At 66.7% G+C, this 111,901-nt stretch carries 99 protein-coding genes, 2 pseudogenes and 1 riboswitch (2 of these 102 only partly in view); of the genes and pseudogenes, 52 read left to right on the plus strand and 49 right to left on the minus strand.

Translation table 11 applies throughout. The annotated features are described in order from the left end of the window. From IB259_RS18450 to IB259_RS18470, 5 genes are all read left to right on the plus strand, one after another. Positions 1–184, plus strand: partial view of an META and DUF4377 domain-containing protein gene (locus IB259_RS18450; RefSeq protein ID WP_054450298.1) — the 3' end only. 539 nt of this gene lie to the left of the window's left edge; 184 of the gene's 723 nt are visible here — the last part of the coding sequence; its start codon lies beyond the left edge, outside the window; its stop codon occupies positions 182–184. 132 nt (positions 185–316) lie between these two features. Beyond that, positions 317–823 (plus strand): sigma-70 family RNA polymerase sigma factor, encoded by a 507-nt coding sequence (locus IB259_RS18455; RefSeq protein ID WP_192329840.1) that lies wholly within the window; start codon positions 317–319, stop codon positions 821–823. After that, positions 820–1,803 (plus strand): FecR domain-containing protein, encoded by a 984-nt coding sequence (locus IB259_RS18460; RefSeq protein WP_192329842.1) that lies wholly within the window; start codon positions 820–822, stop codon positions 1,801–1,803. The genes IB259_RS18455 and IB259_RS18460 overlap by 4 nt, the downstream gene beginning before the upstream one ends. Before the next feature lie 66 nt (positions 1,804–1,869). Continuing rightward, positions 1,870–4,308, plus strand: coding sequence for a TonB-dependent receptor (locus IB259_RS18465; RefSeq protein ID WP_192329845.1), 2,439 nt, complete (start codon positions 1,870–1,872; stop codon positions 4,306–4,308). Between the two features lie 127 nt (positions 4,309–4,435). Beyond that, positions 4,436–4,879, plus strand: coding sequence for a CopD family copper resistance protein (locus tag IB259_RS18470; RefSeq protein ID WP_054450306.1), 444 nt, complete (start codon positions 4,436–4,438; stop codon positions 4,877–4,879). A gap of 40 nt (positions 4,880–4,919) precedes the next feature. Here the strand turns inward: IB259_RS18470 and IB259_RS18475 are convergent, their stop codons facing one another. Both IB259_RS18475 and IB259_RS18480 read right to left on the minus strand, forming a co-directional pair. Further along, positions 4,920–5,369 carry a DUF6389 family protein gene (locus IB259_RS18475; protein ID WP_192329847.1) on the minus strand — a complete coding sequence of 150 codons (450 nt, stop codon included), beginning with the start codon at positions 5,367–5,369 and terminating at the stop codon, positions 4,920–4,922. Between the two features lie 94 nt (positions 5,370–5,463). Next, entirely contained in the window at positions 5,464–6,369 is a 906-nt protein-coding gene (locus tag IB259_RS18480) for a LysR family transcriptional regulator (RefSeq protein ID WP_054450309.1), read from the minus strand. A 133-nt stretch (positions 6,370–6,502) separates the two neighbouring features. Here IB259_RS18480 and IB259_RS18485 point away from each other — a divergent pair, with 133 nt between their 5' ends. The 3 genes from IB259_RS18485 to mntP all read left to right on the plus strand — a co-directional run bounded on the left by IB259_RS18485 (position 6,503) and on the right by mntP (position 9,898). Next, positions 6,503–8,086, plus strand: coding sequence for a sulfatase (locus tag IB259_RS18485; RefSeq protein WP_054450310.1), 1,584 nt, complete (start codon positions 6,503–6,505; stop codon positions 8,084–8,086). A 51-nt stretch (positions 8,087–8,137) separates the two neighbouring features. Next, positions 8,138–9,106: a tripartite tricarboxylate transporter substrate binding protein gene (locus tag IB259_RS18490; RefSeq protein WP_054450312.1), complete on the plus strand. Its 969-nt coding sequence runs from the start codon at positions 8,138–8,140 to the stop codon at positions 9,104–9,106. A 37-nt stretch (positions 9,107–9,143) separates the two neighbouring features. Then, a riboswitch (yybP-ykoY riboswitch) is annotated at positions 9,144–9,318 on the plus strand. Positions 9,319–9,325: 7 nt separating this feature from the next. Then, positions 9,326–9,898, plus strand: coding sequence for a manganese efflux pump MntP (mntP, locus tag IB259_RS18495; protein WP_054450314.1), 573 nt, complete (start codon positions 9,326–9,328; stop codon positions 9,896–9,898). 43 nt (positions 9,899–9,941) lie between these two features. Here the strand turns inward: mntP and IB259_RS18500 are convergent, their stop codons facing one another. Further along, on the minus strand, positions 9,942–10,892 hold the full coding sequence (locus IB259_RS18500; RefSeq protein WP_192329849.1) for a LysR substrate-binding domain-containing protein: 951 nt from the start codon (positions 10,890–10,892) through the stop codon (positions 9,942–9,944). A gap of 91 nt (positions 10,893–10,983) precedes the next feature. Here IB259_RS18500 and IB259_RS18505 point away from each other — a divergent pair, with 91 nt between their 5' ends. Genes IB259_RS18505 through IB259_RS18515 form a run of 3 tightly spaced genes read left to right on the plus strand, consistent with a single transcriptional unit; the run spans position 10,984 to position 15,197 of the window. After that, a complete protein-coding gene (locus IB259_RS18505) occupies positions 10,984–12,297 on the plus strand; it encodes a D-serine ammonia-lyase (RefSeq protein WP_192329851.1) in 1,314 nt (437 codons plus the stop codon). A gap of 40 nt (positions 12,298–12,337) precedes the next feature. Further along, positions 12,338–13,657, plus strand: coding sequence for an MFS transporter (locus IB259_RS18510; protein ID WP_054450320.1), 1,320 nt, complete (start codon positions 12,338–12,340; stop codon positions 13,655–13,657). A 16-nt stretch (positions 13,658–13,673) separates the two neighbouring features. Next, positions 13,674–15,197 carry a M81 family metallopeptidase gene (locus IB259_RS18515; protein WP_192329853.1) on the plus strand — a complete coding sequence of 508 codons (1,524 nt, stop codon included), beginning with the start codon at positions 13,674–13,676 and terminating at the stop codon, positions 15,195–15,197. 131 nt (positions 15,198–15,328) lie between these two features. On the opposite strand, the gene IB259_RS18520 is transcribed toward IB259_RS18515, so the two are convergent. From IB259_RS18520 to IB259_RS18540, 5 genes and pseudogenes are all read right to left on the minus strand, one after another. Further along, complete coding sequence (locus IB259_RS18520) at positions 15,329–16,558, minus strand: hypothetical protein (RefSeq protein WP_192329855.1); 1,230 nt, start codon at positions 16,556–16,558, stop codon at positions 15,329–15,331. Positions 16,559–16,730: 172 nt separating this feature from the next. Continuing rightward, a pseudogene (locus IB259_RS18525) lies at positions 16,731–17,048 on the minus strand (hypothetical protein); the annotation flags it as partial. Continuing rightward, positions 17,036–18,106, minus strand: a complete 1,071-nt coding sequence (locus tag IB259_RS18530; protein WP_125472435.1) for a type IV toxin-antitoxin system AbiEi family antitoxin — start codon at positions 18,104–18,106, stop codon at positions 17,036–17,038. The gene IB259_RS18530 and the pseudogene IB259_RS18525, both read right to left, overlap by 13 nt. A gap of 110 nt (positions 18,107–18,216) precedes the next feature. After that, complete coding sequence (locus tag IB259_RS18535) at positions 18,217–18,735, minus strand: hypothetical protein (protein WP_225596897.1); 519 nt, start codon at positions 18,733–18,735, stop codon at positions 18,217–18,219. 14 nt (positions 18,736–18,749) lie between these two features. Then, positions 18,750–19,625 carry a leucine-rich repeat domain-containing protein gene (locus IB259_RS18540; protein ID WP_192329857.1) on the minus strand — a complete coding sequence of 292 codons (876 nt, stop codon included), beginning with the start codon at positions 19,623–19,625 and terminating at the stop codon, positions 18,750–18,752. Between the two features lie 139 nt (positions 19,626–19,764). Between IB259_RS18540 and IB259_RS18545 the strand changes: the two genes are divergently transcribed. The 4 genes from IB259_RS18545 (at position 19,765) to IB259_RS18560 (ending at position 23,003) form a co-directional block, all read left to right on the plus strand. Further along, positions 19,765–20,346, plus strand: a complete 582-nt coding sequence (locus tag IB259_RS18545) for an ABATE domain-containing protein (RefSeq protein WP_054451302.1) — start codon at positions 19,765–19,767, stop codon at positions 20,344–20,346. Positions 20,347–20,537: 191 nt separating this feature from the next. Next, a complete protein-coding gene (locus IB259_RS18550) occupies positions 20,538–21,410 on the plus strand; it encodes an alpha/beta fold hydrolase (protein ID WP_054451303.1) in 873 nt (290 codons plus the stop codon). Between the two features lie 129 nt (positions 21,411–21,539). After that, positions 21,540–22,481, plus strand: coding sequence for a sensor domain-containing diguanylate cyclase (locus tag IB259_RS18555; protein WP_175159561.1), 942 nt, complete (start codon positions 21,540–21,542; stop codon positions 22,479–22,481). A gap of 78 nt (positions 22,482–22,559) precedes the next feature. After that, positions 22,560–23,003, plus strand: coding sequence for a DUF695 domain-containing protein (locus tag IB259_RS18560; RefSeq protein ID WP_192329859.1), 444 nt, complete (start codon positions 22,560–22,562; stop codon positions 23,001–23,003). Between the two features lie 31 nt (positions 23,004–23,034). Here the strand turns inward: IB259_RS18560 and IB259_RS18565 are convergent, their stop codons facing one another. Continuing rightward, entirely contained in the window at positions 23,035–23,895 is an 861-nt protein-coding gene (locus IB259_RS18565; RefSeq protein WP_119449015.1) for a DMT family transporter, read from the minus strand. A 118-nt stretch (positions 23,896–24,013) separates the two neighbouring features. On the opposite strand from IB259_RS18565, the gene IB259_RS18570 reads away from it, so the two are divergent. Then, positions 24,014–25,399, plus strand: a complete 1,386-nt coding sequence (locus tag IB259_RS18570; protein WP_175181188.1) for a PLP-dependent aminotransferase family protein — start codon at positions 24,014–24,016, stop codon at positions 25,397–25,399. A gap of 145 nt (positions 25,400–25,544) precedes the next feature. Here IB259_RS18570 and IB259_RS18575 read toward each other — a convergent pair whose 3' ends face one another. Beyond that, positions 25,545–25,868 carry a hypothetical protein gene (locus IB259_RS18575; protein ID WP_054450347.1) on the minus strand — a complete coding sequence of 108 codons (324 nt, stop codon included), beginning with the start codon at positions 25,866–25,868 and terminating at the stop codon, positions 25,545–25,547. Positions 25,869–26,419: 551 nt separating this feature from the next. Here IB259_RS18575 and IB259_RS18580 point away from each other — a divergent pair. Continuing rightward, positions 26,420–27,475, plus strand: a complete 1,056-nt coding sequence (locus IB259_RS18580; protein ID WP_192329861.1) for a hypothetical protein — start codon at positions 26,420–26,422, stop codon at positions 27,473–27,475. Between the two features lie 67 nt (positions 27,476–27,542). Beyond that, positions 27,543–27,971 (plus strand): VOC family protein, encoded by a 429-nt coding sequence (locus IB259_RS18585; protein ID WP_054450349.1) that lies wholly within the window; start codon positions 27,543–27,545, stop codon positions 27,969–27,971. A gap of 38 nt (positions 27,972–28,009) precedes the next feature. On the opposite strand, the gene IB259_RS18590 is transcribed toward IB259_RS18585, so the two are convergent. The 9 genes from IB259_RS18590 to IB259_RS18630 form a co-directional block, all read right to left on the minus strand. Next, on the minus strand, positions 28,010–28,714 hold the full coding sequence (locus IB259_RS18590) for an ABC transporter ATP-binding protein (RefSeq protein ID WP_192329863.1): 705 nt from the start codon (positions 28,712–28,714) through the stop codon (positions 28,010–28,012). After that, positions 28,714–29,430, minus strand: coding sequence for an ABC transporter ATP-binding protein (locus IB259_RS18595; protein WP_054450351.1), 717 nt, complete (start codon positions 29,428–29,430; stop codon positions 28,714–28,716). The genes IB259_RS18590 and IB259_RS18595 overlap by 1 nt, the downstream gene beginning before the upstream one ends. Then, entirely contained in the window at positions 29,427–30,440 is a 1,014-nt protein-coding gene (locus IB259_RS18600; protein ID WP_158598540.1) for a branched-chain amino acid ABC transporter permease, read from the minus strand. Before IB259_RS18600 ends, IB259_RS18595 begins: the two co-directional genes overlap by 4 nt. Next, positions 30,440–31,321: a branched-chain amino acid ABC transporter permease gene (locus tag IB259_RS18605; RefSeq protein WP_054450355.1), complete on the minus strand. Its 882-nt coding sequence runs from the start codon at positions 31,319–31,321 to the stop codon at positions 30,440–30,442. Before IB259_RS18605 ends, IB259_RS18600 begins: the two co-directional genes overlap by 1 nt. A 69-nt stretch (positions 31,322–31,390) precedes the next feature. Further along, a complete protein-coding gene (locus IB259_RS18610) occupies positions 31,391–32,650 on the minus strand; it encodes an ABC transporter substrate-binding protein (RefSeq protein ID WP_119449019.1) in 1,260 nt (419 codons plus the stop codon). Between the two features lie 49 nt (positions 32,651–32,699). After that, positions 32,700–33,929, minus strand: a complete 1,230-nt coding sequence (locus IB259_RS18615) for a serine hydrolase (protein WP_192329865.1) — start codon at positions 33,927–33,929, stop codon at positions 32,700–32,702. Positions 33,930–33,931: 2 nt separating this feature from the next. Further along, a complete protein-coding gene (locus IB259_RS18620) occupies positions 33,932–34,861 on the minus strand; it encodes a phytanoyl-CoA dioxygenase family protein (RefSeq protein ID WP_054450358.1) in 930 nt (309 codons plus the stop codon). 24 nt (positions 34,862–34,885) lie between these two features. Beyond that, positions 34,886–36,433 carry a class I adenylate-forming enzyme family protein gene (locus tag IB259_RS18625; RefSeq protein WP_192329867.1) on the minus strand — a complete coding sequence of 516 codons (1,548 nt, stop codon included), beginning with the start codon at positions 36,431–36,433 and terminating at the stop codon, positions 34,886–34,888. Next, positions 36,430–37,278 carry a phytanoyl-CoA dioxygenase family protein gene (locus tag IB259_RS18630; protein WP_054450362.1) on the minus strand — a complete coding sequence of 283 codons (849 nt, stop codon included), beginning with the start codon at positions 37,276–37,278 and terminating at the stop codon, positions 36,430–36,432. Before IB259_RS18630 ends, IB259_RS18625 begins: the two co-directional genes overlap by 4 nt. A 165-nt stretch (positions 37,279–37,443) precedes the next feature. Between IB259_RS18630 and IB259_RS18635 the strand changes: the two genes are divergently transcribed. Continuing rightward, positions 37,444–38,409, plus strand: coding sequence for a helix-turn-helix domain-containing protein (locus tag IB259_RS18635; RefSeq protein WP_175159583.1), 966 nt, complete (start codon positions 37,444–37,446; stop codon positions 38,407–38,409). A gap of 6 nt (positions 38,410–38,415) precedes the next feature. Here IB259_RS18635 and IB259_RS18640 read toward each other — a convergent pair whose 3' ends face one another. The 5 genes from IB259_RS18640 to IB259_RS18660 all read right to left on the minus strand — a co-directional run bounded on the left by IB259_RS18640 (position 38,416) and on the right by IB259_RS18660 (position 43,616). Beyond that, positions 38,416–38,736, minus strand: coding sequence for a DUF4148 domain-containing protein (locus IB259_RS18640; RefSeq protein ID WP_054450364.1), 321 nt, complete (start codon positions 38,734–38,736; stop codon positions 38,416–38,418). A 301-nt stretch (positions 38,737–39,037) separates the two neighbouring features. Next, positions 39,038–40,123 carry a LuxR C-terminal-related transcriptional regulator gene (locus IB259_RS18645; protein WP_192329869.1) on the minus strand — a complete coding sequence of 362 codons (1,086 nt, stop codon included), beginning with the start codon at positions 40,121–40,123 and terminating at the stop codon, positions 39,038–39,040. Positions 40,124–40,407: 284 nt separating this feature from the next. Further along, complete coding sequence (locus IB259_RS18650) at positions 40,408–41,493, minus strand: ABC transporter substrate-binding protein (RefSeq protein ID WP_192329871.1); 1,086 nt, start codon at positions 41,491–41,493, stop codon at positions 40,408–40,410. Then, positions 41,483–42,952 carry a sensor histidine kinase gene (locus tag IB259_RS18655; RefSeq protein ID WP_225588994.1) on the minus strand — a complete coding sequence of 490 codons (1,470 nt, stop codon included), beginning with the start codon at positions 42,950–42,952 and terminating at the stop codon, positions 41,483–41,485. The genes IB259_RS18650 and IB259_RS18655 overlap by 11 nt, the downstream gene beginning before the upstream one ends. Further along, the gene (locus IB259_RS18660; RefSeq protein ID WP_192329873.1) at positions 42,909–43,616 is read right to left on the minus strand and encodes a response regulator transcription factor; all 708 of its coding nucleotides are present in this window, start codon (positions 43,614–43,616) and stop codon (positions 42,909–42,911) included. The genes IB259_RS18655 and IB259_RS18660 overlap by 44 nt, the downstream gene beginning before the upstream one ends. 154 nt (positions 43,617–43,770) lie before the next feature. On the opposite strand from IB259_RS18660, the gene IB259_RS18665 reads away from it, so the two are divergent. Together IB259_RS18665 and IB259_RS18670 are read left to right on the plus strand one after the other, a co-directional pair. Next, positions 43,771–45,111, plus strand: a complete 1,341-nt coding sequence (locus IB259_RS18665; protein WP_054450371.1) for a CitMHS family transporter — start codon at positions 43,771–43,773, stop codon at positions 45,109–45,111. A gap of 38 nt (positions 45,112–45,149) precedes the next feature. Beyond that, on the plus strand, positions 45,150–45,890 hold the full coding sequence (locus IB259_RS18670; RefSeq protein WP_192329875.1) for an SDR family oxidoreductase: 741 nt from the start codon (positions 45,150–45,152) through the stop codon (positions 45,888–45,890). A gap of 10 nt (positions 45,891–45,900) precedes the next feature. Here IB259_RS18670 and IB259_RS18675 read toward each other — a convergent pair whose 3' ends face one another. Both IB259_RS18675 and IB259_RS18680 read right to left on the minus strand, forming a co-directional pair. Beyond that, positions 45,901–46,866, minus strand: a complete 966-nt coding sequence (locus IB259_RS18675) for a tripartite tricarboxylate transporter substrate binding protein (protein WP_192329877.1) — start codon at positions 46,864–46,866, stop codon at positions 45,901–45,903. Positions 46,867–46,906: 40 nt separating this feature from the next. Further along, a complete protein-coding gene (locus IB259_RS18680) occupies positions 46,907–48,238 on the minus strand; it encodes an arylsulfatase (RefSeq protein WP_054450376.1) in 1,332 nt (443 codons plus the stop codon). A gap of 96 nt (positions 48,239–48,334) precedes the next feature. Here IB259_RS18680 and IB259_RS18685 point away from each other — a divergent pair, with 96 nt between their 5' ends. Beyond that, the gene (locus IB259_RS18685; RefSeq protein WP_054450378.1) at positions 48,335–49,228 is read left to right on the plus strand and encodes a LysR family transcriptional regulator; all 894 of its coding nucleotides are present in this window, start codon (positions 48,335–48,337) and stop codon (positions 49,226–49,228) included. On the opposite strand, the gene IB259_RS18690 is transcribed toward IB259_RS18685, so the two are convergent. Genes IB259_RS18690 through IB259_RS18710 form a run of 5 tightly spaced genes read right to left on the minus strand, consistent with a single transcriptional unit; the run spans position 49,225 to position 53,598 of the window. Further along, positions 49,225–50,019, minus strand: a complete 795-nt coding sequence (locus IB259_RS18690; RefSeq protein ID WP_192329880.1) for an SDR family NAD(P)-dependent oxidoreductase — start codon at positions 50,017–50,019, stop codon at positions 49,225–49,227. The genes IB259_RS18685 and IB259_RS18690 overlap by 4 nt on opposite strands. Then, a complete protein-coding gene (locus IB259_RS18695) occupies positions 50,019–50,813 on the minus strand; it encodes an ABC transporter permease (RefSeq protein ID WP_192329882.1) in 795 nt (264 codons plus the stop codon). Before IB259_RS18695 ends, IB259_RS18690 begins: the two co-directional genes overlap by 1 nt. Beyond that, positions 50,801–51,610: an ABC transporter permease gene (locus IB259_RS18700; protein WP_054450384.1), complete on the minus strand. Its 810-nt coding sequence runs from the start codon at positions 51,608–51,610 to the stop codon at positions 50,801–50,803. Before IB259_RS18700 ends, IB259_RS18695 begins: the two co-directional genes overlap by 13 nt. Beyond that, positions 51,603–52,526, minus strand: a complete 924-nt coding sequence (locus IB259_RS18705; protein ID WP_054450385.1) for an NAD(P)-dependent oxidoreductase — start codon at positions 52,524–52,526, stop codon at positions 51,603–51,605. Before IB259_RS18705 ends, IB259_RS18700 begins: the two co-directional genes overlap by 8 nt. Positions 52,527–52,545: 19 nt before the next feature. Continuing rightward, positions 52,546–53,598 carry a substrate-binding domain-containing protein gene (locus IB259_RS18710; protein WP_054450386.1) on the minus strand — a complete coding sequence of 351 codons (1,053 nt, stop codon included), beginning with the start codon at positions 53,596–53,598 and terminating at the stop codon, positions 52,546–52,548. Positions 53,599–53,819: 221 nt separating this feature from the next. Between IB259_RS18710 and IB259_RS18715 the strand changes: the two genes are divergently transcribed. From IB259_RS18715 to IB259_RS18765, 11 genes are all read left to right on the plus strand, one after another. After that, a complete protein-coding gene (locus IB259_RS18715; RefSeq protein WP_054450387.1) occupies positions 53,820–54,872 on the plus strand; it encodes an ABC transporter substrate-binding protein in 1,053 nt (350 codons plus the stop codon). A gap of 30 nt (positions 54,873–54,902) precedes the next feature. Beyond that, positions 54,903–56,216, plus strand: coding sequence for a histidinol dehydrogenase (gene hisD, locus IB259_RS18720; protein ID WP_192329884.1), 1,314 nt, complete (start codon positions 54,903–54,905; stop codon positions 56,214–56,216). 7 nt (positions 56,217–56,223) lie between these two features. Next, positions 56,224–56,997, plus strand: coding sequence for an SDR family NAD(P)-dependent oxidoreductase (locus IB259_RS18725; protein ID WP_054450391.1), 774 nt, complete (start codon positions 56,224–56,226; stop codon positions 56,995–56,997). 24 nt (positions 56,998–57,021) lie between these two features. After that, positions 57,022–58,011 (plus strand): alcohol dehydrogenase catalytic domain-containing protein, encoded by a 990-nt coding sequence (locus IB259_RS18730; protein WP_054450392.1) that lies wholly within the window; start codon positions 57,022–57,024, stop codon positions 58,009–58,011. Between the two features lie 79 nt (positions 58,012–58,090). After that, positions 58,091–58,903 (plus strand): ABC transporter permease, encoded by an 813-nt coding sequence (locus tag IB259_RS18735; protein ID WP_054450393.1) that lies wholly within the window; start codon positions 58,091–58,093, stop codon positions 58,901–58,903. Continuing rightward, a complete protein-coding gene (locus IB259_RS18740; RefSeq protein ID WP_054450394.1) occupies positions 58,891–59,709 on the plus strand; it encodes an ABC transporter permease in 819 nt (272 codons plus the stop codon). Before IB259_RS18735 ends, IB259_RS18740 begins: the two co-directional genes overlap by 13 nt. Positions 59,710–59,777: 68 nt before the next feature. After that, positions 59,778–60,860: an ABC transporter substrate-binding protein gene (locus tag IB259_RS18745; RefSeq protein WP_175181204.1), complete on the plus strand. Its 1,083-nt coding sequence runs from the start codon at positions 59,778–59,780 to the stop codon at positions 60,858–60,860. A gap of 36 nt (positions 60,861–60,896) precedes the next feature. Further along, positions 60,897–61,715, plus strand: coding sequence for an ABC transporter ATP-binding protein (locus tag IB259_RS18750; RefSeq protein ID WP_054450398.1), 819 nt, complete (start codon positions 60,897–60,899; stop codon positions 61,713–61,715). A 12-nt stretch (positions 61,716–61,727) separates the two neighbouring features. Continuing rightward, on the plus strand, positions 61,728–63,956 hold the full coding sequence (locus IB259_RS18755; protein WP_192329886.1) for a thiamine pyrophosphate-dependent enzyme: 2,229 nt from the start codon (positions 61,728–61,730) through the stop codon (positions 63,954–63,956). A 23-nt stretch (positions 63,957–63,979) separates the two neighbouring features. Continuing rightward, a complete protein-coding gene (locus IB259_RS18760) occupies positions 63,980–64,432 on the plus strand; it encodes a VOC family protein (RefSeq protein ID WP_088138916.1) in 453 nt (150 codons plus the stop codon). Between the two features lie 62 nt (positions 64,433–64,494). Beyond that, positions 64,495–65,865: an alpha/beta fold hydrolase gene (locus tag IB259_RS18765; RefSeq protein ID WP_192329888.1), complete on the plus strand. Its 1,371-nt coding sequence runs from the start codon at positions 64,495–64,497 to the stop codon at positions 65,863–65,865. On the opposite strand, the gene gcvA is transcribed toward IB259_RS18765, so the two are convergent. Next, a complete protein-coding gene (gene gcvA, locus IB259_RS18770; protein WP_054450403.1) occupies positions 65,828–66,739 on the minus strand; it encodes a transcriptional regulator GcvA in 912 nt (303 codons plus the stop codon). The two genes, IB259_RS18765 and gcvA, sit on opposite strands and share 38 nt — an antisense overlap. 156 nt (positions 66,740–66,895) lie before the next feature. On the opposite strand from gcvA, the gene IB259_RS18775 reads away from it, so the two are divergent. The 4 genes and pseudogenes from IB259_RS18775 (at position 66,896) to IB259_RS18785 (ending at position 71,327) form a co-directional block, all read left to right on the plus strand. After that, positions 66,896–68,107, plus strand: coding sequence for a CaiB/BaiF CoA-transferase family protein (locus tag IB259_RS18775; RefSeq protein WP_192329890.1), 1,212 nt, complete (start codon positions 66,896–66,898; stop codon positions 68,105–68,107). Then, positions 68,104–69,246, plus strand: a pseudogene (locus tag IB259_RS31025) (acyl-CoA dehydrogenase family protein); the annotation flags it as partial. The gene IB259_RS18775 and the pseudogene IB259_RS31025, both read left to right, overlap by 4 nt. 60 nt (positions 69,247–69,306) lie before the next feature. Beyond that, on the plus strand, positions 69,307–70,314 hold the full coding sequence (locus IB259_RS31030) for an MDR family oxidoreductase (protein ID WP_370528709.1): 1,008 nt from the start codon (positions 69,307–69,309) through the stop codon (positions 70,312–70,314). A 44-nt stretch (positions 70,315–70,358) separates the two neighbouring features. After that, entirely contained in the window at positions 70,359–71,327 is a 969-nt protein-coding gene (locus IB259_RS18785) for a tripartite tricarboxylate transporter substrate binding protein (RefSeq protein WP_054450406.1), read from the plus strand. A gap of 51 nt (positions 71,328–71,378) precedes the next feature. Here the strand turns inward: IB259_RS18785 and norR are convergent, their stop codons facing one another. Next, positions 71,379–72,902, minus strand: a complete 1,524-nt coding sequence (gene norR, locus IB259_RS18790; protein ID WP_054450408.1) for a nitric oxide reductase transcriptional regulator NorR — start codon at positions 72,900–72,902, stop codon at positions 71,379–71,381. 152 nt (positions 72,903–73,054) lie between these two features. On the opposite strand from norR, the gene ytfE reads away from it, so the two are divergent. Beyond that, the gene (gene ytfE, locus IB259_RS18795) at positions 73,055–73,735 is read left to right on the plus strand and encodes an iron-sulfur cluster repair protein YtfE (RefSeq protein ID WP_054450410.1); all 681 of its coding nucleotides are present in this window, start codon (positions 73,055–73,057) and stop codon (positions 73,733–73,735) included. A gap of 25 nt (positions 73,736–73,760) precedes the next feature. On the opposite strand, the gene IB259_RS18800 is transcribed toward ytfE, so the two are convergent. Further along, the gene (locus tag IB259_RS18800; protein ID WP_119449037.1) at positions 73,761–74,069 is read right to left on the minus strand and encodes a DUF1272 domain-containing protein; all 309 of its coding nucleotides are present in this window, start codon (positions 74,067–74,069) and stop codon (positions 73,761–73,763) included. A gap of 171 nt (positions 74,070–74,240) precedes the next feature. Here IB259_RS18800 and IB259_RS18805 point away from each other — a divergent pair, with 171 nt between their 5' ends. From IB259_RS18805 to IB259_RS18835, 7 genes are all read left to right on the plus strand, one after another. Next, positions 74,241–75,158, plus strand: coding sequence for a DUF808 domain-containing protein (locus IB259_RS18805; RefSeq protein ID WP_175159617.1), 918 nt, complete (start codon positions 74,241–74,243; stop codon positions 75,156–75,158). Positions 75,159–75,364: 206 nt separating this feature from the next. Then, entirely contained in the window at positions 75,365–76,234 is an 870-nt protein-coding gene (locus tag IB259_RS18810; protein ID WP_054450417.1) for a hydrolase, read from the plus strand. A 61-nt stretch (positions 76,235–76,295) separates the two neighbouring features. After that, positions 76,296–77,240: an ABC transporter permease gene (locus tag IB259_RS18815; protein WP_054450419.1), complete on the plus strand. Its 945-nt coding sequence runs from the start codon at positions 76,296–76,298 to the stop codon at positions 77,238–77,240. Then, positions 77,237–78,055: an ABC transporter permease gene (locus IB259_RS18820; RefSeq protein ID WP_175159619.1), complete on the plus strand. Its 819-nt coding sequence runs from the start codon at positions 77,237–77,239 to the stop codon at positions 78,053–78,055. The genes IB259_RS18815 and IB259_RS18820 overlap by 4 nt, the downstream gene beginning before the upstream one ends. Then, on the plus strand, positions 78,055–79,710 hold the full coding sequence (locus tag IB259_RS18825; RefSeq protein WP_192329894.1) for an ABC transporter ATP-binding protein: 1,656 nt from the start codon (positions 78,055–78,057) through the stop codon (positions 79,708–79,710). Before IB259_RS18820 ends, IB259_RS18825 begins: the two co-directional genes overlap by 1 nt. 91 nt (positions 79,711–79,801) lie before the next feature. Continuing rightward, positions 79,802–80,422: a GntR family transcriptional regulator gene (locus tag IB259_RS18830; RefSeq protein WP_054450425.1), complete on the plus strand. Its 621-nt coding sequence runs from the start codon at positions 79,802–79,804 to the stop codon at positions 80,420–80,422. 186 nt (positions 80,423–80,608) lie between these two features. Next, on the plus strand, positions 80,609–82,168 hold the full coding sequence (locus IB259_RS18835) for an ABC transporter substrate-binding protein (protein WP_082400659.1): 1,560 nt from the start codon (positions 80,609–80,611) through the stop codon (positions 82,166–82,168). 45 nt (positions 82,169–82,213) lie between these two features. Here the strand turns inward: IB259_RS18835 and IB259_RS18840 are convergent, their stop codons facing one another. From IB259_RS18840 to IB259_RS18880, 9 genes are all read right to left on the minus strand, one after another. After that, positions 82,214–83,209, minus strand: coding sequence for a tripartite tricarboxylate transporter substrate binding protein (locus tag IB259_RS18840; RefSeq protein ID WP_119449042.1), 996 nt, complete (start codon positions 83,207–83,209; stop codon positions 82,214–82,216). Between the two features lie 43 nt (positions 83,210–83,252). Continuing rightward, positions 83,253–84,179 carry an allantoinase PuuE gene (locus IB259_RS18845; protein WP_125473040.1) on the minus strand — a complete coding sequence of 309 codons (927 nt, stop codon included), beginning with the start codon at positions 84,177–84,179 and terminating at the stop codon, positions 83,253–83,255. Positions 84,180–84,203: 24 nt separating this feature from the next. Further along, positions 84,204–84,701 carry an ureidoglycolate lyase gene (locus IB259_RS18850; protein WP_225588993.1) on the minus strand — a complete coding sequence of 166 codons (498 nt, stop codon included), beginning with the start codon at positions 84,699–84,701 and terminating at the stop codon, positions 84,204–84,206. A gap of 1 nt (position 84,702) precedes the next feature. Beyond that, positions 84,703–85,341 (minus strand): GntR family transcriptional regulator, encoded by a 639-nt coding sequence (locus tag IB259_RS18855; RefSeq protein WP_054450430.1) that lies wholly within the window; start codon positions 85,339–85,341, stop codon positions 84,703–84,705. A 588-nt stretch (positions 85,342–85,929) separates the two neighbouring features. Continuing rightward, on the minus strand, positions 85,930–87,495 hold the full coding sequence (locus IB259_RS18860; RefSeq protein WP_175181215.1) for an ABC transporter substrate-binding protein: 1,566 nt from the start codon (positions 87,493–87,495) through the stop codon (positions 85,930–85,932). Positions 87,496–87,531: 36 nt separating this feature from the next. Then, the gene (locus IB259_RS18865; RefSeq protein ID WP_054451307.1) at positions 87,532–88,668 is read right to left on the minus strand and encodes a C45 family peptidase; all 1,137 of its coding nucleotides are present in this window, start codon (positions 88,666–88,668) and stop codon (positions 87,532–87,534) included. A 126-nt stretch (positions 88,669–88,794) separates the two neighbouring features. Beyond that, positions 88,795–89,559: a polysaccharide deacetylase family protein gene (locus IB259_RS18870; protein WP_125473042.1), complete on the minus strand. Its 765-nt coding sequence runs from the start codon at positions 89,557–89,559 to the stop codon at positions 88,795–88,797. Continuing rightward, positions 89,556–90,440, minus strand: coding sequence for a polysaccharide deacetylase family protein (locus IB259_RS18875; RefSeq protein WP_192329896.1), 885 nt, complete (start codon positions 90,438–90,440; stop codon positions 89,556–89,558). Before IB259_RS18875 ends, IB259_RS18870 begins: the two co-directional genes overlap by 4 nt. Next, entirely contained in the window at positions 90,440–91,453 is a 1,014-nt protein-coding gene (locus tag IB259_RS18880; protein WP_054450434.1) for a tripartite tricarboxylate transporter substrate binding protein, read from the minus strand. The genes IB259_RS18875 and IB259_RS18880 overlap by 1 nt, the downstream gene beginning before the upstream one ends. A 259-nt stretch (positions 91,454–91,712) precedes the next feature. Between IB259_RS18880 and IB259_RS18885 the strand changes: the two genes are divergently transcribed. After that, positions 91,713–92,483: an IclR family transcriptional regulator gene (locus tag IB259_RS18885; protein ID WP_192329898.1), complete on the plus strand. Its 771-nt coding sequence runs from the start codon at positions 91,713–91,715 to the stop codon at positions 92,481–92,483. A 57-nt stretch (positions 92,484–92,540) separates the two neighbouring features. Here IB259_RS18885 and IB259_RS18890 read toward each other — a convergent pair whose 3' ends face one another. The 3 genes from IB259_RS18890 to IB259_RS18900 are packed head-to-tail and all read right to left on the minus strand — an operon-like array spanning position 92,541 to position 98,253. Beyond that, positions 92,541–93,986, minus strand: a complete 1,446-nt coding sequence (locus IB259_RS18890; protein WP_054451308.1) for an efflux transporter outer membrane subunit — start codon at positions 93,984–93,986, stop codon at positions 92,541–92,543. A 2-nt stretch (positions 93,987–93,988) separates the two neighbouring features. Continuing rightward, positions 93,989–97,162 carry an efflux RND transporter permease subunit gene (locus IB259_RS18895; RefSeq protein WP_192329900.1) on the minus strand — a complete coding sequence of 1,058 codons (3,174 nt, stop codon included), beginning with the start codon at positions 97,160–97,162 and terminating at the stop codon, positions 93,989–93,991. Then, a complete protein-coding gene (locus IB259_RS18900) occupies positions 97,159–98,253 on the minus strand; it encodes an efflux RND transporter periplasmic adaptor subunit (protein ID WP_192330098.1) in 1,095 nt (364 codons plus the stop codon). Before IB259_RS18900 ends, IB259_RS18895 begins: the two co-directional genes overlap by 4 nt. A gap of 232 nt (positions 98,254–98,485) precedes the next feature. On the opposite strand from IB259_RS18900, the gene IB259_RS18905 reads away from it, so the two are divergent. Continuing rightward, complete coding sequence (locus IB259_RS18905) at positions 98,486–99,109, plus strand: TetR/AcrR family transcriptional regulator (RefSeq protein WP_192329902.1); 624 nt, start codon at positions 98,486–98,488, stop codon at positions 99,107–99,109. 18 nt (positions 99,110–99,127) lie between these two features. On the opposite strand, the gene IB259_RS18910 is transcribed toward IB259_RS18905, so the two are convergent. After that, entirely contained in the window at positions 99,128–99,508 is a 381-nt protein-coding gene (locus IB259_RS18910) for a VOC family protein (protein WP_054450441.1), read from the minus strand. Between the two features lie 147 nt (positions 99,509–99,655). Here IB259_RS18910 and IB259_RS18915 point away from each other — a divergent pair, with 147 nt between their 5' ends. From IB259_RS18915 to IB259_RS18935, 5 genes are all read left to right on the plus strand, one after another. After that, positions 99,656–101,626 carry a choline BCCT transporter BetT gene (locus IB259_RS18915; protein ID WP_054450443.1) on the plus strand — a complete coding sequence of 657 codons (1,971 nt, stop codon included), beginning with the start codon at positions 99,656–99,658 and terminating at the stop codon, positions 101,624–101,626. 176 nt (positions 101,627–101,802) lie between these two features. Then, positions 101,803–102,930: an efflux RND transporter periplasmic adaptor subunit gene (locus tag IB259_RS18920; protein ID WP_054450445.1), complete on the plus strand. Its 1,128-nt coding sequence runs from the start codon at positions 101,803–101,805 to the stop codon at positions 102,928–102,930. Between the two features lie 16 nt (positions 102,931–102,946). Next, positions 102,947–106,051: a MexW/MexI family multidrug efflux RND transporter permease subunit gene (locus IB259_RS18925; RefSeq protein ID WP_125473049.1), complete on the plus strand. Its 3,105-nt coding sequence runs from the start codon at positions 102,947–102,949 to the stop codon at positions 106,049–106,051. 15 nt (positions 106,052–106,066) lie between these two features. After that, complete coding sequence (locus tag IB259_RS18930; RefSeq protein WP_192329904.1) at positions 106,067–107,512, plus strand: efflux transporter outer membrane subunit; 1,446 nt, start codon at positions 106,067–106,069, stop codon at positions 107,510–107,512. A gap of 53 nt (positions 107,513–107,565) precedes the next feature. Beyond that, the gene (locus IB259_RS18935; RefSeq protein ID WP_054450450.1) at positions 107,566–108,222 is read left to right on the plus strand and encodes a metalloregulator ArsR/SmtB family transcription factor; all 657 of its coding nucleotides are present in this window, start codon (positions 107,566–107,568) and stop codon (positions 108,220–108,222) included. Positions 108,223–108,226: 4 nt separating this feature from the next. Here the strand turns inward: IB259_RS18935 and oprZ are convergent, their stop codons facing one another. Next, complete coding sequence (oprZ, locus tag IB259_RS18940) at positions 108,227–109,609, minus strand: multidrug efflux RND transporter outer membrane subunit OprZ (protein ID WP_054450454.1); 1,383 nt, start codon at positions 109,607–109,609, stop codon at positions 108,227–108,229. Then, positions 109,606–111,901: the 3' portion of a multidrug efflux RND transporter permease subunit gene (locus IB259_RS18945; RefSeq protein ID WP_175159636.1), read on the minus strand. Its footprint extends 842 nt past the window's final position; only the last 2,296 of its 3,138 coding nucleotides appear in the window; the start codon falls outside the window, past its right edge — the gene reads right to left on this strand; the stop codon is at positions 109,606–109,608. The genes oprZ and IB259_RS18945 overlap by 4 nt, the downstream gene beginning before the upstream one ends.

The raw sequence follows: 111,901 nt of genomic DNA on the forward strand, positions 1-111,901 counted from the left end.
GCAGCAGCCTACCCAGGACAAGTGGCATCCGCTGTATCAGTCCATCGAAGGCTTCCAGCACCAGGATGGCGTGCGCACCGTGCTGCGCGTGAAGCGCTACGACTGGAAGAACCCGCCCGCGGATGCGCCCAAGCAGGTGTATGTGCTGGACATGGTGGTGGAGCAGGACGCGTCGAAGAAGTAAGACGCCAGCTTCCCTCTGGATTTCCCCATTGCGCCCGGCCCCTGGATTCAGCGGCCGGGCGCAGTCATTTCACCCGGTGCAGGGTACTATGTTGTAAATTGTAGTCATTCTCATTTATAACCGTGCGTCTTCATGGCCGCCTCCGATCCCTCTCCGCGGCACCCCCTGCATACGCTGTACCAGGAACACCAAGGCTGGTTGCAGGGCTGGCTGCGTAAAAAACTGGGATGCGCTTTCGACGCCGCCGACCTGGTGCATGACACCTATCTGCGTGTGCTGGCCCGCCGTGATCCGGGCGACATCCGCGAGCCGCGTTCCTATCTGGCGACCATCGCGCACGGTCTCATGGTCAATCACCTGCGCCGCAGGGATCTCGAACGCGCCTATCTGGAAACGCTGGCGCAGCTGCCCCAGGTGCAGTCGCCGTCACCCGAGGAGCGCGCCCTGGCGCTGGAAGCCCTGTGTGAAATCGACGCCATGCTGGATGGCTTGCCCGTCCCGGTGCGGCGCGCTTTCCTGCTTTGCCAGCTTGAAGGGCAGACGCACGCGGATATTGCCAAGACGCTGGGCGTGTCGGTCGGCTCGGTGCGGCTGTACATCGCGCGCGCCCTGCGCCAGTGCCTGGAGTTCGCGCCATGAGCGCCGGCGAGGCAGGGCGCATCGATCCGCGTGCATTGGACGGCGCGGTGGACTGGTTTTTGCGGCTGACCTCCGGCAGCGCCAGCCAGGCGGACCGGGACGCGTGGCAAGCCTGGCGCCAGGCCGATCCTGAACACGAGCGCGCCTGGCAGCGCACCGAAGCGCTTACGCGCCGTTTTGAGGCGTTGCCCAAGGGCATGCTGCCCGTGTTGGGGCGACCGCGCTCGTCCGCCCGCCGCGCCGCGCTGGGCAAGCTGCTGGTGCTGATCGGCGCCGGAGGCGCCATCGGCTACGCGCAGGTCGATGAAGCCTGGCGCGGCTGGGTGGCGCAATACCGCACTGCTGTCGGCGCCCGGCGCGAGGTGATGCTGGCGGACCATAGCCGCGTGGTGCTCAATGCCGCCACTGCCATGGACGTCCTGTTCGATGCCCAGCAGCGGCTGATCGCGCTGCATGGCGGCGAAATCCTGATCGAAACCGCGCCGGACCCGCAACAGGTTTCCCGGCCGTTCATCGTGCGCACCCGCGAAGGCAGCATCACCGCATTGGGTACGCGCTTCGTGGTCAGGCGCGACGATGGCGTATCGGCGGTACAGGTGCTGGAAGGCGCCGTGCGCGTGGCGCTAGCGGGCGCTTCGGCGGATGCGGCGCGCATCGTGCCCGCCGGCATGGGCCTGCGCTTTGGCGGCGGCCATATCGATGACGCCCAAGCGCTGACCGGCGACCCCGCCGCCTGGCAGCGCGGCATGCTGCAGGTCGACGGCATGCCTTTGAATGAATTCCTGCGCGAGCTTCAGCGTTACCGCACGGGCTGGATCGATTGCGCGCCCGAAGTGGCGCATCTGCCGATTTCCGGCGCCTTCCCGCTGGCCGAACCCGACCGGGTGCTGGCCACGGTGGCGGACACCCTGCAACTCGGCCTGCGCCATCGCACCCGCTACTGGGTGTCGCTGGTGCCGCGCGGCGGGACTATTTTGTAACGGCGACTAGCACTTTGCGCGTCTTATCTGGCTACGAGGGTAAGACCAACATCTGGAGTGCATGTCATGCCCCGTCAGCTTTCCCCGTTGCGCGCAAGCGTCTCCTTCCCTGTCTTGCTCGCGGCAGGCGTATTCGCGTTGCCGCTGGCCGGGTTGATAGCGCCCGCCCAGGCGCAGACTCAGGCGGGGCAGATGAGCGTGGCCATCGAGCCCGGACCGCTCAGCGCGGCGCTGTCGGCCTACGCGGCCCAGGCCGGCGTCCTGCTGTCGTTCGATCCTGCTCTGACGCGCGACCTCCAGTCGCCGGGATTGCGCGGCAGCTATGGCTTCGAGGAAGGGCTGCGCCAGCTGCTGGCCGGCAGCGGGCTGGAACCGGCGCGGCGCGCGGACGGCGGCTACACGCTGCGCAGATTGCCGCAGGGCGAAGTCACGGCCTTGCCCGCCGTGACCGTCACCGGCGCTGGCGACGAAGGTCCCTCCGAAGGGACAGGCTCCTATACCGTGCCGGCAACCAGCGCCGCCACCCGCATGCCGCTGTCGCTGCGCGAAACCCCGCAATCCATCAGCGTCGTCACGCGGCAGCAGATGGACGACCAGAACCTGAACACGCTGGACGAGGTGATGCGCCAGACGCCCGGCATCGCCGTCGACCGGCTGGATGAGCGCGTGCAATTCACCTCGCGCGGTTTTGCGTTGAACACCATGCTCGATGGCGTGCCCACGCTGTCGTTCAAGACGCCGTCGGCCGAGGCGGGCATGATCAACACCGCCATCTACGACCGGGTGGAAGTCGTGCGCGGCGCCGCAGGCCTGCTAAACGGCGTGGGCGAACCCGGCGGTTCGGTGAACCTGGTGCGCAAGCGCCCCACATCGGAGTTTGCCGGACACGTCACCGGCGGCGTCGGCCGCTGGAACAGCTACAACGCCGAAGCCGATCTGGGCGGCCCGCTGAACAGCGCCGGCACGCTGCGCGGCCGCGTGGTTGCCGCCCGCACCGCGGGCGACAGCTTCATCGACTACAAGAAGCGGTCCGACGATGTCTTCTACGGCATCCTCGAGGCCGACATCCTGCCGCGCACCACGGTCAGCCTCGGTTACGAGCACCAGAAGACCGCCATCGACGGCGCGAACTTCGGCCAGGCGCCGCTGTTCTACAGCGACGGCACGCGCACGAACTTTCCCAGGTCCTTCAATCCCGTGACGCCGTGGAGCCAATGGGACATGTATACGGACCGGATATTCGCGACCTTGGACCACCGCTTCGGCAGCGGCTGGCACGTCAAGATGGACGCCAGCCGCCTGAAAAACGAAAGAAAAGCCGCCTGGGGCTACGTCCTCGCGTATCAGCCCGTCGATCCGTCCGGCGCGTCCACCATCGAATTGCGCGACAACCCCGCAAGCTCCACCAACAAGTCCTTCGACGTCTACGCCGAAGGGCCGTTCCAGGCATTCGGCAGGGAGCACCGGGCCGTCCTGGGGCTGAGCTACAACCGCTACACCAGCGAACTCAACCTGAACTCGGCGAATCCCGCCGGCTGGGACCGTCGGCGCGTGAATCTCTACGAGCTGCGCGACGTGCCGCGGCCCGCCATGCCCTACACTTTCTACAACACCTTCCTGGATGCGAAGGAGACCGCCATCTACGGTTCCGCGCGCCTGAAGGTGGCCGAGCCGGTGTCGCTGATCCTGGGCGCGCGGACCACCTGGTACGAAGAAAACTCATCGGCCTACAACGGCCCCGCCAACACCTGGACCCACAACCCCACCGCAAAGGAAAACGGCGTCTTCACGCCTTATGCCGGCGTGGTCGTGGACCTGAGCAAGGATTATTCGGCCTACGCCAGCTACACCCGGATCTTCATTCCCACCACCTCGCGCGACGCCAGCAACGTGGTGCTGCCTCCTCAAACCGGCCAGAACTATGAAATCGGCCTGAAGGGCGAACACCTGGACGGCAAGCTGAACACAAGCTTCGCGATATTCCGCACCCAGGAGGAAAACGTTGCGGTGGAGGATCCGTCCAGCCCGCCGCTACCGGACGGGAGCACTCCCTACCGCGCCGTCAAAGGCGCGCGCAGCAAGGGTTTCGAGCTGACCGCATCCGGCGAAGTGGCGCCGGGCCTGCAGCTGATGGGCGGCTACACCTACTTTGCCAAGCGCGACGCCGAAGGCGCATTGCTGTTGCCGAGCACGCCGCAGCGGCTGTTCCGCCTGGCCGCCAGCTACAGGCTGCCGGGCGAATGGAGCAAGCTTACGATCGGCGGCAACGTCAGCTACCAGAGCAGCATCTACTACGACGAAGCCGGCGGGCTAGGGCGCGCCAGCCAGGGCGGCGTCACGCTGTTTGGCCTGATGGCGCGCTATGACTTCAACAGGCATGTGTCCGCGTCCGTCAACGTGGAAAACCTGACCGACAAGTATTACTACAGCGGTCTGGGGGGCTACAACGGCTACAACTACGGCACGCCCAGGAACGTCTGGATGAAGGTGAGCTACAAGTTCTGAGGACCGGGCAAGCCAGGCGGCGGGGGCGCGCGGAGGCTTTCGCGCGAGGCGGGTTTGATGTTTGTCATGTCCGCGGCTTCCGGGTTGATGGGACAATCCTCGTTGATGGCCATTCCCGATCGCAGCCATGAACACCTACCCCTTGCTGCTCATCCTGCACCTGCTTGCCGCCTTCCTGTTCGTCGGCACCGTTACGTTCGAGGTGCTGTTCCTGGAACCCGTGCACAAGCGCCTGCCGCCCGACGTGCGCCGCGCGCTGGGCAGCCAGCTGGCGCCACGCGTGCGGGCCGTGCTGCCGTGGTCGGTCGTCGTGCTGTACCTGGCCGGCCTGGGCCTGGCCTGGCAATACCGCAGCGCGCTCGCCAACCCGTTTGCATCGTCCTTCGGCGTCCTGCTGTCGCTGAAGATCGCGCTTGCCTTGAGCGTGCTGGTCCATGTCGCGACCGCCTTGACGCTCGCTCGCCGCAAGCGCCTGACTGGCGCATTGAGCCGGCGCATGCATATCAGCGTGTTCTGCCACATGGTGCTGATCGTGGTGTTGGCCAAGGCGATGTTCCACGTGGCCTGGTGAGCGCGGAGGCCGCGGCGCCGTAGGAGCCCCTGCCGCAGTGCTATGCCGGCAATGCGAGCGGCTCAAGCGTTCCGTAGCCTTCCTCCCCATATACCAGCGCCGGCAGCGGCGAACGGCCCTGGCCGTTCGTTTCCCATAGTTCCGCCACCCATTGCATCGCCGTATCGACGATGACGTCCTGGACGTTGAAACCAGTTTCGTCCGACGCGAACAGAGGAACCTCGGGCTCGATGCCGTCTTCCGTGTGGCGCACGTCGAACAGGTAGCGGTGGCCTTCGATGGCCTTGTTGAGCACGAACAGGTCCGGGCCTTCCAGGCTGGCCACTACGGAGAACGTGCCTTCGCCGTCCTGGTCGGGGAACACCACGAAGTGGATCTCGCGCGCCTTGGGCGGCAAGGCGGCGATCAGCGCTGTCAGTGTGGCGCGCGCCGCGGCGTCGTGGGCGCGCAGGATGCGCAGCAGTTCGGTTTCGTATTCGGATCGGTTCATGGCATTCCGTTCAGGACTGGTTGGCGCATTTTGTCGCCGACCTCTGGAGAGGCGGCAGGGAGTGCCGTGGATTATCTGCCATTTCCTGTCGCCGTCACCGCGCCAGCCGCAGGCACTCCATGAAGTACGCCGCATGTTCCGAGGCCAGCGCGGCGTCTCGCCACACCATGCCTGTAATCCCGCGGCTGCGCATCGCCAGCGGCAATACCTTGATCATGTGCTGCTTGGCGAAATGCTTTGCCAGCCGCTCGGAGATCGGCAGTACCAGATCCGATCCGTCCAATAGCGCCAGGTTGACCAGCACCGACGACGATTCCACCTGATGCCAAGGCGCGGGCTGGCCGGCCAGCGCCAGTTCGTAATCGATGCGTATCCGCATCGGTGTTGAAGCGCCGGGCGCGATCCAGGGGTATTCCTGTACGTCCTCCCATGTCACCTTGCGCTTGTTCGCCAGCGGATGCGCCGTGCCCACGGCCAGGCAGATGGGCTCGCCGTACAACTCTTCGTAGTGCAGGTTGCGCGGCAGCGAGTGCTGTTCCAGGCGTCCCACCAGCACGTCGAACGTGCCTTCCTGCATCAGCGGCAGCAGGTAGTCCAGCGTGTTCTCGGCCAGGCGCAGCAGCACGCGTGGATAGCGTTCGCGAAAGCGCCGGATGCTGGGCGGCAGCAGCACCGGCGCGATATTGGGCGTGACGCCCACTGCCAGCGTGCCGGTGGCGCCGCGGGCCAGCTGCGCCATGGTGTCCTGGGCGCGGCCCAGCTTGCCCAGGATCTCGCGCGCATGCGTGCGCAGTTCCAGTCCATACAGCGTGGGTTCGATGCCGCGCGCGTGGCGCTCGAACAGCGTCAGGCCGATGTCTGCTTCCAGGTCCTTCAGCCACTTCGACAGCGCCGGCTGTGTGATGTTGAGTTCTGACGCGACCTGGCTCAGGTTGCGGGTTTCGCACAGGCGCACCAGGATGGCCAGGTGGCGCAGGCGGATGCGGTGGGTCCAGTCCATGCGGGCATCCTTGAGGCATAAATTCAGGGTTATAGCTCGGTAATATTAATTCATTATCAATTTATGTCTCCTCTACACATAATGGCCTGACAACAGAGCCAAGCCGGCGCAAAGCTGGCGGCGAGGAGACACGATGCAGCCGAATTTCCTGCTATTCATCACGGATCAGCAGCGCGCGGACCATCTGGGCAGCTATGGCAACCCCATGCTGCGCACGCCGGAGCTGGACGCGCTGGCGGGGCAGGGGTGGTCGGCGGACCGCTTCTATGTGGCGTCGCCCATCTGCATGCCCAACCGCGCCACCCTGATGACGGGCCGCATGCCCTCGGTGCATGGCGTGCGCCACAACGGAATTCCGCTGTCGCAGCGCGCCACCACCTTCGTCGACCGCTTGCGCGGCGCGGGCTATTCCACCGCATTGATCGGCAAGTCGCACTTGCAGAACATGACCGGCAAGCCCGCCGTCTGGCCGCCGGCGAGCGACGGCGCGCAGGGCGAGGCCTGGACCGCCGAGCCCGGCAACTACGATCAGGAATGGGGCCCGCTGTGGCGCACGGATCCTGGGCATGATCTGCAGACGCCGTTCTACGGCTTCGAGCGCGTGGCGCTGGCGGTGGATCACGGCGACCAGGTCTGGGGCCATTACGAGCGCTGGCTGGCCCGCGAACATCCCGAGGCGCGGCGCCTGTGGGGGCCCGAGCATGCCCTGCCCGCGCCCGGCTATGTGCTGACAGAGCATCATCAGGCCTGGCGCACCCGCGTGCCGGAAGAATGCTCCACCACCGCCTACATCGGCGACCAGACCATCGCGCAGTTGCGCGACAACGCGGCCAACGGCAAGCCCTTCTTCATCCAGTGCTCGTTTCCCGATCCGCATCATCCTTTCACGCCTCACGGCAAGTACTGGGACATGTACCGCCCGGAAGACGTGACCCTGCCCGAGTCGTTCCACGCCAGCGCCGCGCCGGGCCACCAGCCGCCGCCTCACGTAGCCTGGATGCACCAGCAGCGCAATCAGGGCAAGGCCGTCAAGCACACGCCCGCCATCTTTGCCTGCACCGAGCGCGAGGCGCGCGAGGCCATCGCGCTGAACTACGGCTCCATCAGCCATATCGACGCCACCATCGGCCGCGTCATGCGGGCGCTGCGCGCGACCGGGCTGGACCACAACACCATCGTCATCTTCACCAGCGATCATGGCGACTACTTCGGCGACCACCAACTGCTGCTCAAGGGGCCGATCCATTATCAGAGCCTGATCCGCACGCCCTTCATCTGGCGCGATCCGCAGGCGGCGCCCGCCGCTGCGCGCAGCCAGGCGCTGTGTTCCACCGCCGACATCCCCGCTACCGTGCTGGCGCGCGCGGGCCTGCCTGCCTACAACGGCATGCAGGGCGCATCGTTGCTGCCGCTCATGTCGGGCGAGACCGAGCGCGTGCGCGACGCGGTGCTGATCGAGGAAGAGGGCCAGCGCACCATGTTCGGCTTTCCCGGCCGCACCCGCATGCGTACCTTGCAGACGCCGCGCCACAGGCTCAGCGTCTATGCCGATGCCGCCTGGGGCGAACTCTACGATCTACAAGAAGACCCCCACGAACTGCGCAACCTGTGGGACGACCCCGCCGCCGGCGCGTTGCGCGCAGAACTGCTGCTGGAACTGTCGCGCAGCATGATCCGGCACGCCGAGACCAGCCCGCACCCCACCGCCATCGCCTGATTCCGCCGCCACGGCGCCTGCCTGCGGGTTGGCGCCATCCAGGAGAAAAGCATGATCAAGTCCTTGTTGCTCTGTACGGCGCTGCTCGTGGCCGCAACCTCGGTCGCGGTGGCGTCCGACTATCCGTCGCGTCCCGTGCGCCTCATCGTCAACTTCCCGCCCGCGGGCCCGCTGGACCTGGAAGCCCGCGCCATCGCGCAGCATGCCGGCAAGATCCTGGGCCAGACCATCGTCGTCGAAAACCGCTCTGGCGCGTCCGGCAACATCGGCGCCCAGTCCGTGGCCCAGGCTGCGCCCGACGGCTACACGCTGCTGATGACGCTGGACACGCTCATGACCGTCAACCCATACATTTTCAAGGGCTTGGACAAGGACGTCACCCAGCGGCTGGAACCGCTGAGCCTGGCCGGCTCCTTCGGCCTGGCGCTGGCGGTGCGCCCCGAACTCGGCATCAATACGCTGGACGAATTCCTGCGCTACGCCAAGGCCAATCGCATCACCTATGCCTCAGCCGGCTACGGCAGTCCCGGCAACCTGGCCTTCGAAAAGCTCCGTCTCGCGGCTGGCATGGAAGTCGCGCATGTGCCATATCGCGGCAACGCGCCTGCCGTGAACGCGCTGCTGGGCGATCAGATACAGGCCGCCTTTCTTGCCACGCCCGGCGTCCTGCCGCATGTACGGGCAGGCAAGCTGAAGGCCTTGGCGGTGTCGGGCAAGGAACGCGACGCCGACCTGCCTGAAGTCCCCACGGCGGCGCAGTCGGGCGTGGCTGGCTTGAAAGACTATGACGTGTCGTTCGCCTTCCTGGTCATGGCGCCCAAGGGCACGCCCAAGGAGGTCGCGCAGGTCTGGGAAGACGCGCTGGCCAAGGTCTACGCCATGCCGGAGTTCCAGCAGAGCATGGCCGTGCTGGGCATGCGCGGGCCGTTCGCAGGCAAGGCGCGGGCACAGGCATGGGTGGACAGGGAGGCCAAGGGCTGGAAAGAGGTGATCGCGAAGGCGGGAATACGCGGGGAATAGCGCTGTAACACGCCGGTCAGCAGGCTCTGCTAGACTGGTTGCACTCTTTGGGGAGTAGCCTCCCTGCGGCCAGTACCGCAGGGGCTTGCGTCAACATTCTTGGCTTCCTCGGCCATGGCGCAAGCGGCATCCATGCTTGGCGAGACCACGGATTTTTCGCGCGATGCCGGGCGGCGCGGAGGATCCGTGCCGTTTCCGCCCAGCAGGATTCCCACTCCAATGAATCCCATCGCCATCATCGTTCTCGCGTTCGCCATGTCCACGGACGCGTTCGCCGCGGCCATCAGCAAAGGCGCCGCGCTCTACAAGCCCCGATTTCCGGAAGCCCTGCGCACAGGGCTGATCTTCGGCGTGATCGAAGCCATCACGCCGGTGATAGGTTGGGGACTGGGCTCGGTCGCGGCAAAGTATGTGGTCGCCTGGGACCATTGGATCGCGTTCGCGATGCTCTGTATTCTGGGTTTGCTGATGATACGCAACGGCCTCAAGGAAGAGGACGAGGACGCCGCGCCCGTCACCCGCCATTCCTTCTGGCTGCTGGCGGCTACGGGCCTGGCTACCAGCATCGACGCCATGGCGGTCGGCGTGGGCCTGGCGTTCGTGGATGTGAACATCGTGGTGGCGGCCATCGCCATCGGCTTGGCCACGACGCTGATGGTGACGATAGGCGTGATGCTCGGACGCGTGCTGGGCAGCGTCGCCGGGAAGCGGGCCGAGATCCTGGGTGGAGTCGCGCTGATCGGTATAGGCGCGGCAATACTTTATGAGCATCTGAGCGCAGCAGCGGCTTGACGCCGCATGGGAAGGCGGCGCTCGTCGGCTCCGCGGATGATGCTTATCCGCGAGTACCCCCGATCAAGGCCGAACGCGCGCTGTCGAAGTTGCGGCACTCGGATTTCAACCACTCGGAAAAGATCCGGGTGCGCCGCTCTTCAGGCCGGCGCGACAGCAGCACATAGCGCGCCGGCGCGGGCACGTGCTTGCCGAACACGTCTACCAACCGTCCGCTGCGCAGTTCGTCGTAGACCATCGCGCTGCGCCCGATAGCCACGCCCTGGTGATTCAACGCGGCGCCAATGGCCAGGCTGGCCAGATTGAACTGCGGCCCGTCCAGGTGGCGGATCCACCCCGGCCGATGCGCTTGCATCCAGGTGCGCCACTCGATGAACTCCGCGGCGCCGACCCAAGGAGAGGCGTCGTGCAGGAACTCGACGCCGTCGAGCGATTTGCCGGTGCGAAACGCGGGGTGCGCGGCCAGGTATTCGGGCGTTGCGACCACGAGCAGATACTCGTCCAGCAAGGCGTCCGCCTGTAAATGGCTGTAGTGCGCCGGGTCATAGCGGATGGCGAGGTCTATGTCTTCTTCCTCCATCAGCTTGCGGTCCAGCAGTTGGAACTCCGCCTTCAACCGGACTGATACCTCCGGCTGTAGGCGATGGAATTCCGTCAGGCGCGGCATCAGCCATTGCAGCGCGAACGACGGCAGGCAATTGACCTGCAGCGCGGACGCCGGCAAGCCCAGCCGCTCGATTTCCTGCTGAATGTCGCCAAGCGCACGGCTGACCGTCGTGTACAGCGATTCGCCCTTGGGCGTGAACTTCAGGCCGCGTTGCTGGCGGACAAACAACAGGTAGCCCAGGCGGTCCTCCAACTGCCGGATCTGCTGGCTCACCGCGCTTTGCGTGAGGTTCATGGCCGACGCCGCCCTGGTGAAGCTGAGATGGCGGCCGGCCATGTCAAAACACCGCAGGGCTCCCAGGAGTGTCGAGTCGAAATGGACAGACATAAGTCACGCTAATGGCTGAATTAGAAATGATCGCTATTCTTGCATGCCTTCGGAATCTACGATTTGCGCCGAACCATCAACCCGCAAGTCCATGATGACCGCCAATTTCGATCCTCAGCTATTAGAAAATCTTCAATCAAGAACGCCTTTGCTATGGCTCAACCCGGCTAGGGGAGGGCTCTTGCCCGGCTCCGCGCCGTCCCTGGCCCTGATCGATGAGGCCGAAAACCGCCTGGCGCGTTGCGCGCCGCTGCTGGCCGCGCTGTTTCCCGAGCTTGCCGCTGCGGGCGGGCATATCGAGTCCCGGCTGATGCCCGCCAAAGCCTTGCAGCAGGCGCTGGGCGCCGGGGAGGTGTCGGGCAGCTGGTATCTCAAGCGCGATGATGAACTGCCAGTCGCCGGGTCCATCAAGGCGCGCGGCGGCTTTCACGAAGTGCTGGCCATTGCCGAGTCGATCGCGTTGGAGCACGGCCTGCTCAAGGATGAGGCGACGGACAGGCGCATCATGGCGACGCCGCAGGCTCGCGCCTTGTTCAGCCAGTATGCCGTGACCGTGGGCAGCACCGGCAACCTGGGCATGAGCATCGGCGTCATGGCCGCCGCGCTGGGATTCGATGCCGTGGTGCATATGTCCGCCGATGCCAAGGAATGGAAGAAGGACCGCTTGCGCAAACGTGGCGTGCGCGTGGTGGAGCATGCCGGCGACTATGCCGAGGCCGTCGCGGCCGGGCGGGCGCAGGCGCTGGCCGCGCCCCGCAGCCATTTCGTCGACGATGAGCAATCCGAGCTGCTGTTCTTCGGCTATGCCGCAGCGGCCCGCGGACTGGCGCGGCAACTGGCTGAAGCAGGGCGCGTGGTCGATGCGGCGCACCCTCTGTTCGTGTACATCCCCTGCGGCGTCGGCGGCGCGCCGGGCGGCATCAGCCATGGCCTGAAGGCGCTGTTCGGCCCCAACGTGCATTGCTTCTTCGCCGAACCCGTCGCGTCGCCGTGTTTTCTGGTGCAGCTGGCATCGGGCGCGGATTCCCCCGTGTCGGTCTACGACATCGGCCTGGACAACCGCACCGAGGCCGATGGCCTGGCCGTGGGCCAGGCTTCCGAACTGGTGGCGTCGCTGATGAGGCCCCAGCTAGGCGGCGTCTTCACCGTGTCGGATGACGAGCTCTACCTGAACCTGCTGGCGCTGAAAGACACCCTGGGCGTCGAAGTCGAGCCGTCGGCCGCGGCCGCGGTCTCGGGGCCTGGCTGGCTGGACTCTGCCGCAGGGCAGGTCTATGCGTCGGGCATCGATATGTCCGCAGCCACTCATGTCATCTGGGCCACCGGCGGTTCGCTGGTGCCCCCCGAAGCGCTGCGCGGCTTCCAGGAGCACGCCAGGCAACTCAGCCAGCGCCGCGCGGCATAAGCCGCAGCACCCAAAAAACGACATACCAAGGAGAAAACCCGTGAGCGGAAGTGCAACCCTCCCCGCCGGCCGCGCAGCGCGCCCGGACCAGCAAGCCTTTGAGGACGCGACCTACAGAAAGGTCGCGCTGCGGTTCATTCCCTTTCTGATGCTCTGCTATGTGGTCGCGTACCTGGACCGCATCAACATCGGCATCGCCAAGCTGAACATGCTGGCCGACCTGCAGTTCAGTGAGGCTGCCTATGGCCTGGGCGCAGGATTGTTCTTCATCGGCTACATGTTGTTCGAGGTGCCCAGCAACCTGATCATGCACCGCGTGGGCGCGCGCCTGTGGATCGCGCGGATCATGATCTCCTGGGGCATCCTGTCCGGCATCATGGCCTTCGTCACCGCGCCCTGGCAGTTCTACACGGTGCGCTTTCTGCTGGGCGTGGCCGAGGCCGGGTTCTACCCTGGCGTGATCCTTTACCTGACCTATTGGTTTCCCAACCGCCGCCGCGCCAAAATGACGGCGATCTTCCAGGCCGGCATACCGGTGGCCGGCCTTATCGGCAACCCGCTGTCGGGCTGGATCATGGAACGATTCCATCTGGTCGGCGGACACCCCGGCTGGCAATGGCTGTTCGTGTTGGAAGCGCTGCCCACCATTCCGCTGGCCATCGGCGTGCTGCTGATCCTGACCAACCGCGTACAGGATGCCGCGTGGCTCACGCCGGAACAACGCCAGCTGATCGAGCGGGACATCGCTGCCGACAACGCGGGCCGCGAGCACATGCCGCTGCTGCAGGCGCTGCGCGACGCGCGCATCTGGAAGATCGTCGCCATGACCTTTCCGGCGATGATGGCGCTGTACACGCTGGGCTTTTATCTGCCCACGCTGATCAAGGATGCCGGCGCCGAGGGCGGCTTGCGCATCGGCCTGCTGAGCGCCATTCCGTATCTGGTCGCCATGGTGGCGATGGTCCTGGTCGGGCGCAGTTCGGACCTGCGCCGCGAACGCCGCTGGCACCTGGTCTTCATCCTGGTGCTCGGCGCGGCGGGACTGGTCGCCAGCGTGTCCGCCGGCACCAACCTGACGCTGGCCGTCATCTCGTTGTCGGTGGCCGCCGCCGGCATCATCAGCTTTTCTCCCATCATGTGGACGCTGCCCACCGCCTTCCTGGGCGGGGCCACCGCGGCTGCGTCGATCGGCATCATCAACAGCCTGGCCAATCTGGGCGGCTTCGTCAGCCCCTACCTGATCGGCTGGATCCGCGACATCTATCACAGCACCGCGCCGGCCATCTACATCATCGCGGGTTCGCTCCTGGTCAGCGCCTTGATTGCGCTGAGCTTCGACCCCAAGAAAGTCAATCGCTGAAGGCAAGGAATACGCCATGGAAAACGTTAAAGATGCCGCGCCGCGACTCGCCGTCGCCGGCCTGATCCATGAAACCAATACTTATGCCGCCGAGGTCGCCGGCCAGACGCCGTTGCGCGCGTTCGAGCAGTACGGCGGGGACGAGATACTGCAAGCCTTCGACAAATCGAATCACCAGGTCGGCGGCTTCATCGAAGGCGCCAGGCAGACGGGCGCCGAACTGATCTGCACCTTCGTCGGCCAGGCCACGCCCTCGGGCACGATCGAGGCCCAGGCCTACGCCGAAATGAAACGCAGAATCCTGGACGGTATCCGCGCCGCTCTGCCTGTCGACGGAGTGTTGCTGGCGCTGCATGGCGCGGGCGTCGCCGATGGCATCGAGGACATCGAAGGCGATCTGTGCCTGGCGGTCCGCCAGCTGGTTGGCGCCGATGTCCCGATTGCCGCTGTCTATGACCTCCATGGCAACATGACCGAGGCCATGCGGCAGGCTTGCGATCTGACCTTGCCTTGCAAGCTGTATCCGCATACTGACTTTCACGACCGAGCGGTCGAGGCGGTGGCGCTGTTGCTCGAGATCATCGGCGGCCGCCTCAAGCCGGCAACCGCCATGCGCCTCTTGCCCATGCTGCCCTACATCGTCACGACGCAGGAAGGCTTCATTCCCGCCGAGGTCAATGCCGTATGCGCCAAGCTGGCCGCGCTGCCGGGTGTCATCGACTGTTCGTGGTTCCACGGCTTTCCCCTTGCGGATATCGCCGCGCCTTGCCCGGCCGTGGTCTGCACCACGGCGGGCGATCAGGCGCTGGCAGAGCGCTGCGCGAATGAAGTCGCGCAATGGATCTGGTCGCACCGCGAAGCGTTCCGGCCGTCACTGCCAAGCCCGGAGCAGGGCGTCGCCATGGCGCTGGCCGCCTCGCACGGTCCCGTCGTCGTCAACGAGTACGCGGACAACCCCGGCGGCGGCACGCCCGGCGACGGCACCTACCTGTTGCGCGCCATCCTGGACGCCAAACCCGTGGCCGGAACCTGCTGTTTCGCTTCCATCAACGATGCGTCCGTCGTCGAGCAGGCCCGCCAGGCCGGCGTCGGCGCGACCATCAGCGTGTCGCTGGGCGCCAAGCAGGGCCGCTTCCAGGGGCAGCCGCTGCGGGTGCATGCCTATGTGAAAGCCATCACCGACGGCCGCTTCGTCAATCGCGCGGGCTCGATGTTCGAAGGCGTGCGCTTCGACCTCGGCGCCATGTGCCGCCTGGTCATCCAGGGCGTGGACGTGATTGTCGCCTCGCGCGCCGAACAGATCTACGACGAGGAGCCATTCTTCCTGCATGGCATCGACGTGACCGCATACAAGCTGATCGCCATCAAGGGCGCCAACCATTTCCGCGCGGGCTACCGCCGCCTTGCGGCGCAGATCATCTCTGTCGATAGCGTGGGCTTGAGCACTGCCGACATCACCTCGTTCCCACGGGAACGGCTCGCAGGCGAATACTGGCCGCTGGCGGACATCGCCGACTACGCGCCGTATTCCAACGCGTAGCGGCTTTGCACCTACGATGACTTGCCGAAGTGCTCTTTGAACCAGGACTGTTCCTGGTACGGCGACTGCTGGCCGTTGACCCGCCGGCATGCAGACGATGATTCAGGCCGGCGGACAGTCCGCCGGCGTGCTCAATCTGTCGCCAGATACGCCTGCCCGCCCGGCTTCAGATAAGGCGCCAGCGCTGTGAACGGTACGCTGGCATGCGTGCCCAGGCAAGCGCCCGCCGAGTGCCCGACCCCGGACACGGACAGGCTCAGCGCGCCGGGCGCCTGGACGCCTAGCGCCAGATAGGCGGGCCAGAGGTCCGCGCAGTCTTCCAGATTGGGACGATCCTCGGATTGTTGGACCGTTGTTCCCGCCTTGACCGCTTGTTGCACCAGCGCGAGCAGGGCAGGGCTTTTTTCGCCGCCGAAGCTGCGCTTGCCCGGCACATAGGCGTCGAACACGCGATTCCAGTCCAGGTACTCGCCGCGCAGCAGATCGTAGGTATAGGGTTCGAAATGGTTGTACGGATGGGCCCCGCCGCAGTCCAGGCTGCCCGATTCGGTCACCGTCATCAGCGCGCGCGACAGCCAGGTGACGTGCACGGCTTCTTCATCGAACCCGCCCAGCGTGCCCGCGCCGGGATTGTCGCTGGTGTAGGCCGATGCCATGCAACCCAGCGCGCCCAGGCTCTTCTGCCAATGACGCTGTTCCAGCAGAGTGTTCGTGCGCCGCAGGACCTGCGCATCGGGATGCCGGCTCAGCCGGGGATAGCTGAACTTGGTGCGCGGGTCGCGCCACATGCGATAGGCCACGGCGCCGTCGCCGATCTCCTTGCCGACGGGCTGGGCGTGTCCAGACAGTTTCAGCGTCTCGTAGGGCGCGCGCGCGGCGTTGATGCCTGCCTGGACATCGATGTCGCCGAGATTGACCTGACTGGCGCGGGCCTGCTTGCGGTCTTTTTCCAGCTGCTCCGTGTCGTATTGCGCAACCTGCTTCAGGTCGAAGCGTAGCTGCTTGCCGCTCCTGGCGTCGGTCCAGAGACCGCGATAGCCCTTGGAATCGCGCGTGCCTTGCCAGCTTGCGGCCTGATCCGCCGGCTTGCCTTCCTGGCGGGGCTTCGGTTCGAAGAGCTCCTTGGCCGTGCCTTGCAGCGGAATATCCACGCCGTGCCTGGCGTAGAAATAACGGCCGGTCAAGGTGCCGTCGGCAGCCGCTTCTGTGTCCAGCTCCAGCACGATGTCGCCGGCGCCTTGCAGTGTTCCGGTGTAGACGGTGCGGGGCGCGGCATGGGCCTGGGCTGCGGTCAGCAATAGCATGGAAAGCGTCAGCGCGGTGAGGTATGAATGGCTGGGGGCGGAGAGTGAGCGAAGCATCTGAGAGAGCATCCAAGGCCGCGAGGCGACTGCGTTGATGGAAGAAATTTCGGTTTTCGGGCGATGTGGTGAGCGTTTGCGAGATTTGAACCTGCTATTGAGTCCGCAGTCCCAAAGCCCGCAGCCAAGCGTCCACTTGCCCGAAGGCATCCTGCTGCCATTGATCCGCGGTTCGTCGCACCAGTTGGAATCGCCTGAGTTCCTTGCGCTGTGCATACCCTTGGCTCAACAGCGATTCGACCAGGTGCGCGTACTGACCATCGCCCAGCGCTTCGGCATCCAAACCCAGGTCCACATCCAGGGTGCCGACGTGGGGCATGTCTTCATTGCCCAGCAGCAGCCATGGCACGGCGCCGCCTACGACGGCAAAACGTCCCTTGAAGCTTCCAAGGATCTGTCCGATTTCGATAAGGACGGATTTGACTGCCGCCGTTGTGCGGTCGTCGTACTCGCTCGCTAACTGTGCCTCGCCACGCGTCATTCGTGCCATTGGAGCCTTTCCCGTCGCAGGTGATCGGCGGCCTCCTGTCCGCGTTCGCCTGCCACGCTGAGGTCCAGATAGGTCTGGATTGGGCTGGTGCAGACCACGCCGGGCGCCGGTTGCACAGTGTCACGGAACAGCCCCGGATCGTCCAGTACGGTCACCACCAGGTTTTCTCCCTTGCCGGCGGTTTCGAGCTTGAGTCGTGATCGCAGGAGTTCAAGGCCTGCAGCATCAGCATAGAAATAGTGTGTGCCAGTCCGTACAAACGGCGCCAGCCAGCGGGCTGCAGTGAACGAAGCGCGTGCGATCTGGCTTGTCGCGCCAGGTGACCCATCGTGCAGCGCCGCATCAAACGCCGTTCCGTGCAAAGTGGTATAGAAAGTCAGCCGTTGACCGGCCGGAGATTCGTAGGCTTCACGCCAGGCGTCCACAAGTGCGTCGGGCCTAGACAGGAACATTCCCTCGGGGCCCAGCTTCGCCCATTCGCGATCCAGTAGGCTATTGCGCACATTGCTGACGTGCCCCAGGCTGACGTCCGCGGCTTGCGCCAATTCGGCAACCCGCCAACCGCGGGAGGACTTGCGCAGCATGACTTTGAGTATCTGGACTGATTTCGGTTTGAACAGCGACCGCAGTCCCCGCCGTTCTATCACCGGCTTCTTGGCTACCTGCCGTGAGATAAAGATGGTAGCGAAGGCAAGCCGAGCATTCCCTTCGAAATCGAGGTGCGCCACGCCGAACTCGCGGCACAACTCCTGAACCTGCGGCGACAGATAAGGCGCAATCAATATGGGCGTAACGTGATCGGACTGCCGTCCCACGTATTCACGCAACGAAAGTACGGCCAGGCGCGCGTGCCGCGGTTGTCCGCTGGGCAGTACCGTCGCGACCAGCTTGTGCCGGTTGCCGAATGTCGTCAGTTGGGCGGCGAGCTCGATTGCTGAGCTTGGATTCCGAGGGACGAGAGTGACCTCCAGGCTCTCGACGGCGGGTATTTCCTCCAACAGCGATCGGAGGGTACTCGCAGCTTGATCATCGATTTTCACTGGATTGTGCATTTTCATCGTCTGCTAAAAATAGCATTTTCAGTGAAAGTGTCAACGATAGTTTCACTGGAATAGTTATTTTCAGCCCGTGTTGAAATAGGAAAAAACAATGAAATTCGGTCTGCGTTCTACGCTTCGCCCTTTCCTTGAGTCGCAGGGGCTTGTGTTGGCCAGTCGGAGCAGCCCAGCAACGCAGCCGCCTCGCCATCCGCCAGCATCTGCTCAAACAGGTCTCCAAGACCGCTGGCCACCTCGCTGACCGCCTCGAACTCGGGCTCGACGCCATGCACGATCCTTCCCGAAATCCGGTCGATCGCGAGAAACTCGTAATCACCGTCCACGCTCATGAAGATCGGCACATGGCGCGCCCAGAAGGTCTCGACGGCGTGCCGGTCGGCATCGCTGATGGCGGCTTCCAGGCTGATGTCGCGAAAGGCGTCCCACCCGAAGGCGCTGTCGGCGGTTCCGGCATAGTCGGCCGCGCTCAGGAACCAGCGCGTATCGTCCGCGCTGCTCAGTTGCGTGTACAAGGACAGGAACGCTGCGTGTTCCGAGGCGTCTGCCCGCGCAGCCGTGGGTGTCGCGCGTAGCACCGTCCAGCCCCGCGCGGCAAGCAAGCCCAGGAAACGTTCGTGCAAGATGCTCATCGGGTCCGCCATGGCTATCGCGTCGCCGCGATGTTCGCGCGCGGCAAGCGCGCCTTCAAGGTCTGTGCCAACTCGCCCAATCCCACATCGCCGCAGCCGACCAGCGTCAGCTCCCGCAATCGGGTCAGCATGTCCAGCACGCCGATATCCGCAATCCGTTTGCAGTACTGAATGTCCAGCCGTTCCAGGTTTTCAAGGGCGCTGATCGGACCGATCTTCTCCAGCGCACCAAGGTTCTTCAGGCGCAAAGAGCGCAATCCTGTCAGTTGCTCGATGCCGGACAGCGTCTTCAAACCACGGCCCGCCAGCAAGCCCAGCGCCAACAGCGGCAGTCCCGCAATGCGGTCGAATATCGACGAATCGAACGGCACGTTCCAAAGGTTCAGTTCCTTGAGCGGCAGGCTCAAGGCGCGGTCCAGCAGCATGCCGCGTCGGTCTGGGACCATGGACAAGGAAATCAACACCGGAAAGTCTTCCGGCTCGAACCGCAACGTGGCGCCCACTGTCAGCGCCTCCAGCCTGGGCAGCGGGCCGGCCTGCCAGGTGTACGTGCCAGGCTCGGGATGGATGGAAAGATGGCGCAGGCTGGCAGGGAGCATGTCTGCGCGCAATCCCGTCAGAACGCTGCCCGCGACCGCGCCGGGGCCGATGGACAGGTGCGCCAGCGCCGGCAGCCGGGCGAGGAGTCCGGGCAGCTCGCGCAGCGGGTCACCCGGCGGCGCCCATAGATGTACGTCTTCGATCGATGCCAGGACCGTCTCTTGCTGTGGGGCGTCGTAGAGCACGACGCGTTCATCCGCGCCTGCGAATTGCGAGCGCTGGCTGCTGTGCATGAAGCGCCAGGTCTGGGCGCGGTCCGGGAGAGGGATCGAAAACGGGATGAAGGACATGTGGCTTTCCGAATCCGTGAAAGGCTAGTTTACGGTGCTCATCGTCCGGGCGGAAAACTGTGCGATGACCGATGGGATGCTCTTCCTCCGTAACTTGATAGTCGCAAACTAAGTGGTTACATTCAAGATGGAGAACATCATGACCACCACTACCCCCACGCCAGAATTCCGCCTGCTTGGCGACCACGCGGCGTTAGATCTGATCAACACCGTCGAGCAATCCGACGATGGCCCTCGCGATCGCCTGCAATCAGACGACGATGTGCGAGCCTGGCTGGAGGCCTTGGGTTTTTCGCCCGCCCAGCGCAAGACCCCGAAGGGTCTGCTCGAATCCGCGAGGACATTGCGCGAGACGGTGCGCGCATTGGTCGCCCAGAGAAAGGCCGGGTTGCCGCTCAAGCTCAGCCCGCTCAACCGGGCGCTCGCCGCCGGAGGCAGCCATCTTGAGGTTTCCGTGGTGGCGGGCGCGCCCAGCCTTGCCCGTCGCTATGAAGCGGCTACGCCCGATCAATGGCTGCTTCCGGCCGCAGAGGCCGCCGCAGACTTGCTCGTGCATGGGGACTTCGAGCTGGTGCGCAAATGCGAAAGCCCGCTCTGTTCCCTCTGGTTCTACGACCGTACTCGCTCCCATCGCCGCAGGTGGTGCAGCATGTCGCTTTGCGGTAACCGCCACAAGGTGGCGGCATTTCGACAGAGAGAGGCCCAGGACGCTGCTTCCTGAGCGCTTGCTAGCCCACCCATCCGGCCGCCTGGCCGGATTTTTTTTTGAATGAGTCTCTCCATGTCATAGCTTTGAACTATTTAAGTAACCATTAAAACTTAATTTGACAGGTTACTAAAAAAGCGTAAGAATGGCCTGCACAGCCTGCAGGAATTCGGCTTTTGATCCAGTCCCAGACCACGGAGATCGTCATGTCCAGCCCCCCAGAAAACCAGATCCAAACGCGCCGTTTGCAAGCCGACGGCCTGAACTTCTTCTATCGCGCGGCGGGCAACCCCGATGCGCCCGTGTTGCTGCTTCTGCATGGTTTCCCCAGTTCTTCGCACCAGTTCCGCAATCTGATCCCGATTCTGGCCACGCGTTTTCACGTGATTGCGCCGGATCTGCCTGGCTTCGGCTTCACGGAAGTACCTGGGGAGCGCGGCTACCGGTACACGTTTGACGACCTGGCCGTGTCGCTCGGCGCGTTCGTCGATGCCTTGGGCCTGAAACGCTATGCGATGTACGTTTTCGACTACGGCGCGCCTGTCGGGCTGCGCCTGGCGCTTGCCCACCCCGAGCGGGTGACCGGCCTGGTCTCTCAGAACGGCAACGCTTATCTCGAAGGGCTGGGCGATGCCTGGGCGCCAGTCCGCGCCTATTGGGCGGAGCCGACCGCGGCCAACCGGCAGGTCATCGCGGATGCCGTGCTGAACCTGGAAGGAACGAAGTGGCAGTACGTGCATGGCGTCGCCAATCCGGACGACGTGGCTCCGGAAAGCTACACGCTCGATGCCGCCTTGCTTGAGCGGCCTGGCAACAAGGAAATCCAGCTCGATCTGTTCCTGGACTACGCCAACAATCTGAAGCGGTATCCGGATTTCCAGGCGTTCTTCCGCGCGGCGAAAATCCCGACGCTCGCCATCTGGGGGCGCCACGATCCGTTCTTCATACCGCCCGGCGCCGAGGCGTTCAAGCGGGACAATCCGGAAGCGCAGGTCGAGTTGCTGGATACCGGGCACTTTGCGCTCGAGACGCATGCGGCATATATCGGGCGCCGGATTATCGAGGTGTTGGCGCCTTGAGGGATTCTGAAAGAGGCCGCGAATGCGGCCTTTTCAATACGGCTACCTTTCGGCGTTCATCACGCACACGCCACGGCCGACGGATTCACGCTAAAGTGCCCGTTCATTTGAATCGAGGATGGATAGGGTATGTCAAACGAAAGCCCGCTTCTTGATGACAACGCGGTGTACCGAACCTTGCTCGAGTCCACCAAGGCAATTCCCTGGAAGATCGATTGGGCCACGAAGCAATTCGCCTATATCGGTCCGCAGATCGAGGCGTTGCTGGGCTGGAAGGCCGAAAGCTGGGTGAGCGTGGAGGACTGGGCCATGCGCATGCACCCGGAGGATCGGGACTATGTGGTGAATTTCTGCGTCACCCAATCCCAGGCCGGCGTCGATCACGAGGCGGACTACCGCGCGCTGACCAAGGAAAACGGCTACGTATGGATCCGGGACGTGGTGCACGTAGTGCGCAATGACAGCGGCGAGGTCGAAGCGCTGATCGGCTTCATGTTCGACATCACCGAACGCAAGAAGACCGAGGAAAAGCTGCTGGCCTTGCAGAAGGAGCTGGAGGCGCTGTCCTTCAAGGACGGTTTGACGAATATTGCCAACCGGCGTCGCTTCGATAGCGGTTTTGAATTGGAGTGGGAGCGCGCGCGCAGCGAACGAAAGCCGCTGTCCATCCTGTTGTTCGATGTCGATTTTTTCAAGCAATACAACGATCTGTATGGCCACACCCAAGGCGACCAATGTCTGGTGGATATCGCCCAGACCCTGAGTTTGGCGCTGGATGGACCTCGCGATCTCGTTGCGCGCTACGGTGGCGAAGAGTTTGTCGTGCTGCTGCCGGAAGCCGATGCCGGAGTGGCGCGAAAAGTCGCTGAACGCTGCCAGCGCTTGCTCAGGAAAAAGGCTATCGTGCACGCGCTGTCACCGCACGACAGGCGCGTCACGGTCAGCATTGGAGCCGGAACGGCGCTGCCAGACGGACAGAGCGACCGTGCTGGCTTCATCAAAGCCGTCGACCAGCAGCTATATGCAGCCAAGAAAAACGGGCGGGACCGCATCGAGCATGTGCAGTTGTAGAGCCGACCTTGAATACAAGGTTTTCTCAGTAACAAGCGCTGAACCTTCTGGTCCGGCGTCTATACAGGAATTGATTCAATGAGCAGTATTTTCCCAGGCGATCTGTGGGCAGTGGGTGAAGCACAGGTCGAAGGTTTGACGGTCATCGTTCGCTTTCGCACCGGCTTGCCGTCGGCGACTGATCGTGAGATCAATGAGAACCTGGTCATCATCTCTTGGCCGTACCAGGGCGTCGAGTCCGGCATGCCCAATGACGAAGACAAGCAGAGCCACAATAGCTTTGAAGAGGCCATCGAGAAAGGCTTTGAGAATTCCGATATCGGGGTGCAGGTGGCTTGCCTGACTGGAAATCACCACAAGGAATGGCGTTACTACACGCGTGACGTCGAAGCCTTCCTGGATGCATTCAACGCATGCCTGGCGGGGCACCCGGTCTATCCCATACAACTGCGCATGTACAAGGATCCTGATTGGAATGCCTTGTCGGGCTTGCAGCCCCAGGGTTCAGATCAGCTTCATTGAAAGAGGCCAGGCGGCGCTTGCGCGCCGCCTGCTACGCATAGCGCTTGGCGCCCGCCACGCAAACCACCGCCGCCAGCGTCACGACCAGCATCGTCCAGCTGACCTGCTCATGCAGCAGCGCGGCAGCCAATCCCAGCCCCATGAAGGGCTGGAACAACTGCAACTGCCCCACCGCCGCAATTCCGCCCTGCGCCAGCCCGCGGTACCAGAACACGAACCCGATAAGCATGCTGAACAGCGACACGTAGGCGAGGCCTATCCACGCCGGCGTGCCGACGTGCTCGAACGAGGCCGGCATGGTCAACAGCGCGATGGGCAGCATGAGGGGCAGAGACAGCACCAGCGCCCAGCTGATGACCTGCCAGCCGCCCAGCTTGCGGGACAGCTTGGCGCCTTCGGCATAGCCCAGGCCGCAGACGATGATGGAGGCGAGCATGAGCAGGTCGCCGGTGGGCGAGGCCTCCAGGCCGCCCCAGGCGGCATAGCCCGCGACGCAAGCCGCGCCGACGATGGAGAACATCCAGAACGGCGGACGCGGGCGTTCGCCGCCGCGTATCACTGCGAAGATCGCGGTGCTGAGCGGCAGCAGGCCGAGGAAGACGATGGAATGGGCCGAGGTGACGTGCTGCAGGGCCAGCGCCGTCAGCAGGGGGAAGCCGACGACTACGCCCAGTGCGGTCAGCGTTAGCGAGGGGAGGTCGGACAGGGTAGGCCGGCGTTGGCGCAGCAGCATCAGCAGGGCCAGGCCAAGCAGGCCCGCGATGGCGGCACGCGCGCAGGTCAGGAAAATGGGATCCAGGTCCGCCACGGCGACCCGGGTCGCGGGCAAGGAGCCCGCGAAGATCACTACGCCGATAAAACCGTTCACCCAGCCGCTGGTGGCCTTTTGCATCTGAAGCTCCTTGATACCGGGCTCCAGTACAGCACGGCCTGAGCGCGCAGTCCAAGCACAATCCAGTACAATTTCAAGAAACTGTTATGTATTAAAAGCCAGTACGGCGGAGAATTCCATGGCGCGCGGCGGCACTCTCATCAAGCAGGTCATGGGCGAGATCCAGGGGCGGATTGCGGCCCGCACAGCCTTGCCTGGCTCCCGGCTGCCTTCGGTAAGAGTGCAAGCCAAGACGCTGGACGTATCGGTGTCCACAGTGGTGGAAGCCTACGAGCGGCTGGCGGCGGAAGGCGTGCTGGTGTCGCGCCCCGGCTCCGGGTTCTATGTGGCCGGGCAGGTGGCGCCGTTGGCGCTGACCGAGATGGGGCCGAAGCTGGACCGGGAAGTCGACCCGCTGTGGGTATCGCGTCAGTCGCTGGCGGCGGACGCGGATAGCTTGCGGCCGGGCTGCGGCTGGCTGCCGGTCAGCTGGATGTATGAAGACGGGTTGCGGCGCGCCATGCGTGGCATGGCGCGCGCCGAAACCGCGGAACTGACCGAGTATGGAACGCCGCTGGGCCATGCGCCCCTGAGGCAGCTGTTGGCGCGGCGCATGGCGGGCATGGGGATAGAGGCAGGGCCCGAGCAGATCATGCTGACCGATTCGGGGACTCAGTCCATCGACCTGATCCTGCGCTTTCTGCTGGAACCGGGGGACACGGTGCTGGTGGACGATCCCTGCTATTTCAACTTCCATGCGCTGTTGAAGGCGCATCGCGTCAAGGCGGTGGGGGTGCCGTACACGCCGAACGGTCCGGATGTCGCGGCGTTCGAAGCGGCGCTGCGCGAGCATTCCCCGCGGCTCTACATCACGAACTCCGGCATACACAATCCGACGGGGGCGACTTTGTCGCCCTTGGTCGCGCACCGTCTGCTGAAGCTGGTGGACGATTCCGAGCTGGTGATCGTCGAGGACGACATCTTCGCGGATTTCGAGAATACGCCCGCGCCGCGGCTGGCTGCGTTCGACGGGCTGTCGCGGGTCATACATATCGGCAGCTTCTCGAAGACGGTGTCGGCGTCGGTGCGTTGCGGCTACATCGCCGTGCGGTCCGATTGGGTGGAAAGCCTGACCGACCTGAAGGTCGCCACGACCTTTGGCAGCAGCCGGCTGGCGGCCGACATCATCTTCAGGACGCTGACGGGCAGCGGCTACCGCCGCCACATGGAGTCGACCCGGCTGCGCCTGGCGCAGCAGATGGACAAGACCGCCGCAAAGTTGCTGAAGCTGGGCATCAAGCCCTGGCTGACGCCCCGGGCGGGCATGTTTCTGTGGTGCCGCCTGCCCGAGGGCAAGGACGCGGCTACGGTGGCCCGTCTGTGTCTGAAGGAAGGGGTGTTGGTGGCTCCCGGAAATGCGTTCAGCCAGTCGCTGGCTGCGGGAGATTTCCTGCGGTTCAACGTTGCGCAGTCCACGGACGAGCGGATATTCACGGTGCTGTCCAAGGCGTTGAGCGCGGCTTGATGCAAGGGACTCGGTTGGTTGCCTGAAGCACTGGCAGCCGGCATTCACGAAAAATTTCCGTGTCGCCTGATACCTTTTGCTTTCTCGACTGACAGGCGCAGGCAATCCAGCGGCCCGCCTGGCCGCCGGACTGTCGTATTGATGACTACAGGTAGGCGAGCGTGATGATGTAGCCCTGGGCGTCCTGTTGCCCGGCGTGGCGCGCCCTGAGCGGCACGGTCTGCACGTCGACCTTCACTCGATTGGCGCTTACGCGGTAGCGGTCGGCGGGCTTGCCAGCGGCGCGGGCGCGTTCAGCATCGCATTCCACGCGGACGGTTGCTTTTCGGGATTGAACCTGCGGTGTGCATGACGCAGCCTCGACGATGGCGCCGTGGAAATAGATGGTTCCATCCGCGGCGCGGGCTGCGGGCAGGACGCTGGATGCGCACAGCAGAAGCAGGGAAAGGCGATATTGGAGCTTGGACATGACAGCGACTCCTTGCGACTGGAAACGGAGGGGGGGCTATGTCTGTCTTCACTTCTTTAACGGCATCCGGCAGCGAAAGTTAATCGCAATCCGCCTTCGGGCCGCGTTCGCGCGTGCGAGCGGTGCCTGGCTTGCAACTGCAACGCTGGCGCGTCAGTCCGCACGGCGATATGCCGCCGTGGCGGAAAGTCCGCGGCTGGACCGCTTTTTTGTAAGGAGAGAGTCGGCTCGCTACGCGAACACCGGAAGGACTATGGGCGGCATCGTGGGCTCCTTTGATCGCGCCCTGGAGGACGCGGTGATGGTCAGGGACCTGGAACGGACTGTCGGCCAATATGAAATGCGTGGTTTCATTGTCGCAGGTCGCGGGGAAAAATCAATACCTGGCGTCCGGCGCATGCGATCACTATCTTCCGGATTCTGGCGACGGGATGTTTCGCACCGTATTCGCTCTGCCTTGAATGCTCGCTGCTGACGCGTCCGGCGCCGCTTCAGTAAACTCCGGGGCTGCCGCGCGGCGCTCACCGCCGCTTTCATGCCCGCTGATCTCCATGACTGCTTCCGACACGACATTCGCCGCCGCGCTTCGCACTCCCGTCTCCACCGCCGACGATCTTGATCCGCTGGATCAGTTCTTCCAGCGCCCCGAGGTAGGCGCCTTTTTAGCCCAGGCCCGCAAACCTGGGCAGGCGGACGCCAGCCTGCGGACCTGCGCCGATCTGTTGCCTACGCTGCACCCTGGCCGCGCCGCTGCCGTGGCCTTGATGTGCGGTTCGCTGGTGGAAGACGGCGCCGATCCGGCAATACTCTTTCCCGTCCTGCAGGACTTGCTGCGGCAGTGGCTGAGCACCCTGAGTCCGTATTGTGCGCAGGAGGTCGAGGACGACGATGATGAGGTGGAGGAGGCCGACCGCCGGGCTTGGCAGGATGCCAGGTCGCGGATGGCCGACGTACCCGAGGACAGGCGCTGGGAAGTGGAAGCCTTGCATCAGGCGGCAGACCTGCTGGTGCTGCCGATGATGACCATGGTCTTGCGCGACCGCCGCAATCACGCCGCCCTGGTGTCCGACGCGGAGTTGATGGCGCTGCTGCATCCCATGGCCACCAGCAACGACAGCCTGCCCTTCGAGCATCTGCACTATCTTTGGCTGGCCTCGCAGTTGGGCTACGAGGAGGAGTTGGTAGTGGTGCTGCCGACTTCCATGACGGGCTTCATTGCGCGGGCGCATGCCGTCAACAACAACTTCCACGCCTTCACGCTGTTGCAGATCATCATCGGCGAACACGCGCAGGCCTTGGGCGTGAAGCGCGAGATCGCAGCGCGCGAACCGGACCAGGACAGCGATACCGCGGACTTCCAGTGGTTGCAGGCTGATGCCTACGCCGGCGGCGAGCTGGTCAACGCCATGCGTTACGCCTGGGGCGAGGCGGCGTTGCGGCACAACCTGTCCCGCCACGGCAAGCGAGTGCTCATCGCGTTGGAAACGGCCGAGGGCATGAAGCGCAATTGGTCGGGGTTCAACGGCGCCATGCATGAAGCGCAGCAACCGTCCATGACATTCACGCGCTATCTCACGCGTGACGAGGTGGCTTCGTATCTGGCTTGATCCGGCGCGGACGGGGCCGCATGGCGGGCGGTATATTCGAAAGCTCCCCTCTCAACAGGAGCGCCACATGCAGACCAATGAAATCCATCGGGGCCGGCTGATCGACCACATCCAGCTGGTGGTGCGGGACCTGGCAGCCAGCCAGCGGTTCTATCAGGCAGTCTTCGATGCGCTGAAAGTGCCGATGGGCGGCACGGGCGACGGCTATTTCTGGGCGGACGAGCTATTCGTTTCCACGCCCGACAACAAGGCTGCGGCGGGGCAGTTGACCGGACGCCATCATCTTGCGTTCCAGGCGCAGGACCAGGCCATGGTCGCTGCCTTCTACAAGGCGGCGCTGGCCCATGGCGGCACGGACAATGGCGCGCCGGGCTTTCGGGACTACCATCCAGGGTATTACGGCGCTTTCGTGCTGGATCCGGACGGCAACAACATCGAGGCCGTGTTCCATGGCGAGGCGCAGCGCAGCGCGCCTTCGGTGAAAGTGACGTTCTGAGCGGCGCGCGTTTGGCTCAGACGCGTGCCGCCCCGTAATCACACTCCCAGGTAGGCGCGGCGCAGCCCCTCATCGGCCAGGAGTTCAGCGCCCGGCCCGGACATGACGATTTCACCGTGCTCCAGCACATAGCCGCGCGCGGCCATGCTGAGCGAGCGGTGCACGTCCTGCTCCACCAGCAGGATGGTGATGCCGCGCGCGTTGATGAGCGGCAGCTTGTCGAAGATGTCCTTGACCATGATGGGCGCCAGGCCGATGGACGGCTCGTCCAGCAGCAGGAGCTTGGGCGAGGTCATCAGCGCGCGGCCGATGGCCAGCATCTGCTGCTCGCCGCCGCTGAACGAGCGAGCCAGCTGGCGGCGCCGTTCCTGCAGACGCGGGAACAGCTGATAGACCCAGTCCAGGTTGTCGCGGCTGCGGCGCTTGTCGCGCAGTACGTCGGCGCCGACCAGCAGGTTGTCCTCGACGTCCATGTGGCCGAACAGGCGGCGGCCTTCCATGACCTGGGCCATGCCCAGGCGCGCCACCAGGTGCGCGGGCAGGCCGCTGATGCGCTCGCCCAGGAAGCGGACCTCGCCGGCCAGCGCGGGCAGGGAGCCCATGACGGTGCGGATCAGCGTGCTTTTGCCGGCGCCGTTGGCGCCGACCAGACTGACGATCTCGCCTTCTCCCACGTGCATGTCCACGCCGCGCAGCACCTGCACGTCGCCGTAGCCGGCGTCCAGTTGACGGATCTCCAGCATCACGCGGCCTCCCCGAGATAGGCGCGCACCACCTGCGGATCGCGGGCGACCTGCTGCGGCAGGCCATCGGCGATCTTGCGCCCCTGCTGGATGACGACGATGCGGTCGGATAGTTGCATGATGGCCTTCATGTTGTGTTCGATCACCAGGACGCTGATGCCGTCGCCGCGCAGGGAAAGGATCAGCGCCACCATTTCCTCGGTCTCCACCGGCGTCAGGCCCGCCATCACTTCGTCCAGCAGCAGCAGGCGGGGCTGGGTCGCCAAGGCCTTGGCGACTTCCAGGCGCTTGCGGCCCGACAGCGTGAGAGTGCGCGCGATCTGATGCTCGCGTCCGGCCAGGCCGACGCGCGCCAGCACGGCCTGGGCGACTTCCTCGGCCTGGGCTGGAGCGCGGTGGCGCAGGAAGGCGCCGATCATGGCGTTCTCCAGTACCGTCATGTCGCCGAATGGCTTCACGATCTGGAACGTACGTGCGAGTCCAGCGGCGCAGATGCGCGCCGGATCCTGGCCGTTGATGCGGCTGCCATTGAAGCGGATGTCGCCGCTGCTGGGCGGCACGAAGCCGGATGCCATGGCGAACAGCGTGGTCTTGCCGGCGCCGTTGGGGCCGATCAGGCCGACGATCTCGTCGGCGCCGACGGCGAAGCTGACCTCGTCGGAGGCTCGCACGCCGCCGAAATTGCGGCTGACATTATGGAACTCGAGCAGGTTCATTGTGTGCCCCCCATCGCGGGACCGGCGGTCTTGGCTGGCGTGCCGGCCGCGCGCGCAGGCGCCTTGGCGCGTCGGGACAGTATCGCCATCAGTCCTCGCGGCTCCCAGCGGATGATGATCATCAGCAAAAGGCCATACAGCATCATGTCGGCCCCCACCATGCCCCCGGTCAGGGAGCGCGCCAGCTCTTCGCCAGGCAGCAGCAGCAGCGCGCCCAGCACCGGGCCCCAAAGCGTGCCGCGGCCGCCGATGATGCAGACCACGGCGATGACGACGCTGAGATTGGCGCCGAATACCTTATCGGGGCTGATGTAGAGGACGAACTGCGCATAGAAGGTGCCGCCCAGCGCGGTCATGGCCGCGCTCAGCATGGCTGCGGTCAGCTTGTAGCGCCGCACCGGCACGCCCAGCGCCATCGCCGCGTCCTGGTCGTTGCGCACGGCCGTCAGGCAGTAGCCGAAGCGGCTGCGCAATACATGGCGGTTGATCAGCAACGCGGCGATGGTGAAGGCCAGCGCCACGATGTAGTAGTAGGCCTTGCCGGTATGCTGGAAGTACAGCGGAGCGTCGCGCAGCAGCGTGACCTCCATGCCGCGCGGCCCGCCCAGCAGGGTGTCGGCGTTTTCCACCAGCGTCTTGAGCACCATGCAGGAGGCGATCGTGGCCAGCGCGAAGTACGCGCCGCGCAATTGCAGGCAGGACAGCCCCACGATCAACGCCGCGCCCATGGCCACGACGGCGCCGGCCCACATGCCCAGCCAGGGACTGATGCCCAGGTTCACGAACAGCCAGGTCGAGGTATAGGCGCCCAGCCCGAAATAGGCGGCATGGCCCAGCGAGAGCTGGCCGGCGATGCCGCCCAGGATGTTCCATGACAGCGCCAGATAGGCGTACAGCAGCGTCATGGCGCCCACCGACAGCAGGTACTGGTTGCCGCTGGCCAGCGGCAGCAGCGCCAACAGGCCCAGCGCGGCGATGCCGGCGGCCGAAGTCTTTGTGGTCTTGGCCATCATTCGTTCTCCACGCCGAACAGCCCGCTGGGCCGGAAATACATGGTGGCGAGAAACAGCAGGAAGATGAGCGCCTCCGCATAGGTGATGGGGATCAGCTGGCTGCCGACCGATTCCAGCACGCCGACCAGGATGCCGCCCCAGAACGCGCCTGCCACCGAGCCGATGCCGCCCAGCACGACGATGACGAAGGCGCGCAAGCCGAAGATGTCGCCGACGAAGGGGTTGACGGGATAGAGCGGCAGCAGCAGCGCGCCGGCCGCGCCCAGCACCAGCAGGCCGATGGCGAACGACAGCCGGTAGACGCGGGCGCTGTCTATGCCCAGCACGCTGGCGGCTTCGCGGTCCTGTCCGGTGGCGCGGATGGCGCGGCCTGTGCGCGTGTGGCGCAGGAACAGCACCAGGGCCGCCGTGATCAGGCAGGCGAAGAACAGGCCGGCGATCTGCGGATAGGTGAAGATCAGGTCGCCGGGCATCCAGACTTCGTTGGCCCAAGGCGCGTCGATGGTCCGGCTGTCGGGGCCGGCCAGCGCCAGGAAGGCGTTGTCCAGGAAGATCCACAGGCCGGTGGTGAAGATCAGAACGCCGATCGGCTCGCGCGAACTTTCCTTGCGGTAGATGCCGTCGATCAGCCAGCGCTGGCAGGCATAGCCGACGACGAACAGCGCGGCCGCCGTGAGTGGCATGGCGGCCAGCGGATGCAGGCCGAAGTGGCTGGTGAGCGCGAAGCAGACGTACATGGACATCATCAGGAAGGCGCCATGGGCGAAATTGATGATCTTCATGACGCCGAACTGCAGGCTCAGGCCCAACGCGATCAGGCCGTAGACGGCGCCGCTGGCGATACCGCCCAGCAAGGCCTGGAGTAGGGTAGTGGTCAAGTGGAGGCTCCTAGCGGTAACGGGGCGCCGGCGCCACGCGCAGGGCGTGGCGCGGCGACGCCAGGTCGGTCAGGGCTGAGCGGCAGGCCAGACCATCTTGTAGGATTTGGAGGCCAGGTTCTCCGGCCACACGGTGCGGTACTGGCCGTCGGGCGTGATCTGCTGCATGACGTAGCGCTTTTCGGGGTTCTGGCCCTTGGCGTCGATCACGATGTCATAGCCCACGAGCTTGTTCAGGTCGGTGCCTTGCAGCTTGGTCTGGGCCAGGGCGTCGCGGATGGCTTCGGGATCCGCCTTGCCGGCGCGCTCCAGCGCGTCCTTGATGACCCAGACCGCGGCGTAGGCGCTGACCGACAGTTCGTTGGGATCGACCTTGTAGGCGGCGACGAAGTCGTCCCAGAACTTCTTGGCGAACGGCGTGGTGATGGACGACTCGTAGCCGGCCCAGCCATTGGTGGTGTAGACATTGCCCGCGATGTCCTTGCCGACCAGCGGGATGAAGGTACTGTCGATCTGGCCGGCCGCGCTGCCGACGTAGGTCGAGCCCACTCGCATCTGCGCCAGCAGTTTGTGCAGCTGCACGGCGTCGGCGCCATAGGAGGTCACGGTGACGACGTCGGGCTTCTTGCCCTTGATCTTCAGCACCAGCGGACGCAGGTCAGGCGAGTTGGGCGGGTATCCCTCGTCCAGCACCAGATCGATGCCGGCTGCCTTGAACTTGGCGCGCAACGTGTTGGCCATGTCCTGGCCCCAATCGGTGTTCTCGTAGACCATGGCGACCGTCTTGGCCGGCTTGCCGGTGGTCTTGCCCGCGTAGTCGATGAAGTCCGCCATGCTTTCGGCGTTGCCCGAGGCCGGGATCTGCGTGGGACGGAACACGTACTTGAAGCCGCGTTCGGTGATGTCGGCCTTGGCGGCCAGGTCCACCACCCATGGCACGCGGTTCTTTTCCGCGACGGCGGTGGCGGGGAAGGTCACGCCGCTCTGGAAAGCGCCCAGCAGCACCGGGGTCTTCTCGCGGGTGATCAGGCGTTCGACCTCGGTCATGGCGACCTTGGCATCGCCCCGGGTGTCCACCTCGACCAGCTGCAGTTGCGCGCCGCCCAGCGACTTGATGCCGCCGGCGTCGTTGATGTGCTTGACGGCCAGATGCGTGGCGCGCGACATGTCTTTGCCAATGGAAGCGGTGGCGCTGCCCGACAGAGGAATCAGATAGCCGATCTTGACGGGCTCGGCAGCCAGGGCGGCGCCCTGGACCAGCAACGTGGCGCCGGCCGCGGCGAACAGACGCCGCAGGGCGGCGGGGCGATAGGGGTTGCTCGTGTTCATGAGGATTTGTCTCCAGGTTTTTTTGTGATTCGAGAGTGCGGCGCGGGCTTCAGCCTGGCGGCCCTGCGCCGAGTGCCGCGTGCGTCGCGCACACCAGGCGATGGGCGCGTTCATCGAGCAGCACCGTGCGTCCCATGCGGTTCATGGTGTAGGCAAAGGAAAGCCGGCGCTGCGGCCAGGCGAAAGCCAGCGACCCGCCAGCGCCCGTGTGGCCGTAGGCCTCGTCGCCGAAGCAGGCGCTGTCCAGGCCTTGCGCGCGGTTATCCATCTGGCGCATGAAGCCGCTGGCGTAGCGCGTGGGTACGCGCAGGCAGGCGTCGTCGTCCGTGCGCGCCGACAGGGCCGTGGCCGCGGCCAGCGTGTCCTCGCGCAGCAGGCGCACGCCGTCGCGCTGGCCGCCCAGCGCCAGTGTGCCGTACAGACGCGCCAGGCTGCGCGCATTGCCGATGCCGCCAGCCGCGCATAGCCCGGCTGCGTGGCCGGCGCGGCTGTTGAAGCCGGAAGGGCGCCAGCCGCCGGTGTTCTTGGCGTACAGCGCGGTAGGGCTTTCGGGTTCGTCCTTCAGGGACTGCTCGAAGGGACTGAACGGCGCTTGCGGCGCGGGCGGCGGCACGATGGGTGCGACTCGGGCTTCCTCCGTTTCCGGCAGGCCGATCCAGAAGTCCAGGTCCAGCGGCTGCGCGATATGGCGGCGGAAGAATTCGCCGGGCATGCAGCCGCTCAGCCTGCGCACCAGCTCGCCGACCAGCCAGCCGTAGGTCAGGCCGTGGTAGGCCACGCGTTCGCCCGGAGCCCAGAAAGGCGCGGCCCCGGCCAGCCGGCGGGTCATGCCCTCCCAGTCGAAAGCGGCGTCAGCGGGTAGCGGCTCACGCAGCGCGGGCAGGCCAGCGGTATGGTTGAGCAGCATGCGCGGGGTGGTGGTGGCCTTGCCTGCTGCGGCGTATTCGGGCCAGTAGCGGGCGACAGGGGCGTCCAGGTCCAGCTCTCCCGCTTCGGCCAGCATGTGGGCGCAGAGCGCCGTGGCCGGCTTGGTATTGGAGAACACGATACAGACCGTGTCGCGCTGCCAGGGCTGGCCGCGGTCCGTGTCGGCCCATCCTGCCCACAGGTCGACCACCGGATAGCCGTCGACTTCGATGGCGACGGACGCGCCGAGCTCGCCACCGTCCTGGAAGTTGCGCGCGAATGCTGCGCGTACTGGTTCGAAGGCGGGATCGCAGTAGCCGTGTATGGCCGGCGCCGCGGGTGCAAGCGCCGGAGACGAGGATGCGGCGGCCATGGTCAGCGCGTCAATGGCGCGCGCGCGCCGTAGCCCAGCAGGTAGCGCGCGTCGTTGGACAGCGCGGCCGCGACGCCTTCGGGCAGCGTGCTGGTGAAGTCGGCGAAGCCGCGCAGCCAGGACACGTTGTAGTTGCAGAGTATGGCGCGGCGCTCGCGGTCGGTATGGTTCGGGCCGGAGCGGTGCCAGGTGTTGGACAGCCAGATGGCGACCGAGCCGGCGGGTGCGGTCAGCGTGACCTCGCCGTCCAGCGGGCCGCTGCCCCACGGTGGCGACTTGCGCAGCTTGTGGCTGCGCGGCATGACCCGCGTGGCGCCGTTGTCGGCGGTGAAATCGTCCAGCATCCAGACGTTCTGCAGCGTCAGCGGAAACTCCGGCAGCGGCTCGGCGATCTGGCCCAGCGGCGCATCCACGTGCCAGGCGCCGCCGCCTGTGCCGGGGCCGATGCTGGTGGCCTGGAAGTCGTGCAGGTTGCAGTCCTGGCCCATCACGCTGCGCACCATGGGCAACACCGCCGGGTGCTCGATCAGCGGGATCATGTCGGGCGCCTTGTTCAGGAGGTTCCAGACGCGTTGCGACTTGTCGTCGTCGAACAGGGTGGGCAAGTGCAGGAAGTTCTTCGACACTTTGTTGATGGGCACCGGCCAGCGCGTGTTTTCGTTGTCGCGGCGATACTGGTGCACGCGCGCCACCATGCGCTGCGCTTCCATGTCGCTCACCGTGTAGTGGCGCTTATAGTAGGCCAGGATGTCGTCATCGTCCTCGTGCCGTTCGTCGTCCAGCGGGAACGGATCGGCGCGTTCCGCGGCCATCAGTCCGGCCACGCATTCGCGCGCCTGTTCCAGCTGTGCGGCGTCCAGCACGTTTTCAATGACGGCGTAGCCTTCTTCGGCGAGCTGGTGTTGCAAAGCCTGCAGATCGAGTTGCTTCATGTTCCTCCCCTTTTATGTGGAATGTCACTGCGAATTCGGGCCGGGCACGGCCACGGGCGCGAGCGCGCTGCGTGCGAGCTTGCCTATGCTGGTGCGCGGCAAGGCTGCCGTCGCGCCGATGCGGCGCGGCACTTTGTAGCCGGCCAGGTGCGCGGCGCAATGCGCCTGCAGGGCGGCCATGTCCAGGCGTTGGCCGGGGGCGGGCGTGACCCAGGCGTGGACCACCTGGCCCAGCCGCTCGTCGGCCACGCCGAAGGCGGCCGCTTCGCCGACTTCGGGGCGCGACAACAGCACCTGTTCCACTTCCAGCGGATAGACCTTGAAGCCGCCCACGTTGATGCAGTCGTGCCGGCGGCCCCGCAGATGGAGATAGCCCTCGTCGTCCAGGATGGCGACGTCGCCGGTGTAGAACCAGCCTTCGCGCAGCGCTTGCGCGGCCTCCGGCGCCGCTTGGCGGTAACCTGCCATCACGTGCGGCCCGCGCACGCGTATTTCGCCGGGCTGGCCCGGCGGCATGACGCGGCTGGCGCCATCCAGGTCCACCACCTGCAGTTCGCCGCCTGGCACGGGCAAGCCCACCGAACCGGGTTTGCGTGGACGGTGCATGGGATTGAAGGCCAGGCAGGGACCCGCCTCGCTCATGCCGTAGCCCTCATGGATGGGGCAACCGGCGCGCAACTCGAAACGCGTCAGGGTTTCGCGCGGCAGCGGCGCCGCGCCGGAGAAGCAGGCGCGCAGGCTGCCGAGTTTTTCAGGCTGGAAGGCCGTGCTCAGCAACAGGTCATGGAAGATTGCGGGCGCGCCCGGCAGCAGGGTCACGCCGTGGGCGGCGATGGCCTCGATGGTGCGGGCGGCATCGAAGCGCCGCATCACCACCAGCTCGCCGCGGGCATGCAGGCTCAAGTAGAGCGACATGGAGACGGCCGACACATGGAATAGCGGCATCACGCAGAGCACCACCTCCGAATCGCGCCGCGTCGGCAGCCAGGCTTCGCGCTGCGCGATGTTGTAGGCGATCTGCCGGTGCAGGATGTTGACGCCCTTGGGGCGTCCGGTGGTGCCGCCGGTGTATTGCAGCGTGGCCAGATCTTCATGCCGCGGCAGGTCTTCGGGCAGGGCGCAGGCCTGCGGCAGCATCTCCAGCAGGCCGGCGCCGTTGCCTGTGCGGAGAATGGCGCCGGCATCCAGGCCCGGGCACAAGGCGCTCAGATCCAGCTTCACGCTGTCGTCATGCAGCAGCATGCAAGGCTCGGCGTCTTCCAGCATATAGGCCAGCTCGCGCTCGCGATAGCCTGGGTTCAGCGGCACGGCCTGCGCGCGCAGCGCATGCACTGCAAAGGTGGCAACGGCCAGGTCCAGCGAGTTCTGCATCAACAGGGCCACCCGGTCGCCGGGCCGCACGCGTTCGCCCAGGCGGCGTGCCAAAGCTCCAGCCAAGCCGGCGTATTGCGCGTAGTTCAGGCGCACGCCTTCGAAGGACAGCGCGGGAAGATCGGGCGCTTCGAGAGCGGCGTCGCGCAGCAGATGGATCACCGAATCCGGGACCCTGGGCAGGGCGGGGGCGTTCATCATGCCTTGCGCTCGGCAGCCTTGCGGGCGGCCTTGGCGTCGCTGGCCTGCCATACCGTGGGCCGGCCAGCGCCGCCCAGCAGGGTGATGGGATCGGCATTGTCGATGTGGCCGTACTGCCCCTTGTAGATGCTGTAGCCGCACAATTCCTGCAGGCGGCGCGGGAAGCTTCTCGCCACCTCGGCCGGAATGCCGAGCTGCAGGTTTTCCTGTTGCCGCATCCATCCGGCGCAGTAGTAGCACGACAACGCGTAACGGCGGGCGTTGCTGTTGTTGGCGCCGCCCTTGTGCCACAGCGCGCTGTCGAACAGCATGACACTGCCCGCCTTCATGGTGGCCTGCACGGTGTCTATGTCCTGCGCGCCGTAGGGCGGAGACGAATCGTAGCGATGACTGCCGGGCACGATGTGGGTGGCGCCGTTCTCGGCCGTGAAATCGCTCAAGGCCCAGATGGCATTGACCGCCAGCGGCGGGCGCGGGCGCGGCAGCGCCAGTTGCTGGGTATCTTCGTGCAGGGGCTGGGCGCCTTGGCCCGGCGCCAGCGTCAGTGAGCACAGCGACGACAGCAGCAGCTCGCGGTCCAGCAGGCGTTCGGCCAGGCTCAGCACGTCGGGCTGCAGCGGCACGTCCCAGAAGCGCGGATCGTAGACCAGCAGGTTGTTGATGCGCACCGTCTTGCGGCCTTCGAACGAGGTCTGGGCGTAACCGAGGTTGTGCTCGGCCTCGATCCGGATCAGGGCTTCCTGCAACTGGCTGACCTGCTCGGGCGGGATGATTCCCGGCAGCACCACGAATCCGTCGCGTTCAAAGGCTGCGATCCGCTCGTCGAGCGGTTCGGGCGTGGACATCTTTTGTCTCCTGATTGGGCCTGGATCTGAGTCCGGCGATATAGGTCTGTGCGTATAATCGGCCGGTAGTCTTCGCCCTGCCAGCGCGTAGCGTCCACGGCAGTGGCGCAAAGCGTCCATCCCCTAGAAGATGGCGGCCCCAGTCGGCATGATCCGGTACTCAACATGAGCGCGCAGGCCTACCACCACACCACCGATGTCATAGCGCCGCAGGAGCAGTTCGCGTATTGGCGCGATGCAATCTGCGATGCCTACGTGCCGCTCGAACCCGAGCGTGACGCCGCGCGCAGCTTTCGCGGCCAGATCGACGGCCTGCTGCTGCCGGACCTGCACGGCTCGACCATCACCGCCCAATCCCATGTGGTCAGGCTGTCCGCGGCCGGTCTCTCGGCCCGCAAGCAATCCCCATTCTTCGCCAATTTGCTGTGCGCGGGAGAGGCCCTGGTTTCGCAGGACGGAAGCGCCATGCGGGCGCGGGCTGGCGACGTCTACGTGGTGGATTGCGCTTCGCCCTGGGAAGTCGACTTCCGCACCGATTTCCGCATGTTCTGCATAGAAATCCCGGAAGGCCTCTTGCGGCCGCAACTGGGCCGGCGTGGGCGGCTGGCCATGCCGGTGCTGGACGGAAGTTCAGGGGCAGGGCGGGTGCTGGCCAGCTACATGCGCCTGGTCAGCGAACTGCCGGCAAACGAGTTGCAGCAGGTGCAGGCGCTGATGGTCAGGCATTGCAGCGAACTGCTGTCGCGGACGCAGCTCGAAGGGGCGGATGCCGGCGCGCAGATCGCCGAACGGGTGCGCCACGAAGTCCTGGACCGCATTCTGGCGCTGGTGCAGCGGCGTTTGGCCGATCGCGGCCTGACGCCGGCTTCGGCCAGCGAGGAGCTCGGCATCTCCCGCAGCTATCTGTTCAAGATCATGGCCGAGCATGGCCTGAGCTTCAGCGCTTACGTGCGGCAGTGCCGGCTGGAAAGGTGCCGCCTGGCCATCGAGACCCAGCCTGGCCGCTCCATCGCGGACATCGCCGCCAGCTGGGGATTCGAGGAAGTTTCCACGTTCAATCGGGCGTACCGCGCGCACTATGGCCGCTCGCCAGGCAGCGAGCGCGGCGGTGCGCCCTTGCGGGCTCAATAGCGCGCATCACCATTTGCCCTGGCCCTGCGACTGCTGCATCTGCGGGGCGTTGGCAGGCCTGACCGTGTCGACATACTTCCGGTAGGCGGCGACATACTCGGGGCTATTGATGTCAGGGGTGCTGTCGCTGTCCCAGTTTCTTTCAACGCCGGATTGCTTCCAGGCGGCCAGGTCGCGTTCGACTTGATCGCGGCTGAGTTGGACGTCGGAGGGCGGAGCTGCGGTGGTTGGGGCGGCGGACATTTGCGCGGCCACGGGGCCGGAGAGCAGGGCGCAGGCCGCCAGGACGACGGGAATCATGGCGCGGACGGTTAGGGCAGTTTTCATGAAATGCTCCTGATGACGAGAGTGACCGCAGCATTGGAGACCGGTGTCCATGGGGGCTCGCGGCAATGCAGCCCGGTGCAGGGACAGCTGCGCAACCGGATTGGCGCATTGGTTTTTTTCTTGGGCAGGCCGGCCCGGCCCGCGGCGCGCGCGGACACGCACCTGGCGCTGGGTTCCACCGCCAGGTTTACGACTCGGGCCGGACCGGGCGTCCGGGCCTCATGCCTTTGTGCTCATCGTAGGACGGCGCGGGTGGGCGCCACATACTCAATATTGGGTACGTCATACCGATGGCGCGCGCTCAGAGCAGCGAGGCGAGCCTGACCAGTTCGGACTGGCGATTGCATTCCATCTTGTTGAGCAGGGACGCCACCTGTTTACGCACGGTCAGCACCGAGGCGTGGCGCAGGGTCGCGACTTCCTCCACGCTGTGTCCCATCGCAAGACCGGCCAGCACAGCGGCTTCCGCGTGCGTGATCGAGAACACGGATTCCAGTCTGTCGACGTCCGGTTGGGAAAAGGCGCTTTTTCTGCGCATGCGCACCAGCAGCATGCGGCTGCCGATCAGGCTCAGCGCTTGCGGGGCCGCGCTGATGTCGATCCAGGTCAATTCGCCCCATCCGGCGGCTGCCGCCAGGGACCGCGCCTTGCCGTCGCGCGCGACCGCCTGGCAATACGCGTCGAACAAGGCCTGTATCTTCGCGTCGGGATGGCGCAGCTTGCCGCCGCGCACGTTCCAGCCATGGCCGTCGCTCAGATAGTGCATGGCGAGGGCCGATCTCTTCTCTACCATCGCGTCGTGGCTGACCAGCAGCACGGCTTCGCCGACATCCGAGAGTGCGCTTTCAATGGCTGTCCAACCGATGGCGAGCGCCTTTTCGCGTTGGGCCAACCGGCTTTTCAGCAGGCGGAAGTAATGGGCTACGTCGCCGGACTGAAGCCGTTCGCTGGCCTTGTCGTCCACGGTCGAGCGTTGGAAGGCGATGGCGGCGCGCAGCATGGCGCTGGATTCGATTACCAGGCACAGCACTTGCGCCATCCGGTGCTTGAGCATGAAGTCCGTGTAGAACTCGGAACGCTGCAGCTGCTTGTGGCCGCACATGTTGGCGGTATCCAGCCACGTGCCCACGGGCAGCAGCCGCGAATCCTGTTCGACGATGTCGCAGCTGTAGTAATGGTTGCGGTAGTCCGTGGCGGCGGCTTCGGGAAAGCTGACGGTGGACAGGTCCAGCAGCTTGTGGCGGGCATCGAAGACGATCAAGGTGCCGCTGTCCGCGCCCACCATGTCGCGGGCGGTCAGCAGGATGTCATGCCAGGGCGGATCGGGATCCGCCAGACGGTCCAGGGCTTCGATCGCGCGCCGGACGGCAATCTGGTGTTCGGCCATTTCGTGCCTCCAACTCTGGTTCAGACGCAAACGCTGTCACGTATCACAGATCGTTGTAGAGGTGGCTCCGGCCAGATCGGGGGAGCGCTGCGCGGCGGTGATTTGCCGGCATGGGAGAGGCTGGCCGGCCTGGATTGCCGCGGCGCTGCCACAAGGAAATTATCCTCGCAAAACCCCGGGGCGGATGAAAAAAGTGGGTGCATTGTCCGGACAAAAAGGGTCCGGATTCAGAGGTGGTCTTGGTGTACCGGGTTGTGTATACCAGTGCGGGCGGGGAGATCGCGTCAGTGGTGGACGCCGCCGGGCGGACGGACCGCCGCGCGCCACAGATCCAGGAAATGCCGCTTCTTGAGCGCATCCAGATACACCAACAGTCCTACGCCCAGCGCCACCGGCCGCACGCCCGCTTCCGGGTTGGCCGATGCGCTCACGGGCCGCATGCCCGATTGCCGCGCGACCATTTCCTGGCCCCGCGGCGACAGCAGATAGTCCAGGAACATCGCGCCCAGATCCGCCCGCGGCGCCTGTCGGGGAATGATGGCGGAGCGCGACAGCATCAACGTGTAGTCCTGCGGATAGACGATGGCCAGCGGCGCGCCCAGGTCGATGCGGTGCCGGGTGTAGGACTCCAGCAGGTTGTAGGCCAGCGTGATCTCGCCGCGTTCGAGCTTGTCCAGCGCGTCTTCGGTGGACGCGTGCACGGCCACGCGGTTGCGGCCCAGTTCGGCCAGCAGCGCGCCAGCCATGCTGTCCAGCCGCGTGTCCTGCGTGGCCGCCAGGTAGCCGATGCCGCTGCCCTCGACGTCGTAAGTGGAGATCGCGCCGGCCAGGGGCTGGTCCGGCGCCTGCAGCAGGGACAGCAGCTCGCGCCGGGTGCGCGGCGCCCTTGCGGACGCGAGCTTGCTGGTGTTGTAGACCATGACGATGGGATCGGTGCCGATGCTGAAGACCTCGTCGCGCCAGTTGGCCCAGGCGGGCAGGGCGCGGGTCTGCGGCGAGATGTGGGGTTGCGCGTAGCCGTCGTTGACCAGTTTGGTCTGCAGGTCCATCGCGCTGCTGATGACGATGTCGGGGCCGGATCTGGTTGCCGGCGCCTGCGTGGCGCGGGAAACCGTCCCGGCATACAGCTCCTGCGTGGACAGCTCGGTGTATTCCAGGCGCAGGCCGGGGTTGAGCCTGCTGAAGTCTTCCAGCACGCCGCGGAACACCTGCACGCTGTTGGAGGCGTGCACGACCAGTACGTTCCTGCTGTCCGCGGGCCCCAGCGTCAGGCCGTCGGCGCTGGTTTCCGCGGCGTTGCCGGCAGCAAAGGGCAGCAGCGCGGTGAGCGCCGCCAGCAGGCGCAGGGGTTTCAGGAGATCAAGCTTCATGGGGGCGGGGCGGCAGCGTGACCACGGCGTCCAGGCCGCCGCCCACGCGGTTGCTCAGGGCCAGCCGGCCCTGATGGATGTCGACCACGCGCTTGATGATGGACAGGCCCAGGCCGGCGCCGGACGCGCGCGGGTTGGGACCGCGCACGAAGCGCTCGAAAGCGGCGTTGGCCAGCGCCGGCGGTATGCCCGGACCCTGGTCGGATACGGATATGCGCCAGCCATCGTCCTCCGGCTCCAGCCGCACGTCGATGTGGCCGTCGTCCGTGGCGCCGTGACGCAGGGCGTTGTCGATAAGGTTCTTGAACGCTTCGCGCAGCATCAGGCTGTCGCCCAGCACGGTGGGCGGATTGCCGGGCGCAGTGGCGGGCAGATGCAGGCGCACGTCGGGCTGGGGATCGGCTTGCGGGACCGTGTCATACACCGCCTGCCGCAGCAGCTCGGCCAGGTCCACCGGCTGGAACTGGCGCACGTTGCTGCGGTGGATGACGCTGGCGTCGCTCAGCAGCTGGTTGACCAGGCGCGAGAGTTTCTCGGCGTTGCGCAGCACGGCCAGCAGGCTGCGGCGCTGTTCGGCGGGATCTTCCTCGTCCAGCGCCACTTCCATCTGTGCGTGCAGCGCGGCCAGCGGCGTGCGCAGCTGATGCGCGGCTTCGGCGATGAAGAGGCGCAGGGTGTCCAGGTTTTCCGACAGGCGCGCCATGAAGCCATCCAGCGAGTGCACCAGCGTGTCGAGTTCCTCCGGCACGGGAGCGGCGATGGGATGCAGGTCCGCCGCGCTGCGGGCGGCCAGTTCGCGCTCGATACGGCGGATCGGCGACAGCGAGCGCAGCAGGCCCCAGTAGGCCAGCGCCAGCGCCGCGGCGGTAAAGCCGATCAGCGCCAGCGTGCCTTGCCACAAGATGCCCGCTGCCAGCGCGTTGCGGGCTTCGCGGGTCTGCGCGACCTGGATGAGGGCGGTCTCGGCATTGCGGGGACCGGCGATCTTGCGTTCCATCCAGGCGATGCGCACTGGCTCGCCCTGGTAGCTGGCGTCGTACAGGCGGGGCGAGTACGCCGGGCCTTCGCTGCCACGGGCGGGCGGCGCTGGCAGGTCCGCATAGCCGGAAATCAGTGCGCCGCCCGCGTCGCCGACACGATAGAACACGCGGTCGCGCGGCGCCTGCTCCAGCAGCGCCAGCGAGGCATAAGGCATGTCCATGCGCCATTCTCCCTGCACCAGCTGCAGGCTGTCGGCGATGGACAGCACCGAGGAACGCAGCAACTGGTCGTAGGTGGTGTCGGCGGTCTGATTGGCGTAGCCGCGCACCAGCAGATACAGCGTGGCCAGGGCGGCGACGAACAGCGCAAGCAGCATGGCCAGCAGGCGGCGCTTGATCGAGATGCGGCCCTGCGCGGCGGCGGGCGTGGCGGGGTCACTCCCGGCCGGGGCCGGGCGCGGCGGGGCGGTCGTGGTCATCGGTGGCGGTCAGGAGGTAGCCGGTGCCGCGCTGCGTTTCGATGCGCAGCGGCGAGCCGTCGAGCTTGCGGCGCAGCCGGGCGATGTAGACCTCGATGGCGTTGGGCGCGGCATCGTCGTCGAAGGCGAACAGCTTGTTGGCGATTTCGGTCTTGCTGACGGCGCGGTTCATGCCGGCCAGCAGGATTTCCAGCAGGCTGTATTCGCGCTTGGGCAGTTCGATGCGCTGGCCGGCCAGCGTGACCTGGCGCGCGGCGCTGTCGATGACCAGCTCGCCAAAGCGCAGCATGCCGGACGCCTGGGGGCTGGGGCGGCGCAGCAGGGCGCGGCAGCGGGCTTCCAGCTCGCGGAAATCGAAGGGCTTGGCCAGGTAGTCGTCGGCGCCGGTATCCAGGGCGTGGACGCGGTCTTCGATGTCGATGCGGGCGGTCAGCGCCAGCACGGGCGTCTTGCTGCCGCGGTCACGCAGGCGGTGCAGGATGTCGAAGCCCGACATGCGGGGCAGGCCGATGTCCAGGATGACGAGGTCGAAGGTTTCGTATTGCAGCACGCCGTCAGCGCTGAGGCCGTCGTTCTGGCAGTCGACTGCATGGCCGAGACGGCGCAGCCGGCGCACGAGTGCGTCGGCCAGATCCGCGTCGTCTTCGATCACCAGTATGCGCATAGGGGCGATTGTCGCATGGCTGGACTAGCCCCCGCGCCGCACCCGCGTTCAAAAACGACAGGTTGCCGACAGCTTTTATTTCTAGTCTTGCGGTCGCGCTTCCCCAGCCGGAGGCGCGTTTACGCATAACAACGACTAGTCGGAGATAACCCTCATGCTTCTGACCCTGCTTGGCTTCGGCATGGTGATCACGTTCATGACGCTGATCATGACCAAGCGCCTGTCGCCGCTGGTGGCGCTGATCCTTGTCCCCATTATTTTCGCCCTGCTGGGCGGGTTCGGGTCGGGCATCGACAAGATGATGCTGGACGGCATCCGCAAGATCGCGCCCACCGGCGTGATGCTGATGTTCGCCATCCTGTATTTCGGGGTCATGATCGACGCCGGCCTGTTCGATCCCATCGTGGGCCGCATCCTGCGCGCGGTGAAGGGCGATCCGCTGAAGATCGTGGTGGGCACGACCGTGCTGGCGCTGGTGATTTCGCTGGACGGCGACGGTTCGACCACCTACATGATCGTGGTGGCGTCGATGCTGCCGCTGTATCGCCGCCTGAAGATGAACGCGCTGTCCATGACCTGTCTGGCGATGCTGGCCAGCGGCGTCATGAACCTGACGCCCTGGGGCGGCCCGACGGCGCGCGCCGCAAGCGCCTTGCACGTGGACGCGGGCGACATCTTCGTGCCGCTGGTGCCGGTAATGGGCGTGGCCATTGTCGCCATCCTGATCCTGGCGTTCTGCCTGGGCCTGCGTGAACGCCGCCGCCTGGGCGTGCTGTCGCTGCCGGACGGCGCTTCGCTGCACGCCGGCTATGACGAGGACGGTCCCAAGAACCTGCCCGAGATCGAGGTCGACCAGGACCTGCGCCGCCCCAAGCTGCTGTGGGTGAACGCCGGACTGACGCTGGCCCTGATGGTGAGCCTGGTGATGGGCGTGCTGCCGCTGCCGGTGCTGTTCATGATCGCCTTCGCGATCGCGCTGGTCATCAACTATCCGGACCTGGCCGAGCAGCGCCGCCGCGTCGCGCAGCACGCGGGCAATGTGCTGTCGGTGGTGTCGCTGATCTTCGCGGCCGGGATCTTCACCGGCATCCTGTCGGGCACGGGCATGGTCGAGGCGATGTCGCGCAGCCTGCTGGCGGTGATTCCCGACGCCATGGGCCCGTACCTGGCCGGCATTACCGCCCTGGTGAGCCTGCCCTTCACCTTCTTCATGTCCAACGACGCCTTCTACTTCGGCGTGCTGCCCATCCTGAGCGAAGCGGCCCAGGGCTACGGCATTTCGCCGGTCGAGATGGCGCGCGCCTCGCTGATCGGCCAGCCCGTGCACCTGCTGAGCCCGCTGGTGCCTTCGACCTACCTGCTGGTCGGCCTGGCCGGCGTGGACTTCGGCGACCACCAGCGCTATTCGCTCAAGTGGGCCACGATGGTCTGCCTGGTGATGCTGGCCGCGGCGCTGGCGTTCGGCCTGTTCCCGCTGGTCGGCCAGATCGGCTGAGCGGCGGCGCGATACCGTCTTTTCAAAAGGGGAAGTACATGGCTTTGCGCATTGCTTACATCACCAGCGGAATGGGCCACACGGGCACCGCGATCTGCCAGGCGCTGCACAACGCGGGACACCGCGTGGTGGCAGGCTGCGGGCCGCGCTCCTCGCGCAAGGACCACTGGCTGAAGGAACAGAAATCCCTGGGCTACGACTTCGTCGCCTCCGAGGGCGACGCCACGGATTGGGCCTCGACCGAGGCGGCCTTCGCCAAGGTGCGGCGCGAGGTCGGCGAGATCGACGTGCTGGTGAACAATGCTGGCGCCATGCTGGACATGCGCTTTCGCCAGATGAGCCAGGCGGACTGGTCGGCGGTGCTGCGCAGCAATCTGGACACGCTGTTCAACACCACCAAGCAGGTGGTCGACAGCATGGCGGATCGCGGCTGGGGCCGCATCATCAACATCGGCTCCGTGGCCGCGGAGAAGGGCCAGATCGGCCAGATCAACTACGCCACCGCCAAGGGCGCCGTGATCGGCTTCACCCGTTCGCTGGCCCAGGAAGTCGCGGCCCGCGGCGTGACCGTCAACCTGGCCTCGCCGGGCTTCATTGCCGACGACACCGTGAAGGCGTTCCCGCCGGCGCTGCTGGACCGTATCGTCGAAAGCGTGCCGGTGGGCCGGCTGGGTACTGCCAAGGATCTGGCGGGGCTGTGCGCGTGGCTGGCGTCGGATGAGGCGGCGTTCGTGACGGGAGCCAACTACGCCATCAATGGCGGCGTGTATATGAGTTGAGGGAAGGTCCTCAATTCGCCAGCTTCACCGCCCCGCTATCGATCAGCTTCTGCCACTTGGCGCTGTCCGCCTGGATGAATGACTGCAATTCCTCTCGCGAGCCGCCGCCGGCGATCATGCCGGCGTTGTCCAGGGCGGCCTTGAATTCCGGCGTGGCGACGGCGGCGCGCAGCGCGGCGTTGACCTGGTCCAGCTGCGCGGCGGGGATGTCCTTGCTGGCCGCGACCGAGAACCACTGGGTGGCGGCGTAGCCCTTGAAGCCGGACTCTTCCACCGTGGGGACGTCGGGCAGGCTGTCCAGGCGGTAGGGCGTGGTGACGGCGTAGGCCTTCAGCGTGCCGGCCTTGATCTGCGGCATGACCGGGGCCGAACCCAGGATCGCCAGGGGGATCTGGCCGCCGGCCACGTCGGCCACCGCCTGGCCGCCGCCCTTGTAGGGCACATGCACGATGCGGGTGCCGGCATACTGGTTGAGCAGTTCGCCCGCCAGGTTTTGCGATGTGCCGTTGCCCGAGCTGCCGTAGCTCCATGCTTCGGGCCGCTGGCGGGCATCGGCCAGCACGTCCTGCAGGGATGCCCGGGCGTCCTTGGCGGGACCGACAATGACCATGGGGCCTTGGGCCATCAGGATGACGGGCGCCAGTTCGCGGCCGATCTCGGGCTGGGGCGTGGGGTAGATCAGCGGGCCGGGCACGGTCAGCAGATAGCCGTCGCTGGCCTTGCTGCGCGCCACCAGCTGCAGGGCGATCGCGCCCGCCGCGCCGGGGCGGTTTTCCACGATAACGTTCAAGCCGCTGCGCCGCGCCAGTTCCTGCGCGGCGATGCGGGTCAGCACGTCGGCGGTGCCGCCCGGAACGAAGCCGATCACCCAGGTGATCTGCTTGCCGGGCCATTCCAGCTTGGCGTCTGCCGCGCCGGCGGTGGCGGTCAGCGCGGCGCCCAGCAGCAGCGCGCAGCAGCGGATAGCGAATTTCATGGTTTCCCCTTTGTGTTTTTTGCTCAGGCCGCCGCGCGTCTCAGCTCGGATCCGGCTTGCCGGGCGGCGTATTCGGATGCGCGGCGCAGGACTGATTGAAGGACTGCACCATTTTCAGGATGGGCCCCAGCACCCAGGTATTGAAGATGAGGATGTCGCTTTCTTCCTTGGGGTCCTGCTTCAGGTTGAAGAGGTACGGCGACTCCAGTTTTCCCTTGCCTTCGTTGACCTCGGGTTCCCAGTAGAAATGCAGCTTCCAGTCGCGCCATTTGACCGCGCGCAGGTCGTTCTTGATGTAGAACAGGAAGCCCTCGCGCAGCGAGGTCGGGCTGGCGCCGGTGAAGAAGTCGGTCTGGTCTATGCCGTCGATGGGACGGTCCTGCGGCATGGACGCGCCGCCGATGCGCGACAGCGTGGTGTACAGGTCGGTGACGTGCACGATCTCGTTGGAGACCTGGCCGGGTTGGACCTTGCCCGGCCAGCGGATCATGAAGGGCACGCGCAGGCTGCCTTCCATGGCCGTGTGGTAGGTGCCGGTCCAGGGACCGGCGGTGCCGCGGTAGGGCTTGCGGAATTCCGGGCCATTGTCGCTGCAGAAGATGAACACGGTGTCGTCGCGCAGCTTCAGTTCATCCACCGCCTGCACGATCTGGCCGACGCGGTGGTCCATTTCCACCATGGAGTCGGCGAAGTCGCCGGCGCCGGTGCGCCCCGCGAAGTCCGGGTGCGGCAGGGTGGGAAAGTGCAGGTGCACCAGCGGCAGGTACAGGAAGAAGGGGCGGCTGGCCTCTGCATGCTTGCGCATGAAGCCGATGGACCGGTCGACCAGTTCGGCGTCGATGCCGCGGCGGGTCTCCAGATCGTAGACCTTGACGTTTTCCGAAGGCGAGCCGGCCTGGCCCTGCATGATGTGCGGGATGTCGGCGACCGAGGGATCGAAGCCGATGGACGAGGTGAACTGGCTTTCGTCCGTGGTGCGCGGGATGCCATACCACTCGTCGAAGCCGCGATCGGACGGATAGCGGCCGGGGATGTCGCCCAGGTGCCACTTGCCGTAATGCGCCGTGGCGTAGCCCTGGCCGGACAATTGCTGGGCCAGCGTGATTTCGTCGCGCGCCAGGCCTTGTGGCAGGCCGGGAGGGACGGATTGCAGGCAACCGGTGCGGATGGGATGGCGCCCGCTCATCAGCGCGGAGCGCGTGGGCACGCAGTCGCTTTCCACGTTGAAGTTCTGCAGCAGCAGTCCTTCCGAGGCCAGCCGGTCGATGTTGGGGGTGGGCGCGCCGCGCAGCGCGCCGCCGCCGTAGCAGCCCAATTCGCCCCATCCCAGGTTGTCGGCCACGATCAATACGATATTGGGCTTCTTGTCCACGCGCTGCGTCTCCTGTCTGCGGGTTTATCCAGGGATTCTAGGAGCGCAGGCCCGGCTTAATATTCCTGAAGCTGAGTCTATGCATAACCAACGATTATGAATCTGTCCCTGCGCGACATCGAGTACTTCCTGGCCGTGGTGGAACACGGCAACCTGGACCGCGCCGCGGCCGCCTGCGGCGTCAGCCAGCCGGCGCTGTCCAAGTCCCTGCAACGGCTGGAAGCCGATACCGGGCTGGCGTTGCTGGACCGCGGCGGCCGCGGGCTGCGCCTGACCTCGGCGGGCCTGGCGTTCCGCGAGCATGCGCAGCGGCTCTGGGCGGAGTACCGCGACGCCGTGCGCAATGCGATGGAGCTGCGCCTGGGCGAGGCCGGGCTGCTGCGTATCGGCGCGACCGGCGCTACCGTGGACAGCGTGGTGATGCCGGCGCTGCGCCGCCTGCTGCCGCGCCGGCCCGCGCTGCGGGTGCAGCTGACGCAAGGCCAGTCGGACGATCTCAACGAGCAGGTCGCGGGCGGCAGGCTGGACCTTGCGGTGACACCGATCTATGCCGACGTGCCGGGCTCGCTGCATCAGGAATCGATACGCGAGGACGGCCTGTGCGTGGCCGCCAGCCGCAAGCATCCGCTGGCGTCGCGGCGCAAGCTGGCGTTGCGCGACCTGGCAGGCCAACGCTGGATCCTGCCCATGCAGGGGTCGGTGGCGCGCCAGGCGCTGGAGGCCCGCTATGCCGAGGCGGGCCTGGCGCAACCTGCGGCGGCGCTGGAGGTGCAGCATTTTTCCGGGGGCGCGCTGGCGTTGTTGGCGGCCTCGGACCTGCTGGCGCTGATGCCGCATAGTGCGCTGGGTCCAGGCATTGCGGAACTGCCGGTGGCGCTGGGCCGGCCCCTGCGGCGCAGCATGGCGCTGGTTACGCGGCACGGCGCCACCTGGTCGCCGCTGATGCAGGAGTTCCGCGCGGCGGTGCTGGAGGCCACGCCCCGCGCTTAGCCAGCTTGCGGAAAGCCCCCGTAGGGCGCCCATCCAGATCCTGCGATGACGCCGCCGTCGCAGGGGATGGTGGCGCCAGTGATGACCGAGGCCGCCGGCGACAGCAGGAAGAACACCACTTCCGCGATCTCGCTCGGCTGCATCAGGCGGCCCAGCGGCGTGGCGTTCAGGATCGGCGTCATGTCGCGCTCGCCCTGCCGTTCCTTGGGTTTCAGGAAGGGCGTGTCGGTCCAGCCGGGCGCGATGGCGTTGACGCGCAAGCCGCGGCGCGCCCAATGCACCGCGAGGGCTTCGGTCAGGTTGACCACGGCGGCCTTGGCCGGACCGTAGGCCAGTACCGGGCCGGGGCGGAACGACAGCACGGACGCCACGTTGACGACCGCCCCGCGTCCGCGCTCGGCCATCGCGCTGCCGAATACGCGGCAGGCGATATAGGTGCCTTTCAGGTGGGAATCCACCACACGGGCCCAGGCCTCCACCGGATAGTCTTCGATGGCGGTTGGAACCTGGGCGATACCGGCGCAGTTCACCAGTCCGTTGACCGCGGGTAGGAGGGCGGCAAGCCGTTCCTGAGTGGCCCGCAGTCCGGCCTCGTCCAGCACGTCGCCGGGGACGGCCACCGCGCGCGGCCCCAGTTCCCGCGCCAGCGTATGCGCGGCTTCCTGGTTGAGGTCAAGGATGGCCGCGTAGCCGCCCGCTTCGATCACCCGCCTGCATACCGCCGCGCCGATGCCGCTTGCGCCGCCTGTGACAATGACCGACAAGGTTGAGTCTGGCGTTGCGTAGTCCATCAACGTCCCCAGCGCGCCTTCAGGCGCTGTTCAAACATGCGCAGCGCAACGTCGATGCAGATGCCGACGATGCCGATGGCGATCATGCCGGCCATGACGATATTGGTGGCGACGTTGAGCTGCCCCTGGACCATCATGTAGCCGATGCCGTTGCCCACCACGATCAGTTCCGCGCCCACCAGCGATTGCCAGCCGATGCCGGCGCTGACGCGCAGGCCGGCCAGGATGGAAGGCAGGGACGCCGGCAGCAGCACTTCGGCCACGATGCGCGGGCCGCTGGCGCCCAGCGTGCGCGAGGCTTCCAGCAGTCGCGTGTCGACGAACTTGGCGCCGCGGTAGGCGCTGATCAGGCAGGGCGGAAAGGCGCCGGCGAAGATGATCAGGGTGGGTCCGCCGATGCCGGTGCCGAACCACAGGCCGGCGAACGGCACCCAGGCGATGGGCGCCACGAAGCGCAACGCATCGAAGAACGGACTGACCACGTCGTCCAGCCAGCGGTACCAGCCCATCAGCAGGCCCAGCGGTATGCCTACCGCCGCGGCCAGCAGGAAGCCGCAGGCGAAGCGGTAGAGGCTGGCGCCCAGGTGCGTCCAGAGCGTGGCGCCGGAATAGGATTCGCTGCTGTACTGCGCGATGGTCTGCAGCACGGTCAGCGGGCCGGGCAGGTAGTTGGGCGGGAACACGCCTGCCACGCTCAGCAGATGCCAGGCCAGGAAGAAGCCGGCCAGCCCCAGGCAGGACAAGCCGAAGGTGAAGGCGGGCGGGTCGCCCGAGGCGCGTGTCAACGTAGCCATGGCAAGGCCCTCTTTTCGATCCATTCCAGTCCGCGTGTCATCACCGCGCCCAACAGGCCCACCCAGACCATTGCGTACAGGATCATGCCGGGCCGGATGTCCAGCGCCGCGGTGTCCAGCACCTTGCCCAGGCCGATGAAGGCGCCGATGAGTTCGGCGGCCACCAGCGTCATCCACGCGGTCTGCAGCGACAGCCGCAGGCCGGTGAAGATCATGGGCATGGAGCCGGGTATCAGGACCTCGCGCAGCATGCGGACGGGATTGCCCGCGCCGTGCACGCGCGCGGCCTCGATCAGCGTGGGGTCGATGTTGCGCACGCCTGCGTAGGTGTTGATGACGGCAGGTGTGAACGAGGACACCCAGATCAGGAAGATCTTCGCCGGATCCCCCAGGCCCAGCCACAGGATGGCCAGCGGGATCCAGGCCAGTGGCGGAATCGGGCGCAGCAGCGAGAACACCGGCCCGACCAGCGCGTCGATGCGTTTGCTGAATCCCATCAGCAGCCCCAGTGGCACGCCGGTGCCGATCGCGACCAGGAATCCCAGGAATACCAGGCGCAGGCTGTGGCCGATGTGCTGGAACAGCGTGCCGCCGGCATAGCCGGAATCGCGCGAGAGCTGCACCGCGGCCTGCCAGGTGGTGAGCGGGGTGGGAAAGCGCGCGCCATTGACCAGGCCCAGCGCCGACACGATCCACCAGGCGGCAAAGGCGATGGCGACGGCCGCCACGCCCACGGTGATTCGGCGGCGCGATGCGCGCGGCCGCCGCGCGGGCAGGGTTGCGATGTGCTCACTCATGGCCGGACCCCGTCGCCTGGCGGTCCAGATGGGCCACGTCCTCGAGCAACAGCAGCATGGCGGTGCAATCCTGCTCCTGCCGTCCCCATGATTTGGCCAGCGCGAACATCTCGCGGGCGTAGCCGCCCAGGCCCAGCGGCGCGCCCACCGAGGCGGCCAGGTTCATGGCCAGGTTGATGTCCTTGTAGCCCATGCGCATGGGGAAGTCGGGGCTGATGTCGCCCGCCAGCACCTTGCCGGGAAAATTGGTCAGGAGCTGTCCGCGCCCCGCAGTGGTGTTGGACAGCACCTTGACGACAGTGGCGCGGTCCAGCCCGAGCTTGGCGGCGAACATCAGCGCTTCGCCCGTCAGCACCATGCCGACCATGGACATGTAGTTGTTGACCAGCTTGAGCCGGATGCCCGAACCGAAAGGGCCCACGTGCACGATCTCGTTGGCCATGGCGGCGAAGATGGGCGCGGCCTGGTCGAAGTCGGCCTGCGCGCCGCCAGCCATGATCAAGGCCTTGCCCTGCGCCGCCTCGCGCGGCGTGCGCCCCACGGGGGCATCCATGCAACGCAGGCCCAGGGCTGCGAGATCGGCGGCGATGCGGTCCGTCTCGACCGCGTCGCCCGTGCTCATTTCAATGACCAGGGCGCCCGGATTCAAGCCCGCCGCCGCGCCATCGGCGCCGAACAAGGCGTCGCGGACGTGGGTCGAGGTGGGCAGCATGGTGATCGCCACGTCGCAGCCGCGGGCGGCGTCCAGTGGCGTGGCGGCCCGCCGGAAGCCGGTGTCGGCCAGGCGCTCCATGGCTGCGGGAACGACGTCGTAGCCTGATACTGCATACCCTTGCGCGGCCAGGTTGCGCAGCATCGCGCTCCCCATGACGCCCAGGCCCAGGAATGCAATGCGGGGTGATTCGATGTGTTCCATGGGGCTTGCTCCGTTGTGGTCAGCGGCCTAGCCGCGCACTGGTGCTGCTGCGCGGCGGCGCGGTGGTGTCGCGGACGATCAATTCCAGTTCGATGCAGACGTTTTCGGGCGGCGTGTCGGCATCGGCGGCCAGCAGGATCTGGGCGGCGCGCTGGCCCAGCTCGAAGGCCGGCACGTTCAGGGTGGTGATGCCGGGCCGGCAATGGGCCGCCATTTCGATATTGTCGAAGCCCGTGATCGAAATCTGCTCGGGCACGCGCAGGTTTTGCCACAGGCATTCCTGCAGCGCCCCATAGGCCAGGATGTCATTGCCGCACATGACCGCGGTGGGCGGCTCGGGCAGGCGCAGCAGGGTGGCCATGGCGCGGCGGGCTTCGGGCACGGTGTAGGGCTTTTCGATGACGTATTGCGGCGGCAGTTCGATGCCGCGGCGCGTCAGGGCGCGCGTGAAGCCGGCGACGCGGTCGGCGGCGCGGTCGTTGTCCTTGGAGATGCCGGCGATCACGCCAAGTCGGCGGTGGCCGATGTCCAGCAGGTAGTCGGCGATGCGCTGCGCAGCCGCGGCGTTGTCCCAGCCCACCATGGGCCAGGAATCGGCGGCGTCGTAATGGCAGGTGGTGACGAAGGGGATGCCCTTGGAGTGCAGCAGTTCGTAGAGTTCCGGGTCGCGGCTACGCCCGACCAGCATCATGGCGTCCACGCCGCGCTCGATCAGCGCACGCACTTCACCCGCTTCGCGCGCGGGGCTGTAGTTGGTGCTGGCCAGCAGCAGCTGATAGCCGTGTTCGTGGATCGCTTGCTGCATGCCGTCGACCAGTTTGGCGAACAGGGCACTGTCCACCGTGGGGATGATGGCGCCCATGGTCCGGGTCTTGCGGGAAGCGAGCGAACGGGCTGCGCCGTGCGGCACGTAGCCAGCCTCGGCCAGCAGGGCCATGGCGCGCGCGCGTAGGTCGGGCCGCACTTTTTCCGGGTGGTTCAACACCCGCGACAAGGTTGCCGACGAGATGCCGCCGGCGGCGGCGATGGACTTCAGGGTGTCCCCGGATAGGGGAGCCGACTTTCGCTTCATGTTTTGAAAGCGCTTTCAGAAATTTGATGGTGTGAATATACAGTTATTGAAACGCTATGGTCTATCTCTAGGGTTTTCTCGGGGTTGAACGAGATTCTTCCGCGCTTATTCTTTGTATGCGCTTTCAAAAAACGAGCCCGGACGCAGATCCGGGCCTGCTATCCGGGGAATGTCGCGGCAGCTCGCGCATGCAGACCGGAATCCACTATCGGAGACTAAGCATGTCGAGAATCCCCCGCATCCTGGGTCTGTGCCTGGCGCCGCTGGGCGCCTTGTTGTTGAGCCCGTCCGTGTCGGCCCAGACGCCGACTCCCATCAAGGTCAGCTACCAGATTGCCTATTGGGCGCTGCCGATCTACATCGCTACGGAAAAGAACTGGTGGGCGGAAGCCGGCCTGAAGCCGGAGTTCGTGGTGTATCCGGCGGGGGCGCAGCAGATTGCCGGCGCCGCATCCAAGTCCTGGGACGTGGGCGGAACGGGGTCGCCGCCCGCGGTGCTGGGCGCGCAGCGCTATGGCATCGTGACCCTCGGCGTCACTAATGACGAATCGACCGCCAACGGCGTGATGGCGCGCAAGGAAAACGCCGCCGCCGTGCGCAGCAACGCGGCCAAGGAAGTGAAGGGCAAACAGATCCTCCTCAGTCCGAACTCGACGGGCGAATACGCCACCATGGCCTGCCTGAAGAAATGGGGCATGCAGCGCAGCGATGTCAGCGTGGTCACGCTGGCCCCGGCGCAGCTGGTGTCCGCCTACACCGGCGGCAACGGCATGCTGGCCGGCACCTGGGCGCCCAATTTCTATACGCTCAACGAACAGATCGGCGCGGAAGTCGTGTGCAGCGGCAAGGACGCGGGCGTGATGATTCCTGGCGCGCTGGTGGCCCGCGGTGAATTCGCCCAGCAGAATCCGGACGCGGTCGCCAAGTTCCTGGCGGTGTACTTGCGGGCCGTCAGCTTTGAGAAGAACAACAAGGCGGAAGCCATGGGCTACCTGCGCAAGCTGTTCCAGGCCAACGGCATCAAGCTCAACGACGGTTACCTGGGACAGGAGCTGGAACGGCCGATCTTCACGCTCGACGAGCAGCTCAAGCTGATGTCGCGCACTGGCGGCAAGTCCACGCTGGACAACGCCTACGAGGCGCTGTCGGGCTACCTGAAGAGCGTGGGCACGCTCACCGAGGTGCCGGACCCCAAGGCCTACATCACGGACGACTACATGAAGCGCGTCGACCAGACCCCGGCGCTCAAGACTTTCGCCAACAAGACCAACTGAGCTTCATCCATTCTTCCGCGAGGCCATACCATGGCAGTAAGCAAGCTCAAGTCCGCGTCCAGGCAGCCCCAGGCCAACGAGGCCGCCGCGCGCGAGGTCGCCGCCGAAATGCTGGCGAACATCAAGTCGGGCGGCGAGGCCGCGGTGCGCGACTACGCCCGGCGGCTGGATAAATGGGAGGGGGACATCCTGGTCGGCGCCACCGAGATGGAACGGCGCACCACGTCCATTCCCGACGGCATCAAGCGCGACATCGAGTTCGCCGCCGGCCAGGTGCGCAAGTTCGCGCAGGCCCAGATGGCTTCGGTGCGCGAGTTCGAGCTGGAACTCGCGCCGGGCCTGGTCGCGGGCCAGCGCCTGATACCGGTCAACGTGGCGGGCTGCTATGTGCCCACCGGGCGCTACGCGCACATCGCTTCGGCCTACATGAGTATTGCCACCGCCAAGGCGGCCGGCGTGCCCATGGTCATCGCCTGCTCCACGCCGTACCGCGGCGAGGGCATACATCCGCAAGTGCTGTATGCCATGCAGGTGGCGGGCGTGGATGCCGTGATGACGCTGGGGGGCGTGCAGGCGATCGCCGCCATGGCCTATGGCCTGTTCACCGGCAAACCGGCCGACATCATCGTCGGGCCGGGCAACAAGTTCGTGGCGGAAGCCAAGCGCATGCTCTTCGGCAGCGTGGGCATCGACGTGTTCGCCGGGCCTTCGGAGGTCTGCATCATCGCCGACGCGTCGGCGGACCCGGCTATCGTCGCCTCGGATCTGGTCGGACAGGCCGAGCATGGCCACGAGTCGCCGGCCTGGCTGATCGCCACCGACCGCAAGCTGGCCGAAGCGGTGCTCAAGCAAGTGCCCGAACTGATCGCGGCCCTGCCGCCCACCGCAAGGGACGCGGCCGGCGCCGCCTGGCGCGACTACGGCGAGGTGGTGCTGTGCGATACGCGCGAAGAGGCGGTCGAGGTCTCGGACCGCTACGCCAGCGAACACCTGGAGGTCCATTGCGAAGACCTGGACTGGTGGTTCCGGCATCTGACCTGCTATGGCTCGCTGTTTCTGGGCGAGGAAACCACGGTGGCGTTCGGCGACAAGGCCAGCGGCACCAACCACATCCTGCCCACCAAGGGCGCGGCGCGCTATTCGGGCGGCCTATCCGTGCACAAGTTCATCAAGACCGTCACCTGGCAGCGCATGACGCGCCAGGCCAGCCGTGACACCGCCCAGGTGACGGCGCGGATCTCGCGCCTGGAAGGCATGGAAGCGCATGCGCGCACGGCTGACGACCGCCTGGCCAAGTACTTCCCCAAAGAGTCCTTCGAACTGGGCGAACCCGTGCGGGAGTAAAGCCATCATGCAGAATGACATGTCCCGCCTGTTCGACCTCGACGGCCGCGTCGCGCTGGTAAGCGGCGGCAGTTCCGGCATAGGCCGGGCCATTGGCCTGGCGCTGGCGCGGGCCGGCGCCAGCGTGGTGCTGGTGGCGCGGCGCGAGCACGAGCTGGCTTGCGCCGCCAGCGAATTCGAAGCGCAAGGCCTGCGTGCGCGCGCGTTGCCCTGCGATCTGGCCGACCGCGATGCGTTGCGCGACTTTGCCGACCGCGCGGCGCAACCTTTCGGCGCGCCTGACATCCTGGTCAATGCCTCGGGCATCAATGTGCGCAAGTCCTTCGAGGACACGGCTGACGATGATTGGGACCGTTCGCTGGCGATCAACCTGACCGCACCGTTCCTGTTGACCCGCGCGCTGGCGCCGGCCATGCGCGAACGCGGCTGGGGCCGCATCATCAACATTACCTCGCTGCAGTGCGTGCGCGCCTTTCCTGACAGCGCGCCCTATGGCGCGTCCAAGGGCGGCCTGATGCAGCTGACCCGAGCCATCGCCGAGTACTGGTCGCGCCACGGAGTCACCTGCAACGCGATCGCGCCGGGCTTCTTCGAGACGCCGCTGACCGCGCCCGTGATGAGCGACCCGGCCCGCGTGCAGGCCCTGGCGGGCAGCACCATGATCGGCCGCAATGGCCGGCTGGAAGACCTGCACGGCGCGGCAGTGTTCCTGGCGAGCGAGGCGTCGGCCTACATAACCGGGCAGACCCTGTTCATAGACGGCGGCTTTTCGGCCCGCTGACCGGCATCTCCATGGAGCCTCGCCATGAAAGCCCTTGTCTACACCGCGCCCGGCCAGCTGACCTTCCGCGATGAACCCGATCCCGCGCCAGCGGACGGCGATGCGCTGCTGCGCATCGAGGCCGTGGGCATCTGCGGCTCGGACATGCATGCCTACCATGGGCATGATCCCCGCCGCAATCCGCCGCTGATCCTGGGCCACGAGTTCGTCGGCACGCTGGTGGGCGGCAGCCGCGCCGGCCAGCGGGTCACCGGCAATCCGCTGATCCACTGCGGCCAGTGCGATTTCTGCGTGCAGGGCCGCAACAATCTCTGCCGCAACCGCGGCATGGTGGGCATGACGCGTCCCGGCGCCTTCGCCGAGTTCATGGCCATACCCGAACGCTGCCTGATATCCGTGCCGCAGGACATGCCGGCCGCCGCGGCCGCGCTGACCGAACCCGCGGCCACGGCCTTGCACGGCGTGGCGCTGGCGCAGCGGGCGTTGTTCCGGCCGTTGGCCGAAGCCCGCGCGCTGGTCGTGGGCGGCGGCGCCATAGGCCTCCTGACGGCGTTGCTGCTGCGCAGCCAGGGCTGCCGCGTCAGCTTGGCGGAGACCAATCCCTTGCGGCGCGCTTCGGCGCAGCAGCACGCGGGCTGCACGGCCTTCGATCCGCGCGAGGCGGCACCCGAACCGGGCGCATATGAACTGGTGGTGGACGCGGTAGGCGGCAAGCTCACGCGCGCCGCGGCGCTGGCCGCGGTGCAGCCGGGCGGCGTCATGCTGCACATCGGCCTGCAGGACTGGGCCAGCGAGATCGACATGCGGCGGCTGACGCTGGAGGAGATCACCCTCATCGGCGCCTATACCTACACCAGCGCGGATCTGCGCGCCACGGTGGACGCGCTGCATCGCGGCGTCTTCGGCGACCTGTCCTGGATCGAGGAGCGCGAACTGGGCGCGGGCGCGCGGGCTTTCTCTGACCTCGATGGCGGACGCGCGGCGTCGGCAAAGATCGTGCTGAGGACGCATTGACATGGCCCGCCATCCTCTTTCCCCGCCCGTCGTCGGGGGCGTACCGGCCGCCCTGGCCCTGCTCGATCGGAGTGCCGCCATGACCGTAGCCAGGCCTCCCGCCCCTCCACCCGCGCCGGTGCGTCGACGCCTGTCCCTGCGCTGGCTGGTCAGCGGCGCGTCGGTCGCGGCGCTGCTCCTGGCCTGGTACCTGGCCACCGGCCCTTTGGAATTGTTGAGTCCGGTGCAGCTGCCGTCGCCCAGCGATGCCTGGGACGCACTACTGGAGATCGCAGGGGACGGCTATGCCGACGGCACGCTGTGGCAGCACATCGTGGCCAGCACCGGACTGGTGCTGTACGGGTTCGCAGCGGCGGCGCTGACGGGCGTGCCGCTGGGGATCCTGATGGGGCAGAACCGGCTGGTCGAGGCCTACGTCAATCCGGTGTTCCAGATCGTCCGTCCCATTGCGCCCATCGCCTGGATTCCGCTGACCATCCTGTGGTTCGGGCTGGGCACCAGCGCCAAGGTCTTCGTCATCTGGCTGGCAGCTTTCGCGCCGACCGTGATCAATACCTACACCGGCGTGCGCAACATCGACGACACGCTGCTCCAGGCGGCGCGGGTCAATGGCGCGGCGGGCCGCCTGATGCTGCTGGACGTCATCGTTCCAGGCGCGTTGCCCGCCATCTTCACGGGCCTGAGGACGTCGTTGCAGGCTTGCTGGATGGTGCTGGTGGCGGCCGAGCTGGTCGGCTCCTTCGTCGGCCTGGGCCACGTGCTGATCATCGCCACCCGCGACCTGAACTCGGGAATGATCGTGGTGGCCATGGCCGCCGTGGCCGGCATGGGCATGCTGATGTCGGCCCTGCTGGCGCAGGTCGAACGCAAGGTGATGCCATGGAAAGCCTGAACCGCGCCGGCCCGTCGCGCGCGCACGCCCTCGTGTCGCGCCGCGTGCTCGAACGCTGGCTGATGCCGGCGCTGGGCATCGCCACCTTGTTCGGCGGCTGGGCATTGCTGTCCGGGCTGGGCCTGGTATCGCCGGCCTTCCTGCCTGGACCGCTGACGGTGCTGCGCAGCATGGCCGAGCACACGCGCGAACCCTATGCGGGCTCGGTGCTGCAGATGCATCTGCTGGCCAGCCTGGAGAAATTCCTGATCAGCTTCTCCATCGCGGTCCTGCTTGGTGTCCCGCTGGGCTTGTTCATGGGGCGTTTCAAGGCGCTGGATTGGGCGGTGACGCCGGTGTTCGAAGCCTTCCGCTTCATTCCCCCAATCGCCTGGGTGCCGTTCGCGATCTTCTGGTTCGGCACGGGCTTCCTGTCGCCCACCCTGGTGATATTCGCCGGCGCCTTCGCGCCCTGTGTACTGAACGCCTATCGCGGCGCCCGGCAGATCGACCGCGCCTTGATCGAGGCCGGCCAGATGCTGGGGGCTGGGCGCTGGGCGACGCTGACGGAAATCCTGCTGCCGGCCGCATTGGCGCACATCGTCGCTGGCATCCGCGTCGGCGCGGGGTTCGGCTGGCAGTCCTTGATCGGCGCGGAACTGATCGTGGGTTCGACCGGGCTGGGCTACATGATCGTGCAGGGCGGCAGCAATCTGGAACCCGCCATCGTGATCAGCGGAATGATCACCATCGGCCTGATAGGCGCGGGCATCGACTACGGCATGCGCGCCCTGCAGCGCAGGGTGCAGCGCGACTGGTCGCGCTGACCCGGGAAAAAAGGAGGGAGTACAGGCAGGCAGTGCAGGCAGCGTCATTTCATACTGGAGAGAGACAGATGAAACACTACAAAGGCCTCAAGGCCTTGGCAGCGCTCGTAATCGGGTGCTGGCTGGGGGGACCCGGACAGGCGACGGCCCAGGCCGCGCCGGCGGGCGAGGAACTGTTCACCATCCGCATCGGGCAGCAGCCACAGCGGTGGGCGCTGGAGTGGTACATCGCCAGCGAGAAGGGGTGGTGGAAGGAGGTGGGCCTGAAGCCTGAGATTTCGACCTTTGCTTCCGGCGCGGTCGAAATCGCGGCGGGCGCGTCCGGTTCATGGGACGTGGGCGGGGCGGGCAATATTCCGTCGCTGCTGGGCGCGTCGAAGTACGGCCTGCAGACCATAGGCATCGCCGACGGCGAGGCCGCCATCATCACGCTGATGGCCACCAAGGACCGGGCGGATGAGTACCTCAAGAACCCGGCGCTGCTCAAGGGCAAGACCATTCCGGTCACCAGCAACTCCACGGGTCAGTGGGGCGCGGCGCAATGCCTGTCACAGAAGTTCGGCCTCAAGCCCGACGACTACCGCTTCGTGAACCTGTCGCCGCCCGACATCAATGCCGCGGTAATGAGCGGCAAGTACGACATTTCCTCGGTGTGGGCGCCCAACACCTACATCCTGGAAGAGGCCATAGGCGCAAAGGTGATCTGTACTGGCGCCGAGCTGAAAATGCCTATCCACAGCTACCTGTTCACGACGCCGGCCTTCGCCAAGAAGCATCCCGACAAGGTCGCCCGCTTCCTGGCGGTTTACCTGCGCGCGGTGGCCTGGCAGCGCGCGCATCCCGAGGAGGCCAAGGCGTATCTGAAAGCCTTTTTCGGCAGCGTGGGCGTGAAGTTCCCCGACAAGTACCTGGCGCAGGAATTGCGCGACCGTCCGGCTTTCGACCTGGCGGAGCAGACCAAGCTGTTCGCGCCGGGCCCCGGCGGGTCCTCGGAGATCGTGGAGTGGTGGAACAGCGTGGGGGAATTCATGGTGTCCGTGGGCGTGGTCAAGAAGATCCCTGATCCCAAGACCATGGTCACGGGCAAGTATCTGCAGATGATCCAGGACGATCCCAAGCTCAGGGCCTTCGTCTCCGACGTCGCCAGGTAAGCCGGCGGCCGCGGCTCTCAACAAAGGAACGCAAGCATGAGTCAGATTACTTTCGAGCGGGTGCAGCGCACTTTCAGCCGGGGCGGGGAAAGCTTCCTGGCCCTGGACGACGTGAGTTTCGAGGTGGGCGAGAGGGAGTTCGTTTCCATCGTCGGACCGTCTGGCTGCGGCAAGACCACGCTGATGCGCATGGCAGCCGGCCTGGAGTTTCCCTCGGCCGGCAGCGTGCGGGTGGGTGGCAAGGAAGTCGAGGAACCGGGACCGGACCGCGCCGTCGTGTTCCAGCAGTTTGCGCTGTTTCCCTGGAAGACCGTGACCGAGAACATCGGCTTCGGCTTGAAGTGCAAGGGCGCCTCGCGCGAGGCGCGGGCGCGGACCGTGGCGCGCTACATCGAACTGATGGGCCTGGCGGGCTACGAGCAGGCCTATCCGCACCAGCTGTCCGGCGGGATGCAGCAGCGCGTGGCCATCGCCCGCAGCTACGCGCTGGATCCCGACGTGCTGCTGATGGACGAGCCCTTCGGCGCGCTGGACGCCCAGACCCGCGTGGTCATGCAGGAAGAACTGGTCAAGTTGTCCCGCCTCAATCCGCGCACCGTGCTGTTCATCACCCACAGCGTGGAAGAAGCGGTGTATCTGTCCGACCGCGTGGTGGTGCTGACCGGCCGCCCGGGACAGATCAAGGAAATCATCAACGTGGCCGACGTGCGCAAGCGCGAGGACTGGGACAGCATGGAGCGGATCGAGGACGTGATGGACATGGAGGCATTCGTGCACCTGCGCACGCACATCTGGAAGCTGCTGCGGGCGCAGGAAACCGAACCGCTGGATGCCGCCCTGGCCGCGGCTCACTGAAGGGAAGCGTAGATGAAGCACATCAATGAAGGCGCGGCGCCTGCCGCGAAACCCTCGCGGCTTGCCGCCCTGCACACCGACACGCCGTGGTGGCGGCTTACCGCCACCGCCGCGGATGCGGGGGCCATCGCGCCGCGCGAGATGGTCCGCATGCTGGAGCAGTTGATACTGATCCGGCGCTTCGAAGAGAAGCTGCTGAAGCTCAGTGTGGCCGGCATCCTGCATGGTCCGGCGCATTCCAGCATCGGCCAGGACGGCGGCGCCGTGGGCGCCATGTCGGCGCTGGAGTCGGCCGACAAGATCAACGGCACCCACCGCATGCACCACCAGTTTCTTGCCAAGGCGCTGAACCACGCCACACCGGCGGACTATTCGCCGTTGGACTCGGAAACGCTGGATTCGCACCGTGAGGTGGTCTACCGGACCTATGCCGAGATCCTGGGCCTGACGCCTGGCTATTGCGGCGGCCGTGGCGGTTCCATGCATCTGCGCTATCCCGAGGCCGGCATCTATGGGTCCAACGCCATCGTGGGCGGCAATCCGTCGCATGCGGTGGGTTACGCCTTTGCCGACAAGCTGCGCGGCCGCGACCATGTGTCGGTGGCCTTCTTCGGCGACGGCGCCATGCAGAGCGGGGCGGCCTACGAGGCCATGAACCTTGCGGCGCTCTACAACACGCCCACCATTTTCTTCGTGGAAAACAACCTGTACGCCGTGTCCACCCACGTGTCGGAACAGACCCGCGAAACCCGCTTGTCGGCGCGCGGCCTGTCCCTGGGCGTGCCGGCGATAGAGTTCGACGGCATGGACGTGGTCGCTGCGCGCCTGGCCATGCAGGAAGCCCGGGCCATCATCCGCCGCGACGGCGGGCCGGTGCTGCTGGAGGCGCAGACCTACCGCTACCTGCACCAGTCGGGCGCGCTGAAGGGCAGCGCCTTCCGCTACCGCGACAAGGACGAGGAAGAAGCCTGGGGCGCGCGCGATCCCATGTCGACGTTTCCCGAGCAGCTGAAGTCGCTGGGTCTGATCGACGATGCCGGCATCGCCCGCCTGGAGCGCCGCGCGGAAGAACTGATAGACGGCGCGCTAGGGCGGCTGCTGGAGCACTACGGCGATGAGGCGGCGCAACGCATCCGGCCCGAACTGTGGCCGGACCCGGCCAGCGTGGACAGCGGCATCCGCGGCAACCTGGGCGAACTCGCGGGTCAGCGCGCCATCGAGCTGGAGGAGCAGACGCCAGCGAGTCTGGCGGACGCCAAGTTCCAGGACGTGATTTCGCGCGCCATGCTGCTGAACATGCAGCGCGACGACGGCATCTTCATCCTGGGGGAGGATGTGCATCGCCTGAAAGGCGGCACGGCTGGCGCTACCAAGGACATCGGCGACCATTTTCCGGAACGCCTCATCGGCACGCCCATCTGCGAGAACGGCTTCACCGGCCTGGCGCTGGGCGCGGCGTTGAACGGCATGCGGCCGGTGGTGGAGATCATGTACCCCGACTTCGCGCTGGTGGCGGCGGATCAGCTGTTCAACCAGATCGCCAAGGTGCGCCACATGTTCGGCGGCAAGTTCGCGGTGCCGGTGCTGGTGCGCAGCCGGGTCACGGCGGGCACCGGCTACGGTTCGCAGCATTCCATGGACGCCAGCGGCCTGTTTGCCCAGTATCCAGGGTGGCGCATCCTGGCGCCGTCGCGTCCCTACGATTACATCGGCCTGCTCAATGCCGCGCTGCGCTGCGACGATCCGGTCCTGATGGTGGAATTCAACGACCTGTTCAAGACGTTGGGCAAGGTGCCGGCCGAGGACTGGGACTACATCGTGCCCATCGGCCGGGCTCGGGTGGCGCGTGAGGGCACGCGCTGCACCATCCTGACCTATGGCGTCATGGTCGAGGTCTGCTGCCAGGCGGCGGAGCGCACGGGCATCGATGCCCAGGTGATAGACCTGCGCACGCTGGATCCGCTGGGCATCGATTGGGACACCATCGCGGCCGGCGTCAAGCGTACGCAGGCGCTGATGATCGTGGAGCAGACTACCCGCGGCACCTCGATCGGCTCGCGGGTCGCGAGCGAGGCGCAGTCGAGGCTGTTCGACTGGCTGGACCACGAGATCGTGCACGTCACGGGCGCCAATTCCTCGCCCGTGGTCTCCAAGGTGCTGGAGCGCGCCGCGCTGGCGGACGCGCAGGCCGTGGAGACGGCCCTGAAATCCATGGACAGCCGCCGCGGCGGCGCCCGCTGAACTGGACGCCATCGGAGAGAAAAATGCTCAAAGACAAACTGCTTGCCACGCATCACACGGCTGTCTGCGTCAATGATTTCGAACGCGCGCGCAATTTCTACACCGGCTTTCTTGGCTTCGAGCTGGAGGGCGAGATGGACCACCGCAGCGAGCCTGCGCTGGGCGAAGTGGTCGGCCTGCCGGGCGCGACCATACGCTGGGCCATGCTGCGCCACGGCGGACACCGGGTGGAACTGTTCAAGTACTACACGCCGGACGGCGACAGGCAGCCGCGCCGCCAATGCGATTTCGGCTACAGCCACATGGCGTTCGAGGTGGAGGACGTGGATGCCGTATACGAGCAGGCCACGCGCGCCGGCTATGAAAGCGTGTCTTCGCCGCGCGTCATGCGGCAAGGGCGCACCAAGGTGTTCTATCTGATGGAGCCTGAAGGCGCCATCACGGAGTTCATCCAGTTCATGAATCCGGCGGCCTGACGCCGCGCTGGCGTCACGCTCCGCCAGCCGGGGCGCGCGCATCGATCTTCTGAGGAACAAGCATGACGAGAACGCTGGATATGGTCGTCCCGCCGACGGGCGAGGCCCTGGACGCCGCCCGCCTGGTCGCCTGGATCGTGGCGCCTGGCCAGGCCTTCAAGACGGGCGACGTGCTGGTCGAAATCGAGACCGACAAGTCCATCATCGAGGTGCCCGCGCACGACGACGGGATCATGGTGGAGCATCTGGTCGCGGTGGACGGCATCGTCAACGCGGATACGGTGATCGCACGCGTGCAGATGGAAGGCGAGGCTGCGCCGGCGGCGAGTGCGGCCGGCGTGCCGGCTCAACCCACAGCGGCAACGCCTGCGGCGGCCGCTGCCGCCCCGGCCGCCGCGCGGGCGCCGGCGGCGTCGCCGTCGTTGGTGCGTCCACTCGCGCAGCCTTCAGGAGAGCGCAAGTTCGCCACCCCTGCCGCCCGCCGCGTCGCGGCCGAGCGCGGTATCGCGTTGGACGCGGTTGCGGGGACCGGGCCCAACGGTCGCGTGACGGTGGCGGATGTCGGCCTGGCAAGCGGCAACGGACGGGAGGGCATGCTGGCCCGCGGCGCGCCAGGAGCAAAGCGCGAGGACTGGGCGGCTACCCGCCATGGCGAGATACGGTTCACGGTGTGGGAGGGGAGCCGTCCGGACAGCCAGACGGCGGTGCTGATCCACGGCATGTTCGGCGACCGCGACGCCTGGGCCAGCCTGGCGCATGCGCTCAGCCGCGCCGGACTGCGCGTGCTGGCGATGGATCTTCCTTGCCATGGCGCCACGCGTTCGCAGGCCACGCGCTTCGAGCATATCGTCGATGCGGTGGCCGACACGGTCGCATCCCAGTGCATCGGCCCCGTGAACCTGATCGGCCATTCTTTTGGCGCGGCGGTGGCGGCCCGGGCGGCGTCCCGCCCCGGCATGGCCGTGGACAGCCTGGTGCTGATCGCGCCGGTCGGCCTGGGCACTGAAATCGACCAGAGCTTTCTGACGGGCATGACGCATGCCGGCACCAACGAAGCGGCACAGCGCGAGCTGCAGAAACTCACCGTCTCCGGCATGACGCCGTCGGGAAACTTCATCGACGCCCTGCGCCAGAGCACGCAGGCGCGGCGCGAGCCTCTGATCGAGCTATGCCGGGAAGTAGGCTGGAACGGCGTGCAGCAACTGAGCATCGCGGCCGACCTGGCCAGCCTGCAATGCCGCTGCACGCTGATCCACGGCCGGCGCGACGCCGTCATCCCATGGCGCCACGCGCTGAACGCACCGGCCAGGACCGCGCTGCACCTGCTGCCGGATGCCGGCCACATGCCGCAATGGGAGGCCGGCAAGCTGGTGGCGGATATCGTGTTGGAGGCTTTCACCCGCCAGGCACCAGCGTCTCCATATGCTTGTTGAAGCGTTCGCCTTCCACCATCAGCCAGTCGCAGAAGGTCTTCAGCAAGCGGTCGTGGCGGCGCTCTTCGCGGATGATGAGGAAATAGCCCGGCGACTGCACCGTCAGCGGGCCGAAGGGCGCCAGCAGCCGGCCGTCCTCGATGTCGCTGGCCACCAGCGATGAATAGCCTATGGTCATGCCCAGGCCGTCGAGTGCGGCCTGCAGGGCGAAGTACAGGTGTTCGAGCTCCAGCGATTCGGCCGGCACGACCCGGCTGTGCTGCACGCTGGCCAGCCAGTCGTTCCAGGCGCTACGCCGCGCGCGGCAGTGCAGGAAGGTGTGGCGCGACAGGTCGGTGATGCGTTCCAGCGGCAGCCGCTGCAGGAGGCCGGGCGCGCATACCGGAAAGAAGCTCTCGTTCAGCACACGGCGCTTGTAGAGGCCGGGGGTGGGCTCGGCCTCGCGCCGGATCACCACGTCCAGATTCGCGGGCAGGCGGCTGAAGGGCTCCAGTCCGGTGGATATCTCCACCTCCACCTCGGGATACTGCTCACGGAACCGGGCCAGCCGGGGAAACAGCCAGCGCATGGTGAAGGTGGGCAGGGCATTGACCCGCAGCACCTCGCGCGAACGCAGGCTGCGCGAGGCCGAGGCGATGGCGTCCAGCGCCGGGCTGATGGTGTCCAGATAGAGCCGGCCCTGATCCGTCAGTTCGATCTTCTTGCCCAGGCGGCGGAACAGCTTCACACCCAACCAGTCTTCCAGCGCCTTGATCTGATGGCTGATGGCGCCATGCGTGACGGATAGCTCGTCCGCGGCCTGGGTGAAGCTCAACTGGCGGCCCGCCGATTCGAAGGCGCGGATGGACGTCAGCGGCGGCAGTCTGGGTTTCATTGTGAATTTACCTCACAACAGTCGCTAGAAATGATGCCTGGCCCCGGCGTCCGCCCCGTGCTGGAATACGCCGCAAGGTTGCATACCGGGAAATCGGGGCGGCGGATGCCGTCCCGGAACACGCTGTGAATTTAACTCACCGGAAAGGGAGCAGGCATGCTGCAGGGCAAGGTCATACTGGATCTGACGTGGGTGCTGGGCGGGCCGTTTGCCGGCCAATTGCTGGCGCAACTGGGTGCCGAGGTCATCAAGGTCGAACCGGTGGGCGGCGATTACGCGCGCTCGGTGCCTCCCGTTTCCGACGTGCAGGATTCGCCGTTCTTCCTGTCGGTGAACCGGGGCAAGCGCAGCGTGGCGCTGGACCTGAAGCATCCTTTGGGCCGCCAGGCGTTCCAGGATCTGGTGCGCGAGGCGGACGCGGTGATCTATGGCTTCGCCTCGGACGTGCCGGCACGGCTGGGATTGGATCACGACACCCTGGCCGCAATCAATCCGCGCATCGTGGTCGGCCAGCTGATCGGGCTGGACGACCGAGGTCCCTATGCAGGCGCGCCAGCGTTCGACCTGATGCTGCAGGCCATGTCGGGTTTGATGAGCATCACGGGGGAGGCCGGCGGCAAGCCGGTGCGCGTCGGTTATCAGGTGGCGGATCTGGCGGGCGGGCTGTACCTGGCGCTGGGTGTCGCCGCTGCGCTGGTGCAGGCGCAGGCCAGCGGCGTGGGAGAGCAGGTGCAGGTGTCGCTGTTCGATGCGCAGATGGCCATGCTGACCTGGCAGGCCCAGGGCTATCTGCAGGGCGGTCCCGTGCCGCGCGCCAGCGGGGCGCGTCACGGCATGATCGCGCCCAGCGACATTTACCGCACGTCGGACGGGCGCTGGATCGCCTTGGCGCCCACCGGCGATGCGTTCTGGCAGGCCTTGTGCGCCGCGATCGGGCTGCCGGAACTGGCCACGGACGCCCGCTACGCCACGCCCGCGGCGCGCGTGGCCAACGTGGATGCGCTGACCGAGGCCTTGTCAGGCGCCATCGGCGCGCGCAGCGCGCAGGAATGGCTGGATATCTTCGAGGCGCGGCGCGTGCCCGCCGCGCTGGTGTTGGGCGTGGACGAGGCGCTGGCGCATCCGTTGGCGGCGTCGCGCGGCATGGTGGAAGAGGTGGCCAGGCCGCAAGGCGGCGAGCCCGTGCGCATGCTCGGCAATCCCTTCAAGTTCGCAGGCCAGCCGCGGCTGGACTATCCGCCGGCCCTGGGGCAGGACACCGAGGCGTTGCTGCGCGCCATGGCGGGTTATGACGACGCCAGCCTGGCCGCCTTGCAGGCGGCGGGCGTGATCCGGACTGGCGCCGCGACAGCGGGAGTAATGCAATGAACGCCGCCGCGGACGAGCGCGACGCAGGCTTGCGCGAGGACGAGCGCGCGCTGCTGCGCGGCCTGGCGTCGTTTGCGCAGGAGGCGGTGGCGCCGCTGGCCGCGGCCGGCTGCGGCGCGCAGGATTGGGCCGGCGTCCAGATCCGCGACGCCTGCCGGCGCGGATATGGCGGCATCGAGATCCCGGCGCGGGACGGCGGGCTGGGACTGTCCTACCGCATGCGGGCCCGGGCGGCGGAGACGCTGGCGGCGACGGATTTTGCCTTCGCCTTCGCGTTCATCAATCAGCACAACGTGGCCTTGCGCATTGCCGAACATGGCAGCGCCGCGGCGCGCGAGCGTTACCTGCCGGGGCTGCTGGCGGGCGACCTGATCGGGGGCACCGCCATGTCGGAGCCGCGCGCGGGCAGCGATTTCGCCGCCATCGCCACGCGGGCGCGGCGGCAGGATGGCGGCGGGTGGATCCTGGACGGCGAAAAGGCCTGGGTGGCCAATGCCGCGGGCGGCGAGCTGGCGCTGGTGTTCGCGCAGACCGATCCGGCGCGCGGGCCGGCCGGCATCGCCTGCTTCATCGTCGACCTGCGTGCGCCGCAATGCCTGCGTCTGACGGGCGCGGCGCTGGAAGGCCTGGGGGCGGCCGGCATCGCCGGCATCCGCCTGGAAGGCTATCGGGCCGAGGACAGCGACATGCTGTATGCGCCGGGCCAGGGTTTCCAAATGGCGCTGGCCGGCGTGAACAAGGCGCGCACGCACATCGCGGCGATGGCGGCGGGCCTGCTGGACAGCGCGCTGAGGCTGGCGGTGCGCCACGCGTCCGCGCGCCAGGCTTTCGGCCGCCCCATCATCGAACAGCAGGGTTTGCGCTGGTCGCTGGCGGACGTGTCGATGCGGCTGCAGATCCTGCGCATGTTGACGGACCGCGCCGCGGGCCTGATCGATGCCGGTTCGGACGAGGCAGTCCCGGCCGCGGCCATGGCCAAGAAATACGCCGGCGAGGAATGCCTGGACGGCGTTTCCGCCTGCATCCAGGCGCTGGGCGCAACGGGCTTGCTGCCGGCGCAGGGCATGGGACGGCGGCTGTTGGCGGCCAAGGCATTGTGTTTTGCCGACGGCACCACCGAAATGATGAACGAGCGTATCGCGGCCGCCCTGGCCTTGCGGTTCGCAGGGACGGCGCCTGCCACGGTGGCTGGCGCAACGATGCACAGGGAGGAAGGAATGTCGTATCAGGCCTTGAAGCTGACGCGAGGCGAGGACGGCGGCACGCAGGCGCGCCTGACACAGATCGCGCAAGACGAGCTGCCTGAGGGCGAAGTGCTGGTGGAGGTGGCGTACTCGTCGCTGAACTACAAGGACGCCCTGGCGATCACCGGCAAGTCGCCGGTGGTGCGCAGTTTTCCCATGGTGCCTGGCATCGATTTCGCCGGTACCGTGCGCCGCAGCGCCGATCCGCGCTTCAAGCCGGGCGACGCGGTGCTGCTCAATGGCTGGGGCCTGGGCGAGACGCGCTGGGGCGGATTGGCGCAAGCCGCGCGCGTGCCAGCCGACTGGCTGCTGCCCTTGCCGGCGGGCCTGGATGCCCGCCAGGCCATGGCCATCGGCACGGCGGGCTACACGGCCATGTTGTGCGTGATGGCGCTGGAACGCCACAACGCCACGCCCGAAGGCGGGCCGGTGCTGGTGACAGGCGCCAACGGCGGCGTCGGCACCGTCGCCATCGCGCTGCTGGCGGGCAAGGGATACACGGTCACGGCGAGCACCGGACGTCCGCAGGAAGCGGACTACCTGCGGAGCCTGGGCGCCAGCGGCATCCTGGACCGCGCCGCGTTGTCGGCGCCGGGCAAGCCGCTGCAGAAAGAGGCTTGGGCGGCGGCGGTCGATTGCGTCGGCAGTCACACGCTGGCCAACGTGCTGGCCGGCATGCGGTACGGCGCGCCCGTGGCGGCCTGCGGACTCGCCCAGGGCATGGACCTGCCGGCCACCGTGGCGCCGTTCATCCTGCGCGGGGTGACGCTGATCGGCGTGGACAGCGTGTATGCGCCCATGGCGCTGCGCGCGGAGGCTTGGCGCAGGCTGGCCGATGAATTGCCGCGCGGCATGCTGGAGGCCAACACGCAGGAGCTGGGCCTGTCGGAAATCGCGGCCGCCGCCGCGCCGTTGCTGGAGGGCAGGATACGCGGCCGCATCGTCGTCGACGTGAATCGATAAGGGCCGCAGCATAGCGACCCGCATACCACCAAAGGAGACTGGGCATGATGAAGCAACGATGGCGTTCCGTCATCGCTGCGGCGGCGCTTTGCGCCACCGCTGGCGCGGCATGGGGACAGGGGTATCCGGACAGGCCGGTGCGGCTGATCGTGCCGTTTCCGCCTGGCGGTTCGGTGGATTACGTGGCGCGCAACATCGCGCCCGTGTTGTCGCAGAAGCTGGGCCAGACCGTGGTGGTGGACAACAAGGGCGGCGCGTCCGGCACCATCGGCACCGCCGAGCTGGCGCGCGCGCCGGCCGACGGCTACACGCTGATGCTGGCTTTCGACTCGCACGCGGTTAACGGTTCGCTGTACAAGAATCTGTCGTACGACACGATCAAGTCCTTCGACTACATCAGCCTGATCGGCACCATGCCCGCAGTGCTGCTGACGGCCAAGAAGACCGGCATCACCACCCTGCAGCAGTTCCTGGACTATGCGCGCGCGCATCCGGGGCAGGTGAACTACGGTTCTTCAGGCGTGGGCGGCTCCAATCACCTGAACCTGGCCGCCCTGGCGGCGCGCACGGGCATCAAGGTGACGCACGTGCCTTATCGCGGGGGCGGCCCGATGTTCAACGCGGTGCTGGGCGGCGAGGTGGACGTGGTCATCGCCAGCCTGCCGACCATCGTTGGCTTCGTGCAGGGCGGGCGCCTGAACGCGCTGGCCATCGGCACGGCGCAGCCCGCGCCCGCGCTGCCGGACGTGCCGCCCATCGCCACGCTGGTGCCCGGCTTCGAAGCCTATTCCTGGGTTGGCATGCTGGCGCCGGCGGGCCTGCCGCCCGAGGTGCGCAAGCGTGTGCAGCAGGCGCTGCGCGACACGCTGGCGACCCCGCAGGTCAAAGACAGCATGGAGCAGGGCGGCTTCAACATCGTGTCCAGCTCGCCGGAGGAATTTCAACAGCGCGTGCAGGCCGAATCGCAGCGTTGGGGCAAGCTGATACAGGACACCGGCATAAAGATCGAATAGCGGCCTGGCATGGGCAGGGCTGCGGGGGCTGCCGGCGCCCCACGCCGCGCCTCAGCCCTTCAGCCCGATGCGTCGCGCCAGCTTGTGCAGATTGCTGGAGTCCACGCCCAGCGCGCGCGCCGCATGGGCCCAGTTGCCCTGGTGCGTTTCCAGCGCCCGGCGGATGGCCTGGCGCTGGCAGGCGTCCACCGCCTCGCGCAGCGTCTGGCCTGGACCGGCGGGCGCGTCGGCATCCTCCTGCGGCGCGGCCAGCGGCATGTCGCCGTCGGACAGGTCCAGCAGCTTGGCGCCCAGCGTCACGATTTCATTGCGCGTGGCGCCGTGGCTGACGGCCTTGATCGCGGCGCGGCTGATGACGTGCTCAAGTTCGCGCACATTGCCGGGCCAGCGGTAGCGGCGCAGCATGTCCTCGGCCTCGGGCGACAGCCGCAGGCTGCGCAGGCCCAGCCGCGCGCGGTTCAGTTCCAGGTAGCGGCCCGCCAGCAGCAGCACGTCATTGCCGCGGTCGCGCAGCGGCGGAATGGGGATGGGATAGACCGACAGCCGGTGATAGAGGTCGGCGCGGAAATCACCGGCGCGCACCAAGTCGCGCAGGCTGCGGTTGGTGGCAGCCAGGATGCGCACGTCGACGCGGCGCGGACGGTCGTCGCCCAGGCGCTGGATTTCGCCGTTCTGCAAGGTGCGCAGCAGCTTGGCTTGCACCAGCAGCGGCAGTTCGCCCACTTCGTCCAGGAACAGCGTGCCGCCGTTGGCGGCCTCGAAGCGGCCGGGGCGGTCGGCCACGGCGCCCGAGAAGGCGCCCTTGGCGTGGCCGAACAGTTCGCTCTCGGCCAGCGATTCGGGCAGGGCCGCGCAATTCACGTGCACCAGCGGCTTGTCGCGACGGCGGGAGAGCCGGTGCACGCGATGCGCGAACAGTTCCTTGCCGACGCCAGTCTCGCCTAGAAGCAGGATGGGCAGCTCCGAGTCCGCCACCACCTGGATCTCATGCAGCAGTCGGCCGATGGCTTCGCTTTGTCCCAGGATCTCGTTGTTGTCGGCGACGGCGCTGTCGGCCGGTTCGGCGCCGCGCGCCACGCGCAGCGCGCGGATTTCCGCTTCCAGGCGCGTGGTGCGCAAGGCGGCTTCCAGCAGCACGATGTAGTCGCGCAAGTCCGACTGGGCCTCGGCGTCGAAAGTGCCGACTTCCAGCGCGTCCAGCGTCAGCACACCCCAGGGGCGGCCCTCGATGTGCAGGCTGGTGCCCATGCAGTCGTGCACCGGCAGCGGTTCCCCGGCCATGCCGTTGATCAGGCCGTCATAGGGATCGGGCAGGGTGCTGTCGTGGTGGAAACAGGTGACGCCGCGCCGCGCCAGGATGGCCGCCAGCCGCGGGTGCTGCTGCACGGCGAAGCGGCGGCCCAGGGCATCTTGCGTCAGGCCGTCCACCGCGATGGGGCGCAGATGGTCTTCCTCCAGTTGCAGCAGCGCCACCGCGCCGCAACGGAAATGCGTGCGCAGGCTGGACACCAGCCGCTGCAGGCGGACGGCGGGGGGCAGGTCGGCGACCAGATCGGCAAGCAGGAGGTTTTGCATGGGGTGAATTTTACCGTTCGGGGTGGTTTAAACCTCACGTTTGCAGGGTGATATTCACCCTTTAATTTGCAGTTCATTGATAAATAGCAAGTTTTTCCTGGCACGGATTTCGCATTGCTTTCTGTACCCGTCACGAACTATGGAGAGACGCGATGAGCATGGTTGAGCAATCCCTGGGGCAGTTGGCCCGCAGCATCCCTGGCGCCACGCAGGTGTTTCATGAGTACCAGCTGGACTTCTGCTGTGGCGGCAAGAAGAGCCTGGCCGAGGCGGCGGCCCAGCGCTCGCTGGACGCGGCGCAGATCGAGGCGCGCCTGATGGAGCTGGCGCGCAGCCCGTCCCACGAGACGGATTGGGGGCTGGCCTCGCCGGCCGAACTGGTCGATCACATCCTGGCGCGCTACCACGAGGTGCATCGCCAGCAACTGCCCGAGCTGATCCGGCTGGCGCTGAAGGTGGAGCAGGTGCATGCCGACAGCCCGGACTGCCCGACCGGCCTGGCCGATCACCTGCGCGTGATGCAGCAGGAACTGGAAAGCCATATGCAGAAGGAGGAACAGGTGCTGTTCCCGATGCTGGCGCGCGGCCATGGCGCCATGGCCGGCATGCCCATCATGGTCATGCGCGCCGAGCACGACGACCACGGCGTGGCGCTGGAACGGCTGCTGGCGCTGACCCACGACATCACGCTGCCGCGCGCCGCCTGCAACACCTGGCGGGCGCTGTACCTGGGGTTGCGCACCTTCAAGGAAGACCTGATGGCGCACATCCACCTGGAAAACAACATCCTGTTCGAGAACGCGGCCAGTCCGGCGGCGCACGCGCGCAGCTAGTGTCCGCGTCCGGGCGCCGCAACAGCTAGCGGCGTTCCGGCGGAATGCCGTCCAGGCTGCGCCGCAGGGCCTCGTGCGCGGCCAGATCGACCGGGCGGTGCTTGCGCTCGGCGCTGGCTGGGTACTTGCCCAGGAAATTCCCGCCTTTGCGGTCGCTGGCCGGGCGCACGGGCCGGGACGCGAAGCCGCCGCCGCAATTGGGGCAGACATTGCCCAGCAATCCTTCGGCGCAGGCAGCGCAGAAGGTGCATTCAAAGCTGCATATCCGGGCGGCGGTGGAGTCTGGCGGCAGCGCCGCATCGCAGTGTTCGCAGCTGGGTCGCAAGGCAAGCATGTGGCCTCCTGGGGCGAGTGTCGGGTTCTGGCGCCAGGGTAGGCCGGGATGGCCGGCGGCGCCATTGGCATTACGGACAGAAAAGAAGTGAAAACGGCCAGGCTGGTTACGCTTGGCGGGCGGCTGCCGCCTGTACACTCGAAAATCCTTTCGAGGCACAGGGGATTCTTGATGGCTGGAAGCAGCTTCTTTGCACTGTTCGACGATATCGCGACCATCCTGGACGACGTGTCCGTGATGACCAAGGTCGCGGCCAAGAAGACGGCCGGGGTGCTGGGCGACGACCTGGCATTGAACGCCCAGCAGGTCACGGGCGTGCCGGTCAACCGGGAACTGCCGGTCGTCTGGGCGGTGGCCAAGGGCTCCTTCATCAACAAGCTGATCCTGGTGCCGGCGGCGCTGCTGATCAGCGCCTTCGCGCCCTGGGCCGTGACGCCCCTGCTGATGGTGGGCGGGGCCTTTCTCTGCTACGAAGGCGTGGAGAAGCTGGCGCACAAGTTCCTGCCGCACGGCGATTCGGACGAAGGCAATCACGCCGCGCGGGCCGAAGCCCTGCAGGACGACTCGGTCGATATGGTGGCGTTCGAGCGCGACAAGATCAAAGGCGCAATACGCACGGACTTCATCCTGTCGGCGGAAATCATCGTCATCAGCCTGGGGGCGGTGGCGGATGCGGACTTCACCCGTCAGGTGCTGGTGCTGTCGGTCATCGCCATCGCGATGACGGTCGGGGTCTACGGCCTGGTGGCCGGCATCGTCAAGCTCGACGACCTGGGCCTCTACCTCAGCCAGAAGTCGTCCCAGGCCATGGCCTGGCTGGGCCGGCGCATCGTGGGCGCGGCGCCCTATCTGATGAAGACGCTGTCGGTGGTTGGCACCGCCGCCATGTTCATGGTGGGCGGCGCCATCCTGACTCACGGCATCCCGCCGGTGCAGGCCGCGGTCGATCAGGCCGCCGCCGCGGTCGGCGGGGGCGGGGTGGTGCAGGCGCTTACGGCCACCTTGCTCAACGCCTTGTTCGGCATCGTGGCCGGAGCCGTGGTGCTGGGGGCGGTCAGCCTCGCCAAGCGGTTGTTCAAGAAAGGTTGAAGCGGGCAGGCGTCGTCCCGCCCGGCGGGACGCGCCTCGAGCCATCCAGGGGAGCGCCGCGGCGCTCCCTTTTTTATGTTCCTAGGGAATCCCCTGCCTTGTTGGGCCGGAATACGTGCGCCTAAAATTGGCGCCAATTTATGTGATCATTATTTTGACCACCGGCACAGACCATCGGCCTCCGCGGCCATGGAAACGAGGAAATCATGCAGTCCAACGCAGCACTTGCCATCCAGCCCGACGCCGCCCGCGCGCGGGCCATGTACGACCTGGGCCACAGCACCGTCTTCGCCGCCCGCTCCGATCCGCGCTTTTCCTATTGCACCTATGTCCCGCCGCACATCGACAGCGCCAGGCATCCGATGCAGCTGGTGGTGATCATGCACGGCACCGGCCGCGCCTTCGTGGAATACCGCGACGCGTTCGCCGAGTTCGCCCGCTGGAACGACTGCATCGTGCTGTGCCCGCTGTTCCCCGTGAGCCCGCTGGGCGACGGCAATCGCGACGGCTTCAAGCAATTGCGCGAAGGCAACATCCGCTACGACGAGATCCTGCTGGACATGGTGGCGGAAGTGGGCGAGAAGTTCGGCTGCGACTTCAAGAAGTTCGGCCTGTTCGGCTATTCGGGCGGCGGCCAGTTCGTGAATCGATTCGCCTACCTGCACCCGGAAAGCCTGTGGGCCGTGTCGATCGGCGCGCCGGGCTCGGTCACGCTGCTGGATCCCAGCCAGGATTGGTGGGTGGGCGTGCGCGATGCCGAGACCCGTTTCGGCAAGCGCATCGACATCGAAGCGCTCAAGCAGGTGGCGGTCCACATGATCGTGGGCAAGGCCGACCTGGAAACCTGGGAAATCACTCACCGCGAAGGCGGAAAGTTCTTCATGCCCGGCGCCAACTCGGCCGGCAATACCCGCCCGGAGCGCCTGGAGTCGCTGCGCCGTTCGTTCGAAGCGCAAGGCGTGAACGCGGTGCTGGACGTGGTGGAAAACGTGCCGCACGACGGCTTGAAGTGCGTGGGCCAGGTGCAGGACTTCCTGGCCTCCGCCCTACGCAAGCTCCGACATGAAGACAACTGAGACCGGCGGACGCGGCGCTTGCGGGCATCCGCGAGTCCGCGACCAGGAATAGGAGAGGGGCATGCTGCGTTTCGCGCTATCCCGGATCGTCATGGCCATACCGACGCTGCTGATCGTGGCGGTGGCGGTATTCGTGATGATCCGGCTCATCCCGGGCGACCCCGCCCAACTGCTGCTGGGCGACCTGGCGACGCCAGCCGCGCTGGCTGACCTGCGGGAGCGGCTGGGGCTGGACCAGACCTGGCTTACCCAGTTCGGCATCTGGTTCGGCAACATGCTGCACGGCGACCTGGGGTCGTCCATCAATACCGGCCAGCCGGTGCTGCCGCTGGTGTGGGACCGCTTCCTGATCAGCGGCCGCGTGGTGGTGGTGGCGGTGCTGTTCGCCGCGCTGGTGGCGGTGCCGGCCGGCATGATCGCCGCCTGGAAGCAGAACAAGGCGCCTGACCTGTTCCTGGTCGGCACGGCGACGTTGCTGGTGTCGATTCCGACCTTCTGGCTGGGTTTGCTGCTGCTGATCTTCTTCGGCCTCAAGCTGCAGTGGCTGCCAGTGGTGGGCTACGTGTCCATCGGCGAGGACTGGAAGGCCGGCCTGCTGTACCTGGCCATGCCCATCCTGACGCTGTTCCTGCATGAGATCGGCGTGCTGATGCGCATGGCGCGGGCCAGCACGCTGGAAGTGCTGCGGCTGGACTACATCACCCATGCGCGCGCCAAGGGGCTGTCGGAATCCGCGGTGCTGATGCGCCACGCGTTCCGCAATGCCTTCGGACCCACCTGGACGCTGATCGGCCTGGTGCTGGGCAACCTGCTGGGCGGCATCGCGGTGGTGGAAACGGTATTCACCATCCCCGGCCTGGGGCGTCTGCTGGTGGACTCCATCTTCGCCCGCGACTACCCCGTGATCCAGGGCTGTCTGCTGTTCGTGGGCGTGGTCTACGTGATCGTGAACCTGTTCATCGACCTTTGCTATCCCCTCTTTGACCCGAGAGTGACCGCCGAATGAAAAAGCGAATTGCAGCCAACGCGCTACTGGGCGGCGTCATCGTGGCGCTGATGCTGGTGGCGGCCGTCATGGGCGCCTTCTGGACGCCGCATGACCCGCTCAAGATCAACTTCGTGGCGCGCCTGAAGCCGCCTGGCGGCGAGTTCCTGCTGGGCACGGACGAATTCGGCCGCGACGAGCTGTCGCGCCTGCTGGCGGGGGCTTCCAGCAGCGTCTGGATCAGCCTGCTGACGGTAAGCTTCGCCATCGTCGCGGGCACGATCATCGGCACCCTGACCGGCTTTGTGCGAGGCTGGACCGACCGCGTCATCATGGCCTTCAACAATGCCTTGCTGGCCTTTCCCGGCCTGCTGCTGGCGCTGGGCCTGCTGGCCGTGGTGGGCGCCAACAAATACGGCATCATCCTGGCGCTGGGCCTGGCCTACACGCCCTCGGTGACGCGCATCGTGCGCGGCACGGTGCTGTCGCTGCGCGAGAAGGAGTTCATCGAATCCTCGCGCGTGCTGGGCAACTCCGAGCTTTACACCATGTTCCGCCATGTGCTGCCCAATTGCGTGGCGCCGCTGACGGTGCTGGCGACCTCGATGTTCGGCTGGGTGATCCTGGCGGAAAGCGCGCTGTCCTTCCTGGGCCTGGGCGTACCGCCTCCCGCGCCCACCTGGGGCAACATGCTGGCCGCTGCCCGACCGTTCATGGCGCAGGCTTCCTATCTATCCATACTTCCCGGCCTGGCCATCGCGCTCGCGCTGCTGGGAATCAATCTGCTGGGCGACGCGGTGCGTGACCGCCTCGATCCCCGCATGAGGGGCGTGTAATGAGCGCATTGGTATCGGTATCGAATCTGTCGCTGACCGTCGGCCCCGGCGGGCGCGAGATCGTCAGCGGAGTGTCCTTCGAGGTGGCGCCCGGCGAGATGGTCGGCATCGTCGGCGAATCCGGCAGCGGCAAGACGCAGGCCGCGCGCGCCATCATGGGCCTGACGCCGTCGCCGTTGGTGGTGGCTGGCGGCTCCATCAAGTTCGAAGGCGTGGACGTGACGCAGGCGTCGCCGGCTGCGCTGCGCAAGCTGCGCGGCGCGCGCATCGGCATGGTGTTCCAGGAGCCGATGACCTCGCTGAATCCGTCCATGCCAATTGGCCGCCAGCTGGATGAGGGCCTGCGCCTGCATCGCAAGGACCTGTCCGCCGCCGCGCGCCGCGAACGCATCCTGGAAATGCTGCGACGGGTCGGCATCCGCGATCCCAAGGGAGCGATGGAAGCCTGGCCGCACGAGTTCTCCGGCGGCATGCGCCAGCGCATGATGCTGGCATCGGTGATGCTGCTGGAGCCAGCGCTGCTGATCGCCGACGAGCCCACCACCGCGCTGGACGCGGTGGTGCAGCGCGACGTGCTGGAACTGATGGTGGACCTGACCCGCGAACACCATACGGCGGTGCTGATGATCAGCCACGACCTGCCAATGGTCGCGCGCTACACCGAGCGCATGGTGGTGATGCAGCATGGCAAGGTGCTGGAGACCGGCGCCACCGCCTGCATCCTGGAGCGGCCGCAGCATCCCTACACGCGCAAGCTGCTGGACGCCATGCCGCGCCGGCTGCCGGCGCGCCAACTGGGCAAGGAGCCGCCCATTGTCGAGGTCAAGAACCTGGTGGTCGATTACGCCGGCCACCAGCGACTGTTCTCGCGCACTGGCGCCAAGCGCGCGCTCAACGGCATCGACCTGCATGTCAAGCCGCGCGAAGTGGTGGCGGTGGTGGGCGGCTCGGGTTCGGGCAAGACCACGCTGGGCCGGGCCATTGCCGGACTGCTGGCGCCCACCTCGGGCCAGATCCTGTTCCGTGGCCAACCGGTGAACCGTCGGTCGGCGTCCTGGCGCGACTACCGGCTGAACTGCCAGATGGTGTTCCAGGATCCGTATTCCTCGCTGGACCCGCGCATGACCATCGGCCAACTGGTGGGCGAGGGCCTGCGCATGCTGGACGACATGCCCGCGGCGGAAAAGCGACGCCGGGTGGACGAAGTGCTGGCCGAAGTGGGCCTGGGCTCCGAGTACGCCAAGCGCTATCCGCACGAGATGTCGGGCGGGCAGCGCCAGCGCGTGGCGATCGCCCGCGCCATCGTGCGCCGTCCGGCCTTCGTCATCGCCGATGAGCCGGTGTCCGCGCTGGACGTGACCGTGCGCGCGCAGGTGCTGGACCTGTTTGCCGACCTGCAGGAACGCCACGGCTTTTCCTGCCTGTTCATCAGCCACGACCTGGGCGTGGTGGAGCAGGTGGCCGACCGCGTGGTGGTGATGCGCGACGGCGGCATCGTCGAGCAGGGCTCGCGCGACGCCGTGTTCGACCAGCCGCAAGAGGAATACACCCGCAGCCTGCTGTCGGCGATTCCGGCGCTGGAATCCACCGATACCGGCGGCGTGCGCCTGCGCTGGCGGCTGGACCAACAGGAGCCGTTGCGGGCCAGCGCCTGAGGGCCGGGTATCCCAGGGGGCGACGGCGCCGTCCCCCAGGGATACTTACGCATAAAATACGCGCTTCGGATTTGATAGACGGGAGTGGTCCATGCCGAAAGCGGCAACGGCGCAACCCGGCCTGGTTGATCGCATCGCCCACGATATACAGGCGGGCGTTTACGGTCCCGGCGCCTGGCTGAAACAGATCGACCTGCAGGAACGCTACGACGCCAAGCGTCTGGACGTCCGGCGGGCGCTAGACCAATTGGCCGCCAAGCGGCTGATCGCGCACATCCCGAACCGGGGCTATCACGTCTATGCCATGGATCCGGACCAGCATCTGCAGATCCGCGACATCCGCATCCTGCTGGAAACGGGCGCGGCGGCGGACCTGATGCCCAACGTCACCGCGGGCAAAGTCAAGGCACTGCGCACCCTGGCCGAACGCTTCGCCAAGCTGTTGCAGGACGGCACGCTGCTGGAACAGTACGAGGTCAACCTGGCTTTCCACGCGGGCATGTACGACATGTGCCGCAATCGCGAACTGGTCGCGCTGATCCACGAAACGCGCGCCCGCGGCCCGGCGGCGCCAGCCAAGGAATGGGTGACGCGTTCGCGCATCGAGATCTCCGCGCGCGAGCATTTCGACATGGTGGACGCGCTGGAAGCCCGCGACGTCAAGCGTCTGCAAAAAATCATTGCCCAGCACGTGGGGCAGGACATCTCCTGACGCTGCCAGCGTGTCCCGCGCTGCACGCATGCGGCGGCCTTCGGAAAGAAGGCCGCCGTTTTTCATTCCGGCGGCGTCTTCAGGGATACCCCCGATAGCGGAGCGGCGCATTCCGCTCATAATGGGCAGCTAATTTTGGCGCCAATATATGCGTGAATTTTGCGCCGCACGCCGGGGAGTTTTTGCATGCACCACGTTTTCGTACCTAGAGCGCTCGCGCTCAGCCTGGCGCTGGCCGCCGCCGGTTCGGCCCAGGCCGCGCTGCTGACCATCGCCCAGCCCGCCGACATCCGCTCGACCAACCCCGGCGTCAACCGCGACAACACCACCGACGGCGTGGTGCTCAACATCGTGGAAGGTCTGGTCGGCTACCGCGAGAACGGCACTGTGGGCCCTCTGCTGGCGAAGTCGGTGGACCTGTCGGAAGACGGCCTGACCTACACCTTCAAGCTGCGCGACGGCGTCAAGTTTCACAACGGCGCCGCGCTGACCTCGGCCGACGTGATCTGGAGCTGGCAGCGCTACATGGATCCCAAGACGGACTGGCGCTGCCGCAGCGACTTCGACGGCCGCAACGGCCTGAAAGTGACGGACGTGTCCGCGCCCGACGCGCAGACCGTGGTGATGAAGGTGGACCGAAAGTCGGCCGTGTTCCTGGATTCGCTGGCCCGCACCGATTGCGGCATGACCGCCATCATCTCCAAGGATTCGGTCGCGGCCGACGGTTCCTGGATCAAGCCGGTGGGCACCGGCCCCTACATGTTCAAGGACTGGAAGCGCGGCGAATACACCTTGCTGACGGCCTACAAGGACTACGTCTCGCCCGCCGGCGACAAACCGGACGGCTACGTGGGGTCCAAGCGTCCGCTGGCCGACGAGGTCAAGTTCCTGGTGGTGCCGGATCCTTCCACTTCGAAGGCAGGCCTGCTGTCGGGCGCGATCGACGCCGCGCAGATCACCAACACCGACGTGGGCGAACTGAAGAACGCCAAGAACCTGACGGTGTTCAGCCCACATGACGCGGTCAAGCACGTGCTGCTGTTCCAGACCGAGGATCCGGTCCTGAAGAATGTGAAGATCCGCCAGGCCATCGCCGCCTCGCTGGATATTCCGCAGGTCGTGGCCGCCGCCTCCGAAGGCCTGGGCCAGCTGAACAATTCCGCCGTCTACGCGGGGTCGGCTTATTACAAGGACGCGGAAAAGCGCGGCTACAAATACGATCCGGCCCGGGCGCAGCAATTGCTGAAGGAAGCCGGCTACAAGGGCGAGCCCGTGGTCATCTACGCCAACAAGCGCGCCCACGTACCGAGCTATCAAGTCGCGGTGATCGCCCAGGCCATGATGCAGGCGGTGGGCATCAACGCCAAGATCGAGGTGCTGGAATGGGCCACGCAGCTGGACCGCTACAACACCGGCAAGTACCAGATCAGCTCGTTCTCGTTCTCTTCGCGCCTGGATCCGTCGCTGAGCTTCGAGCAATTTTCGGGCGACAAGGCCAAGCAGCCGCGCAAGGTCTGGGATGACCCGGCGGCGCAGAAGCTGATCGATGAGAGCTTTCTCGAATCCGATCCGGCCAGGCGCCAGGCGCTGTTCGACCAGCTGCACGCCCTGATGCTGGAACAGACCCCCATGCTGATGCTGTACAACGGCGCGGATGCATGGGCATCCAGCAAGCGCGTGGAAGGATTCTCGGTCTGGGAAGGCAAGCCGCGGGCCTGGGAAACCAAGGTCCGCGACGGCAAGTAAGACGCTTGACGGCGCCGGGCCGCGAGTGCGGCCCGGCCTGAATCGCTAGTCGAGCTTCACGCCCGCCTGCTTGATCACCGCGGCCCAATCGCGCACTTCATTGCCCAGGAACGCACTCAGCTCGGCCTGCGTGGACGGCGCCAGGATCAGGCCCTCGTCGGCAAAACGCTTGCGCAGCTCGGCGTTGGTCAGCACCTTCTCCAGCGCCGGTTGCAGGCGCTGCACCACTTCCGCCGGCACGCCGGCGGGCGCCATCAGGCTGTACCAAGTGGTGGCTTCCAGTCCCTTCACGCCTTGCGATGCGGCGGTCGTGACTTCGGGCAGGGCGGGCGACTTCTCGATACCCGTCACCGCCGCGGCGCCGACCCGGCCGCCCTTGTACTGCGGCAGCATCTCCACCACCTGCGTCACGCCCATGCTCAACTCGCCCGAGGCCACCGCCAGCAGCACGGGCGCGCTGCCCTTGTAAGGCACGTGCACCAGTTTCCCGCCCGTGGCCAGGTTCAGTACTTCGCCGGTCAGGTGGGTGATGCTGCCCGCGCCGGAAGAGCCGAAGGTCAGCTTGCCCGGATCCTTGTTCGCCAGGGCGATCAGCTCGGGCAGGTTCTTCGCCTGCAGGCCCGGATTGACCGCGAATACCAGCGGGCTCTTGCCCACCAGCGTGATCGGCGTGAAGTCCTTGACCGGGTCGTAGTTCAGGTTCGGATACAGGCTGGGCGCGATGGCCAGCGTGGACACGTTGCCCAGCAGCAGCGTGTAGCCGTCCGGCTCCGCTCGCGCCACCGCATTGGTGCCGATGGTGCCGCCCGCGCCGGCGCGGTTTTCCACGATGACCTGCTTGCCCAGCGTGTCGTTCAACTGCTGCGACAGCGCACGCGCCAGGGTGTCGGCCGCGCCGCCGGGCGGGAAGGGCACGACGATGCGGATCGGTTTGCTGGGATAGGCCTCGGCTTGCGCCGCCGGGCTCAGGCCCAGCGCCAGCAACCCGGCCAGGGCCGTGGCCAGCAGGCCGCGGCGATTGATTTTCTGGTACTTCGACATGCTGCTCTCCTGATGAGAAAACGTGGGCGATGCAGAAAATGAATCAGCGCGCGGCGCCCTGGGCGGCCGGATGGTGCGCATGCCAGTGGCGCGCGATGTCGGCGCGCCGGCAGACCCAGACGTCGCCGTGCGCCGCCACGTGGTCCAGGAAGCGCGCCAGGCCCGCCGCGCGGCCCGGCTGGCCGACCAGGCGCAGATGCAGCCCCACGGACATCATCTTGGGAGCCGTGGCGCCTTCCTCGTACAGCATGTCGAACGCGTCGCGCAGGTACTCGAACAGGTCCTGCCCCGTGGCCATGCCGCCGCGGATGAACTTGGCGTCGTTGTTGGCCAGGCCGTAGGGCACCAGCAGATGAGGCTTGCCGGCAACTTCGGTCCAGTAGGGCAGCTCGTCGTTGTAGGTGTCGGAGTCGTAGAGAAATCCGCCTTCCTCGGCCAGCAGGGCGCGGGTGTTCAGGCTGGGGCCGTAGCGGCAATACCAGCCCAGCGGCCGCGAGCCCACCGTGCGGGTGATCGATTCCACGGTGCGGCGGATGCGCTCGCGTTCCTCTTCCAGCGTCAGGTTCTGGTGCCGTTCCCAGCGCCAGCCGTGCGCGCACACGTCATAGCCCGCCGCCTTGATGGCCTCGCAGACTTCCGGATTGCGTTCCAGCGCCAGGCCGCAGCCCAGTATCGTGGCCGCCATGCCGCGCTCCTGCAGCAGCCGGTGCACGCGCCAGAAGCCGATCCGGCTGCCATACTCGAACATCGACTCTGCCGCCAGGTCGCGCCCGGCGAAGCCGCCCGCGCCGCCCTCGGTCAGTCCGGTTTCGGATTCAGCGTCGCCGTCCGGCACCGAAGGCTCGCCGCCTTCCTCGTAGTTGATGCAGAGATTCAACGCCAGGCGCGCGCCGCCCGGCCAACGGGGATCGGGCGGGTTGGCGCCGTAGCCGACGAAATCGCGGCGCAAGTGGGGATGATCGGTAGTCATAGCGGGCTAGCCATCGGGATAGAGTCAATCGGAAATCGAAACCAGGGCGTGCGGAGCCGGAGCCTGCCAGAACTCGTCGTCATCGCCGCGGCCGGTCTGGCCCATCAGGACCAGGAACTCCGCCGGCCCCCGCAGCACGGTCAGGCCGTGATGCCAGGCGCCCACGCGGTAGCACACGCCCTGGCTGCCGGTTGCGAGAAACGCTTCCAGCCGCGCCATGTCGGGCAGGTCGTCGGCCCCGGTAGGCGCCACCACCACCAGATAGGGCGAGTCCGTCAGCGGCACGAAACTCTGCGCCGCATAGCGGTGGCGCTCCATCAGCCGGATCTCCACCGGCCCGGGCGGCGCCGCCTGCACCCGGCTGACCCAGCTGGCGTGCCGCACAACTTCGGGGCTGTGCCGCATGGGCTCGGTCAGATGGTGACGGCGCTCCGCGCCCTGGTGCGCGATCACTTCGCCATAAGGCGCGAAGGCCTCCGGCGTGAGCGGCCGCGGGCGGATCACGAGCGGGGAGACATCCATGTCACGCGCCATGGCTCAGATACCCCAGCGAATTCACGTAGCTGCGCCGCACGTTCTCCAGATGCGCCGCCATCGCCTGACGCGCCCGGGTCGATTCCCCCGACAGTAGCGCTTCCACAATCGCCAGATGTTCTTCCCGCGCCTGCACCTGCCGCTGCGGCAGCCGCTCCACATCGCACATCCGCACCTGCCGCCGCGTCGCCGTGATCATCGTCGCCAGATTCCGGTTGCCGCAATACGCCGCCACCAGATCGTGCAGCGCGTTATCGACCTCCCAATCCGACTTCTCGTCCGGCGTCTTCGCATCCAGCAAAGCCTGCAGCCGCGCCCGCAGCCCTTCCAACGGCTCCGCCGGAATCCGCCCGGTCGCCATCGCCGCGGCTTCGCTCTCCAGCAGGCTGCGGATCTGCAGCAGCTCCAGCAGGTCCGTCACGCCAAACGAGCGCACCACGATGGACCCGTTGGACAGCCGCTCCAGCATCCCTTCGCCCAACAACCGGTTCATGGCCGCGCGCAAAGGCGTGCGCGACACCTCCAGCTCATCCGCCAGTCGGCGTTCCTCCAACACTTCCCCCGCCGGAATCCGGCGCGAAACGATCTGGTCCAGCAGGGTTTGATAGGTGCGTTGCGTAGCGTTCATGTGTATTGCAGCGTAAGAAAAAGGCGCGGACGGCAGAGACTCCGAGTTGCCGTCCGGCGCAATGGACGAGAAGGTACCCCACTGGTATCCCAAAGAGATACCAGTAGTATCCCTAATAGGCCTGACCGGATACAGCCAGGCAATCAGAGTGGCGAGAAAAGGGAAGGCAGAGGGAAAGCGGAGGAAAAACGGAAAGGAAGGTGCGGGGGGAGAAAACCGCAAGGAGAGAAAAAACAAGTCCCACGCCAGCGCGCCAGCGCACACCGCCCCGACGCCCCACCACCACGTAAGCTGAATGCGGCCGCCTGCGCGGCCGCAAGCAGCGGGCCCCGCAAACCTCGCCACTACCCACGGGTCTGACGGCGCAGCGAACCAAGAAACTCGTAGTCCGGCGGCGCGGGCCTGGTGGCTGCGAGCAACCTCGATGCGCCCGAGGGAATCTGAAGGAGTCGCCGAAGGCGAGGACGAAGATGACGAAGGGGCAGTCCGGAGCGAACGCTCCGGACCGCAATCGTGGGCGCGAGCAGCCACCAGGCCCGCGCCGCCGGGCGACCTACGAAGACCGCCGAAGCACCAGCAAGAACAACCTCAAGGAGCCGAAACCCGCTCCACCTCCCAAGCCCGCGGCTTCTTGACCGCCCAAGGCTGATACCCCCTGATATCCGCCCGATAAGCCCCAATATCCAACCCGTTATACAAAGGAATACTAGGCACATCCGCCAGGAACAGCCTATGCAGCTGATCAAACGAAGCCTGCCGCTTCGCATGATCCGTATCCGACGACGCCGCCTCGATCAGCTTCAGCGCCTGCGGATTGTCCCAGACCTTGCGCGGCTGCTTCGCCTTGTCCCCCGTCACCATCTCGTAGTTCAGCGCCGCATCCAGCCGCGCCGAATAGGGGAACGTCATCATCTGGTAAGTGCCCGCGTTATAGCGGTCCAGCTGCGTCGCCCATTCCACCACCGACAACTGCGCCTTGATCCCCACCGCCTGCAGCATCGCCTGGATGATCACCGCCGAGTTGTACGACTGCGGATAGCGCTTGGTCGTCAGGATCGTCAGATCCTGCCCCTTGTAGCCCGCTTCGCCCAGCAGCTTCTGCGCCAGCGCCGGATCGTAGTTCCAGCCCTGCTTCTGCGCCGCGTCATAGTAGGGCGACACCAGCGGCACGATCGAATTGTTGGGCTGAGCCAGGCCTTCCGTCACCGCCGCCGCCAGTTGCTGGTAATCGATCGCGTGCGCCAGCGCCTGCCGCATCTTCGGATTGGCCAGCACCGGATCCTTGGTCTGCATCAGCAATGCCGTCATGCTCATCACCGGCGCATGCGCCACCTTGACGTTCGGCGTGCCTTGCAGCACCGGCACGTCGCTATTGGACACGTCCTCGATGATGTCGATGTTGCCGCGCTGCAGGGCCGCCTTGGCGGTGGAATCGTCCGGCACGATCAGGAAGCGCACCTCGTCCACCAGCGGCCGTTTCGATCCCGTATAACCGTCACGCTTGCCGTCCAGGTTCGAATAGCCCGCGAACTTCGTCAGCCGCACGTACTCGCCGCGCTTCCATTCCGCCAATTCGAACGGCCCGGTGCCGATGGGCTTGTCCCAGGAACCGTCCGCCCGCACCGAATCCTTGGACAGGATGCCAGTGCCGCCGCAGTCGGCGCGCGCCAGCGTCGCCAGGAACAGGCTGCTGGGCTTTTCGATGTGGTAGACCACGGTCTGCGCGTCCGGCGCTTCCACGCCCGTCACCTTGACCGTGCCGCGCCCGTCGAACTCGCTGGCGCAACGCCAGCCCGAATTGGCCGCGGTGTAATGCTGCCAGGTCCACAGCACGTCGGCCGACGTCATCGGCTTGCCGTTGTGGAACTTGATGCCTTCGCGCAGCTTGAAGGTATAGGTCTTGCCGTCCGGGCTGATATCCACCGACTTGGCCAGCAGCGGCCGCACCTCGGCGTCCTCTCCGTAGGCCACCAGGCCCTCGACGATGTGCAGCACCACCGCGTCGCTGTTGCTGTCGCGGTTCACGCCGGGTTCGGTGGAGCGGATATCGGCCGTGAACGAAATGCGCAGCGGCGGGGCGGATTGCGCCCAGGCCGCGCCGGCCATGGAGCCCAGCGCCAGCGCAACCGCGGCGCTCAACAAATGGTTTTTCATCGATACGTTTTCCTGGGGTTGCGCGGGCGCGCCGCTTCAGGCGGCAGCCAGCAGTTCGGGTTCGGCGGTCAGGCTGTAGCGGGTGAAACTGCGGTTCAGCGCCGGCAGCGGCGCCACTTCCATCAGGCCGGCCTCGGGCTCCATGATCACCATCGCCACCGTGGCCGACAGATTGTCGTGGCTGCCGGGGCGCGGCGGACGGCACACGGAATAGGGGGCGCCGAAGTCATCGAACAGCGCGCGCTTCAAGTCTTCGCGCGTCAGCTTGGATTCCTCGTTCAGCAGACGGCGCACGCGCCAGTCGCGGTAAGCGCTTTCCGGCGTGCTGGCGCGGCCCGTGTCGCGCAGCTTGCTCAGGGCCACTTCGCTGACCCAGTGGTTGGCGTGGACGATGAGATCGTCGCTGCCCGGGTAGATGGGGAAGGCTTCATCGGTGGTGCATTCGTAGTCGACGCCGAAGCCTGCCGCCATGCCGATCATGATGTTGTTCGAGCAGGACTTGGGCGTGGTCGCCACCGCCTTGATCGCCAGCGCGAAGTGTTCCTGTTCCAGCACCTTGCGGCGGATCAACGAAAGCGGCACGCCCAGCTGGCGGAAGTCGCGGTCGGACTCCAGGTAGTTGGCGGTGATCGAGACGCCGGCGCTGTTCAGGCCGCTGCGCGCCAGTCCGCCCGCTTCGACGAAGGTCAGCATGTCGGGGCCGTTGTCGTTGCGCACGCGCAGCACGATGGCGGTCTCGGCGCATTCCGCGCGCCAGTCCCAGTTCTGCCCATGGATCAGGCGGCCGTTGGCCGAGCGGGTCGGCAGGATCAGCGCGCCGGTGCAGCCGTCGCCCGGCTCCAATTCGGCGGCCTTCTTCTTCTCGGCGCGGGCCTTGGCGATGACTTCGGTGCGCGCGTTCACCATCACGATGTCTTCGAAAGGCACGTCGGCGCCCGCGGCGATGCCGCGCATTTCTTCCAGGTAGTGCGGCGCGAAGTTCTCGATCTCGCGGGCGAAGCCATTGATCAGCTGGGTGCGCGCCATGGCGTCATAGCCCAGGTCGACCAGGGTCTGGCCGTACATCTTGGCGCTCTTGCGCACGCGGTCGGCGGCTTGCTGGCCATACGAGCGGCCGCGGGCCTCGGGCGCGCCCGAAACCGATACGAAGGGAAATTGGGTGATCTGGGTCATGGACTTGGGCGGCGCGCCGCGCCGCAATCTGGGGGTGGGAATTGGATGGCGAAAAAATGTTAGCTTATTTTGGCGCCAATATTGCTCAGGGTTTACCAGTGCAAGCACGCCATGGGCGTCTTGCGTTCAGCGCGTATGGGGGGAGGCGGCCAGCTCGGAGCAGGTCTTGAAGCTGGCGCCTGCGGCGCGGAAGCGCTCCAGCAATTGCTCGACTTTCACCAACCTGGCCGCGCGGCCGACGCCGTTGTCGGCGCGCGGATGCAGGGTCAGGCAGGCATAACCATCGGTCGCCAGCAGCGCATCGCCTTGCTCCACCCAGTGCGCATAGGCACGGTCCTGCGTCACGCGGCGGCTGAAATGGGTGGCGTCGCACAGGCCTTCGCTCCAGGGCAGCTCCACCATGCCGGGGCCGCCGTCCGCGTCCAGCGCGTAGGGGGCGTCGTCGTCGATGGCGCTGCTGTCGTAGCGATAGCCGAGCTGGTGGAGCAGCGGCACGGTATTGGCGGTAAACGCGCTGGCATAGCGAAAGCCTTGCGGGGCGGAGCCGGTCAGTTCGGCCAGCCGGTCGCGGGCCCGTTCCAGCACTTCGCCTTCGCGCTCGCCCAGCGCGGGCAGGTCTTCGTAGGCATTGCCGTGCGAGGCGGCCTCGTGGCCGTCGCGCAGGCTCTGCTCCAGCAGGCCGCGGCAGCGTTCGGCTTCGAATACCGGCCAGAACAGCGTGGCGCGGATGTCCTGGCGGCGCAGCATGTCCAGCACGCGCGCCAGGCCGCCGCCGTAGGTGTAGCGGCCATGCGCGTCGCGCCCGTGCAGCGAGGTTTCGGGCTGGGTCGCGGCTTCGGGGCCGATGCCCTGCACATTGATGGTGACCAGTACGGTTTTGTCGGCGCTCATGCGCTTCTCCAGGCGTCGGGGCGGGCCAGGCAGTGCCGCGCCAGCGCTTCCAGCGTCATGACGTGCACATCGGGTTGTGCGGCCAGATAGGCCAGGAAGCGGTCCAGCGCCGCGGCGCGGGCCGGCGTGCCGGAGCCGCCGGCGGCCTTGGGGTGTACGGTCAGGTGCACATAGCCTTCGGCTGCGCGCAGCGCCTCGAATTCCTGCACCCAGTTGTCACAGGCTTCCGCGGCGAGGCTGTGTCCCGAGAAGTAGAACGGATAGTCGTCCAGCGAGACCGTGTTGTTCGGCAGCATGATGAAGTCCGTCGTGTCCGCCGGCAGGTAGGGACGGTCCTGGTCCTTTTCGCTGGCGTCGTAGCAGTAACCCAGCCGCCGCAGCGCGGGCAGGGTGCGATGGCTCTTGCGGCCCGAGGGCGAGCACCAGCCCGCGGGCGTTACGCCCAGCTCGCGCTGGATGATGCGGTGGGTCTTTTCCAGCAGCGCGGGCTCGTCATCGCCCAGGTCCCAGGCTTCATGCAGATAGCCGTGGGCGGCGATCTCGTGGCCCGCGTCCAGGATGTCGTGGAAGGTCGCCGGATAGTGCTCGACGTCATAGCCGCAGGCAAAGAACGTGGCCGGCATGCCGTGGCGCGCCAGGATCTCCAGATGCCGCGCCACGCCGCGGCGGATGGCATAGCGGCCCGCGGTGTGGGGACCGGCCGGGAACTGCTTGCGGCCGACCTCGACGGCGGGGCCGTCGACGTGGACGGTGACGCAGACCACCGCGCGCACCGGCGCGGCGCCCGCGGCGCGCAGGCCCTGCGCGCGCAGCTCGCGGTCCAGCGCCAGCCAGGGATTGGAGTGGGCGTCCACGGGGACGCCATAGGGTATGCGTTGCATCAGGTGGCCTTGATGTTGGCGCTCTTGATCAGCGTGCGCCACTTTTCGCTTTCGGTGGCGACGAAACGGCTCAGTTCTTGCGGGGTGCTGCCGTGCAGCTCCAGCCCGTTCTGCGTCAATTGCTCCAGGGCGGGCTGCTTGAGCGCGCTTTGCACGGCGCCATTGAGCGTCTGGATGATGGCGGCGGACGTGCCCGCGGGCGCGAACACGCCGTTCCAGCCTATGGCCTGATAGCCGGGAAAGCCCGATTCCGCCACGGTCGGCACGTCGGGCAGCGCCTGCGCGCGCTGCGCCGAGGTCACGGCCAGCGGGCGCGACTTGCCGCCGCGGATGAATTGCTGCTGGTTGATCACCACATCCATCAGGATCGGGAACTGTCCGCCCAGGAAGTCGTTGACCGCGGCTGCCGCGCCCTTGTACGGCACGCCGGGCAGGTCCAGGCCGGCCGTGGCCTTGAGCAGTTCCATGGCCAGGTGCGCAGAGCTGCCGTTCTGCGTGATCCCATAGAAGTACTTGCCCGGATTGGCCTTGATGATGGCGACCAGCTCCTGCAGCGTGCGCGCCGGAAACGACGGATGCACCACCAGCACGTTGTTGTAGTAGCAGACCATGGACACCGGTTCGAAGTCCTTGACCGGGTCATAGCCGATGTTCTCGTACAGGCTCTGGTTCACCGTGTGCGTACCGGTGGAGCCCAGCGCGATGGTGTAGCCGTCCGGCGCCGAACGCGCGGCCTGCTGGGTACCGATGTTGCCTGCGGCGCCACCCTTGTTGATGACGACCACGCTTTGTTTGAGCGCTTCGCCGATGCCCTGGGCCAGCGGACGCGCCACCAGATCGGTGCCGCCGCCAGCGGGGAAGGGCACGATGAACTGGATGGCGCGTTCGGCCGGATAGCCGGCCGCCCAGGCGCGGCCGGGCCGCGCCAGCGCCGCGCTGGCCAAGGTGGCGGCCGAAGCCCCCAGGAAATGCCGGCGGCTGATGCCGCCCTTGGTGCCGCAAGACTGCTTCATGGATTTTCCCCTGATGTTTTCCGCAGGTGCAGTGGCGTGTTGGACGTCAATCTGCCCATTGCTTGAATATCATTATTCGATAAAAAATTGTCTAATCCAATTAGTTTTTATCTATAAATGATAAAAAATAGAAAAACGATAGTTTGCGTCTGGAGGGGAGTCAGGATCTGGTAGTCAGCGCCTATGGCCCAGGCGCGCCGCGGGCATCCCTGTGATACGCTGCGCCCGATCCCGCGTTGTTCCCCGTCCCACGACCGCCATGTCCACCCTGAAGCGAGCCCTAGCGATACTTGACCTCTTCAGCCTGGAAACCCCGGTGCTGTCGGCGGAAGAGATCATTTCGCGCCTGTCGTATTCGGCGCCCACGGGCTACCGCTACATCCGCGACCTGACGGACCTGGGCTATCTGCTGCGCGTGACCGGCGAAGGCTACAAGCTGGGGCCGCGCATCATCGAACTGGACCACCTCATCATCGACGGCGATCCGGTGCTGGGCGTGGCGCGTCCGATCATGCGCGAGGTGGTGGATCAGGTGGGCGGCGACGTATTGCTCAGCGTGATCCACGGCCTGCGCATCCTCAACATCCACCACGAGCGCGGACCCGACGAACTGGGTATTCCGCACGGCCGCGGCCGCGCCCATCCGCTGTTCCGCGGCGCCACGGCCAAGACCATCGTGGCTTTCCTGCCGCGCAAGGATCAGCGCCGCCTGTACGAGGCCCATGCGGACGAGATCCGCGACCTGGGCCTGGGGGCGACTCAGGCCGCATTCACCGGCAAGCTGGACCGGATCCGGGTGCAGGGTTTTTATCTGGGAGTGGGCGAGATCTCGCCAGAACGGGCGGGCATCGCGGTGCCGGTGTTCCAGGAAGACCGGCGCGTGTTCGGCGCGCTGACCGTCACCTTTCTTGCGGCTCGGCTCAACACTATCGCGCAGGACAAGACCACGGCCTTGCTGCAGTCGGCCGCCCGCCGCATCGAATCGCTGGCGCTGGCCACGCGCATGAAGGAACAAGCCCCCGCGCCGTGAGCGCGAGGGCTTGCGTGCTGGTCCGCGTCGGCCATGGCCGGATGTGGCCGGATGCGCCTATTGCTGCGCGGCGCGGGCCGGCGACCCCATGGCCTGGAACAGCGCCGCCGTTTCGGTCAGGCGCGCATTGGCGTATTCGATCTCGCGCAGGCGGGCCGCCACGTAGTGCTGCTCGGCGGCGTACTCGGTATATGGCGCCAGCGCGCCCAGCCGCACGCGGCTGGCGGTGTTGCGGTAGGACTGCTCCGCGGCGCGGCGCGACGCTTCGGCGGAGGCCAGCGCCTGCCCGTCGGCGTCCAGCCGCGACAGTGTGTCGGCCACGTCGCGGAAGGCGGTCAGCACGGTCTGCTTGTATTGCAGCAACGCGGCTTCGTAGCGTTCCTTGGCCGCGCTGCGCTCGGCCAGTAGCGCCCCGCCATGGAAGATAGGCTGCGTGAGCGAAGCGCCGATGGCCCAGACGGCGCCGGCGCCCGACATCGCAGCGGGCCAATTGAAGCCGCTCTTGCCCATGGACGCGGACAAGGACAGGCTGGGGAACAGCTGCGCGGTGGCCAAGCCCACGTCGGCCGCCGCGGCCTGCACCACCGCATCGGCGAACAGGATGTCCGGGCGCGCGGCCAGCAGTTCGGACGGCACCACCACCGGCACTTGTTGCGGCACGGCCAGCATGCTGAAGGCGAGATCGGGCGGAGCCTGGTCCGGATTGCGGCCCAGCAGCACCGCCAGCGCATGGCGCGTCGCATGCCAGCGCGCGCGCAGGCCGGGTAGCGACGCTTCCAGCGTGGCGGCGTCCTGGTCCGCGTCCAGCGCGTCGTTCTGCGAGGCCGAGCCCAATTCGTAGCGGCGCTGCGTGTCGCGCGCGACCTGCCGCGCCAGCACCACCTGCTTCTCCGTCAACGCCACGCGTTCGGCCAGCGCCGCAGCAGTGATGGCGCCTGTGACGATGTTGCTGGCGAGCGAACGGCGGGCCGACTCCAGCTGAAAGGCCTGCTGCTCGACCTGGGCCGCGAGCGAGGCGTTGGCAAAACGCGCCGCGCCGAACAGGTCCAGGTCGTACTTGGCGTGGACCTGGCCGGTGAAGACGTTGTACTGCGCCGTCGGTTCGGGCAGGTTCGGCATGGTCAGCGCGCGCCGGCGGGAGGCATCGGCGCCCGCGTCCACCGAAGGCAGTAACGATGAATTCACCTGGCCGCGCAGCTGTTCGCGCGCGCCGGCCAGGTTGCGTTCGGCGGCGGCAAGGTCCGGGCTGTTGGCGAGACCTTCGGCCACCAGCGCGTTCAGCGCCTCTGATTCATAGCGCTTCCACCATTCGGGCACGGGCCGCGCGCCTTGCTCGAAGCGCTGCGCAACGCCCTGGGCGGCGGCGCTCGCGGGGGGCGTGGCTTCGACGCCGTACTGCGCCGGTTGCGCGACCGCGGGCGGCTTGCTGCTGGGCGCGAAGGCGCAGGCGCCCAGCGCCAGCATCAAGGGCAGGGCGGCCACGCGCAAGGATAGCTGGGTCATCGTCATGCTCCCCGTTCCACCGTGTCGCCGGCGTTGGCGCCCGGCGGCACGCCTTCGGGTTCGTCGCGCTCGTCATGGCGGACGCGGAACCACGCGGCATACAGGGCCGGCAGGAAGAACAGCGTCAGCACGGTGGCGATGGTGATGCCGCCCATCAGGGCGGTGGCCATGGGGCCGAAGAAGTTGCTGCGCAACAGCGGAATCAGCGCCAGCACGGCGGCCGCGGCCGTCAGCGTGATCGGGCGGAAACGCCGCACCGTGGCGCCGACGATGGCGTCCACTCGCTTGTGGCCGGCGCCGATGTCCTGTTCGATCTGATCCACCAGGATGACCGAATTGCGCATGATGATGCCGAACATGGCGATCACGCCCAGCATGGCCACGAAGCCGAAGGGCTTGCCGAACAGCAGCAACGCCGCGACCACGCCTATCAGCCCCAGCGGCGCGGTCAGCACCACCATCAGCACGCGGGCGAAGCTTTGCAGCTGCAGCATCAGCAGGGTCAGCACGGCCACCGCCATCAGCGGCATCTGGGCATTGATCGAGGACTGGCCTTTTGCGCTTTCCTCCACCGGGCCGCCCACCTCGATGCGGTAGCCGACGGGCAACCCGGCGCGCAGGGTGTTGAGCTTGGCATCGATGGCGCGGGTGACGTCTATGCCTTGCGCGCCCGCCGCGACGTCCGCCTGCACCGTGATGGTGGGCTGGCGGTCGCGTTCCCAGATGACGCCATACTCCAGGTCATAGCGCACGTGGCCCAGGCTGCCCAGCGGCACCGCGCCGTTGGGCGTGGGCATGGCCAGGGTGGCCAGGCGCGCGGGATCGATCCGCTCCTCTTGCGGCGCGCGCAGGCTCACGGTGATCAGCTTGTCGCGTTCGCGGTATTGCGTGACCGCGTAGCCCGACAGGGTCATGGCCAGGAAGTCCGAGATATCGCTGGAACTGACGCCCAGCTCGCGCGCCTTTTGCTGGTCGATCTCGAAGCGCACCGAACGTTCGGACGGTTCGTCCCAGTCGAACTGCACATTGGTCGAGCGCGGATCGGCGCGGACCTCGGCGGCCACTTGCTCGGCCACGGCGCGCACGTCGGCGATCCTGTCGCCGCTCACGCGGAACTGCACCTGGAAGCCCACGGGCGGGCCGTTCTCCAGGCGCGACAGGCGGCTGCGTATGGCCGGGAACTGCTCGCGCAGCACCGGCTGCAACCATTGCGCGAGCTTCTCGCGGTCCTCCACCGAATGCGTGGTGATGACCAGCTGGGCAAAGTTCGGGGTGGCGAGCTGCTGGTCCAGCGGCAGGTAGAAGCGCGGTGCGCCGGTGCCAACGAAGCTGACCGAGTGATCGATTTCCGGACGGCCCTCCAGCGCCTTTTCCAGCCGCTCGACCTGGCGCAGCGTGGCCGCGAACGAGGCGCCTTCCTGCAGGCGCACGTCCACCAGCAGTTCGCTGCGGTCGGAACTGGGGAAGAACTGTTGTGGCACGAAGCGGAAGCAGGCCATGGACACGACGAAGATCAGCGCCGTGGCGCCCAGCACCAGGTAGCGGCGGTCCACGCACCAGCCCACCCAGCCGCGCAGGCGCTGATAGAAGCGGGTGTTGTAGATGTCGTGTTCGTGGTCGTCGGGCAGATGGGCTTCGCGCTTGCGTTCCGGCAGCATGCGGTAGCCCAGCAAAGGGATCAGCACCACGGCGGCGAACCACGAGGTGATCAGCGCGATGGCGGACACCTGGAAGATGGAACGGGTGTATTCGCCCGTGCTGGACTTGGCCAGCGCGATCGGCAGGAAGCCCGCCACCGTGACCAGCGTGCCGGTCAGCATGGGAAAGGCAGTGCTGGTGTAGGCGAATGCGGCGGCGCGCGCGCGGCTCCAGCCCTGTTCAAGCTTTACCGCCATCATCTCGACCGCGATGATGGCGTCGTCCACCAGCAGGCCCAGCGCCAGCACCAGCGTGCCCAGCGATACCTTGTGCAGGCCGATGCCGAACATGTCCATGAACAGCGCCGTGACCGCCAGCACCACCGGGATCGAGATGACCACCACCATGCCGGTGCGCAGGCCCAGGGACACCAGGCTCACCGCCAGCACGATGGCCACGGCTTCGGCCACGGAGCGCAGGAAGTCGTCGACGGAATGCGATACCGCCTTGGGCATGCTGGAGACTTCCTTCAGCGTCAGCCCGGCGGGCAACTGGGCCTGGAGTTCCTCGAACTTGGCGCTCAAAGCCTTGCCCAGATGGACCACGTCGCGCCCCGGCTGCATGGTGATGCCTATGCCCAGTACGGCGTTGCCGCCCAGCCGCATCTGCTCGATGGCCGGATCCTGGTAGCCGCGGCGGATGGTGGCGATGTCGCCCAGCCGGATCGATTTGCCGTTGACCCGGATCAGCGTGTCGGCCAGGACGCGGCTGTTGGCGTACTGGCCGCTGGGCCGCACGAAGATGCGGTCGTCGGCGGTGGTCAGCGTGCCCGCGCTCGTCACGGCGTTCTGGCTGTTGATGGCCTGGGCGATCTGCTGCGGCGACACGCCCAGCCGCGTGAGCTGGGTGTTGGAGATCTCGACGTAGATGTGCTCAGGCTGATCGCCGAAGTAGTCCACCTTGGCCACGCCCGGCACGCGCAGCAGCACGGTGCGCAGCCGGTCGGCGTAGTCATGCAGCTGCGCGGGCGAAAAGCCGTCGCCCTGCAGCGTGTAGATGTTGGTATAGACGTCGCCGAATTCGTCGTTGAAGAAGGGGCCTTGCACGCCCGGTGGCAGCGTGGCTGCAATGTCGCCGACCTTCTTGCGCACCTGGTACCACTGTTCGGCCACGGTGCTGGCGGGCGCGGAGTCCTTCATGGTGTAGAAGATCAGCGATTCGCCCGGCCGCGAGTAGCTGCGCATGAAGTCCGTGTTGGGGGCTTCCTGCAGCTTCTTGGCGATGCGGTCGGTGACCTGCTCCTGCACCTGCTGCGCAGTGGCGCCGGGCCATAGCGTCTTGATGACCATGACGCGGAAGGTGAAAGGCGGATCTTCCGATTGCGCCAGCTTCGAGTACGACAGGACGCCGAAGAGCGTGATCAGCGTGATGATGAAGATGACCAGCGGCTGGTGCCGCAGCGCCCATGCCGACAGGTTGAACCGGCCTTCCTCGTGGCGAGGCGCCTGCACGGAAGCGTCATGCTGCGGGCCGCTCATGAGGCGAAATCCTCGGGATGCAGCGGCGGCACGGCGCGGACTTTCTCGCCGGGGGCCACCGCATGCACGCCTTGCCAGACCACGCGTTCGCCCGCCTGCAAGCCCTTGGACAGGGTGACGGTGCGGGCGTCGTAGCGCAGCACCTCGACGCGGCGCAGCTCCAGCGTGTCGGCGTCCGGCTTGACGATCCACACGGCGGGCGCGGGGCCGTCATGGAACAGCGCGGTGGCCGGCACGGTGTAGGTCGTCAGGTTTTCGCCGGAGCGGTTGTCGAAGCTGATATTGGCCGTCATGCCCAGGCGCACGTCCGGGGTCGGGGATTCCAGCGTGAGCTTGGCGCGATAGGTGCGGCTTTGCGGATCCGCGGCCGGCGCGATCTCGCGCAGCACCGCCGAGAACGTCTGGCCGGGCAGCGGGCCGAGCGTGACGCTGGCGCGTTGGCCGATGGCCAGGCCCGCCAGCACGCTTTCCGGCACGTCGCAGATGGCGTCGATGTCGCCGGACCAGGCCAGGCTGTAGACCGGTTCGCCGGCGGCCACGTTCTGTCCGGTGTCCGCCTGCTCCGCGGTGATGACGCCAGCATGGTCGGCCTGCAACGTGGTGTATTTGAGCTGGTCGGCCGCCAACGCTGCCTGCTGTTGAGCTTGGTCGCGTTGCGCCAATGCCGCGGCGTAGGCGTTGCGGGTCTGTTCCAGCTGGGTCGCGGCGATCAGGTTTTCGCGGGCTTGGGCGCGGTCGCGGTCCAGCTGCTGGCGCGCGTAGTCCAGCTGGTGCTGGGCCGCCGACAGCTGTGCGCGGGCGCTGGCCGCGTTCTTGGCGGCGTCGGCCGGATCCAGTTTGGCGACGATCTGCCCGGGGGTGACGGCATCGCCCAGCCGGACCTGGCGCTCGATGATCTTGCCATTGACCCGGAACGACAGCGGGGTGCTGTAGCGCGCCTGCACTTCGCCAGGCAGCGTCCAGGCCGGCAGGCGTTCATCGGCCTGGGCGGGCATGGCGACCACAGGGCGCGGCGCGGGCGGCGGCGCTTCATTGCGGCCGCAGGCAGCGAGCAGCAGAGCAAGTGATGCGGCGGCAGGCAGTGACCACAGGCGCGGCCAATGGCGGGAGCGGTTGGAGGGTGAAAGCGGCGCCGCAGAGGCGGCCGCGGCGGCGCGCGCGGCAAAGCGCGCGGCAGGGCCAGGGCAAGTCACGGAACACCTCGCGGCGCGGAGATTCGGGAATAAGGGCCGGTTTCGACCCGATACGGCCTGGATTCTAATACAGGTATGAATTCGAATTCAATATTGAATCTGAAATGCTCCCCAGTGCTAAACTCCCGCCATGTCAAAAGTCCGCCTTACGCGAGAGCAAAGCCGTGACCAGACGCGCCAGCGTCTGCTCGACGCTGCGCAATCGATCTTTCTTGCCAAGGGATTCGTGGCTGCCAGCGTGGAGGACATCGCCGAGCAGGCGGGGTACACGCGCGGGGCCTTTTATTCCAACTTCACCAGCAAGTCCGAACTGTTCCTGCAACTGCTCAGGCGCGATCACGAGAGCGTGATGAGCGACATGCGCGCCATCTTCGAGGACGGCGAATCGCGTCCGCAGATGGAAGCCCGCGTGCTGGAGTACTACTCCACGCATTACCGCGAGAACGACTGTTTCCTGCTGTGGATGGAAGGCAAGTTGCAGGCGGCGCGCGATCCGGATTTCCGGGCTGGCTTCGTGGCTTGCATGCGGGAATTGCGCGAAGCCACCACGGAATACATCCGCCAGTTTTCTGCGCGGGTCGGCACGCCGCTACGCATGCCGCCGGAACAGATGGCACTGGGCCTGCTGGCCCTGTCGGACGGCATGCAGTTCAGCTATGCCTTCGACCCGCAGGCCGTCACGCCGGAAATGACCGAGGCCGTGCTGGCCGGTTTCTTCCGCAGCGTGGTCTTCGGCGAACCGATGACCGACTAAGGCGGCCGGTTCCCGGCCTCAGGCCAGCAATTCCGAGATTTCGATGAGATTCAGGTCCGGGTCGCGCAGGTAGACCGAGCGGATCTTGCCGGTGGCGCCAGTGCGCGGCACGGGGCCTTCGATGATCCGGGCGCCTTCGCGGTTCAGATGCGCGATCACGTCTTCCAGCGGGCGATCGGCGATGAAGCACAGGTCCAGCGCGCCCGGTACGGGCAGGTGGGCCTTGGGTTCGAACTCATGGCCGCGCACGTGCAGGTTGATCTTCTGGTTGCCGAAGCGCAGCGCCTGGCGGCCTTCGCCAAAGGTTTCCAGGCGCATGCCCAGGATCCGGGTATAGAAGTCCACCGTGGCGTCGGGGTCGGTACAGGTCAGGACCAGATGGTCCAGGTGATCGATCATGGGATATCTCTCCTCTGGCCGGCCCGGCTTGCGGTTTCAGATTGTCAGACGGCCTTAGGCCGTGATAGTAATACTTGCGGCGCGCGGCCGGACTGAGGGGGGACGCGTGCTGGGAATTTCCAACCCTCGGGCGAAAGGAGCGGCAGCATGACTTCAGAAACCCGACCATCCACCATCAATCGCCCAGTGTTCTTTCCGGCGGCCGTGTTCACGCTGCTGCTGGTGGGGTTCGCGATCCTGGCGCCCAAGGTCGCGCAAAGCCTGTTCGAGTCCGTGCAGGGCTGGATATTGGGCAACGCCAGCTGGTTCTATATCCTGGTCGTGGCCATCATCCTGATCGCGGTGGTATTCCTGGCGGTCAGCCGGTATGGCGACATCAAGCTGGGACCCGACCACAGCGAACCCGATTACCGCAACTTCACCTGGTTCGCGATGCTGTTCTCCGCGGGCATGGGGATCGGCCTGATGTTCTTCGGCGTGGCCGAGCCCGTGATGCACTTCATCGCGCCGCCCGTGGGCGAGGGGGGCACCGCCCTTGCGGCCCGTGAAGCCATGAAGATCACCTTCTTCCACTGGGGCCTGCATGCCTGGGCCATCTACGCGGTGGTGGCGCTGATCCTGGCATTCTTCAGCTATCGGCACGGGCTGCCGCTGACCCTGCGTTCGGCGCTGTATCCGCTGATCGGCAACCGCATCCACGGGCCCATCGGGCATGCCGTCGACATCTTCGCCATCATCGGCACGGTGCTGGGCGTGGCGACTTCGCTGGGCCTGGGCGTGGCGCAGATCAACAGCGGCCTGAACCATCTGTTCGGCATTCCGGTGGGCGTGACCACGCAGATCATCCTGGTCATCGTCACCTGCGGCCTGGCGACCTTATCGGTGGCCAGCGGCCTGGACAAGGGGATCCGCATCCTGTCCGAGACCAATCTGGTGCTGGCGGCGGTGCTGCTGCTGTTCGTGCTGGTGGTCGGCCCGACGGTGTTCCTGTTTCAGACCTTTGTTCAGAACACCGGCGCCTACCTGTCTGACATCGTCAACAAGACCTTCAACCTGTATGCCTACGAACCCACCGACTGGATCGGCGGCTGGACGCTGTTCTACTGGGGCTGGTGGATTGCGTGGTCGCCCTTTGTGGGCCTGTTCATCGCGCGCATCTCGCGCGGCCGCACCATCCGCGAATTCGTCACCGGCGTGCTGCTGGTGCCGGCCGGCTTCACGCTGTTCTGGATGACGGTGTTCGGCGATACCGCCATCCACATGATCCTGGTCGACAAGGTGCAGGGCCTGGCGGAAGTGGTGCAGGCCGATTCTTCCTTGGCGCTGTTCGCCTTCCTGGAACAATTGCCCTGGAGCGGGGTGCTGTCCGTCGTCGCGATCGCGATGGTGGCGGTGTTCTTCGTGACCTCGGCCGACTCGGGCGCGCTGGTGGTCGACCTGCTGGCCTCCGGCGGTTCGGACCGCACGCCCGTGTGGCAACGCATCTTCTGGTCGGTGCTGATGGGGGCGGTGGCGATCGCGCTGCTGCTGGCCGATGGCCTCACGGCCCTGCAAACCGCGACCATCGCCAGCGCGCTGCCTTTCTCCATCATTCTGCTGCTGTCGCTGTGGGGCCTGTTCAAGGCGCTCAAGCTGGACGCGACCAAGCGCGGCATCCGCTACCAGTCGCTGACCTTGTCACGCCCCGCGCGCGGCGGACAGTCATGGGAGCGGCGCCTGCGCAACATGGTCATGATGCCGCGCCGCGCCCATGTGCAGCGCTTCATCAGCGACGTGGTGCGGCCCGCCATGGAAGACGTGGCGGACGAACTGCGCAAGCAGGGCTACCAGGTGGAAGTGCGCGAGCACGGCAACGACGAGGGCGTGATCATGGAAGTCTCCCATGGCGAGCACCTGGACTTTTCCTACGCGGTGCAGCCCGAGGCTTTCGTGCGTCCCAGCCTCACGCCCGAGGAAGCGGCCGACGAGGACGAGCGCAAGTACTTCCGCGCCGAGGTCCACCTGCGCGAAGGCGGGCAGGATTACGACATCATGGGCTGGAGCCGCGACGCCGTCATCGGCGACATCCTGGACCAGTACGAACGGCATCGCCACTATCTGCACATGGTGCGGACCTAGCCGCGTTGCGCTCCACGAAACCGCCAGCCTGCTGGCGGTTTTTTTTGCCCACACGGCCCGCAGGGGCTTGCGCGCCATAGTCCGCCGCTATGCAGGGGATTGGATTAACCCTTTTGACGAAATGCCCGATATCGTGGATTATCCAAGAACATTCTTTGATAAATAGCGAGTCAATCATGAAGGCGAAATCAGGAGCGTGGGCGGCTGGGGTCGTGGCGCTGGCGCTGGCGGGCGGCGGACTGTACTGGAAGTACGGCGGCGCGCAGCAAAAGGGCGGCTGGGCCATGGCGCCGGCCAAGGTCGCGGTGGCCGCCGCGCGGCAGGCGGACTTCCCTGTCACGCTGAGCGGCATCGGCTCGCTGGAGGCGGCGCGCCAGGTGCAGGTAGCGGCCGAAGTGGACGGCCGGGTCGACCGTATCCTGTTCGCCTCGGGCGCGCAGGTCCAGGCCGGCCAGTTGCTGGTGCAATTGAACGACGCGCCCGAGCAGGGCGAACTGGCCCGGCTGCAGGCCCAGGCGCGCAATGCGCGCGCCTTGCTGGACCGCACCCGCCGCCTGCTGCCGCAACAGGCCGCCACGCGCGAACAACTGGACCAGGCGCAGGCCGACTACGACCAGGCCGCGGGCGACATCAAGCGCGTGCAGGCCTTGATCGAGCAAAAGCGCATCAAAGCGCCGTTTGACGGCGTGCTGGGCGTGCGCCGCGTGAACCTGGGGCAATTCGCTCGCGCCGGCGATCCGCTGGTATCGCTGACCGACGCTTCCGCCATGTACGCCAACATCACCCTGCCCGAGCAGGCCATGGGCGCGTTGCGCGCGGGCCAGCCGGTGGCGGTGACCGTGGACGCCCATGCGGGACGCGTCTTCGAAGGTCAGATCACCACTGTGGAGCCGCAAGTGGACGCAGGGTCGCGCACCGTGCGCGTGCAGGCGACCCTGCCGAACGCCGACGGCGCGCTCGCGGCCGGCATGTATGCCCAGGGCCAGATCGGCCTGCCCGCGCGTCCCGGCGTGATCACCGTGCCGGAAACCGCGGTCAGTTACAGCGCCTATGGCGATTCCGTCTACGTGCTGAACCCGCCCAAGGCGGGCGAGGCGTCCGCCGGCCCGACGGTCCGCCAGGCCTATGTGAAGACGGCCGAGCGCGTGCGCGGCCGCGTGGTCGTGACCGAAGGCTTGCAGGCGGGCGACCAGGTCGTGACCTCAGGCCAGCTGCGCCTGCACAACGGCGCGGCGGTCGAGGTCGGCGCCGAGGACACCGTGGCGTTGGACGCCGCGCAGCAGACCGTGGCGCAAGTCCGGTAAGGGCGCGGAGCAGAACATGAAATTCACCGATCTCTTCGTGCGCCGGCCAGTGCTGGCGCTGGTGGTCAGCACGCTGATCCTGCTGCTGGGCATCAAGGCCCTGAGCGGCCTGCCGGTGCGGCAGTATCCGCTGACCGAAAGTACCACCATCACCATCACCACCCAGTATCCGGGCGCTTCGCCCGACCTCATGCAAGGCTTCGTCACCCAGCCCATCGCGCAGTCCGTGGCCACGGTGGAAGGCATCGACTACCTGTCGTCTTCCTCCACGCAGGGCCGCAGCGTGATCACGGTACGGATGAAGCTGAACGCCGACTCCAACAAGGCCATGACGGAGGTGATGGCCAAGGTCAACGAGGTCAAGTACCGCCTGCCGCAGGACGTCTACGACCCCGTGCTGGTCAAGTCCGCCGGCGAGGCGACCGCCGTGGCCTATGTCGGCTTTTCCAGCAGCACCTTGTCGCTGGCGTCCCTGACGGATTATCTGTCGCGCGTGGTGCAGCCGCAGCTCTCGTCCATCGACGGCGTGGCCAGCGTGGAACTCTACGGCGGGCAAAAACTGGCCATGAGGGTGTGGCTGGACCCGAACCGGATGGCGGCGCGCGGCATTTCCGCGGGCGAACTGGCCGACGCGCTGCGCGACAACAACGTGCAGGCGGCGCCGGGGCAGGCCAAGGGCCTGTACGTGGTGTCCAACATCCAGGTCAACACGGACCTGGTCAACGTCGCGGAATTCCGCGACATGGTGGTCAAGCGCGAGGGCGACGCGATCGTGCGCCTGGGCGACGTGGCCACGGTGGAACTGGGCGCGGCATCTACCGATTCCAGCGGTCTGATGGACGGCGAGCCGGCGGTGTACTTCGGCCTTAACGCCACGCCGGTGGGCAATCCGCTGGTGATCGTCAAACGCCTGAACGAGTTGCTGCCCAACATCAAGCAGAACCTGCCGCCCGGCACCAGCGTACAGGTGCCGTTCGAGCTGGCCCGCTTCATCAGCGCTTCCATCGATGGCGTGGTGCATACGCTGATCGAGGCCATCGCCATCGTGGTGGTGGTGATCTTCCTGTGCCTGGGTTCCTTGCGCGCCGTGCTGATTCCGGTGCTGACCATTCCCCTGTCCATGCTGGGCGGGGCTGCCATCATGGCGCTGTTCGGCTTCAGCGTGAACCTGCTGACCTTGCTGGCCATGGTGCTGGCTATCGGCCTGGTGGTGGACGACGCCATCGTGGTCGTGGAAAACGTGCACCGCCACATCGAAGAGGGCAAGTCGCCTGTGCGCGCGGCCCTCATCGGCGCGCGCGAAGTGGCGGGGCCTGTGATCGCGATGACCATCACGCTGGCCGCGGTCTACGCGCCGATCGGCCTGATGGGCGGGCTTACTGGTTCGCTCTTCAAGGAGTTCGCCTTCACCCTGGCCGGATCCGTGGTCGTGTCGGGCGTCATTGCGCTGACCTTGTCGCCCGTGATGAGCTCGTTCCTGCTCAACAGCCGGGTCTCCGAGGGCTGGATGGCGCGCCGCGCCGAGCATTTCTTCGGACGCCTGGGCGATGCCTATGGCCGCGTGCTGGACGTCTCGCTGCATCACCGATGGGTGACCGGGCTGATTGCCGTGGCGGTACTGGCGAGCCTGCCGTTCCTCTACAACGCCGCGCAGCGCGAGCTGGCGCCGGTCGAAGACCAGTCGACAGTGCTGACCGCGATCAAGTCGCCGCAGCACGCCAATATCGACTACGTGGAGAAATTCGGCCGCAAGTGGGACGACGTCATGAAGACCCTGCCGGAACAGCAGGGGCGCTGGCTGATCAACGGTTCCGACGGCGTCTCCAACAGCATCGGCGGCGTGGACTTCGTGCCTTGGGAAAAGCGCGAGCGTTCGGCCGACCAGATCCAGGCCGACATGCAGGCCATGGTGAACCAGGTCGAGGGCAGCAATATCTTCGCCTTCCAGCTGCCGTCCCTGCCGGGCTCCACCGGCGGGCTGCCGGTACAGATGGTCATCATGAGCGCGTCCGACTATCCGGTGGTCTATGAGGCCATGGAGGGCCTGAAGAAGGCGGCGCGTGAAAGCGGCTTGTTCATGGTGGTCGACAGCGACCTGGACTACAACAATCCGGTGGTGCAACTGAAGGTGGACCGCGCCAAGGCCAACAGCCTGGGTGTCACCATGAAGGCCATCGGCGACACGCTGGCCGTGCTGGTGGGCGAGAACTACGTGAACCGCTTCGGCATGGACGGCCGTTCCTACGACGTTATTCCGCAGAGCCTGCGCGAACAGCGTATTTCGCCGGAGTCGCTGGCGCGCTACTACGTCAAGAGCGCCAGCGGCGCGCAGGTGCCGCTGTCCAACCTTGTGACCGTGTCCATGGGGGTGGAGCCCAACAAGCTGACGCAGTTCAACCAGCTCAACGCGGCCACCTTCCAGGCCATCCCGATGCCGGGCGTGACCATGGGCGATGCGGTGCAGTTCCTGACCCGGCAAGCCCAGTTCCTGCCTGCAGGCTTCAGCTACGACTGGCAGTCGGATGCGCGCCAGTACAGCCAGGAAGGCTCGGCGCTGATGATCACCTTCATCTTCGCCATCATCGTGATCTACCTGGTGCTGGCGGCGCAATACGAGAGCCTGCGCGACCCCTTCATCATCCTGGTGAGCGTGCCCATGTCGATCTGCGGCGCGCTGATACCGCTGGCGCTGGGCATGGCTACCGTCAACATCTATACCCAGATCGGGCTGGTGACGCTGATCGGCCTGATCAGCAAGCACGGCATCCTGATGGTGGAGTTCGCCAATGAAATGCAGGTCAGCCACGGGCTGGACCGGCGCACCGCGATGGAGCAGGCCGCCCGCATCCGGCTGCGTCCCATCCTGATGACGACCGCCGCCATGGTCATGGGCTTGATCCCGTTGCTGTTCGCCAGCGGCGCGGGCGCGCACAGCCGCTACAGCCTGGGCCTGGTCATCGTGGTGGGCCTGCTGGTGGGCACGCTGTTTACGTTGTTCGTGCTGCCCACCGTCTACACCGTATTCGCCCGCGACCACCGCGCAGCGCACGACACGCCGCGCGCCCGGGAACTGGCGCTGGCCCAGGCCGAGGACGCCGCGGCACCCGGCGCCTCCGCCTAGCCGAAGGAAACCATCATGAAGCACTCACAACTTTCCATACGCATGCGCCGCGGCGCGGCCGTGCTGCTGGCCGCGCTGGCCACGGCCGGCTGCGCCGTCGGACCCGACTACCAGAAACCCCAGGCTGCTCCGGTGGCGTTGGCCAGCCCTGAACAGGCCCTGTTCTCAACCGATCAATTGCAGCGCGACTGGTGGAAGCAATTGCAGGACCCCCAGCTGGACCGGCTGATCGATCTGGCGCTGTCGCGCAATCTGGATATCCGCATGGCGCAGGCGCGCCTGGCCGAGTCGCGCGCGGTGCTGGACGAGAAGGAACTGGACCAGTTGCCGGCGGTCACGCTGGGCGGCGGCTATGAACGCAGCCTGTCGCAGGCCAATGCCGGCGTCGCGGGCCAGCGCAATCTGGCCGAGAGCTACCGGGCGGGCTTTGACGCCACCTGGGAGCTGGACCTGTTCGGCCGGCTGCGCCGGGCGGCCGAGGGCGCGGCCGCGCGCAGCGAGGCGCAGGCCGCGGACCTGGCCCAGACCCGCATCGTCGTGGCCGCCGAAGTGGCGCGCAATTACTTCGAGCTGCGCGGCGCGGAACAGCGCCTGGCCGTGGCGCGCGCCAACCTGGAAAGCCAGCGCGACAGCCTGCGCGTGATCCAGGCCATGGTGTCGGCCGGCCGCGGCGACGAAGGCGACCTGGCCAGCGCCCGCGCCGAACTGGAGACCGTGCAGGCCAGCGTGCCGTTGCAGATCGCGGCCCGACGGCTGGCGCAGTACCGGATCGCGGTGTTGGCGGGCCTGCGGCCGGTGGAGCTGGGCGAGCTCGATGCGGGCAAGGCGCTGGCGCCCCTGGATACCCGCCTGCCGATCGGCGACGTGAGCGCCTTGCTGTCGCGCCGCCCGGACGTGCTGGCGGCCGAACGCGGCATGGCTGCGGCCAACGCCGACGTGGGCGTGGCGACTGCGGAGCTCTATCCGCGCATCGACCTGGGCGGGTTCCTGGGTTTCGTCGCCCTGCGCGGCGCGGATTTCGGCTCATCGGCCAGCCGCGCGTTCAGCGTGGCGGCCACGGCCAACTGGCCTGCCTTCCATCTGCCCACGGCGCTGGCGCGCAAGCGTGGCGCGGTGGCGCGCGCGGACGGCGCCGTCGCCAGCTACGAGCTGACCGTGCTGCGCGCGGTCGAGGAACTGGAATCGGCGCTGACGGAGTACGGCCAGACCCAGCAGCGCCTGGGCAGCCTGGCGCAGGCGGCCGTGCATAGCGGCAGGGCGGCGGAACTGGCGCAGCTGCGCTACCGTGAGGGCAATACGCCGTATTTGACGGTGCTGGACGCGCAGCGTACGCTTTTGCGCGCCCAGGACGCCGTGGCCGTGGCCGAAACCGAGTCCTATACCCGCCTGATCGCGCTTTACAAAGCCTTGGGGGGCGGATGGGAGGCGCCCTCGATGGATCCGCCGGCCGCTTCCGGCTGACCGGCAGGCCAGGTTCATGGCACCATAGGCAAACAACCGGAGTATGCACATCCATGTCTGACAGTCCGTCCCATCCCGTGGTCTGGGAGCATCAGCCCGCCGATCGCGTGCTCATGACCCTGAAGACGCGGGGCCCGCAATCCGTCGCCGTCATTGCCAAGGCCCTGGACGTGACGGCCGAGGCCGTGCGTCAGCAGATGACGCGCCTGCATGCGGAAGGACTGGTGGATTCCGAAAGCCACAGCGCGGGCCGGGGCCGGCCCACGCAGATCTGGTTCCTCACCGATGCCGGAAACGGGCGCTTCCCGGACACGCATGCCGAAATGACGGTGCAGATGCTGGGCGCGGTGCGCCAGGTGTTTGGCGAAGAGGGCATCGAAAAGCTGATCCAGGCGCGCGAAGCCGCCATGCTCAGCAGCTACCGCCAGGCCATGCAGGGCGCCCGCAGCCTGAAGGAAAGGCTGGAGCGGCTGGTGGAAGTCCGCTCTGCCGAAGGCTACATGGCCGAGCTGCGCAAGGATGGCGCGGACTTCCTGTTCATCGAGAACCACTGCCCGATCTGCTCCGCGGCCAAAGCCTGTATGGGCTTTTGCCGCAGCGAGCTGGAACTCTTCCACAAGGTGCTAGGAGCAGAAGTCCGGGTGCGCCGCGAAGAACACATCCTCGCGGGCGCGCGCCGCTGCGCCTACCGCATCGACAAGGCTGGCTGACCAGTCATGAGCGGGGCTGCTCCCAGCCGCCCAGCGCCTTGTACAACTCCACCGCATTGACCAGCCGGCGCTGCTGCAGCCGGATGAACTCCTGTTCGGATTCGAACAGGCTGCGCTGCGCTTCCAGCATTTCCAGGTAGCTCGCCACGCCGCGTTCGTAGCGCCTTTCGGTCAGCCGCTGGCGGTCGCGGTCGGCGTCGCGGACCTTGCGCTGGGCGTCGATCTGGGCGCGCAGCGTGTCGCGCGCGGACAGCGCGTCGGCCACTTCGCGGAAGGCCTGCTGGATGCTGCCCTCGTACTGGGCCACCGCGATGTCCTTGCGCGCTTCCGCCAGCGACAGGTTGGCGCTGTTGCGTCCGGCGTTGAAGATGGGCAGCGTCAGCTTGGGCGCGAAGGTCCAGGTGCCCGTGCCCGAACCGAACAGGTCCGAGAAGCTGCCCGCCGTGGTGCCGATGTCGGTCGTCAGCTGCACCGACGGGAAGAACGCCGCGCGCGCGGCGCCGATGTCGGCGTTGGCGGCCCGCAGCGTGTCCTCGGCCTGGCGCAAGTCCGGGCGACGGACCAGCAGGGTCGAAGGCAGGCCCGCGGCCAGCGGTGTCAGGCTCTGGCTTTCCAGCGTGACGGCATCGGTGTCGGGCGGCAGCGAAAAGTCGCCCGCCAGCAGGCCCAGGGTGTGCACCGACTGCCGGTATTCCCGGCTCAGTTCGGCATGCGTGGCGCGCGAGGATTCCACCAGCATCTGCGCGGTACGCAGCCCCACGGCCGTTTCCAGCCCGGCGTCGTAACGGCGCTGGGTCAGTTTGAGCGAGGCCTCGCGTAGCGCCAGCGTGCTTTCGGTCAGGCGCAGCTGTTCGGCCAGCGAGCGCTGGTTGAAGTAGGCCGTGGCCGTCTCCGACACCAGCGACAGCGTGGCAGCGCGGTGCGCTTCCTCGCTGGCCAGGTAGCGCGACAGCGCCGCGTCGCTCAGGCTCTTCACGCGGCCGAAGAAATCCAGTTCGAACGCGGCGATGCCGACGGCGGCGCGGTAGCGGTCGGCCACCGGCATGCGCGGCTGGCCGGGCTCCGCGCCGCGTCCGCGGCTGAACTCGCCCGTGCCGTCGATGGACGGCAGGCGGTCGGCCTGCTGTACGCCGTACAGCGCCCGCGCTTCCTGGATGCGCAGCGCCGCCACCCGCAGGTTGCGGTTGTTCTCGAGCGCGGCGGCGATCCAGGCCTGCAGCGCCGGGTCGTTGAAGTAATCGCGCCAGTCCTGCGGCATCGCCGCCAGTCCGTCCGCGGCGACCGTGTCATAGGCCTGGGGGACCGGCGCTGCCGGTCGCTCATAGGTGGGGGCCAGCGAGCAGCCGGCCAGGGCCAGCGCAAGCAGGGTCATTGCCATAGCCTTCATGGCGTGGTCTCCAGCGTTTCGCGGCCTTGCGGACGCGAGGGACGCACGCGCATGCCCAGCGCGCGGCCCACGATCAAAAAGAAGAGCGGCACCAGGAAGATGGCCAGCACCGTCGCCGTGACGATGCCGCCCAGCACGCCCGTGCCGATCGCGGCCTGGGCGCCCGAGGCCGCGCCGGTGGCCAGCGCCAGGGGCAGCACGCCCACGCCGAAGGCCAGCGAGGTCATCACGATGGGCCGCAGCCGCAGCCTGGCGGCCTCCAGCGTGGCGGACACGATGCCCTGGCCGTCGCGCACCAGGTCCTTGGCCACTTCCACGATCAGGATCGCGTTCTTGGCCGACAGCCCGATGGTGGCGATGAGGCCGACCTTGAAGTAGATGTCGTTGGGCATGCCGCGCAGCGTCACGCCCAGCACCGCGCCGATCACGCCCAGCGGCACCACCAGGATCACCGCCAGCGGTATTGACCAGCTTTCATACAGCGCGGCCAGGGCCAGGAACACGACCAGCACCGACAGCGCGAACAGCACGGGCGCTTGGTTGCCGGACAGCCGTTCCTCGTAGGACTGCCCCGACCAGTCGAAGCCGATGCCGCGCGGCAGTTCGGCCGCCAGCGCCTCCATGGCGCGCATGGCCTCGCCGCTGCTGTGCCCGGGCGCGGCCGAGCCGTTGATGGTGAACGACGGGAAGCCGTTGTAGCGGTTGAGCTGCGGCGGTCCCATCGACCATTTCAGGGTGGCGAAGGCCGACAGCGGCACCATCTGGCCCTGCAGGTTGCGTACATGCAGGCGCGACACGTCTTCCATGTCGACACGGCTCTTGCCGTCGGCCTGCACGGTCACGCGCCGCACCTGGCCATTGAGCATGAAGTCGCCGATATAGTCCGAACCGTACATTACCGCCAGGGCGGTGTTGATCTCGTCCAGTGGCACGCCCATGGCCTGCGCCTTGTCGCGGTCGACGCGCAGCTCCAGCTGCGGCGCTTCTTCCTGGCCGGCGAAGACAACCTCCGTCAGCGCGGGATGCTTGGCCGCCGCTGCCAGCAATTGCTGGCGCGCCTGCTCCAGGGCCTCGTAGCCCAGGCCGCCCCGGTCCTGCAGGCGGAAGTCGAAGCCCGAGGTGGAGCCCAGGTCCGGCAGCGGCGGGGAGTTCAGCGCATGCACCATGACGTTCTTGCGGTCGGCGAAGGCGGCGTTGATGCGTTCCACCACCGCGTTCACGTGCAGGTCGGCGCCGCCGCGCTGCTTCCAGTCCTTTAGCGTGACGAAGAACATGGCCGAGTTCGGTCCGCTGCCGTAGTTGCTGAAGCCGTTGACCGAATACACATATTCGACGGGCTCATGCTCCATCATGTAGCGCTCGACCTCTTTCACCATCGCCATGGTTTCGGCTTGCGGCGAGCCCTGGGGCAGGATGACCATGGCCATGAAGCTGCCCTGGTCTTCGTCCGGCAGGAAGGAAGAGGGCAGCCGGGCGAACAGCAGCGCCACCGCGGCGATCACCGCCAGGTAGGCCAGGCCGAAGCGCACCGGACGGGCCAGCACGCCCGACACCCGGGCGGTGTAGCGCGCCGTCAGGCGCGCGAAGGCCCGGTTGAACCAGCCGAAGAAGCCGCGCTTCTCGTGGTGGCCGGCGGCGATCGGCTTGAGCATGCTGGCGCACAGCGCCGGCGTCAGCGACAGCGCCAGGAAGGCCGAGAAGGCAATCGACACGGCCAGCGTCACGGCGAACTGGCGGTAGATGTTGCCCACCGCGCCGTCAAAGAAGGCCATCGGCACGAACACCGACACCAGCACCACCGTGATGCCCACGATGGCGCCGCTGATCTGGCCCATGGCCTTGACCGTGGCCTCGCGCGGCGACAAGCCTTCCTCGGCCATGATGCGCTCGACGTTTTCCACCACCACGATGGCGTCGTCGACCAGGATGCCGATGGCCAGCACCATGCCGAACATCGTCAGCACGTTGATGGAATAGCCCAGCCCCAGCATCACGCCCAGCGTGCCCAGCAGCGCCACCGGCACGACCAGCGTCGGAATCAGCGTGGCTCGGAAGTTCTGCATGAACAGGTACATCACGCAGAACACCAGGGCTACGGCTTCCAGCAGGGTCATCAGCACCTTCTTGATCGAGATTTCGACGAAGGTGGATGTCTCGTACGGAATGTCCCAGGTCACGCCCGGCGGGAAATACTGGGCCAGCTCCTGCATGGTCGCGCGGATGCGCTTGGTGGTTTCGACCGCGTTCGAACCCGGCGCCAGCTTGATGCCCAGGCCTGTGCCGGTCATGCCG

This window comes from Achromobacter sp. ACM04 (assembly GCF_014851465.1).
Lineage (GTDB): Bacteria > Pseudomonadota > Gammaproteobacteria > Burkholderiales > Burkholderiaceae_B > Achromobacter > Achromobacter aegrifaciens.

What these genes read in the sequence shown, in the direction of transcription:
- IB259_RS18455 (WP_192329840.1), top strand. Translation starts at nt 317, where the DNA reads ATGGCCGCCTCCGATCCCTCTCCGCGGCACCCCCTGCATACGCTGTAC.
- IB259_RS18460 (WP_192329842.1), top strand. Translation starts at nt 820, where the DNA reads ATGAGCGCCGGCGAGGCAGGGCGCATCGATCCGCGTGCATTGGACGGC.
- IB259_RS18465 (WP_192329845.1), top strand. Translation starts at nt 1,870, where the DNA reads ATGCCCCGTCAGCTTTCCCCGTTGCGCGCAAGCGTCTCCTTCCCTGTC.
- IB259_RS18470 (WP_054450306.1), top strand. Translation starts at nt 4,436, where the DNA reads ATGAACACCTACCCCTTGCTGCTCATCCTGCACCTGCTTGCCGCCTTC.
- IB259_RS18475 (WP_192329847.1), bottom strand. Translation starts at nt 5,369, where the DNA reads ATGAACCGATCCGAATACGAAACCGAACTGCTGCGCATCCTGCGCGCC.
- IB259_RS18480 (WP_054450309.1), bottom strand. Translation starts at nt 6,369, where the DNA reads ATGGACTGGACCCACCGCATCCGCCTGCGCCACCTGGCCATCCTGGTG.
- IB259_RS18485 (WP_054450310.1), top strand. Translation starts at nt 6,503, where the DNA reads ATGCAGCCGAATTTCCTGCTATTCATCACGGATCAGCAGCGCGCGGAC.
- IB259_RS18490 (WP_054450312.1), top strand. Translation starts at nt 8,138, where the DNA reads ATGATCAAGTCCTTGTTGCTCTGTACGGCGCTGCTCGTGGCCGCAACC.
- mntP (WP_054450314.1), top strand. Translation starts at nt 9,326, where the DNA reads ATGAATCCCATCGCCATCATCGTTCTCGCGTTCGCCATGTCCACGGAC.
- IB259_RS18500 (WP_192329849.1), bottom strand. Translation starts at nt 10,892, where the DNA reads ATGTCTGTCCATTTCGACTCGACACTCCTGGGAGCCCTGCGGTGTTTT.
- IB259_RS18505 (WP_192329851.1), top strand. Translation starts at nt 10,984, where the DNA reads ATGATGACCGCCAATTTCGATCCTCAGCTATTAGAAAATCTTCAATCA.
- IB259_RS18515 (WP_192329853.1), top strand. Translation starts at nt 13,674, where the DNA reads ATGGAAAACGTTAAAGATGCCGCGCCGCGACTCGCCGTCGCCGGCCTG.
- IB259_RS18520 (WP_192329855.1), bottom strand. Translation starts at nt 16,558, where the DNA reads ATGCTTCGCTCACTCTCCGCCCCCAGCCATTCATACCTCACCGCGCTG.
- IB259_RS18530 (WP_125472435.1), bottom strand. Translation starts at nt 18,106, where the DNA reads ATGAAAATGCACAATCCAGTGAAAATCGATGATCAAGCTGCGAGTACC.
- IB259_RS18535 (WP_225596897.1), bottom strand. Translation starts at nt 18,735, where the DNA reads ATGAGCATCTTGCACGAACGTTTCCTGGGCTTGCTTGCCGCGCGGGGC.
- IB259_RS18540 (WP_192329857.1), bottom strand. Translation starts at nt 19,625, where the DNA reads ATGTCCTTCATCCCGTTTTCGATCCCTCTCCCGGACCGCGCCCAGACC.
- IB259_RS18545 (WP_054451302.1), top strand. Translation starts at nt 19,765, where the DNA reads ATGACCACCACTACCCCCACGCCAGAATTCCGCCTGCTTGGCGACCAC.
- IB259_RS18550 (WP_054451303.1), top strand. Translation starts at nt 20,538, where the DNA reads ATGTCCAGCCCCCCAGAAAACCAGATCCAAACGCGCCGTTTGCAAGCC.
- IB259_RS18555 (WP_175159561.1), top strand. Translation starts at nt 21,540, where the DNA reads ATGTCAAACGAAAGCCCGCTTCTTGATGACAACGCGGTGTACCGAACC.
- IB259_RS18560 (WP_192329859.1), top strand. Translation starts at nt 22,560, where the DNA reads ATGAGCAGTATTTTCCCAGGCGATCTGTGGGCAGTGGGTGAAGCACAG.
- IB259_RS18565 (WP_119449015.1), bottom strand. Translation starts at nt 23,895, where the DNA reads ATGCAAAAGGCCACCAGCGGCTGGGTGAACGGTTTTATCGGCGTAGTG.
- IB259_RS18570 (WP_175181188.1), top strand. Translation starts at nt 24,014, where the DNA reads ATGGCGCGCGGCGGCACTCTCATCAAGCAGGTCATGGGCGAGATCCAG.
- IB259_RS18575 (WP_054450347.1), bottom strand. Translation starts at nt 25,868, where the DNA reads ATGTCCAAGCTCCAATATCGCCTTTCCCTGCTTCTGCTGTGCGCATCC.
- IB259_RS18580 (WP_192329861.1), top strand. Translation starts at nt 26,420, where the DNA reads ATGACTGCTTCCGACACGACATTCGCCGCCGCGCTTCGCACTCCCGTC.
- IB259_RS18585 (WP_054450349.1), top strand. Translation starts at nt 27,543, where the DNA reads ATGCAGACCAATGAAATCCATCGGGGCCGGCTGATCGACCACATCCAG.
- IB259_RS18590 (WP_192329863.1), bottom strand. Translation starts at nt 28,714, where the DNA reads ATGCTGGAGATCCGTCAACTGGACGCCGGCTACGGCGACGTGCAGGTG.
- IB259_RS18595 (WP_054450351.1), bottom strand. Translation starts at nt 29,430, where the DNA reads ATGAACCTGCTCGAGTTCCATAATGTCAGCCGCAATTTCGGCGGCGTG.
- IB259_RS18600 (WP_158598540.1), bottom strand. Translation starts at nt 30,440, where the DNA reads ATGGCCAAGACCACAAAGACTTCGGCCGCCGGCATCGCCGCGCTGGGC.
- IB259_RS18610 (WP_119449019.1), bottom strand. Translation starts at nt 32,650, where the DNA reads ATGAACACGAGCAACCCCTATCGCCCCGCCGCCCTGCGGCGTCTGTTC.
- IB259_RS18615 (WP_192329865.1), bottom strand. Translation starts at nt 33,929, where the DNA reads ATGGCCGCCGCATCCTCGTCTCCGGCGCTTGCACCCGCGGCGCCGGCC.
- IB259_RS18620 (WP_054450358.1), bottom strand. Translation starts at nt 34,861, where the DNA reads ATGAAGCAACTCGATCTGCAGGCTTTGCAACACCAGCTCGCCGAAGAA.
- IB259_RS18625 (WP_192329867.1), bottom strand. Translation starts at nt 36,433, where the DNA reads ATGATGAACGCCCCCGCCCTGCCCAGGGTCCCGGATTCGGTGATCCAT.
- IB259_RS18630 (WP_054450362.1), bottom strand. Translation starts at nt 37,278, where the DNA reads ATGTCCACGCCCGAACCGCTCGACGAGCGGATCGCAGCCTTTGAACGC.
- IB259_RS18635 (WP_175159583.1), top strand. Translation starts at nt 37,444, where the DNA reads ATGAGCGCGCAGGCCTACCACCACACCACCGATGTCATAGCGCCGCAG.
- IB259_RS18640 (WP_054450364.1), bottom strand. Translation starts at nt 38,736, where the DNA reads ATGAAAACTGCCCTAACCGTCCGCGCCATGATTCCCGTCGTCCTGGCG.
- IB259_RS18645 (WP_192329869.1), bottom strand. Translation starts at nt 40,123, where the DNA reads ATGGCCGAACACCAGATTGCCGTCCGGCGCGCGATCGAAGCCCTGGAC.
- IB259_RS18650 (WP_192329871.1), bottom strand. Translation starts at nt 41,493, where the DNA reads ATGAAGCTTGATCTCCTGAAACCCCTGCGCCTGCTGGCGGCGCTCACC.
- IB259_RS18655 (WP_225588994.1), bottom strand. Translation starts at nt 42,952, where the DNA reads ATGACCACGACCGCCCCGCCGCGCCCGGCCCCGGCCGGGAGTGACCCC.
- IB259_RS18660 (WP_192329873.1), bottom strand. Translation starts at nt 43,616, where the DNA reads ATGCGCATACTGGTGATCGAAGACGACGCGGATCTGGCCGACGCACTC.
- IB259_RS18665 (WP_054450371.1), top strand. Translation starts at nt 43,771, where the DNA reads ATGCTTCTGACCCTGCTTGGCTTCGGCATGGTGATCACGTTCATGACG.
- IB259_RS18670 (WP_192329875.1), top strand. Translation starts at nt 45,150, where the DNA reads ATGGCTTTGCGCATTGCTTACATCACCAGCGGAATGGGCCACACGGGC.
- IB259_RS18675 (WP_192329877.1), bottom strand. Translation starts at nt 46,866, where the DNA reads ATGAAATTCGCTATCCGCTGCTGCGCGCTGCTGCTGGGCGCCGCGCTG.
- IB259_RS18685 (WP_054450378.1), top strand. Translation starts at nt 48,335, where the DNA reads ATGAATCTGTCCCTGCGCGACATCGAGTACTTCCTGGCCGTGGTGGAA.
- IB259_RS18690 (WP_192329880.1), bottom strand. Translation starts at nt 50,019, where the DNA reads ATGGACTACGCAACGCCAGACTCAACCTTGTCGGTCATTGTCACAGGC.
- IB259_RS18695 (WP_192329882.1), bottom strand. Translation starts at nt 50,813, where the DNA reads ATGGCTACGTTGACACGCGCCTCGGGCGACCCGCCCGCCTTCACCTTC.
- IB259_RS18700 (WP_054450384.1), bottom strand. Translation starts at nt 51,610, where the DNA reads ATGAGTGAGCACATCGCAACCCTGCCCGCGCGGCGGCCGCGCGCATCG.
- IB259_RS18705 (WP_054450385.1), bottom strand. Translation starts at nt 52,526, where the DNA reads ATGGAACACATCGAATCACCCCGCATTGCATTCCTGGGCCTGGGCGTC.
- IB259_RS18710 (WP_054450386.1), bottom strand. Translation starts at nt 53,598, where the DNA reads ATGAAGCGAAAGTCGGCTCCCCTATCCGGGGACACCCTGAAGTCCATC.
- IB259_RS18715 (WP_054450387.1), top strand. Translation starts at nt 53,820, where the DNA reads ATGTCGAGAATCCCCCGCATCCTGGGTCTGTGCCTGGCGCCGCTGGGC.
- hisD (WP_192329884.1), top strand. Translation starts at nt 54,903, where the DNA reads ATGGCAGTAAGCAAGCTCAAGTCCGCGTCCAGGCAGCCCCAGGCCAAC.
- IB259_RS18725 (WP_054450391.1), top strand. Translation starts at nt 56,224, where the DNA reads ATGCAGAATGACATGTCCCGCCTGTTCGACCTCGACGGCCGCGTCGCG.
- IB259_RS18730 (WP_054450392.1), top strand. Translation starts at nt 57,022, where the DNA reads ATGAAAGCCCTTGTCTACACCGCGCCCGGCCAGCTGACCTTCCGCGAT.
- IB259_RS18735 (WP_054450393.1), top strand. Translation starts at nt 58,091, where the DNA reads ATGACCGTAGCCAGGCCTCCCGCCCCTCCACCCGCGCCGGTGCGTCGA.
- IB259_RS18740 (WP_054450394.1), top strand. Translation starts at nt 58,891, where the DNA reads ATGGAAAGCCTGAACCGCGCCGGCCCGTCGCGCGCGCACGCCCTCGTG.
- IB259_RS18745 (WP_175181204.1), top strand. Translation starts at nt 59,778, where the DNA reads ATGAAACACTACAAAGGCCTCAAGGCCTTGGCAGCGCTCGTAATCGGG.
- IB259_RS18750 (WP_054450398.1), top strand. Translation starts at nt 60,897, where the DNA reads ATGAGTCAGATTACTTTCGAGCGGGTGCAGCGCACTTTCAGCCGGGGC.
- IB259_RS18755 (WP_192329886.1), top strand. Translation starts at nt 61,728, where the DNA reads ATGAAGCACATCAATGAAGGCGCGGCGCCTGCCGCGAAACCCTCGCGG.
- IB259_RS18760 (WP_088138916.1), top strand. Translation starts at nt 63,980, where the DNA reads ATGCTCAAAGACAAACTGCTTGCCACGCATCACACGGCTGTCTGCGTC.
- IB259_RS18765 (WP_192329888.1), top strand. Translation starts at nt 64,495, where the DNA reads ATGACGAGAACGCTGGATATGGTCGTCCCGCCGACGGGCGAGGCCCTG.
- gcvA (WP_054450403.1), bottom strand. Translation starts at nt 66,739, where the DNA reads ATGAAACCCAGACTGCCGCCGCTGACGTCCATCCGCGCCTTCGAATCG.
- IB259_RS18775 (WP_192329890.1), top strand. Translation starts at nt 66,896, where the DNA reads ATGCTGCAGGGCAAGGTCATACTGGATCTGACGTGGGTGCTGGGCGGG.
- IB259_RS31030 (WP_370528709.1), top strand. Translation starts at nt 69,307, where the DNA reads ATGCACAGGGAGGAAGGAATGTCGTATCAGGCCTTGAAGCTGACGCGA.
- IB259_RS18785 (WP_054450406.1), top strand. Translation starts at nt 70,359, where the DNA reads ATGATGAAGCAACGATGGCGTTCCGTCATCGCTGCGGCGGCGCTTTGC.
- norR (WP_054450408.1), bottom strand. Translation starts at nt 72,902, where the DNA reads ATGCAAAACCTCCTGCTTGCCGATCTGGTCGCCGACCTGCCCCCCGCC.
- ytfE (WP_054450410.1), top strand. Translation starts at nt 73,055, where the DNA reads ATGAGCATGGTTGAGCAATCCCTGGGGCAGTTGGCCCGCAGCATCCCT.
- IB259_RS18800 (WP_119449037.1), bottom strand. Translation starts at nt 74,069, where the DNA reads ATGCTTGCCTTGCGACCCAGCTGCGAACACTGCGATGCGGCGCTGCCG.
- IB259_RS18805 (WP_175159617.1), top strand. Translation starts at nt 74,241, where the DNA reads ATGGCTGGAAGCAGCTTCTTTGCACTGTTCGACGATATCGCGACCATC.
- IB259_RS18810 (WP_054450417.1), top strand. Translation starts at nt 75,365, where the DNA reads ATGCAGTCCAACGCAGCACTTGCCATCCAGCCCGACGCCGCCCGCGCG.
- IB259_RS18815 (WP_054450419.1), top strand. Translation starts at nt 76,296, where the DNA reads ATGCTGCGTTTCGCGCTATCCCGGATCGTCATGGCCATACCGACGCTG.
- IB259_RS18820 (WP_175159619.1), top strand. Translation starts at nt 77,237, where the DNA reads ATGAAAAAGCGAATTGCAGCCAACGCGCTACTGGGCGGCGTCATCGTG.
- IB259_RS18825 (WP_192329894.1), top strand. Translation starts at nt 78,055, where the DNA reads ATGAGCGCATTGGTATCGGTATCGAATCTGTCGCTGACCGTCGGCCCC.
- IB259_RS18830 (WP_054450425.1), top strand. Translation starts at nt 79,802, where the DNA reads ATGCCGAAAGCGGCAACGGCGCAACCCGGCCTGGTTGATCGCATCGCC.
- IB259_RS18835 (WP_082400659.1), top strand. Translation starts at nt 80,609, where the DNA reads ATGCACCACGTTTTCGTACCTAGAGCGCTCGCGCTCAGCCTGGCGCTG.
- IB259_RS18840 (WP_119449042.1), bottom strand. Translation starts at nt 83,209, where the DNA reads ATGTCGAAGTACCAGAAAATCAATCGCCGCGGCCTGCTGGCCACGGCC.
- IB259_RS18845 (WP_125473040.1), bottom strand. Translation starts at nt 84,179, where the DNA reads ATGACTACCGATCATCCCCACTTGCGCCGCGATTTCGTCGGCTACGGC.
- IB259_RS18850 (WP_225588993.1), bottom strand. Translation starts at nt 84,701, where the DNA reads ATGGATGTCTCCCCGCTCGTGATCCGCCCGCGGCCGCTCACGCCGGAG.
- IB259_RS18855 (WP_054450430.1), bottom strand. Translation starts at nt 85,341, where the DNA reads ATGAACGCTACGCAACGCACCTATCAAACCCTGCTGGACCAGATCGTT.
- IB259_RS18860 (WP_175181215.1), bottom strand. Translation starts at nt 87,495, where the DNA reads ATGAAAAACCATTTGTTGAGCGCCGCGGTTGCGCTGGCGCTGGGCTCC.
- IB259_RS18865 (WP_054451307.1), bottom strand. Translation starts at nt 88,668, where the DNA reads ATGACCCAGATCACCCAATTTCCCTTCGTATCGGTTTCGGGCGCGCCC.
- IB259_RS18870 (WP_125473042.1), bottom strand. Translation starts at nt 89,559, where the DNA reads ATGAGCGCCGACAAAACCGTACTGGTCACCATCAATGTGCAGGGCATC.
- IB259_RS18875 (WP_192329896.1), bottom strand. Translation starts at nt 90,440, where the DNA reads ATGCAACGCATACCCTATGGCGTCCCCGTGGACGCCCACTCCAATCCC.
- IB259_RS18880 (WP_054450434.1), bottom strand. Translation starts at nt 91,453, where the DNA reads ATGAAGCAGTCTTGCGGCACCAAGGGCGGCATCAGCCGCCGGCATTTC.
- IB259_RS18885 (WP_192329898.1), top strand. Translation starts at nt 91,713, where the DNA reads ATGTCCACCCTGAAGCGAGCCCTAGCGATACTTGACCTCTTCAGCCTG.
- IB259_RS18890 (WP_054451308.1), bottom strand. Translation starts at nt 93,986, where the DNA reads ATGACCCAGCTATCCTTGCGCGTGGCCGCCCTGCCCTTGATGCTGGCG.
- IB259_RS18895 (WP_192329900.1), bottom strand. Translation starts at nt 97,162, where the DNA reads ATGAGCGGCCCGCAGCATGACGCTTCCGTGCAGGCGCCTCGCCACGAG.
- IB259_RS18905 (WP_192329902.1), top strand. Translation starts at nt 98,486, where the DNA reads ATGTCAAAAGTCCGCCTTACGCGAGAGCAAAGCCGTGACCAGACGCGC.
- IB259_RS18910 (WP_054450441.1), bottom strand. Translation starts at nt 99,508, where the DNA reads ATGATCGATCACCTGGACCATCTGGTCCTGACCTGTACCGACCCCGAC.
- IB259_RS18915 (WP_054450443.1), top strand. Translation starts at nt 99,656, where the DNA reads ATGACTTCAGAAACCCGACCATCCACCATCAATCGCCCAGTGTTCTTT.
- IB259_RS18920 (WP_054450445.1), top strand. Translation starts at nt 101,803, where the DNA reads ATGAAGGCGAAATCAGGAGCGTGGGCGGCTGGGGTCGTGGCGCTGGCG.
- IB259_RS18925 (WP_125473049.1), top strand. Translation starts at nt 102,947, where the DNA reads ATGAAATTCACCGATCTCTTCGTGCGCCGGCCAGTGCTGGCGCTGGTG.
- IB259_RS18930 (WP_192329904.1), top strand. Translation starts at nt 106,067, where the DNA reads ATGAAGCACTCACAACTTTCCATACGCATGCGCCGCGGCGCGGCCGTG.
- IB259_RS18935 (WP_054450450.1), top strand. Translation starts at nt 107,566, where the DNA reads ATGTCTGACAGTCCGTCCCATCCCGTGGTCTGGGAGCATCAGCCCGCC.
- oprZ (WP_054450454.1), bottom strand. Translation starts at nt 109,609, where the DNA reads ATGAAGGCTATGGCAATGACCCTGCTTGCGCTGGCCCTGGCCGGCTGC.